This is a genomic window from [Micrococcus luteus] ATCC 49442 (genome assembly GCF_010367585.1).
GTDB lineage: Bacteria > Actinomycetota > Actinomycetes > Actinomycetales > Micrococcaceae > Arthrobacter > Arthrobacter luteus_A.
In genome coordinates, this window is the sequence record NZ_JAAAXP010000001.1 from 4,572,063 (window position 1) to 4,685,765 (window position 113,703).

Here is a 113,703-nt window from a genome sequence, read left to right on the forward strand (position 1 = left end):
TGATCACCGGTGCTGCTCAGATGGACGGTGCAATCCTCGTGGTTGCCGCCACTGACGGCCCGATGGCTCAGACTCGCGAGCACGTTCTGCTCGCCCGCCAGGTTGGCGTTCCCTACCTGCTGGTCGCGCTGAACAAGTCCGACATGGTTGACGATGAGGAACTGCTGGACCTCGTTGAAATGGAAGTTCGTGAGCTCCTCAGCTCGCAGGGCTTCGATGGCGACGAAGCACCGGTTGTCCGCGTTTCCGGCCTGAAGGCCCTGGAAGGCGACCCCGAGTGGGTCAAGTCCGTTGAGGAACTCATGGAGGCCGTGGACAACTCTGTTCCGGACCCCATCCGCGACCGCGACAAGCCCTTCCTGATGCCGATTGAAGATGTCTTCACCATCACCGGCCGTGGCACCGTTGTAACGGGCCGCGCCGAGCGTGGAACCCTCGCCATCAACTCCGAGGTCGAGATCGTCGGCATCCGCCCGGTCCAGAAGACCACGGTTACCGGTATCGAGATGTTCCACAAGCAGCTCGACGAAGCATGGGCCGGCGAGAACTGTGGTCTCCTGCTCCGCGGTCTGAAGCGTGATGACGTAGAGCGTGGCCAGGTTGTCGTCAAGCCGGGTTCCATCACCCCGCACACCGACTTCGAGGCTAACGTCTACATCCTGTCCAAGGACGAAGGCGGACGTCACAACCCGTTCTACTCCAACTACCGCCCGCAGTTCTACTTCCGCACCACGGACGTAACCGGCGTTATCACCCTGCCGGAAGGCACGGAAATGGTTATGCCTGGCGACAACACTGAGATGACCGTTGCGCTCATCCAGCCCATCGCCATGGAAGAGGGCCTCGGCTTCGCTATCCGCGAAGGCGGCCGCACCGTTGGTTCAGGCCGTGTCACCAAGATCATCAAGTAACCACTTGCTGATCTAGGATCAGGAGCCCGCTTGCCGGGTCCTTGAGACTTATCAACAGCCCCGCTGCGTATCTTCGCAGCGGGGCTGTTGTTTGCTATGGTTAATCCACTCATTGGATTAATTGTGCAGGCATGCTGCGCCGTAGAGAGGGATCGCCGTGAGGGACGAAATGTTTGAAGCGGGCTACCGCGCCGGGCACCTCCAAGGGTGGCTAGACGCCATGGCCAAGCTGCAGGCAGAGGACGGGGCACGCCCGGCAACCAGTGAGCCTGTTAGTCCTGCCCCTGCTGAACCGTCCGCAGGGGAAGGGCCGACGGCGGTACGCGGCGATCGTCCTGCTCCGGCTCCGGCAGGAAATGCTGATGTCCCCGTATCCATGCCGCCATGGTCACCATGGGCGGCAGTGCCGTCCCCGACTCCAGCCGCGCAGCAGGCCCCGCCTGCGCCTGTAAAAATCCAGTCCCCGCCTGCTTCGGCGGCGCCCCCAGCGGCACCCCTGGTCACGACCCCGAGGTCTTCCATGGTGCCGCCCCAGGCTGCTGCGGCGTCCTTCCGGTCATATCCGGAAACGCCTGCCCAGCGCGAGGCCCGCCGTGAAAAGCGGGACCGCCAGAACATCAACATCACCCTGTATGTGGCCAGCCTTCTGCTGGTCGCCGCTGCCGCACTGTTCATTGGTACCAGCCTCCCTCCGACGATGCGCTTTGCGGGGGTCTGCACCGTGACGGCGCTGTTCTACGGTGCAGGCTTCGTCCTTCACGCCACGGTGCCGCGGCTTCGGCCTGCAGCGGTGGCATTCACAGGCACTGGCCTCGCCATGGTTCCTGTCGCAGGGCTGGCACTCTACAACTTTGCCCTGCCGGACGGACCCACAGCCTGGCTGCTGACATCGCTGGTGGGCACTGTTGCCTATGTTGCGGCGGCTGTCCGGCTGGAGAGCCGGGTCCTGGTGTACCTGTCGCTTACGTTCGTCGCCTCCACCGCGTTCTCGGGCGTATCCGTCCTCGGGGGCGCACTGGTCTGGTACTTCGCCGCCCTGATAGGCGTGGCAGTGGTGCTGACCTGCCTGGCGCTGGGACGGCCCGGCTGGCTGCCGCCGGTCTATGTCCGGCCTCTGATGTTCCTGCATCCTTACGTCGTCCCGGCCGTCGCTGTGGCGGCCACATGTGTGCCGCTGTATCTGGACAAAGCGGAGTATGCGCTGATCATCGCCCTGTGCGGGATCTACTTCGCCCTGATGGCTGTGGTCCCCGGTCCGCTGGGGCTCCGAAACTTCTACGCGGCTCGGGCTGCCCTGACTGTGGCGGCCGCAGTCGCGATCTGGGACCTCACCGGCCGGGGGAGCGACGCACTGTTGGCCGTCTGCGTCCTGCTTGCTGTCCAGGCACTTGGGCTGGCACTGCTGACGGACCGGTTGACCGCACGATTCCCCGAGGCGGCGCAGCGGCCGCAGGCCCCCGACGGTTCCGATATCGGCAAGGGCACCGGCAGCACCCGCGGCCGCTGGCCCGCCGATGCCTCGGTGACCTTCGTTCTGCAGCTTGCAGCGGCGGCCGCCTACGGTATCGCTGAGGCTACTTCCGGTTTCTTCCGCAGCCTTACCGGCCAAAGTTCGTTGCAGGTGGATGGGCCCGTGCCCCTCTGGGTTCCGGTGCTGTTGGCGCTGGTGACGGGCATGGTTCTGGCGGCCCGGTGGCCGGGCCGGACCGAATGGCCGCCGGCGGCTGCCCTGGTCCTTGCCGGGCTGGCGTCCCCGTCCATGGGTGACTGGCCGTTTGCCGTCATGCTGTTCCTCGGCGCTGCCTACTGGACTGCCCGGGCCGCATTCGCGTCAGGCACATTCCGCGGTCGGCTTGTACTGGGAGCCCGGGTCGCCTTGACTCTGGCGGTCCCCGGGACAGTCGCAGCTGTTATTGACCATGGTCCGGCGCGGATGGAAGCCGCGGCATTTGCCCTCTTGATAGCACTGGTGTGCCAGCAACTCCTGACTGCCCTCCTGCAGCGGTCAGGCGTCAAGACCGTCGCGCCGGAGGCAACGCTGGGTGCTTTCTCCGGTGCCGGAGCCCTGGTCCTGATCGGGCTGCCGTTCCTTGAGTCCTCGCCGGCCCACGAACTGACATTTGTCGCCCTGCTCATCCAACTGACGGCGGCCCTGGCCATCGGGTTGCTGCTGGTTCCCCGGCCCGCGGCGGACAAGGACTGGTCCGCGACCGTATGGGAAGCCATGCCGCTGGCCATGTCCCTGGTTGCCGCAGCCGTAGCCTTCCGGTTGGTCTCCCAGGGCGCCGGAAACGTAGTTCTGATCCTGGCAGTTGCCTATCTGTCGATCACTGCGGTTCAACTGCCGCTGCGCCAGCACCGCTGGGCATACTGGTGGTTCGCCCGGGCAGGAGCAACAGTCCTTGCCCTGACCGCTTTCCACCAACTCCACAACGAGGCGGGTCCGGTGGTCATCGCGGACGAGGCGCTCCGCCCCGCCGCGGTCCTCGTGACAGTACTGGCACTCCAGGTGGGCTTGCCTCTGCTGGCCACCGCCCGCCGTCGTGCTCCCCGGTGGGTCCTCGCGGATGCCGGCGCTGTGGTCGTCATGCAGGTGGTGGCCGCTGCCAGCCTCGCGCAATCGATGTCCACGGGCTGGCAGGCCACTTCCGCCGCCGTGCTTACAGCCCTGGGCGCTGCGGCCTCCGGCTACTTCCTCCGCAGCGAGACCGGCGCCGTCTGGCTGGCGCCGTTCGCGTTTGGTTCGCTGCTTGTCTTCAGTGCCGACAACCTCCTCAACGTAGAGCTGATACTCGGCATCTTCGCCGTGTATGCGGCAGTGATGGTGGTGGCCGAGCCGGAGCGCCTACGGAAGGGCTGGTACTTTGTCGCCGCCCGCGTGCTGACTGCCGCCCTGGCGCTGGTCCTCAGCTACGACATCTCCGCTTCCCCCACAGTGGTTTCGCTGACCTTCGCCGTGGTGCTCGCGGCCCAGCATGCGGTCCGGTGGGCGATGCGCGCGCGGCTGGCCGAGGTTCCGTTCCAGCAGGCAGCCGTCTGGATCACGCTGGCGGGCCAGGCGCTGCTGCCGCTTGTGTACGTGGCAGGTCGGGGGAGCGCACGGCTGCAGTCGGGGGAGGACGACGGCGGCCGCTGGGTGGTGCTACTGGAACTGCTGATGCTCCTGGCTTCCGCCGTCGCTGCCAGGAAGTTCTTCGACGCGCGCGGTGCTCTTTACTTCACCGTATACGCTGCGCTGTTCGGGGTGCTGAGCCTGGGTCCGCTGTTCACCTTCGGCGGGACATACCTGGCGGCGGCCATACTGAGCCATACCGGAACTGCCGTCGTCCTGCTGACCGTGGCGTTACTTGCGGTCGCTGCGGGCATCCTGCGGCGGAGGCTGAACGTTGGCAGAGAGGACAGCGAGCATTGGCTCTGGCTGGTAACCGCTGGCTCCTTCGCTGTTGCCGGTCTGGTTCTCGCACCGTTGGCGGAAGGCTGGGTCACCGGTGCCGCCGTCCTGGTTCTTTCGGCTGTGTTCTTTGCGGCGTCGCATGTCGAAGGCCAGCCGCTGCTGTATCCGCCGGCGGCCGTGGCGGCACTCAGCGGAGCCATGGCACTGGCGGCGGAGGCCATCCCGGACCAGACCGGCGTTTGGGGCAACTTCCTGCCGTGGCTGGCCGGCGCAGGCTCGGCAGCCATAGTGCTTTACGCCGTGCGGCTGGTTCGTAGTACGCCGCTGCAGTCCGATCCGGTACGCCGCTGGTCCCTTGCCGGGGCAGCCTTTGTGGCGGTCATCCTCGTGGCCATAGCCGGAATTCCGCACGATGGAACCGCCTGGACGGCGGCAGCCGTCCTGGCTGCCGCCGTCGCGATTGCCTACCATGAGGCTCCCGTGAGCGCCCGCCGGGTTGTACTGGAAGCCGGCGCGCTGGTGCTGACGGCCGCGGTCCAGCGGGCCGCAATCTTCGTCCTGGATGGACCGGGCCGGCTCAACAGCCGCGGATTCGGTGACCTGCCGGATCCCTTCTGGGTGGTCCAGTGGTATGTGCTTTTGGCTGCCGTCCTCGGTGGCTTGCGCTACTTCTCCGGCGACCGCGGTGCCGGGCGGATCCTGGTGGGAGCAGCTGCCTTGTTGCTGTCCTTCAGTGGCCTGGGTGTGGTGTTCGGCGGTACCGGTGCGCAGCAACTGTGGATACTGGTGCTGTTCGCGGCCCTGCTGGTGGCCGGGCTGATCGTGGGCGAGCGGCTGTTTGTCTGGTGGGGAGCGGCAGGAGTGGCGGCCTGCATTCTGTGGGCGATGAGGAACTACACGTTCGTTCTCCTGGCACTGGTGGCCGTGGGGCTCATCGTGTTTGCCGTCTGGCGGCTCAACCGCACGTCCACTGCGGCGCCGGAAGCCGGACCAAATACGGGACCAAACACGGGACCGAATTTCGGACCAGGCAGTGGACCGCATACGGGGCCAGGCAGCGGGCCGGAGGCAGGACCGGGTCCCACGCCGACTCCAGGGTCCGGCAAACCCCACGCCGGCGATCCTCACCCAGGCAACCACCGGGAACCGTCAGGCCGGCACTGATACTGTTGCTAGCAGCGAGAGGAGTACATCATGGAATTCCTGATCTTTCTGGTCATCGTTGTTGCCGTGGTCGCAGGAGTGTTCTGGGCCAAGAAGCATTTCCGCAACGAGATTGACCGCGCCAAGCGCATCAACCGCGCCAACAAGAACCAGTAGCCAGGCTTTAGCTGGCCAGCGGTTTCCGGGCCTGGCTCAGTGCCTGGTACCAGTAGAACGATTCCTTCGGCGTGCGCTCCAGGGTTTCGAAGTCCACGTGGACCAGGCCAAACCGCTGAGAGTAGCCGGCAGCCCACTCAAAGTTGTCCATCAGCGTCCACACGTAATAACCGCGTAGTTCTACATCGTCAGCGATGCCCCCGGGCGCTGTGGCCTCCATAGCATGCTGCAGATGTGCCGCGATGTAGTTGATCCGGGGCTGGTCTGGCACGGGGCCGGTGACGTGCTCGGGCTCCGGGAAGCTGGCACCGCTCTCGGTGATGTAAATCGGCGGCAAGGCATCCTTGTAGCGGTCCTTGAGTTCACGCAGCAGGATCCCCAGATGCTCCGGAGCCACCGGCCACCCGAAACCCGTTGTCTCGTACTCATCAAACGGCACCTGGTGGGCCGGAATCTTGATCATCGCTTCCGCCGGGACCGTCAGGTCTTCGCCGGTGCCCTGCCCGGCCGCAACTTTCACCGGCTGGTAGTAGTTCACGCCGTAGAAGTCCACCGGCTGATGGATGGTGCGGAGATCGGCGTCGGAAATCCTGGGCAGCGAACGCAGCCATGGCTTCGTAAGCCGGAGAGCGAAAGGGTACCGGCCAAGCAGGAGGGGATCCGCGTAAATCCGGTTCAACATCATGTCGAAGACCTTGGCAGCGGCCCTGTCGGCAAACTTTCCTGTTGCGGGGCGGACGGGGGAGTGCAGGTTGGTCACGCCAATGCTGCCGCGGACCCCCTCCGCACGCAAGGCCTGCACAGCCAGGCCGTGTGCCAAGAGTTGGTTGTGGACGGCAGGAAAAGCGTCAAAAAGGAGGTATCGCCCGGGGGCATGGGTGCCCAGGGCATAGCCGTTCAGCACAACGGAAGCGGGCTCATTGAGCGTGACCCACTGGTCTATGCGGTCACCAAAACGCCGGCCGGCCGCAGCTGAATATTCAGCGAACCTTTCGGCCGTGGCCCTGTTCATCCAGCCGCCGCCGTGTTCCAGAGGCAGGGGCGTATCCCAGTGGTACAACGTCGCCATGGGGGAGATGCCTGCGTCAAGAAGCTGGTCGATCAGCCGGTCATAGAAATCCAGGCCCTGCTCGTTGAAGGGTCCGCGGCCATCGGGCTGGATCCGGGGCCAGGAAAGGGAAAAGCGGTAGGAATCAACTCCGAGCTCCCGCATAAGCGCCACATCTTCGGCCGAGCGGTTGTAATGGTCGCAGGCCATTGCGGGCGAGTGGCCGTCCCAGATGGCTCCGGGCTTCTCCACGAAAGCATCCCAGCCTGAGGGGCCCCTGCCGTCGGTGGCCAGGGCACCTTCAATCTGGAACGCGGCCGCGGCTACTCCCAGTGTGAAGGAGGGCGGCAGGCGGCCGGCCAGATCCTGAATGGAAACGTCATTTTCGACGGTCATGACCCCATCATCCATTCGGATGTTGGGGAAGGCAATGGCCTCGGACCGGAGGCTCACGGGCCCGGACGCTGAGGGCCGACGGCGCCATAGGGAGGCGCCGGGCTACAGATTCGCTTCTCCGCACAATATCCGGCATACTAGATGAGTTGTTCAAGCGCTTCTTCGTGTCCCGATCCGGATAATGCCGGGTGTCAGGGTCCAAGTGGAAGCCCAAACATAACCCACTCCCAATGGAACTGCGGATTTGTATGCGTGCTAAGCGCGACACGCCCGACCGCGGGGGTCGGTTACGTCGGCAGGTTGAGGAACCCGGATTCATCCGGATTCAGCTTGTGCGGCGGGTGGTAGTTCAGACTTCAAATGCTTCGGCAGCCACATGCAACACGAAAGTGAACAGAGCAGCCCTACTCAGAGCAGCACTAACTGAAAGAGAGTCAGGCGACATGGCGGGACAAAAAATCCGCATCCGGCTGAAGTCATACGACCACGAGGTCATTGACGTTTCAGCCCGGAAGATCGTTGAGACGGTCACGCGCGCAGGCGCAACGGTAGTTGGCCCTGTGCCGCTGCCTACGGAGAAGAACATCTACTGCGTAATCCGCTCTCCGCACAAGTACAAGGACAGCCGCGAGCACTTTGAAATGCGCACGCACAAGCGTCTTATCGACATCATCGATCCCACGCCGAAGGCTGTTGACTCGCTTATGCGTCTCGACCTGCCGGCCGACGTGAACATCGAAATCAAGCTGTAGGGAGGTGCTGAGAGACTATGACCGCAACCCGTAACGTAAAGGGCCTGCTGGGCACGAAGCTCGGCATGACCCAGGTCTGGGACGAGAACAACAAGCTCATCCCCGTCACTGTGGTCCAGGCAGATTCGAACGTCATCACCCAGCTGCGCAACGCAGACACTGATGGCTACGTAGCTGTACAGATCGGCTACGGCCAGATCGATCCCCGCAAGGTCACCAAGCCGCTGGCTGGTCACTTTGAAAAGGCAGGCGTCACGCCTCGCCGCCACGTCGTCGAACTGCGCACTGCAGATGCTGACACTTACGAGCTGGGCCAGGAGCTTTCTGTTGAGCTCTTCGAAGCCGGCCAGAAGATCGACGTCATCGGCACCACCAAGGGTAAGGGCTTCGCCGGCGTTATGAAGCGTCACGGCTTCCACGGCGTTGGAGCTTCCCACGGTGCCCACAAGAACCACCGTAAGCCCGGTTCAATCGGTGGCGCATCCACCCCGAGCCGCGTCTTCAAGGGCATGAAAATGGCCGGCCGCATGGGCGCCGTTCGTCACACCACGCTGAACCTCACGGTTCACGCAGTTGACGTCGAGAAGTCGCTGCTCCTGATCAAGGGTGCCGTCCCCGGCGCCCGCGGCCAGGTCGTACTCGTACGCACCGCCGTGAAGGGAGCCTAGTTAAATGACTAGCACTGTCAAGGTTGACCTGCCTGCAGAGATCTTCGACGTTCAGACCAACGTGCCGCTGCTGCACCAGGTCGTCGTTGCCCAGCTCGCTGCTGCTCGCCAGGGTACCCACAAAACCAAGACCCGCGCCGAGGTTTCCGGTGCAGGTCGCAAGCCGTTCAAGCAGAAGGGCACCGGCCGCGCCCGTCAGGGTTCAATCCGTGCTCCTCACATGACCGGTGGTGGCGTTGTCCACGGTCCCACACCGCGTGACTACAGCCAGCGCACCCCCAAGAAGATGATTGCTGCTGCACTGCGCGGCGCACTGTCTGACCGGGCCCGCAACGGACGCATCCACGTTGTTGCTGAACTGGTGGAGGGCACCAAGCCGTCCGTCAAGTCCGCACTTGCAACGCTTCGCGGAGTTTCCGAGCGCAAGAACCTGCTGGTTGTCATCGAGCGCGCCAACGATGTTGCAGCACTTTCCGTGCGCAACCTCGCCGGTGTTCACGTTCTGTACGCAGACCAGCTGAACACCTACGACGTACTCGTCTCTGACGACGTTGTCTTCACCAAGGCTGCCTACGAAGCATTCGTTGCTGACAAGGCAGTAGCAAAGAACGAGGAGGATGCCAAGTGAGTGCAGCCACCATCAAAGACCCGCGCGACGTCGTGCTTGCACCCGTCGTATCGGAAAAAAGCTACGGCCTGATCGATGAGGGCAAGTACACCTTCCTGGTGGACCCCCGCTCGAACAAGACCGAGATCAAGCTGGCCGTGGAGAAGATTTTCTCCGTCAAGGTCGAATCGATCAACACCATCAACCGTGCCGGTAAGCGCAAGCGCACCAAATTCGGATGGGGTACCCGCAAGAACACCAAGCGTGCAATTGTGAGCCTCAAAGAAGGCACCATCGACATCTTCGGCGGTCCGCTCTCGTAGCGGAGACCACTTTAACGAGGAAATAAACTATGGGAATCCGTAAGTACAAGCCGACTACACCGGGCCGTCGTGGCTCGAGCGTAGCGGACTTCACCGAAATCACGCGGTCAACGCCGGAAAAGTCGTTGGTACGTCCGCTGCCCAAAAAGGGCGGCCGTAACAACACCGGTAAGATCACCACCCGTCACAAGGGTGGTGGCCACAAGCGCCAGTACCGTCTGATCGACTTCCGTCGCCACGACAAGGACGGCGTCAACGCCCGCGTTGCCGAAATCGAGTACGATCCGAACCGCACGGCTCGCATCGCCCTCCTGCACTACGTTGATGGCACCAAGCGTTACATCATCGCCCCGAACAAGCTGTCCCAGGGTGACGTCGTTGAGGCAGGTGCCGGTGCTGACATCAAGCCCGGTAACAACCTGCCCCTGCTCAACATCCCGGTCGGTACCGTAATCCACGCAGTCGAACTGCGTCCGGGTGGCGGCGCCAAGATGGGCCGCTCCGCCGGCGCATCGATCCAGCTTGTTGCCAAGGAAGGCCGCTTCGCCCAGCTGCGTCTGCCTTCCGGCGAAATCCGCAACGTTGATGTGCGCTGCCGCGCAACCATCGGCGAGGTCGGCAACGCCGAGCAGTCGAACATCAACTGGGGCAAGGCCGGCCGTATGCGGTGGAAGGGCGTTCGCCCGACCGTCCGCGGTGTCGCCATGAACCCGGTTGACCACCCGCACGGTGGTGGCGAGGGTAAGACGTCCGGTGGACGTCACCCCGTCAACCCGAACGGTAAGCGTGAGGGCCGCACCCGCCGCCCGAACAAAGAGAGCGACAAGCTTATTGTGCGTCGTCGTCGTACTGGCAAGAACAAGCGATAGGAGCCTGGACACATGCCACGCAGCCTGAAAAAAGGTCCTTTCGTTGACCAGCACCTCTTTGTGAAGGTGGACAGGGAAAACGAAAAGGGCACCAAGAACGTCATCAAGACCTGGTCCCGCCGTTCGATGATCATCCCCGACATGCTCGGGCACACGATCGCCGTGCACGACGGACGCAAGCACATCCCGGTGTTTGTCACTGAGTCGATGGTCGGGCACAAGCTCGGCGAATTCGCTCCCACGCGGACATTCCGCGGCCATGTCAAGGACGACCGTAAGGGCAAGCGCCGCTAGGCGCCTGCACTTACGTCAAAGACGAGAGAAGGAAAGCAATGGAAGCCAAGGCAATTGCGCGTCACATCCGCGTAACGCCTATGAAGGCCCGGCGCGTCGTCAACCTTGTTCGTGGTAAGCAAGCGAATGAGGCTCTGGCAATTCTGAAGTTTGCCCCACAGGCAGCTTCAGAGCCGGTATTCAAGGTAGTTCAGTCGGCAATCTCCAACGCCCGGGTCCTCGCGGACCGCGACGGTGTTGCGTTTGACGAAGGTGACCTCATCATCAGCGAAGCGTTTGTTGATGAAGGCCCGACCATGAAGCGGTTCCAGCCGCGCGCCCAGGGTCGTGCATTTCAGATCAAGAAGCGCACGAGCCACATCACCGTGGTAGTCGCTACCCCGGAGAAAGAGGAGGCTCGCTAAGTGGGACAGAAAGTTAACCCGCACGGGTTCCGACTCGGCATCACCACCGATCACGTATCGCACTGGTTTGCTGACAGCACCAAGGCCGGCCAGCGGTACAAGGACTTCGTTCGCGAAGACATCCGCATCCGCCAGCTCATGTCCACGGGCATGGAGCGCGCCGGCATCGCCAAGGTTGAGATCGAGCGCACCCGTGACCGTGTCCGCGTGGATATCCACACGGCACGTCCCGGCATCGTCATCGGCCGCCGCGGCGCTGAAGCAGACCGCATCCGCGGCGAGCTTGAGAAGCTGACGGGCAAGCAGGTTCAGCTGAACATCCTCGAGGTCAAGAACCCCGAGATGGAAGCACAGCTTGTTGCCCAGGGCGTTGCTGAGCAGCTGACTTCCCGCGTGGCTTTCCGCCGCGCGATGAAGAAGGCCATGCAGTCCGCACAGCGTGCAGGTGCCAAGGGCATTCGTATCGCTTGCTCCGGTCGACTGGGCGGCGCTGAAATGTCCCGCTCGGAGTTCTACCGCGAAGGCCGTGTGCCCCTGCACACCCTCCGTGCGAACATCGACTACGGCTTCTACGAGGCCAAGACCACCTTCGGCCGCATCGGCGTGAAGGTCTGGATCTACAAGGGTGACGTCACCTCCAAGGAACTGGCTCAGCAGGCAGCTGCTGCTCCGTCCCGTGGCCGCGGCCCCAGCGATCGTCCGGGCCGCCCGGGTGGCGCTGACCGTGGTGACCGCCGCCGTCGTACCGACCGTCCGGCAGCAGAGGCAGCTCCGGCTGCCGCCGCTCCGGCAGTTGAGGCTGCACCCGCTGCAGTAGAAGGAGGACAGGCTTAAATGCTTATCCCACGTCGAGTCAAGCACCGTAAGCAGCACCACCCGGGTCGCTCCGGAACTGCTACGGGCGGCACCAAGGTCTCGTTCGGCGAGTACGGCATCCAGGCTCTGAGCCCGGCATACGTCACCAACCGTCAGATCGAATCTGCCCGTATCGCGATGACCCGCCACATCAAGCGTGGCGGCAAGGTCTGGATCAACATTTACCCGGACCGTCCGATCACGAAGAAGCCGGCCGAAACCCGCATGGGTTCCGGTAAGGGTTCACCGGAGTGGTGGGTCGCTAACGTCAAGCCGGGTCGGGTTCTCTTTGAGATCTCCGGCGTCGAAGAATCGGTAGCTCGCGAGGCCCTGCGCCTGGCAATCCACAAGCTCCCGTTGAAGGCACGCATTTTGCGTCGCGAAGGTGGTGAATAGAAATGGCAGTAGGATCCAAGGAACTTGCATCCGCACAGCTGGACACGTTCGACAACGAGCGCCTCGTTGAAGAACTCCGTAAGGCTAAGGAAGAGCTGTTCAACCTGCGTTTCCAGTCCGCCACCGGTCAGCTGGAGAACCACGGTCGTCTGCGCGCGGTAAAGAAGGACATCGCACGCATCTACACCGTTCTCCGTGAGCGCGAGCTGGGCATTCGTGCCGAGGTTGCCGCACCGGTTGTGGAAGCCAAGGAAGAAAAGAAGTCCAAGAAGGCCGCAACCAAGAAGGCCGAAAAGGCTGAAACGGTTGAGACCGAGGAGGATGCCAAGTGAGTGAAAAGGACGAGAACGTGACGGAAACTGTTTCCGCAGCAGCTACGGCTGGCGAACGCGGTTACCGTAAGACGAAGCGTGGCTACGTGGTCTCGGACAAGATGGAAAAGACCATCGTTGTCCAGGTAGAAGACCGCGTAAAGCACGCTTTGTACGGCAAGGTCATCCGCCGCAACACGAAGATCAAGGCTCACGACGAAGAGAACACCGCCGGCATCGGCGACCTCGTTCTCCTCGCCGAGACCCGCCCGCTGTCCGCCACCAAGCGGTGGCGTCTGGTTGAGGTCCTCGAAAAGGCCAAGTAACACCTGCCCGCAGGTATTGCACGGAAACCCCCGTTCCCTTTTGGGAGCGGGGGTTTCCCGCGTTTGCGGGGGAGTAGCAACCGGGCCGCCCCGGCCCGCGGCGGGCCAAAAACGTGGCGTGCGTGCCGCCGTCGTCCGCCCCTTCACCCCGGACGCTCTCTCACTTAATGTGTGAAATCCCTGGACGCTCTCTCACTTTCTTCAAGAAAGTGAGAGAGCGTCGGCCGAAAACCCGCATTAAGTGAGAGAGCGTCCGACGGCGGGTGGCCGGGATTTCGGGGGAGCGGCACCCGGGGCGGGCAAGCAGCGTGCGGTGCGTGACGTCGTCGTTGGTTCCCGTGTGCAGTCGGCGTTGAATGGGCAGGGACAGCTGCTCTGTGATATGGGGGCTGGGCCAAACTGTGCTAAGATTTTGAGTTTGTATGGCGCCTTTCGTGCGCCGACATCAACCTCGTAAACAATCGTGCCACGGCATAGTGCCCCCTAGGGCTTCGGACCTGTCCGGAACCGCCTGGGAAGCAAATGTTTTTGGCACGGGAGTTTAGGCCTGGTCTGGCAAAATCCAGGCAGGTCAAGAGACACCCCGATCAACCGTTCCGCAAGGCTCATTCCGTAGGAAGATTTTCGGTCTGAGAACCGGCGCGACGCAAGGAGTAAATAGTGATTCAGCAGGAGTCGCGACTCAAGGTCGCCGACAACACGGGTGCTAAGGAAATCCTTACCATTCGCGTTCTCGGTGGATCTGGCCGTCGCTACGCAGGCATTGGCGACGTTATCGTCGCTACCGTCAAGGACGCAATTCCGGGCGGCAACGTAAAGAAGGGCGATGTTGTTAAGGCAGTCATCGTCCGTACCAAGAAGGAACGCCGCCGTGCGGATGGTTCCTACATCAAGTTTGACGAGAACGCAGCTGTGATCCTGAAGGCTGACGGTGACCCCCGCGGTACCCGTATCTTCGGACCGGTTGGTCGTGAACTCCGTGACAAGAAGTTCATGAAGATCGTTTCTCTGGCTCCGGAGGTGCTCTAGTCCATGGCTAAGATCAAAAAGGGTGACCTCGTTCAGGTCATCACTGGCGCCAAGGCTGAGCGCGGCGGCGACAAGGGTAAGCAGGGCAAGGTTCTGCGCGTATTCCCGGAGACCAACCGCGTGTTGGTTGAAGGCATTAACCGCGTAACCAAGCACACCAAGGTCGGTCAGTCGCAGCGCGGCACCAAGACCGGTGGCATCGAGGTCGTCGAAGCTTCGATCCACATCTCCAACGTGGCTCTGGTTGACCCGTCCACCAAGAAGCCCACCCGCGTCGGTTTCCGCACCGAGACCGTTGAGCGCGATGGCGTGAAGCGCGAAGTGCGTGTCCGCGTGGCCAAGAGCTCCGGGAAGGACATCTAATGACTGAGACTCTCGAGACTCCGGCAACGAAGATCGTTCCTCGTCTGAAGACCAAGTACGCCGATTCCATCAAGAGCACGCTCATTGAGGAATTCAGCTACAACAACGTCAATCAGGTTCCCCGCCTGGTGAAGGTCGTTGTGAACATGGGTGTTGGAGATGCCGCCAAGGACTCCAAGCTGATCGACGGCGCTGTCCGCGATCTGACCCTGATCACCGGCCAGAAGCCGCAGGTAACCAAGGCCCGCAAGTCGATCGCACAGTTCAAGCTGCGCGAAGGCATGCCCATCGGCGCACACGCAACTCTGCGTGGAGACCGCATGTGGGAATTCCTGGATCGTCTGGTCACGCTGGCTCTGCCCCGTATCCGCGACTTCCGCGGCCTCAGCGGCAAGCAGTTCGATGGCAATGGCAACTACACCTTCGGTCTGACCGAACAGGTTATGTTCCACGAAATCGACCAGGATTCCATCGACCGCACCCGCGGCATGGACATCACGGTTGTTACCACTGCCAAGACCGATGACGAAGGCCGTGCGCTGCTGAAGGCGCTTGGTTTCCCGTTCAAGGCCGAAGACTAATCTAGCTACGTAACAGGTCCTTCGCTGAGGCTTTGCCGCAGCGAGGAAACCGTTATGAGGAAGGGCAAGAGCCCACAATGACAATGACAGATCCTGTCGCAGACATGCTTACGCGTCTGCGCAATGCAAACTCGGCATACCACGATTCCGTGTCCATGCCGTACAGCAAGCTCAAGGCACGCGTTGCCGACATCCTGAAGGCCGAAGGTTACATCGCCTCCTGGAAAGAAGAAGACGCTGAGGTTGGCAAGAAGCTGACTCTCGAGCTCAAGTTCGGACCGAACCGCGAGCGTTCAATCGCTGGTGTTCGTCGTATTTCCAAGCCGGGCCTGCGTGTTTACGCAAAGTCCACCAACCTCCCGCACGTGCTCGGTGGCCTGGGTGTCGCAATCCTGTCCACCTCTTCCGGCCTCTTGACTGATAAGCAAGCCGGCAAGAAGGGCGTGGGCGGCGAAGTCCTCGCCTACGTCTGGTAACGGGAAAGGAAGAGAATAATGTCACGTATTGGACGTCTCCCCATCACCGTTCCCGCCGGCGTTGAGGTCAAGGTTGACGGCTCTGTCGTCAGCGTCAAGGGTTCCAAAGGCGAGCTGAACCACACTGTGGCCAGCCCGATCGAGGTTTCCCTGGAAGCAGACACCCTGACTGTCGCCCGCCCGAACGACGAGCGCGCCTCCCGTTCACTCCACGGCCTGACCCGCACCCTGATCTCCAACATGATCGAGGGCGTTACCAAGGGCTACGAGAAGAAGCTTGAAATCGTTGGTACTGGTTACCGCGTTCAGGCCAAGGGATCTGACCTTGAGTTCGCTCTCGGCTACAGCCACCCGGTAAATGTCTCCGCACCGGACGGCATCACCTTTGCAGTTGAGACCCCGACCAAGCTCTCTGTTTCAGGTATCAACAAGCAGCAGGTCGGCGAGGTTGCTGCCAACATTCGCAAGCTGCGGAAGCCGGACCCCTATAAGGGCAAGGGCATTCGCTACGCAGGCGAAGTCATCCGCCGCAAGGTCGGAAAGGCTGGTAAGTAACCATGGCCATCTCAATTAACAAGAAGCGTACGAACAAGAGCAAGTCTGCTTCGCGCAGCCGCCGCCAGCTTCGTATCCGCAAGCGCATCTCCGGTACGGCTGTACGTCCTCGTCTGGTCGTCAACCGTTCCGCACGCCACGTATTCGTCCAGGTTGTCGATGACACCAAGGGCCTGACCGTGGCAAGCGCCTCCACACTGGAAGCCGATCTTCGTGCATTCGAAGGCGACAAGACCGCCAAGGCCAAGCGCGTTGGCGAGCTCGTTGCCGAGCGCGCGAAGGCTGCCGGTATCGAAGCAGTTGTCTTCGACCGCGGTGGTAACAAGTACCACGGCCGGATTGCCGCTGTCGCTGACGGCGCACGTGAAGGTGGGCTGTCACTGTGACGGAAGCAAACAACGAAAAGGACACTGTGTCTGCAGATCAGAAGGCGACTGAAGCCGTAGCTGCTCCGGCCACTGAGACCACTGCTCCCGCAGCCGCTGCCGATGACCGCCGTGGTGGCGCTCGTCGTGGCGAGCGTGGAGACCGTGGCCAGGGCCGTGGCGACCGTGGTGGCCGTGGCGGCCGCGACGGCGGCCGTGAAGCTGAAAAGAGCCAGTTCATCGAGCGCGTTGTCACCATCAACCGCGTTTCCAAGGTGGTCAAGGGTGGTCGTCGCTTCAGCTTCACCGCTCTGGTCGTCGTTGGCGACGGTAACGGCATGGTCGGCGTTGGCTACGGCAAGGCTAAGGAAGTTCCCGCCGCAATCGCGAAGGGCGTTGAAGAGGCTAAGAAGTCCTTCTTCCGCGTTCCCCGCATTGGCAACACCATCCCGCACCGCGTTCAGGGTGAGGCTGCCGCAGGCGTCGTAATGCTGCGTCCGGCTTCCGCCGGTACCGGTGTTATCGCCGGTGGCCCGGTCCGTGCAGTACTGGAGTGCGTGGGCATCCACGACATCCTCTCCAAGTCGCTCGGTTCCTCAAACGCCATCAACATCGTTCACGCGACCGTTGATGCACTGAAGCGCCTCGAAGAGCCGGCAGCAGTGGCAGCACGCCGCGGCCTGCCCCTCGACGAGGTTGCTCCGCCGGCAATGGTGAAGGCAATCCTGAACCAGAAGGCGGGTGTCTAAGTCATGGCTAAGAACCTGATTCCCTCCGACGCTCAGTTGGAGATCACTCAGATCAAGTCCGTCATTGGCGGCAAGCAGAACCAGCGCGACACCCTGCGGTCCCTCGGCCTGAAGCGGATCGGACACACCGTTGTCCGCACCGCCGACGCCGTGACCGTTGGAATGCTCAACACGGTTCCGCACCTGGTACAGGTAGAGGAGGCGAAGTAAATGGCAGAGAAGAACACTGCTGAGAAGGCACAGGGCGCGGCTGCTGAGAAGCAGAACGCTCTGAAGGTCCACCACCTGCGTCCCGCCCCGGGTGCCAAGACCGCCAAGACCCGTGTGGGTCGTGGTGAAGGTTCCAAGGGTAAGACCGCCGGTCGCGGTACCAAGGGTACGAAGGCCCGCTACCAGATCAAGGCTGGCTTTGCCGGCGGCCAGTTGCCGCTGCACATGCGCCTGCCGAAGCTGCGCGGCTTCAAGAACCCGTTCCGGGTTGAGTTCCAGGTTGTAAACCTGGACAAGCTCAACGAGCTGTTCCCGGAAGGTGGCGCAGTCACCGTGGAGAACCTGGTCGAAAAGGGTGCCGTTCGCAAGAACCAGCCCGTCAAGGTGCTGGGCACCGGCGACATCACCGTCAAGGTTGACGTCACGGCCCACGCATTCTCGGCCAGCGCCGCAGAGAAGATTGCTGCAGCAGGCGGAAGCACCACCGCTCTCTAGCAGACGGTGGGCATAAGCCCGTTGTGAACTCCCGGTGTGCAGGACCCCAGGGCCCTGCACGCCGGGAGTTTCTTCATATCCGCCTGCCGAAAATTTCCTGCCGCCCGTCGCGCGGTTGACCTTGCGGATTATTCGCATGGCCAATCCACCCGTTAGACTCGGTTGTTGGGATTATTGACCCCCATCACACCACGCTTATTAACAACACAGGAGGACGCTTGCTTAGCGCATTTGGCCGGGCCTTTCGCACGCCTGATCTGCGACGCAAGTTGTTGTTCACGCTGGGAATCATCACAATCTTCCGCTTGGGTGCCTTCATTCCCTCGCCTGGTGTGAACTACCAGAATGTCCAGCAATGCTTGCAGAACGGTCAGACAGCAGGCGGGCTCTACCAGCTCGTCAACCTGTTCAGCGGCGGTGCCTTGCTTCAGGTGTCCATCTTCGCCCTGGGCATCATGCCGTACATTACGGCCAGCATCATCGTGCAGCTGCTCCGGGTGGTCATTCCCCGGTTCCAGCAGCTGTACGAAGAGGGCGCCTCCGGGCAGTCCAAGCTCACGCAGTACACGCGGTACCTCACCATCGCACTGGGTCTGCTGAACGCTACGACGCTGGTGTCGCTGGCCCGTTCAGGCCAGCTGCTGCCAGGCTGTGCACTGCCGATCATCCCGGATAACAGCATCATCACCACGATCCTGCTGATCATCACCCTCACGGCCGGCACCGGACTCATCATGTGGATGGGCGAGCTCGTCACCGAAAAGGGTGTGGGCAACGGTATGTCGCTGCTCATCTTCACCTCCATCGCGGCGACCTTCCCCACCTCCCTGGGCGCCATCTGGAGCTCGCAGGGCCCGGGCACGTTCTTTATGGTCCTGGCCATCGGGCTTGTCACTGTTGCCCTGGTTGTGTTCGTGGAGCAGTCCCAGCGCCGCGTTCCGGTGCAGTATGCCAAGCGCATGATCGGACGCCGCACGGTAGGCGGCACCAGCACCTACATTCCCATCAAGGTGAACATGGCCGGCGTGATCCCCGTGATCTTCGCTTCGTCCATGCTTTACCTGCCGGGACTTATCTCGCAGTTCAACCAGCCCAAAGCCGGTGAACAGCTTCAGCCGTGGGTTGAGTGGATCAACAACAACCTGACCCGTGGCGACCACCCGATCTATATGGCGCTGTACTTCGCCATGATCGTGTTTTTCACATACTTCTACGTCGCGATCACCTTCAACCCTGAAGAGGTCTCCGACAACATGAAGAAGTACGGCGGTTTCATTCCGGGTATCCGTGCCGGTAAACCGACCGCGGACTACCTGCAGTACGTGCTCTCCCGGATCACGCTGCCCGGCGCCCTGTACCTGGGCTTCGTGGCGCTGATTCCATTGGTTGCACTGGTACTGATCAACGCGAACCAGAACTTCCCGTTCGGTGGCACCTCGATCCTGATCATGGTGGGCGTTGGCCTTGAAACCGTCAAGCAAATAGATGCGCAACTACAGCAACGTCACTACGAAGGGCTTTTGCGATGACGAAAATGTTGATTATTGGACCGCCCGGTTCCGGTAAAGGAACCCAGGCAGAACGTATTTCCGAGCGCCTCGGTGTCGTGGCGATTTCCACCGGTGATATCTTCCGCGCGAATGTGAAGGGCGAAACGCCCCTTGGCATCGAGGCCAAGAAGTACATGGACGCAGGGGACTTCGTTCCGGACAGCGTGACCAACAAAATGGTCCGCGACCGCCTCAGCGAGGACGACGTCGAAAACGGCTTCCTCCTGGACGGCTACCCGCGCACCACTGCGCAGGTTGACTACCTCGACGGGATCCTCGCGAACAGCGAAGAGAAGCTCGACGTCGTCCTGCAGCTCACGGCCGACGACGAGGAACTCGTTGCCCGCCTGCTTGGCCGCGCCAAGGAAACCGGCCGGAGCGACGACAACGAAGCCGTAATCCGCCACCGCCTCGACCTGTACCACGAGCAGACCGAGGCCGTTGTGGCCAAGTATGCCGAACGCGGCATCCTTACACAGGTTGACGGCATTGGCGGCATCGACGAGGTCACCGACCGCGTTATGTCTGCCATCAAGGCAGCTCAGGCCGCCTGAGTCAGGCAAACAGTATTTCGAGGCTCCTCCCGGCACCCCGGGAGGAGCCTCAGCCATTGAGAGGACACACCATGGCCTTCGGCCAGCCCCGTATCGAATACAAAACCAACGCCCAGATGCGCACAATGCACGAGGCCGGCCTGGTCTTGAGCCGTGCATTGGATGCTGCCGTTGCAGCGGCCGTGCCCGGCGTCACCACCAAGCACCTGGACGACGTCTTCGCCGCGGTGCTGAACGAAGCCGGCGCCAAGTCCAACTTCCTTGGCTACCACGGCTTCCCGGCCACCGTCTGCACGTCCGTGAACGAGGAAGTTGTGCACGGCATCCCCGGCGGCCGTGTCCTGAACGACGGCGACATCATCTCGATTGATGGCGGCGCGATTGTTGACGGCTGGCATTCGGACTCCGCGCGGACAGTCATCGTGGGCACCGCTGATCCGGAGGACCAGCGGCTCTCCGATGTCACTCAGGCTGCCATGTGGCACGGCATCGCGGCGCTGGCCAAGCGCGGCCATGTGGGCGACGTCGGCGCAGCCATCGACGACTACGTCTCGTCGGTTCCGGGGAAGCCGCTGGGCATCCTCGAGGACTATGTGGGCCACGGCATCGGCTCAGAGATGCACATGGCGCCGGACGTCCTGAACTACCGGACCAGTCACCGCGGCCCCAAGGTCAAGGCGGGCCTGTGCCTGGCCATTGAACCGATGCTGGTCCGCGGCAGCATCGATACCGCCGTCCTGGCGGATGACTGGACCGTGGTGACCACCGACGGCAATCGCTCCTGCCAGTGGGAACATTCCGTGGCTGTCCACGATCGGGGGATCTGGGTTCTCTCAGCTCCCGACGGCGGGGCGGAGCACCTGGTGCCGCTCGGCGTCACGCCTGTCCCGATCCCGTAGGATTCGGCGCTCCACGGGACGCGCTTTTCCCTTGCGACACAGAAAATCCCTGGCGACACCCTTATAAGGGTGTCGCCAGGGATTTTTCGTGTCCCGGGAGGCTTTGTGCGTCGTCAAGCGGATGTCCGGTGACAGGGGTGCAGGGCAGAATGGAGGCCATGGGAGCCATTACCGACGTGCCGGGGATCCGGGTTGGGCATGTACAGAAGACCGACGCCGGGTGGCTGAGCGGGGTGACGGTGGTGCTGCCGCCGCCGGGGACGGTCGGGTCCGTGGACGTCCGCGGGGGCGGTCCGGGAACTCACGAGACCGACGCCCTGGATCCCACCACCCTGGTTTCCACAGTCGACGCCGTGGTCCTCACCGGCGGCAGCGCCTACGGCCTGGTCGCGGCGCACGGCGCGCAGCGCTGGTGCGAGGAGAACGGCCGGGGCTTCCCCGTCACCGGGGGAGTGGTGCCGATCGTCCCCGCCGCCGCGATCTTCGACCTGGGCCGCGGCGGAGATTTTTCGGCGCGCCCGACGGCGGACATGGGCTTTGCGGCAGCCGTCGCCGCCGCCGCGGAGAAGGACGGGCACGCCGTCGCGCGCGGCAACGTAGGCGCAGGAACCGGAGCAGTCATCGCCAGGACCTACAAAGGGGGAGTAGGCACGGCCTCCATCACGCTCGAGAACGGCGTTGTTGTCGGAGCCGTTGCCGTTGTGAACGCACTGGGACAGCCCATTGCGGACGGCGGGCAGGAGCCGCAGCCCTCCGCGCGCTCGGTCGTGCCTCCCTTAGACGCGCGCTTCCGGGCTCCGGAACCTGCCCACCTGGATGCGCCGCCCCTGAACACGACTCTCGTGGTCGTTGCAACCAATGCGGTACTCGACGTGGCCGAGTGTAAGCGGACTGCCTCGGCGGCGCATGCCGGCTTGGCCCGGGCGCTCAACCCGAGCCATACGTTGGCGGACGGGGACACCGTCTTTTGCCTCTCCACGTGTGACGTCGCGCTGGACCGGAGTTCCGAGACTGCCCGGCAGATAAGTCTCATCACGCTCCAAAGCGCGGCAGCCGACGTCGTACGCCTGGCAATCCTGGATGGGGTGCACAGCGCGGCGGCGGTAAGTACTCCTGCCGGCGAATATGGTGCGTACGGCGCCCCGTAGGTTACTATGCTCGATTTAACATTTACCGCGATAGAGGGTAGTGTTGCTTGTTGGTTGTCTGGCCTGCTGTGCCCTGTTTGGGGCCTGAGGTGATAACCGATCCAACAAAAACGTTCGTGGTCGTGTCCGGTGCAATCCGGCAGGGCTGCGGCAACAACAGTTAGCGGAGGGTATGGCCAAGAAGGACGGGGTCATTGAGATCGAAGGCGTTGTGACCGAGGCGCTGCCTAACGCGATGTTTCGCGTTGAGCTGACCAACAAGCACATCGTACTCGCGCACATCTCAGGCAAGATGCGCCAGCACTACATCAGGATTCTCCCTGAGGACCGGGTAGTGGTGGAACTGAGCCCTTATGACCTCACACGGGGTCGTATCGTCTACCGCTACAAGTAAATTCTGGGCAGTCTCAGCATCAGCTGAAGGCTGGACCAGTTGACCAACTGCCACACGCAAAGGAATGCCATGAAGGTCAAGCCGAGCGTCAAGCAGATCTGCGAAAAGTGCAAAGTGATCCGCCGTAATGGCCGGGTCATGGTGATCTGCGAGAACCCGCGCCACAAGCAGCGCCAGGGCTAATTTCCTTCGTTGAAGGAAACCCTGGGTTGCTAACCCACGCAAGTAAATAAAGGCAGCACAAGCTGAATTGGGACGTATGAGCCCGGACAGCTAACCCCCGGTCGGAGGCTGGGGCCGCACAGTACGTGCGGGTGTACTGCCTACGACCTCCGGTTTATTCAAGGAGTACTGCCAATATGGCTCGTCTCGCTGGCGTAGACATTCCCCGCGAAAAGCGGTTGGAAATTGCGCTTACTTACATCTACGGCGTGGGTAAGACCCGTGCACACGAAACCCTGGCTGCCACTGGCATCAGCGCTGACGTCCGCGTTAAGGACCTCACCGATGCCCAGCTGGTTGAGCTGCGTGATTACATCGAAGGCAACTACAAGGTTGAGGGTGACCTTCGCCGCGAAGTAGCAGCTGATATCCGCCGCAAGGTTGAAATCGGCAGCTACGAAGGTATTCGCCACCGTAAGGGCCTGCCCGTTCGTGGGCAGCGTACGAAGACCAACGCCCGTACCCGCAAGGGCCCGAAGCGCACCGTCGCAGGCAAGAAGAAGGCCCGTTAAATCCTCCGGGATTAACACGGCTTTCCCCGATAACTTTCTGTAGGAGAAAAAAATGCCCCCAAAGACTCGTGGCGCGGTTCGCAAGCCGCGTAAGAAGGACAAAAAGAATATCGCGCTGGGCCAGGCGCACATCAAGAGCACTTTCAACAACACCATCGTTTCCATCACGGATCCGAACGGCGCTGTTATCTCTTGGGCTTCCTCAGGTGAGGTCGGCTTCAAGGGCTCGCGTAAGTCCACCCCCTTCGCCGCTCAGATGGCTGCCGAAGCCGCTGCCAAGCGTGCGCAGGAGCACGGCATGCGCAAGGTTGACGTTTTCGTGAAGGGTCCGGGATCCGGTCGCGAGACCGCAATCCGCTCGCTGCAGGCCGCTGGCCTGGAGGTTGGCTCCATCCAGGACGTCACCCCCGCAGCCCACAACGGCTGCCGTCCGCCCAAGCGCCGCCGCGTCTAAGCCTTTCCAGCTGTTTGAGCTTGCCCGGACCGTTACGGTCCGGGCAAGCCCAGCCGCGTTAAGTCTTCAGACCGAATTTCCACCACCTGTGTTGCGTCATATAGCGTATGCTCGCCGAAAGGAAACCTAAGTGCTCATTGCACAGCGCCCCACCCTCTCCGAAGAGGTAGTCTCCGACAACCGTTCACGGTTCATCATCGAACCGCTGGAACCGGGCTTCGGCTACACCCTCGGTAACTCCCTCCGCCGTACCCTGCTTTCCTCCATCCCCGGTGCCGCTGTAACCAGCATCCGGATCGATGGCGTGCTGCACGAGTTCACCACGGTTCCCGGTGTCAAGGAGGATGTCACTGAGATCATCCTGAACATCAAGAGCCTGTCGGTCTCCTCCGAGCACGACGAGCCGGTTGTTGCTTACCTGCGCAAGCAGGGCCCCGGAATCGTCACCGCTGCGGACATCGCTCCGCCGGCCGGCGTCGAATTCCACAACCCGGATCTGCACATTGCCACGCTGAACTCGAAGGGCAAGTTCGAACTCGAACTGACCATCGAGCGCGGCCGCGGCTACGTTTCGGCAGCTCAGAACAAGTCCGGCGACTCCGAGATCGGCCGTATCCCGGTCGACTCGATCTACTCGCCGGTGCTGAAGGTTACTTTCCGCGTGGAAGCAACCCGTGTTGAGCAGCGCACCGACTTCGACAAGCTCATTGTCGACGTCGAGACAAAGCAGGCCATCGCCCCGCGCGATGCTGTTGCCTCCGCAGGTACCACCCTGGTGGAACTCTTCGGTCTGGCCCGCGAGCTGAACACCGCAGCTGAAGGTATCGAGATTGGCCCGTCGCCTACGGATGCTGCCCTGGCAGCAGACATGGCACTGCCGATCGAGGATCTGGACCTCACCGTCCGTTCCTACAACTGCCTCAAGCGTGAGGGCATCCACACCGTGGGTGAACTTGTTGCACGCTCCGAGGCTGACCTGATGGACATCCGTAACTTCGGTGCGAAGTCCATTGACGAGGTCAAGGCAAAGCTGGTTGAACTGGGCCTGTCCCTCAAGGACTCGCCTCCCGGTTTTGACCTCGCAGCACGCGCCGCAGCAATTGAAGAGGACGACGCCGCTTTCGGCGACGACGAACTCTAAAACAGATCTTTGCCGGCGGGCACCATGGTGTGCTCACCACCGGCTTCCATATGAGGAGAAACTATTATGCCTACCCCCGCTAAGGGTCCGCGCCTCGGAGGCGGAGCGGCTCACGAGCGTCTTATGCTCGCGAACCTGTCCGCTGCACTGTTCGAGCACAAGCGGATCACCACCACGGTGACCAAGGCCAAGCGCCTGAAGCCGTACGCCGAGCGTCTGGTGACTTTCGCCAAGCGCGGCGACCTGGCTTCCCGCCGCCGTGTACTCGGCCTGATCAGCAACAAGGGCATCGTCCACGAGCTGTTCACCGACATTGCACAGGCAGTGGAGAACCGCGAAGGCGGCTACACCCGCATCACCAAGATCGGCAACCGCAAGGGCGACAACGCTCCCATGGCTGTCATCGAACTGGTTCTCGAGCCGGTTTCCGCCAAGCAGGCCGTTGTAGCCGAGGCTACCTCTGCTGCAAAGCGCGACGCTGACAAGAAGGAAGCAGCCGCTGCTCCTGCCGCCGAGGAAGCTGCTGAAGCTCCCGAGGCCGAGGTCGTAGAGACCGAAGCTGCTGCTGCTCCCGAGGCTGAAGCCGAAGCTGCAACCGAAGAGGCTCCGGCCGCTGAGGAAGCTGCCACGGAAGAAGCTCCGGCCGCGAAGAAGGCTGCTAAGGCTCCCGCCGCTAAGAAGAAGGACGAGGACGAAGCGAAGTAGTTCGCCCGTTCCGTCGCATAGACTTAGGTCTATGAACCACCAAAAACCCGCGGCCCCCGTTTCAGGGGGCGGCGGGTTTTTGCGTTTGAGGCTTGATTTATCGTACGACGGCGGCCCCTTTAGCGGGTGGGCGCTGCAGCCTGGTTTGCGGACCATTCAGGGAATCCTTGAGGAGGCACTGGCCTTGCTGGTCCGGCGCCCCATCAGGGTGACGGTGGCGGGGCGCACCGATGCCGGCGTCCACGCGCGCGGGCAGGTGGTCCACCTGGACCTCACGGAGGCCGAGTGGCTGGGACTGCCGCGGGGGCATGAGCTGGATCCCGCCGTCGCGCTTCTGCGCCGGATCCGGGGGGCACTCAGCCGCGGGCTGGGCGATTTGTCCGGGGCGATCGAGGTGCACCAGGTGTCACTGGCCCCGGTGGGATTCGATGCCCGCTTCTCGGCCCTGTGGCGCCGCTACAGCTACCGCATCGCGGACGGCCCTGCCCTGTGGGACCCGCTGGAACGCTACTTCACGCTGTGGCATAAGAATCCGCTGGACGTATCGCTGTTGAATGAGGGCGCCTCAAAGCTGCTGGGCCTGCAGAACTTCCTGTCCTACTGCAAGCCGCGGGAGGGGGCCACCACCGTCCGGGAGCTCCAGCGCTTCGAGTTCCGCCGCGGCGAGGACGGCGTCATCGTGGCCACAGTCCAGGCGGACGCCTTCTGCCACAACATGGTCCGGTCCCTGGTTGGCTCGGCCCTGTATGTGGGTGAGGGCGTGGAGGAACCGGGCTGGCTCTACGGGCGGCTGCTGGCCAAGAAGCGCGACGCGAAGTCCGTGCTGGCGGCACCGCACCCGCTGGTCCTTGAGGAAGTGGCCTACCCGTCCGAGGACGAGATGCTGGCACGGGCCGAGCTGACGCGGGCCGTGCGGAAGCACTAGGTTCCTGCCCAGCGGGAACCAGGTCAGAAGGACGCCGGAGGTCCCTCAGCCGGCAGCGTCATCGTAAAGGTGCTGCCCTTGCCGCGGTCGCTGATGCACGTGACCCCGCCTCCATGGGATTCCACGATCATCTTCGTGATCGAGAGCCCCAAGCCGGCACCCGGGACACCTGCTTTCCGGGCTGATTCTGTGCGGAAGTAGCGGCGGAACACCATATCGGAATCATCAGGACTCATACCCATCCCCGTATCGTGGACCCGGAGTTGGACCCAGTCCCCGCTGCTGGTGGCGCTGATGTCCACAACACCGCCGTCGGGGGAGTACTTGATTGCATTGGACACCAGGTTATCCAGGGCCTGTCCTATCCGAAGCGGATCGGCGTAAGCCCACAGGGGCGAAGGAATGTCCGCGGCAAGCCGCACGCCGGAACGGTCTGCAGCGGCACGGGCCGAGTTAAGGCTGCTTTCCACGAGGCTGGCCAGGTCAGTGAGTTTCGGATGCACCCTTAATGCCGTGGAAGCTGTGGCCGAGAGATCGGACAGCAGGGCCAGCAGCCGTTCGGAGTTCCGTTGCACCACTGTTAGGCGGTCGGCGTTGACCGGGGACAGCTCAGCGGCATCTTCCAGGACAAGGTCAACATTTCCCAGGATGGAGTTCAGCGGAGTCCTGAACTCGTGGGAGACAGTGGAGATTAGTTCCTCGTTCGCGGCCAGCGCCTCCACCCACCCTGTGACGTCGTTGTAGACCACAACCGCGCCGTTCAGGCTCCCGTCGTCCCCAATCAGCGGCCGGGCGGCTGTGGAATAGGCCCGCTGCCCAGGTACCGCGCCAGCCCACACCAGATAATCGGCGAAGGATTCTCCGGCAATGGCCCGGTTGATGGGACGCTTAGCGGGCGGCAGCAGGGTCTGTCTGTCCTGCCCGAAGATGAGTTGGTGACCCTGCCCCGGCATCTCGTCAGTTACACCGGTGGCCTGCCTGAAAATACGCTGCCGGTAGTTCGTCACGAGATAGCGGCCCGAGCGGTCCACGGCAGCTATGGCGACGTCGGTGGCATCCAGGATGGTGGTCAGCAGTTCCTCGCGTTCCCGGCTTTCGGCAAGCAGCTGCCGCAGTTCCTCGCCCATCGACTGCAGTTCGCGCTGCTGGACGCGCATGTTGGCGCTGGAAAAGCGTATGGCCAGCGATACAGCCAGCATCATGAGGGGGAAGAGGAGCAATGCTGTGAGGTCGGCGGGCGTGACATTGGGGAACCGTGCGGCCGTTGAGGGGAGCATGATCAGGAACGGCCCCACGGCGCTCAGCGCAAGGTTGGTGCGCACCAGTATGCCGGATGCAGCGAGCCAGATAACCGGGAAGACCACCAAAATGGCCAGGCCCGGCAGGAGCTGGGCGGCTCCATTTCGCAGCAGGCCGATTGCGAGGATGTCCAGTACCGGGACGATGAGATAGGCGCTGGAGCGAAGCCGTTCCCAAGGAATCACGAAGCATGCCACAAACAACATGAAATGAAGGACCAGTCCGGCGAGGAATGCCGGACTGGACAGGAGGGATGGCCACGTGAACGGAGTCATGACGCCAATGACGCTGACGATCAGGATCAACGGAAGCTGGCAGAGCGCTACCTGGGCCCGCCGGCCGAGCCGTCTGAAATAGAGCGCAACGCCCCGCGGGGAGGCACGAACGGCCATAGAGGTCTCCAAAGTTCCTGACGCCCCCATCCGTCCCCAACGATTTCCTGCGTCCACACGTCTGACGGCTGGCCGAAACAACCCTCAGGATCCTAATGTGCATGTCATGTCATGATAATTGACTTTTCAAACGTAAAGGTGGGAAGTGGTGTCATCTGCCGTTCATACTTGTAGCGTATAGAGAGTTGGAGTGAAAAAGGGATTAGCGCTGGGCTGATGGGGGCCTTTTTCACCTGGCATCAGGGATAGAAAAATGGAAGATCTTGGGGTAGCAGTCGTAATCGAAGACGACGTGGATATACGCAATCTCCTGGAGGGTGTGCTGCGTCAGGCAGGATTTGTGGTCCATACCGCAGCCGAGGGACGGGAAGGCGTGGAGGTCGTTCGGAACAACAGCGCCAATGTGGTCACGTTGGATATCGGGCTCCCGGACATTGACGGGTTTGAGGTCCTGCGCCGGATCAGGAATTTCAGCGATGCGTACGTGGTTATGCTGACGGGCCGGACCGATGAGCCTGATCTGCTCTCGGCCCTGAACGCCGGCGCGGATGACTACATCGCGAAGCCGTTCCGCCCACGTGAACTCAGGGCAAGGGTTGCCGCGATGATGCGCCGGCCCCGCCATGAGATCACGCGGCAGCAACACACGCCAACTTGGGCTGTGGCTCCGGCAGGTCCGCGGCTGGGAACGACAGCCGGACAGAGTGCCTGGACACAGACTCCGCCGGGGCAGGCTTCGTCTGGCAACACTTCAACAGGTTCTGTGGGTGGGGAACACGGCGTCCTACAGCACAACGGACTGGTTCTGAATTACCGGACCCGCACTGTGATGATCGGCGAAGCACCTCTTGGGCTCACCCGCAGCGAGTTTGACCTTCTGCATACGCTGCTCCGCGGTGAGGGGGCCGTCTGCACGCGGGCCGATCTGGTGCGGGCCGTCCGCGGTGACCTGTACGAACCGGACGCCTACATCAGTGATGCGGATGAGCGGGCAGTGGAGGTCCACGTGGGGAATCTCCGCCGCAAGCTCAAGGAAGATCCGCAGTCACCGCGCTGGCTCCAGACCGTCCGGGGTGTCGGTTACCGGCTGGCACCACATCGGACGGACAGCCCGGCGTGGCCTGGCGGTGAACGCTGAGGGGTTAGCTGTTCCTCTGGAGGTAGGTGTCCCGGAGTTCGGAGACGGTGCGGACCCCGTGCTCGGCCAGACTTGCCAGCAGTTGGTGGGCCTTCCCGAAATCGCTGCCCCGGACGCAGTCCTCGAGCGCCTGGGCAAAGGTGGCCAACCGGATCCCGCCCACCATGGCGGACGCGATCCGAACGCTGATGATGGCGTCCAGTGCGGCTACCCGGTCCTGGTCCTGGACGGCTGCTGTCAGCCGGCTAAAGCGTTGGTCCCACAAGGCGGCGTAGTCGCGCGCGAAACCGTGGGCGAGTTCGGGGCCTTCCAGTTCGGCTTCCAACTCAGCCAGGATCTCAGGTTCAACCCACCGTGCAGACTCCGTGCCCGCCGTCGGGGTGGCTGGAATCACGCCACCTGCCACGTCCGCCGCCGCTCCCGTAGCCGGCGGCTCGGCGGGGGCACCCCCGCTGCTGGAGGTGACTGGTGGACTGTCCATCCGTCAAGGCTACTTCCTGTGATTAGGTGCGGACCCATTTTCAATAGAACCTGTGGAAAACTTGCGCCATCCTTGACTGCCTTGAGCGAAGATCACTGGCCGCTGAACGTGACAACTGTGTTAATAACGGCGGGCCCTAGAATCGCGATAAATAGGACGGGAAAGATAAAGAACAGCAACGGGAAAAGAATCATCACGGGCAGTTTCATCGCTTTCTCCTCGGCACGCTGGCGTCGTTTCACCCGCATAACCTTGGCCTGGATCCGCAGGACCCGGCTAATGGCAATGCCGTAGGTGTCGGCTTGGACCACGGCCTGGACAAAGCTCCGCAGTTCGGGGATGCTGGTCCGCTCGGCCAGCGCCTGATACGACTCACGGCGGCTGCGGCCCACCTGCATGTCCTGCAGGGTGCGGACCAGCTCGTCTGCGAGTGGTCCCTTGCCGTTTTCGCCGGCCCGGGCCATCGCGCCTTCGAAGCCGAGTCCCGCCTCCACCGAGATCAGCATCTGGTCCAGAGTGTTGGCCAGTTCCAGTTGCATGGCCTTCTGGCGTTCCGTGCCCTTGCTATAAAGGAGCAGGTCCGGGATGAAGTAGCCGAGGAAGAGGAGGAACAGGCCCGCCAGCTTCATGATGGGCGTGCTGCCGACGGCGGTCATGTAGAGTCCCAGCGCTGCGCCGGCCAGGCCGAGGGCCAGCTTCGAACCCAGGACTTTCCCCAGCGGCATGGACAGCGGCCGGCCGGCCAGGGAGAGCAGACGGTCGAGTTTGCGCACATAAGCCGGGGGAGTCAGGCGGTAACCGATCCCGGCCACAAAGCCTGCGCTCTTCTTTTCGGGTTCGTCGACAGCCCGGCGGCCGCGTGTCAGGATGGCGACGGTGGCTGTCCGTGCTTTCCGGTCGACGGAGAGGAGTGACCATGCAAGGTAGCCGATGGGTACGGAGACCAGCAGCAGGGCGGAGAGAATTATTGGGCTCATGGTGTCAGAATTTCAGATCGATGATCTTGCGCATCCAGAGGCTGCCGATGGTCATCAGGACAACAGATGCCCCGATCATTGCCCAGCCCAGCGGATGCGTGAACATCGAGTTCATGTAGCCCGGATTGACCGTCATCAGCATCAGCACGATGCCAAAGGGCATGGCGATGAGAATGTACGCGGAGAATTTACCTTCGGCGGCAAGGGACTTGATGTGGCCCTTGATCTCGCTGCGCTCGCGGATGGTTTCGTTGACCTGGTCCAGCACTTCGGCCAGGTTTCCTCCCACTTCGCGGTTGATCTGGATGGCCTGGGCAATCCAGACGAAGTCCTCGTTCCGCATCCGCTCCGATGTGTCAGTGAGGGAGGCCAGTAGGTCGCGGCCCAGGCTGGTTTCGGTGATGACGCGCCGCATCTCCTCGGACGTGGGGCTCTGGGATTCAGCCGCGGCGGCATCGATGGCCCTCAGGATGCTGTGTCCTGCCCGGAGCCCGCCGGAGAGCAGCTGCAGGGTGTCACCGAGTTGGGTGTCAAACTTGGCCCGCCGTTTTCCGGCAAGGAATCCGAGGACAAGGTGGCCTGCAAAAGGTGCCAGGACTACAAGCAGGACGGAGATCACGGGAAGGCCGATCACCATTCCCACCAGCGCTCCCACAATTGCGCCGGCAATGACCAACACCATGTATTCGGCCTGGCTGAACCGCACTCCGGAGTTCTCCAACACCTCACGGTTGTACAGCCGGACGTTCCGGTTCGCGAGGAACCGGTCCAAGGCCCCAACGGTCGCGTCAGCCAGGCGGGTAATGCTCGACGGCGGATCCGCCTGATAGGGCCGGCGCCTGTCGAGTGCGATGTCAGGTGTTCGGGGCAGCACGAGTGCCACGCCCACCATGATGGGGGCGAGGAACAGGAACGCGGTTCCGATAATGATCAGCATGAGCCCTAAACCTTTCCGCTGCCCATGGGGTCCGCTCCGGCCGGAGCCGAGCCAACCGGGGTGGCAAACACGGAGGGAGACACGTGGATCCCAAGGTCTTCGAAACGGTCAATGAACCGCGGCCGGATGCCCGTGGCGACGGGTTTGCCCAGGAAGCGTCCATGCTGGTCAACGCCGGCGGAGTAGTCGAACACAAAGGCGTCCTGCAGGGTGACGATGTCCCCTTCCATGCCCTGGACCTCGGTGACGTGGGTGATGCGGCGGGAGCCGTCCCGAAGACGGGAGATCTGGACGATGAGGTTGACTGCGGACGCGATCTGTTCCCTGATGGCGCGCAGCGGCAGGTCCATGCCGGCCATGAGGACAAGGGTCTCCAGACGGGCCACGGCATCGCGGGGAGAGTTGGAGTGCACGGTGGACAGTGACCCGTCGTGACCGGTGTTCATGGCCTGCAGCATGTCCAGTGATTCGCCGCCGCGGACCTCACCCACCACGATGCGGTCCGGGCGCATACGCAGCGAGTTCCTGAGCAGTTCCCGGATGGTCACTTCGCCCTTGCCCTCAGTATTGGGCGGGCGGCTCTCCAGCCGGACCACGTGGTCCTGCTGGATCTGGAGTTCCACTGCGTCTTCGATGGTGACGATGCGTTCGTTTGCGGGCAGGAACGAGGACAGGACGTTTAGGAGTGTGGTCTTCCCGGTACCGGTACCGCCGGACACAATGATGTTGAGTTTGGCTTTGACGCAAGCATTGAGCAGCTCGGCCATTTCCGGTGTAAGTGTGCCGAAATCGATGAGATTCCGGACTGTCAGCGGGACTTTGCTGAATTTACGGATGGTCAGCGAGGACCCGCCCACTGCCAGCGGAGGGATCACAGCGTTGACGCGGGAGCCGTCTTCGAGGCGGGCATCCACCAGGGGAGAGGACTCGTCAATGCGGCGGCCCACCTTGGATACGATGCGCTCGATGACTTTGCGCAGGTGCTCCTCGGAGCTGAACCGGGATTCCGCGAGCGTCAGGTGCCCTTTGCGCTCCACGTAGATCTGGTCCATGCGGTTGACCATGATTTCAGTGACGGCGGGATCGTCAAGCAGCCGCTGGAGCGGGCCGTATCCAAGGACGTCGTCCGCCACGTCCTGGACCAGCCGGGTGCGTTCCTCGGGGGAGAGCGGCACCTGTTCAGCATCGATGATCCGGATGAGTTCATCACGGGCAGAGGATTTGAGTTCCTGCTCGGTAATGGCCGAATCGTTAAACCGGGCACCGAGATGCTCGAAGAGTGCCGTCGCGGCGCGCTCCTTCAGGGCCGCAAAGGCGTCCACGGGTTGCTGGGTCTTCGGCCGCGTCTCTTCCGGGAGTGCCTGCGCGGGGGCGGCAACAGCGGCAGGAGGAGCCGCCGTCGTCCGCTTTTCCGCGGGCTGTTCATACCACTGCACGCGCTGGGCGGGAACCTCAGGGCGTGGCACCTCAAGCGTCGGGGCTGAAGCCTTGGCGGCGGGTGGCTGGGCTACCGCCTGGGCGGCGCTGATGCGCTCTGAAAGTTTCATCTAGACCACTACCCTTCGGTGCAGTTTGCGCTGGGATTTGGCCCGCCACACGGGATTGAACCGCTCGACCAGCTGGTTGAGCCCTTTGACTGCAGGGTCCTTGACTGGTTCCTGCAGCACCGGAATCCCGCGGTTTGTGGACAAAGCCACGGCGCGGGAACGCGGGATGCTCACATCGATGGGCGCCCCGATGGTGGATTCCAGGTCCTGGACGGTGAGGCCGATTTTCGGGTCCGCCATGTTCAGCACAACGTGACGGGTTTCGGGAGCGATGTTCAACTGGCGCAGAATGTCCAGGCCGGAGCGCAGGCCCCGCACGCTGGGGATGTCCATGCCGCTGACCCAGACCACATCCGTGCACTTTTCCATGGCTGCAAGCCCGATCTCAGGCAGTCCGGGGGCGGTGTCCACTACCACATACTGGAACTGCGCTGACAGCTGATCAAGCAGCCGGGTGATCTGGTCCGGGGTGATTTCATCTGCATCAACCGGTGTTGGGGGAGCGCAGAGCGCATATATTCCGCCGGGGTGCACCGTGAGGAAGGCCTTGAGGACCAGGGAATCCTGGCTGGCGGCGGGAGATACGGCGTCAGTCACCGTGTGCTCGGGGTCCAGGTACAGGCCCGATGCGACGTCCCCGAACTGGAGGTCAAGGTCCACGATGACCACGCTCATCGGGGCAATCTTCCCCAGCCCGACGGCGATGTTGGTGGCCAGGGTAGTTTTGCCCACCCCGCCCTTCGGCGAGAAGACCCCGATCACCAGGCCGTTGTTGTTTTCGGCTGCCTGCTGTGGCGCAAGGGGGCGGTAGCGGCTGGCGAAGGACTGGCTTGCCCGTTCCAGGAGGACCCGCAACTGGGCAACGTCGGATTCGGGGGCGACGATGTCCTTGATGCCCGCGCGCATGGCGTGCAGGAGAAAGGTGGGCTCCGGTTCGGCGGCCACAATGACACTGAGTTCGGGGAAGCCGACGCTCAGGACGGTGGCGAAGCGGAGTGCCTCGTCCAGAGGCACTCCAGGTCCGAGCACCAGGACCTCCGGCTGCTCCTGGTCCAGGCTGGCGAAGAGCTGGTGCGGGTCGGCTGGGAGCAGGCTGGTGAAGAAGGTCTGCACGCCGCCCTGGAGTCCGCCGGCCACGGCCTGGCGGAGGCGGGAGTCGAAGCCGGCGTCGGGGGTAATGAGGACGAAGCGGCTCATTTGTAGAGGTCCTGCCGGGTCATCACGCGGGGTCCGTTGTCCTTGGCGTCCAGGGGTTCCCTGCTGAGCCAGATGGATGCATACTCCGCAGCGAACACGATCTTGCTCGAGTTCACGTCGTTGACCGCCACCGTAACCATCAGCATCCCGGTGGGAAGGTTCACGTCCCGGGGGTCGGGCTGGGCCTCTTCTATGGCCGTCGGTGCCGGCTTTGCCGTGGCGCCTTCCGGCGCTCGCTGGACGGCGGTGACCAGCGCCTTGTGGATGGAGAGTTGGACGGTTTCCTTATCCGGCTTTTCCTCCATCCCGCCGTTAGGCATGGAGATGAAGATGCCCACGGTGTCCCCGGGTGCCAGGCGGCCGCCCACAACGCGCTGCGGTTCGAGCTGGAAGGTGACTTCCTGAAGTCCTGCCGGCACGGATACCGAGCCGGAGGCCTTCAGCTCTTCGGGGGAGACGAGGCGTTCGGCCAGCAGCTGCTCTCCGGGCACCAGGTCTGCGGCGGCTACCTTTCCGGTGGCGCCGTCCAAGGTGTTCAAAGCTGTTTTGGCGACGGCGGTGCCCGGCAGTTGCTGCAGAGCCACCGCTGCCTTCACCGTGTCAACCGATGAGCCCGCAGGTACGGCCTTGCTGACCACCAGGACCCCTACCGGCTCCAGGCCGCTGACCGCCCGCTGGTCCGCGCCCTGCGCGTACGACACGACGATGACCGCGCCAGCGATGGCCAACAGGACTGCCACCACTCCTGCCAACAAACGTGACTTCACTGACTGCTCCTGTGCGTATTGAAAAGCGGAATGTTCCGGGCTAGCTGCTGAGCGCCACGACGGTGGCGCCGTCCGGGTTGATGGGACCCAGGACATAACCGTTGGCCAAGGAAACGTACTTGACGAAGGTTCCGATGATGCCGCGGCATGGCTCGCGGCACTCGAGGGTTGAGGGAACATCGGGTGATCTGTTGCGGAACGTATAGGGAAGCCCCGTGCTGCCAACTTTCCACCCGGCCACTTTGAACGCGGCAAAGGTGGTCAGACCGAAAACGGCGTTTGTTCCTGTGCCGGTCACCTTGTTGAAGATCGGGAGCAGGAGGATGACATCCTTGCCGGCGTTCATGTCCGCGGCCCAGCCGTTCAGCGTGGTCGCGCAGTTGGGCGGCGCGTTGTTGCCGGTGTCGCCGCCGGCCGTGCTGGCGGCGATGTCGATGAGTGCACCGCATTGGCCGGGATCCTGTTTCAGTTCACCGAACCCGCCTTCCACCGCGGCGCCTGATGGTCCGTAGTTGCAGTCCGGGTTGGCGTTCTTTCCGTGCAATTGAAGAAGCTGCATCACGTCGGTCCTGTCTCGAACCTGACAAACCGAGACTGTGATGGGGAAGGGTGTGGGCCCCTTCTCCGGGCTGCCCCACTTGACGGTCGCGGGGGCGGTGACCTCGGCCGTATTCATTCCTAGGGCACGGGCGAAGAATAAGGACACTTCGTTGGGGGAGTGGCCGGCCTCTTGAGCGGAAGCCGTAACCGTCACTGTCCGGGTAGATGTGTTGAGGACGGCGGACTGGACGTTGCTAAGGCCGTCGACAGCGTTGCCATTGGCCAGCCCCGCGGCCAGGGATGATGTTGGCGAGCAGTCCGGATTGGTGACGCTCTTTGCGCACTTTTGGGCGATTGCCAACGCGGCCGCATCGGCGCCGTTGCGAAGCTGGGTCCGCTCCGCGTACATCATGCTCACATCCACGGCGATGGCCCCGAACGCGAGCAGCGCCACCAGCATGAAAGCGACGATGATGCTGACTGCGCCGCGTTCGCTGTCGTGGCTGCGATCCTTTTTTAGCCGCCGCACAGCATTGCTCCCTTGCCGGTCATGGTAAACGGACCGGCGATGCCGGTCATGGTGGCAAGGCTGTACGTGATGGTTACGGTGATCTGCGGACTTGAGCCTGCAGCGGCGGTGACCGGGCACGGGGTGCCGAATCTGATATTCGTGTCCTGCAGCGCCGGTCTAAGTGAGACGGCTGCGTTTTTCGCCGCCGTCTTTGCGACATCTGCCTTGCCTGTGATGGCCATGACGCGGACGCCCTCACGGGCGGCCGCTGCAAGCGAAGCCTGCGCGTTATAGGCGCGGCTGAACTCCATGATGCCCAGCAGCAGCATGACAAGGACGGGCGCCACGATCGCGAACTCGACCGCAACGGCTCCGCGCTCGGATGCCCTGGACATTGGTCTGCGCCTCTCGATGGAAGAAGTCGTTAACATTTGCAAAAAAGGGCGGCGGCAGATTGCCGCCGCCACCCCTTGGGCCTTGTAGTCGCTTTACACCTGAGGCCATCAGGCAGGCAACTTACGGATTAGTGCAGGCGCCATCTACATCCCCTGCCGCTGGGATATAGTCGCCCTTGCCTCCAACATTGCACTGGATATTGTTGAACGTATCGCTAAGGGTCGTGCCAAGGAGGGTGACAGCGACGATGATGACGACCGCGATGAGTGCGACCATGATGCCGTATTCGACGGCGGTGGCCCCCTTTTCATTGCGCTGGAGGCGGGTCGTGAGGTTGGTGTATAGAGAAAGCATCGAAGACTCCTGAGCGAGTGGGAAGCTGGCCCTGCACCAGCTCTAAAACGAAGCTAACAACCCTTGATTCGAGGTTGATGGAATCTTGCAACATCCTGCGCAAAGGCTCGCTGTCGATGGGCTATGCTGCGCAATTCCGTGGTGAATCTAGTGCCAAACCTTGGAATTGGAAGCGTCCGAGCACACAAGCGGACCCCCTCGGTTCTGGGTGCCGAGGGGGTCCGGTTCTTGGGGCGACGATGGCGCCATGATGGATTTAGAGCAATGTGTTCATGATATTGATAGCGGCAGGTCCGAGAAGAACTATGAATAGCACTGGGAATATGAAAGTCAAAAGTGGGAAGAGCACTTTTACGGGGAGTTTCATCGCCTTTTCCTCGGCCCGTTGGCGGCGCTTCACTCTTGCCTGTTTGGCTTGAGTACGAAGGACACGTGCGAGCCCAATGCCATACTTATCCGCTTGCACTACAGCTCGAACAAAACTGCGCAATTCCGCCACCGAAGACCGGTCAGCCAGTGACTGGTAGGCCTCCTGTCTAGGTCGCCCCACTTGCATGTCCTGGAGGGTCCGCATCAGCTCCTCGGCCAGAGGTCCCTTGCCGTACTGGCCGGCCCTGGCCATGGCCGCTTCGAAGCCGAGTCCGGCCTCCACCGAGATCAGCATTTGGTCTAAGGCATTTGGCAGTTCAAGTTCTATGGCTGCTTGTCGTTTGATTCCCTTGTTGTAAACCAAGAGATCAGGAACGAAGTATCCGAGTATTGTGACAACAATGCCGATGCCCACACTCTGCAGCGAGGGCGTGTTTCGGAATACAACTATCCCTAGCGCGGCTCCAAGCAGCGCAAGAATTGGCTTCGCGATGATCAGTTTCTCCAGTGGCATGGACACGGGGCGGCCCGCCAGCGAAAGCCAACCATCCAGTTTTGCTTCATAACTGCCAGGAGTGAGCCGTTTGGCGAATCCGAGCATCAGGGGAGGACGCGTTGCAGCAGTCGCCCCATTTTGGGCGAATCCCTGGCCGAGATTGGTCTGCACAGCAAGCGCTCCGCGTCGGTCCAGCGTGACAAGAACCCAGGTGAAGTACGCGAGTGGAAGCACGATGGCCGCGATTACGACCCAAGCGATGGGAGTCATGAGGGTCCTCCTAGAACTTGATCTTTACGGTGCGACTCATCCAGAATCCGCCGAGGACGAACATGACCACACTGGCCGCGACCATCACGTTGCCTAAGGGCTCGTCGACAAAGACGCTCATGTATCCCGGGTTGACGAAGGAAAGCATGACCGCCACTGCGATTGGCATGACCATCAGGACAATTGCCGACATCTTGCCCTCTGCGCTCAGTGAGCGCACCTGGCCTTTGATCTCGGTGCGTTCACGAATGGTTTCGGCCACCTGTTGCAGCACTTCTGCGAGATCACCACCGACTTCCCTGTTTATTTGAATGGCTTGCCCGATCCAGCGAAAGTCCTCGCTGTCCATTCGCTCCGCGGTTTCGTCCAAGGCTTGCCCGATGTCTTTGCCGATCCTGCTTTCGTTAACGATTCGCGTCAATTCCTCTGACGTAGGCGCCTCAGATTCCAGCCCAGCAGCCTCCATTGAACGCATGACGCTGTGTCCTGCCCTCAGTCCGCCAATGAGCATTTGGATCGTATCGATCAGTTGGGCTTCGAACTTGCCGCGGCGTTTGTCGGTGCGAACGCTTAGAATGAACCGCACTGCAAATGGCGTAGCCGCACCGATGAGGACACCTAATATGGGGTTGGACAGCAGTGTTCCTAGCAATCCTGCCAAGAAAGCTACGACAGCTACGAGAACAGTGAAATCAGCCGGCCCCATTTTTAGGCCAGCGTTATATAGCAAGTTCCGGTTGAACGGCCCCCCTGATTTTCCTAGGAATCCGCCCATGCCGTCGACGACCGACTGTGAAACTCTGCTGAATGACGTTTGTGTCGGATCCGTCTGCGGCCTCCTGCGATCGACCGGGATCGCCCCGTAGCGCGGTTTAAGAACTACGAGCAGCAGCAGTAGAAGTGCGCCGAAGCAAAGCACGACTGCCAGCATGAGAATTGCGGGAGTTTCCACGGCCTATCGCCTTCCTTGTGGATTCATAGCTCCACCAAACACGGCAGGTGAAACCACGATCCCGAGTTCTGAAAAGCGGTCCAGGAACCGCGGACGTATCCCAGTTGATATGGGTTTGCCCACGAATCTCCCTTGAGCATCCATTCCAGCTGCGTAGTCGAAGACGAAGACGTCTTGGAGGGTGACGATCTCCCCCTCCATTCCCTGCACTTCCGTAACGTGTGTCACGCGGCGGCTTCCATCGCGAAGTCTAGTGACCTGGATGATCAGGTCCACCGCTGACGACACTTGTTCGCGGATAGCACGAAGAGGCAGATCCATCCCTGCCATCAGCACCAGGGTCTCGAGGCGTGCGACTGCGTCCCGAGGAGAGTTGGCATGCACAGTTGAAAGGGAGCCATCGTGGCCCGTGTTCATGGCCTGCAGCATGTCCAAGGATTCGCCGCTCCGAACCTCACCCACGATGATTCGGTCCGGGCGCATGCGCAGTGAGTTGCGGACAAGCTCGCGAATGCCGATTGCGCCCTTCCCCTCTATATTTGGTGGACGGCTTTCCAACCGGACCACGTGCTCCTGCTGGAGTTGTAGCTCGACGGCATCCTCAATGGTCACGATTCGATCGTCTTCCGGAATGAAGGAAGAGAGGACATTCAGGAGGGTGGTTTTTCCTGTGCCCGTTCCACCGGAAACGATGATGTTGAGTCGCGCCTTTACGCATGCACTGAGAAGTTCCGCCATTTCTACAGTGATCGAACCCCAGTCGATGAGATTCCGCACGGTCAGAGGCACATGGCTGAACTTGCGGATGGTGAGCGATGGTCCGTTTACGGCCAAGGGCGGAATGATTGCGTTTACTCGGGAGCCGTCCTCCAGGCGCGCATCCACAAGTGGCGATGATTCGTCGATCCGGCGGCCTACCTTGGACACGATGCGTTCGATGACTTTCCTCAGATGGTCATCCGAGCTGAATTGCGAACCCGTCAAGGTGAGGTGACCATTTCGCTCAATGTAGATCTGGTCAAAGCGGTTGACCATAATCTCCGTAACGGAAGGATCTTCCAGGAGCCGCTGGAGCGGTCCGAATCCCATGACCTCGTCCGCAATTTCACGGATAAGGCGGCGCCTCTCTTCGGGCGACAGAGGAACTTGTTCTTCGTCGATTACCGCTGACAGCTCGTCTACGGCATGTGCCCGTAGCTCTTCTTCCGAGGCTGAAGAATCGCCGAAACGTGTTCCCATCCGGTCGAACAGGGCAAGGGCAGCTCGCTGCTTTAGACCTGCCAGAGCATCCACCGCAGGCGGCGGTGTCCCCTTCAGGGAGGCTAACGGTGATCCAATCGGTGTGCGCGCAGGCGCCGCCGGCAATTCTACAGACTTCTGGAAGGACCGCGATTCGCCCGCTGCAGCCGTGGAGACTTCCTTAGTGGCAGCGGAAGCAGGGACGCCGTTTGACTTGGAGAGCCGATCTGAGAGTCTCACGATACAACCACCCTTCGGTGAAGTTTGTTCTGGCTGGATGACACCCAAAGCGGGTCGAAGCGGTCCACCAGCTTTTTAAGGCCCTTGGAGGCGGAGTCCCTTGCGTTGCTCTGCAGGACCGGTATACCGCGGTTCGTAGAAAACGGAAGCGTCCGTGAACGGGGAATCACCGCATCGATTGGGACTCTGATAGTGGCTTCGACATCTTCCACCGAGAGTCCGCTCTTGCGGTCCGCGAAGTTCAGGACCGTATGCCTGCCCTGCGGCAACAGCTGCAGTTCCTTCAAGACACTGAGGCTCTTGCGGAGGCCGCGGACGCTCGGCACGTCCATACCGCACACCCAGACACCGTCCGTAGCCTGTTCGAGGGTGGCCAGAACGTGTTCGCCAAGACCGGGGGCTGTGTCGACGATGACGTACTTGAATTCCCCCGCCAACTGGTTGAGGAGTCTGCTTACATGGTCGGCTGTAATGTAATCCGATTCAGCAGGGGTTCGTGGAGCGCAGAGTGCATAAATGCCGGCCGGATGCACGGTAAGAAATGCTTTGAGGACCATTGAGTCCTGGGACGCGGTGCCGTGTACGGCTTCAGTGATGCAGTGCTCGGGCTCTAGCATGAGTCCCGAAGCTACGTCCCCGAATTGCAGGTCCAGGTCGACTATGACAACTCCCATCGGAGCTACTTTTCCGAGCCCAATGGCCAAGTTCGTTGCCACAGTGGTTTTTCCCACACCCCCTTTTGGGGACATGACCGCGATGACGCGGCCACGTTCATGCCCCGACTCAGCAGCCGGTGCCATGCCTCTGCGGCGACTTGCAGATGCGAGGCATGCGCGCTCGAGAAGTATGCGAATGTCATTGACTACGATTTCCGGAGTAACTACATCCCTGATACCTGACTGCATGGCACGGAGGATAAGTTCGGGCGCGGGGTCAGCTATGAGTAACAGGCTGATTTCCGGGTATTGAAGGTCAAATACTGTCGCGAGCTTCAATGCATCTTCGGGAGCTACGCCGGGGCCGAGAATTAGCACTTCCGGCGGTGCCCCATTGAGCTGCCGGAAGACGTCGTCCGGGCCACCAGCCAGGACTTCGGGGGACAAGGTCTGCAGTTCTCCATGCAGCGCACCGGCGATTGCCTGCCGCACGCGGCTCTCAAAGTCCCGAACTGCCGTAATGGCAACAAACCGACTCATCAGTACAGCCCTCCAAAGGTAGTGACCGGAGGGTCACTCTTCGTTGTGGTATCCGTCTGTTTGGCCAGCCAAATGGTGCCAAACTCGGCACCGTAGATCATCTTGGCAGCGTCGGCATCATTACGCGCAACGGTTATGAAGGCGGACCCGTTCGGCATTTCAATGCCGGCATCCGAGCCTTCGGAGCCGCTACTGGTCCCGGACTTTTTGGTGTCAGGGGCAGCCTTCTGCACAGCTGTCACTAGGACGTCATGGAATAGCAGCCCAGTGGACTGTTTCCAGCCTTTGACCTCTTCAGGAACAGGAGCGCTGGCTGGCATGTCGTCCTGGGACTTGAACGAGGTGTATACCGTCACCGTATCGCCAGCCTCAATGCGGCCGCCCAGGATACGTTCGGGCGAAAGGAGGAATGTAACTTCTTCCAGACCATCAGGTACTGGCACAGTTCCCGGCAAAAGCTCCTTGGGGTCCACGAGCCTGGTGGCCAGAAGTTGTTCCCCTGGTTCCAAGGCCACGGTAGTGACCTTCCCCAGCTGATCGTTTAGGCGCTCAAGGGCTCCTTCCGGCACAGCCGCCTTCGGAATGGCCTGCAGTTCGAGATATTCGTTGAGGACTTCTGCTTTGGTGCCGGCGGGCACGGGTTTCTTGACGATTAGCACATTTACGGGTTCAAGCCCTTGCGCTGCTCGATTGTCGGCTCCCTGTACGTAAACTACGAGCATCACAGTTCCGATGATTGCCAACAACAGTGCCGCAATGCCTCCCAGTAGGCGTGATTTCACTTCAGTTTGCTCCTTCGCGTTGATCTTGTCTTATTGGTCCGAGTCGCCCTGCGCTACTTGGATAGCCGAACGGCAGAACCGCCGTGGTTTGCTCCGGTACTCAATGACATTCCCTCTTCAAGGGAGACAAAGCGGGTAAAATATCCTTGCAGGAATCGACAATTTTTATCCACTTTGTCTTTGTCGTCCAAACATTTTGGAGCTTCAGGGTCGAAGTGCTCTATGCTGCCGCTGAACTTGAAACCCGTCACTTGAAAGGCAGCGAATCCGATGAGTGAATAGACCGTGTTATCGCCGTTACCCGTGTTTGAGTCAAAGAGGGGAATTAGCGCGGGCTCATCCATAATGGTGTCCTTCAACGCATCGCATGCTTTGACTTTTCCAGCGTCGTTCGGAAAGTGATTGCCTGGCTGACCATCTACGGTGGCGGAGAGATCTATGTCTGTCGAACAATCGGTGTTTGTCTCGAGCCATCCAAAGCCGCCCGGGCGGTACCCATTTTGGGCAGCGCAACCTGGGTAGGTCGGCGTGTTTTCGTCGTAGCGAAGCAAAATGTGGGTGTCTGTGGGATAGCCCTCGAAGCTGCCTGTCGTATTCAACGAGTGAAGCTGAGTCGGTGTCAGCACTGACTGGAAGACGCATTCGCTGACGGTCCACGGAAGAGTGGTCGCCTTTGTCGGCGTTCCCCACGTAGCTTCAGCCACAGCATGGATAACGGCGTTTTCATTGCCTAATACCCGTGCAAAGAACAGCTCAAAGCTGTCCTCAGTGGAGCCTGCCGCCTGAGAATTGGTTTCAACACGGACGGTGTTGGTATTCGGTTGAGTCACCGAGAAAACGCCGGCTGATCCGTCGGTGGTGTTATCACCGGCGAGTAGATTCCCTTCGGTGGCCATCGCGACCGAGCAGTCAATGCCTTTGGCGCAGTCCCCTGCAATAGCCAGGGCTGTGGCGTCAGCGCCGGTCTGCAGTTGAGCCTTTTCGGCATACATTGCGCCGACGTCGACTGCCAACGCTGCGAAGCCGAGTAGCGCGACCAGAGCGAACGCCACAACTACCGCCGTGGCACCTCGCTCGCGGTCCTCCTCCGGCTCGGCTGGTTCTGCAGCCCGCACTGTATGCATTTTCAACCGCCGCATCTCATTACTCCTACACCTGTGAGTGTCATTGGAAAGATGCCGGGTGAGCCGAACCAGCCGGCATCGAGGAACCCAGAAAGCGAACCAAGCTCCACGCTGGTCGATACCTCCACGTCCAGGTTTGGTCCGCAGGCGCTTGCGTTGTCGTCAACGGTGACGCCCAGATCCTCTAGAGTTGGGGCTGCTCCTAGCGCTGTGCCCTCAACATCGAGGGCGTCCTTGTTGTAGTTGATGGCAGCATGCCTTGCGCCTTCGCGTGCTGCCTGGGTTAATGAATTTTGGACGTTAAAAACCCGGCCAAACTCCATCGTGCCGATAAGAATCAAGAGCAGTAGAGGGAGGACGATTGCCATCTCAACGGCTACTGCACCGCGCTCTTTCTGTTTCCGTTTCAAGAAGATCTCCCAGGGCCTTGTATCCCAGCGGAACACTTGCCGGCCGGGTGGAATAAGAGGTGGGCCGACTCCGGCGCGGGTTAATGACCAGCGCCGGAGCCGGCAGTGGTTCGGAATTACTCGGTTTCTCCACCGAGCGAGGTGGTGACGTCGTCGAAAAGGCCGTCCACTGCGCCGCCGAGGAAGCCGGCTCCAACTGCCACCACGACAGCGATGAGGGCCACCATAAGGCCGTACTCCACCATCGTTGCACCCTTTTCGGAGGAGAGACGATCCTTGACGCCGGCGACAAAAGCCATCATGGAGACCATAAGAGAAGTCATTGTATTTTCCTTTAATTCGGTGAAATGGATTTGAATTGATTCCAACGAATTTCCAGCTGCCCCCATATTTCCTAGCGGTTGCTGGACTTCGCTAAGAAGAGATTGTCAGTCGGGGCTTTTGGCAACAATGCGTAGAGGTACCCGACTTTTTCCGGATCATTTCAACGGCGTACTCGAAATAGAACTTGGAGTACTCGCAAGAGGGCAATGTGTACGCAGGCCACTACTCGGACGTGGCCGCGTATGTGATCGCTAGCGGTGCTGACGGGGCGTCGCGGGCCTAGGCCAGAAAGAGCGCAACGCCGGCTGCGGCCGCAAGCATGGACGGCCCGTGAGGCACCTCAGAGGTACGTTCTGAGCGGTTGTTGCGCAGGATGACGACCGTGACGGCCCCATTCAGGATGAATCCCAGCAGGCCGCCGTACAGCAAATGGCTCCACCCTAGGTAGCCCAAGTAAAGACCGATGGGTGCCGCGAATTTGACGTCGCCCATTCCCATGCCGGCGGGGGAAATAATCGCCAGAATCAGGTAGATGACGAAGAGAATCGCTCCGCTGGCGGCTGCTCGGAGCACGTCCGGCCACTGCAATCCACCAAAGACCGCGACCAGAAGGCAAAGGAGGCCACCTGCTAACAGGGAAAAAACCAGGGGGTTCGGCAGCAAATGCAGCGACATATCAATTCGCGCCAGCTGCACGCCAATAATGGCGAGGAGTACGAAGGCCGGCAAAGCTGCGTCGAATCCGAAGCGCCAAGCGAAGGCGGCGCAAAGCGCGCCGGTGATCACCGCCGTCGTAATCCTTGTACGCGTGACGGGCAGTCCGCCGATCCGGGGGAGGAGCCTGGCGATCAGCAACTCAGCTATGGGTGAGAGAATGAGTCCCAGGAGTCCGAACCCGGCCACAAACAGCGGCACCGTTGAACCGGCGTAGCCCAAAGAAGTCATCGAGTCCCCCTGCTTGAATCGGGCCGGCGCGTGGTGAAGGCAGTCCGGCTCACCCATTTTGACCCTGGGGCCGAGTTCAAGCTAACATTGGTAGTCGTTGTGCGTGTCCTTTCTCGATGATGCGTGCCCGCTTGAGAATCCGGTTGCAGGATGACTACTCAACGAGCACATTCGAGACTTCTGGATGACTGGTTACATAGAGCCCTCACCTCTGTTCCGGTAGCGCATAGATAGTAGGTGCACACGTTTGAGTGACACCTAAACAAGAACGCCAGAACAAGAACGAGGCAAAAACCGTGCGTACGTACACCCCGAAGCCCGGCGATATCAACCGCCAGTGGCACGTCATTGACGCCACAGACGTTGTCCTTGGTCGTCTTGCCAGCCAGACCGCAATCCTGCTGCGCGGCAAGCACAAGGCCACCTTTGCATCCCACATGGACATGGGCGACTTCGTCATCATCATCAACGCTGAAAAGGTAGCCCTGACCGGCGCCAAGCTGGAGCAGAAGCGCGCATACCGCCACTCCGGTTACCCGGGCGGCCTGACCTCCGTCAACTACGCGGAACTCCTGGAGTCCAACCCGGTCCGCGCCGTTGAGAAGGCCATCAAGGGCATGCTCCCCAAGAACTCACTCGCTGCACAGCAGCTGGGCAAGCTGAAGGTGTACCGCGGTGCAGAGCACCCCCATGCCGCCCAGCAGCCCAAGACTTTCGAAATTACCCAGGTCGCCCAGTAGTCCTGGCCACCAAACAACTTATCTATACAAGGAGAATCGTGGCTCAGAACGAAGAGACCACCGAAGCCGTTGAGGCTGAGGAAACCCTGACCAGCTACACCTCTGAAAGCGGAGCTGCTGAAGCTGCTGCGCCGAAGAAGGAGCGCCCGGCCCTGACCGTTGCCGGCGCAGCTGTTGGCCGCCGCAAGGAAGCTGTTGCACGCGTCCGCGTTGTACCGGGTTCCGGCAAGTGGACCATCAACGGCCGTGCGCTGGACAACTACTTCCCGAACAAGCTGCACCAGCAGGACGTCAACGAGCCCTTCAAGATCCTTGATCTCGAAGGCGCCTACGACGTCATCGCCCGTATTCATGGCGGCGGCATCTCCGGCCAGGCCGGCGCACTGCGTCTCGGCATCGCCCGTTCACTGAACGAGATCGACGTCGACAACAACCGCGCCACCCTGAAGAAGGCCGGTTACCTGCGTCGTGACGCACGCATCATCGAGCGCAAGAAGGCTGGTCTCAAGAAGGCCCGCAAGGCTCAGCAGTACTCCAAGCGCTAAATCCGCTTGCACAGAAGCCCGTTCCGCTATTGGCGGGGCGGGCTTCTGCCGTTAAGTTCGCATTTCATGACGAGTTCGCAGGCCGCCTGACCAGTCGTTTCAAACCCGGAACTCCGTATCCCCTAGACTTGACCCCGATGTCTAGATTATTTGGAACAGATGGAGTCCGGGGCCTGGCTAACGGCCTGTTGACGGCGGAGCTTGCCATGCAGCTCGCCCAGGCAGCCGCCGTCGTGCTGGGTCATGACCGCAACACCAATGGCACCCGGCCCCGCGCCGTGGTTGCGCGTGACCCCCGCGCCAGCGGCGAGTTCATCGCCGCGGCCGTTGAGGCCGGGCTCTCCAGCTCCGGCATCGATGTCTACGACGCCGGGGTGCTCCCGACACCGGCCGCGGCCTACCTTGTGGCCGATCTTGATGCCGACTTCGGCGTTATGATCTCCGCGTCGCACAACCCGGCGCCCGATAACGGCATCAAGTTCTTCGCCCGCGGCGGCCAAAAGCTCCCTGATGAGGTTGAAGACGCCATCGAGGAACAGATGGGCAAGGAGCCCGTCCGGCCTGTCGGCGCCGACGTGGGCCGCATCCAGCGCTTCTCAGACGCCGAGGACCGCTACGTCGTCCACCTGCTCGGCACCCTGCCGCACCGCCTGGACGGCCTCAAAGTGGTCTTGGACTGCGCCCACGGCGCCGCCAGCGGCTGCTCACCCCAGGTCTTCAAGGACGCCGGCGCGGACGTGGTCGTCATCGGCGCGGACCCCGACGGCCACAACATCAACGACGGCGTCGGGTCCACACACCTGGGTCAGCTCAAGGCCGCCGTGGTCGAACACGGTGCGGACCTGGGTATCGCCCACGATGGCGACGCCGACCGCTGCCTTGCAGTGGACCACGAAGGCAACGAGGTGGACGGCGACCAGATCATGGCGATCCTGGCCGTTGCCCTCAAAGCGTCGGGCAAACTCGTGGACGACGTCCTTGTCGCCACCGTCATGAGCAACCTCGGCCTCAAGATCGCGCTCCGCGAGGCAGGCATTAGCATCCGCGAAACGGCAGTAGGGGACCGCTACGTCCTGGAGAGCATGCGCGACGGCGGCTACAACCTCGGCGGCGAACAGTCCGGCCACGTGATCTTCGCCGATTACGCCACAACCGGCGACGGCGTCCTCACCGGCCTGCAGTTGGCCGCACAGATTGCCCTGACCGGCAAAACTCTCAAGGAACTGGCCACCGTGATGACCAAGCTCCCGCAGGTCCTCATCAACGTCAAGGGCGTTGATCGGACCCGCGTGAACAGGTCCGCGGCTCTCGCACAGGCTGTCACCGTGGCCGAATCCGAACTGGGCGAAACCGGCCGCGTCCTGCTCCGCCCGTCAGGTACAGAGCCCGTGGTCCGTGTCATGGTGGAGGCAGGCGACGAAGCCACTGCTGAGTCCATCGCCGAGCGGCTCGCCCAGGTGGTCCGCACCGAGCTTGCCCTCGAACTCGTCACTGACTGATCCAAGCCTTAAACAACTGTGGCCCGCCTCCGTGAGGAAGCGGGCCACAATTGTTTGGGACCGGAGAACCTAGCGTGCCCGGTCCCGCAGCGAATCGCGGATTTCGGTAAGCAGGGCGATCTGCGGATCCTCCGCTGCCTCTTCCTTGACATCGTGGTTGATGCCGAGCCGGCGGTTGCGGAGCTCGATCATGTGATTCATGGGCATGATGACCACGAAGTAGATGGCGGCGGCCACCAGCAGAAACGAAATGATGGAGGAGATAACGGATCCATACATGAATCCCTCCCACTGCATTTCTGCAATGCCCTTGGCACTGAACAGACGGCCGATCAACGGCGTGAGCAGGCCCTCGACGATTGAGGTCACGACGGCGCCGAAAGCGGCACCCATCACGACGGCGACAGCAAGGTCTACGACGTTGCCCTTCATGATGAAATTCTTGAATCCTGTCAACATAGAAGCCACGCTAATGCAGCAAGATGAGCCTCACATGACCACCCTGTAAATTCCTGCGGGCGTGTCGGGGACTAAGCCTGCTCGGGTCACGATGATTGAGCGGGTCGGTTTCAGTCGATGGCTGCCAGGATCGTATTCAGCGCCTCTTCGGGCGTGGATCCCGGGACGTTCAACAGCGAGGCGCTGTAGCCGTGAGTGTCCGTGCAAAGCATTGCCTGCTGAGCCCCGTCCTTCGTCGCAGTCCATCCGGACCATCCACGGGACAGAACCCATTCCGATTCGATTGTGACGCCGCCCGGCACGAGCTCCTTGTCGTTTGCGCAGAGTCGTTTGAACATTGGCAGCTCGTCGCTGTCACCCGACAGGTCCCCTCCGGCAAGAGTGGCGGTGGGAGCCGCGGTGAGGTCACCAGTGACTGCCGTGTACACGCACATGCTGGGCGCCGACAGTGAGGTTGATCCTGCCGGGAGTTGCACCCGAGGTAGGTCCTGAAACTTCACCAGGTACTTCTCGCCGGCCTCACAGAACTGCGGGGACGGCAGCCCCGTGATCGGCATCCGGACCGGTGGATCGACCGAGGGGCTTACCGAGGTCGAGGTCGAGGGCAACAGCGATGTCGCCGCCGACGGTAGGCCGCCCGTTGGCTGATAGCTGACCACGTCCTGGGCCGGTTGCTGACCGCCACAGCCTGACAGGGCAAGTGCTGCCAGGGCGGCGGAAAAAACCGCGACAAAAGTTTTCTGCATGATGTCCCCCATTGGTCTGCGATGGTTCACGGTAGCACCACGGTTCGCGGGCGACGGGAACGTCGTTGGCTGGACGCCCGCGGCTTTCTTCTTCTCGTGCAATCTGTCCCAGTCAAAGCCTGAATGTGCAATGGTCCTCGCTTGGGCGTCATCGGTTCTGCTGATAGCCCCAGCTGAGGGCATCGTGCACGCAGCGGACGCTGAAGCCGGGGTGGTCCGTCATCAGCCTCCGCACCTGTTCCTCAGATTCTACCGGTGTCCACGCGTACCGGCCGCCGGCCTGAATGAGCTTCCCGGCCCTGGCTATCGCGTCATCGAGATCCGCGCGGGAGTGAAGATCACCAAGGGTTTCATGGATAGGGATGGCACCCAGGAACTGTGCTTTGGAGAATCGCCAGTTGAAATACAGAAGGGCGAACACGCCGTCCAGGAGATTAGCCGAACGGGCTGATTCGATAAGTTCCTTGCGGCGCCGCTCCTCGTTATCCCTGTTGCGCAAAATCATCAACGTTCCATGGGCCAGAGCCCGGCGGTAGGTATCGCCTGAGAAGCCAGGCGCGTCAACACTCATCCGGCTCAGGACGGACTCAACACTTTCGCCGTTGACGTGGGCCTGTCCATACGTGGATGAGTTGAACCCGAGACGGTCGGCGCGGGTCTCGAGGTCCTCCAGTTCAGCGGGCCGAACCCAAGGGAAAAGTTCCGGCACGGAGAGTCTCATGTGCCGGTGCATCGACAGTGTGGCGCGCCTTCGGTTGTGCAGGACGATAACGAAGACTGCGTCCGGCAGCTCCAGCCCCCAGGAGTCTTCGACCGCCTGCAGGCGGATGGACTTTTCCGTTGCTTCAAGCTGGCTGTGATAGTTGGGCAATCTGGACGCCCCGCTATACCCGAAGGAGGCCAGCGTGTAGGAAACGTCCTCACCGCCAGCGGGGTCTCTGACAACAAAAAAGCGGTCCGGGTACGAAAGCCCGTCGTACCACCCCCCGTACACGAGCAAGGCCTCGGCGGCCAAGCGGTGCGCGAGGACCTGGTCCTCGGGAGACAGTACCGATGCTGCCAGCTCGCTGTTCGAAGCGAACCTGCTCTCGCCGACGGCCCTGATATGGACGTGCACCTGGTTCAGGCCGGATTCCCGATCCGCCGTGTTCTGGCTGAACGTCACAATGGGGATGGAACGGCCCTGCCACGTCAGCAGGAACAGGTCCTGGCCCGTCTGGGCCGAGCCGTTGATCAGTTGCAGCCGGGCCTGACTGTCATGATCAATGACGTGGCGCCGCTCGTTATACGCGCTGTACCCATCGTGCTCCTCAATCGCAAACATCTATCCCCCTGGCCTGCGGCCTAAGCCAGCCGCTACCAGAGAATACTAGGGCTCCGCTTCAGGAATACCCCGGCGCCGCTTCCACCCCGAAGTACTCCTCCACGGTGTTGATGCCGTGCCCAACCATGTCCGTGGCTGCCTCCACCCCGATGTAGCGCAGGTGCCAGGGCTCGTAGTAGTAGCCGGTGATCGGGTGGAACATCCACGGGTAACGCACCACAAAGCCGAAGCGGTGCCCGTTTGCCTTCGCCCAGACGGCGGCCGGCTGGTCTGCGAAGCAGGGCTGGAAACCGCAGGCCCCGCCGCCGTCGGCGATGTCGAAGGCCCATCCCGTCTGGTGTTCCGAGTAGCCCGGCCGGGCGCTGGCCGTGTCGGCATCCGCCTGGCCGCGGGCCGCAACATAGCCGTTGTACGTCAGGACCTGCGTGCCATACGAGCGGTAGCCGCTCGCCAGCACCATGACCGCGCCGTCCCGCGCCGCGGCGGCGAACATCGCCTCCGCTGCTGCCGCCGTGGTGCTGTTCAGCAGGGCCGCCTCGCCGGATACGGCCAGCTGCACATTGGGCTGGACCAGGTCCGCAGGGGCGTAGTCCGGCGGCGAGAGCGGGCGGTGCTTGTTCACCACCACCCAGGGGCTGGCCGGATCCGTCAGCGAGAACTGCCCGGGCAATGACGCAGCCGCCGACGGCGGAACGGGAACCTGCGCAGGCGGCTCAGCTGCCGCCGTCGTACTTTCCGCAGCGGCGGGAGAGGGGGTGGTGTATTCGGAGGTAATGGTTGGAATGGGGGCGGACGACGACGGCGCCACGGCCACGGGTGCCTCGGGCGTGCACGCTGCCAAAACAGTCAGTCCGGCCCCGGCGGCCAGGAAGCGGGCAAAGGAGCGGCGGCTCGCTCCGGAAGACGAGCCGGCCACACAGTTGTGGCACACTGGGTTAAACCTTCCGCAGGAGCATGCGGCGGATGGAATGGTCCGCGTCCTTGGTCAGCACCAGCTGGGCGCGGCCGCGGGTGGGGAGGACGTTTTCCTCCAGGTTCGGCTCGTTGATGCGCTTCCAGATGTCCCGGGCTGTGCTTTCGGCCTCGGTGGGGGAGAGCGATGCGTAGCGGTGGAAGTAGGACTCCGGCTGTGCGAAGGCCGTGCTCTGGAGCCGCCGGAACCGCTCCACGTACCACTCCTCAATGTAGGCCGTCTTGGCGTCCACATAGATGGAGAAGTCGAAGAAGTCGCTCACCGCCAGGCCCTGCCGGCCGTCCTGGCGCGGGCGGGCCGGAGCCAGGACGTTCAGGCCTTCAACAATGAGAACATCCGGGCGGCGGACCACCACTTCCTTCTCGGGCACGATGTCGTACGTAACGTGCGAGTACCAGGGTGCCCGGACCTCCTCGGCGCCGCCCTTGACCTCGCTCACAAAGCGCAGCAGCGCACGGCGGTCGTAGGACTCGGGGAAGCCTTTGCGTTCCAGCAGCTGCCGGCGCTTGAGCTCGGCCAGGGGATAAAGGAAGCCGTCGGTGGTGATCAGCTCAACGTTCGGTGTGCCCGGCCAGCGCCGCAGCATCTCCCGGAGCACACGCGCGATTGTGGACTTTCCCACAGCCACAGATCCGGCCACGCCAATAACAAACGGCGTGCGCTGGGTCTTCTCACCCAGGAAGGTGGTGGTGGCCGAATGCAGCTGGCCTGCAGCCTCCACATACAGGTGCAGGAGCCGGGACAGCGGAAGGTAGACCTCGCGGATCTCCTTCATGTCCAGGGGATCGCCGAGGCCACGCAGACGGACAATGTCCTCTTCGTTAAGGGGCTGCTCCATCTGGGCGGCGAGCCGGGACCAGGTCTGACGGTCCAGCTCAACGAACGGGGAGACACCCTCGCCGTTCGCTTCATTGCGTTGCAAAGTCACTATAGAGATTCTGCCTCGCGCGCGGCTGAGAGCGAAATGCGGCGCCCCAAGTTTAAATCTCAACCCTGCTGCCGATAAGCTGATGCGCATGTGCGGAATTGTGGGATATGTGGGTCATGCTGATGGCCGTGGGAATGCCGGTCACAGCGCGTTGGATGTAGTCCTTGAGGGACTGCGGCGCCTTGAGTACCGGGGTTACGACTCCGCCGGGGTAGCGGTGGTCTCCGAGGGATCCATCCAGTCCCGGAAGAAGTCAGGCAAACTGAGCAACCTGCGGGCCGAGCTGGAGGCGCACCCGCTGCCGGAGACGCTGACCGGTATCGGCCACACCCGCTGGGCCACGCACGGCGGCCCCACGGACCAGAATGCGCACCCGCACCTGGCCGACGGCGGCAAGCTGGCACTGATCCACAACGGCATCATCGAGAATTTCGCCGAACTCAAGCTGGACCTGGTGGCCAAGGGCTACGAGTTCGCGTCCGAAACGGACACCGAGGTCGCGGCCGTGCTGCTGGGCGACATCTTCCGCACCAAACTTAACGGCAACACCGCCGACGGCGGCCTGGCCACCGCGATGCAGCTCGCCTGCCAGCAGCTGGAGGGTGCGTTCACCCTCCTCGCCGTGCACGCTGACCAGCCCGACGTTGTGGTGGCAGCCCGCCGCAACTCCCCGCTGGTGGTTGGCCTGGGTGAGGGCGAGAACTTCCTCGGTTCCGACGTCTCCGGTTTCATCGACTACACCCGCCGCGCTGTAGAGCTGGGCCAGGACCAGATCGTCACCATCACCGCCGACACGGTGGAGATCACCGACTTCTTCGGCGCCCCCGCCGAGGGCAAGGAATACCACGTTGACTGGGATCCCGAATCCGCTACTAAGGGCGGCTTCAGCTCCTTCATGGAGAAGGAAATCCACGACCAGCCCGACGCTGTCCGCCAGACCCTGCTTGGCCGTTCGGACCTGAACGGGAACCTGACCCTGGATGAGCTGCGCATCGATCCGGAGGAACTCAAGAAGGTCAACAAGATCATCGTGCTGGCCTGCGGGACCGCCGCTTACGCCGGGACCGTGGCAAAGTACGCCATCGAGAACTGGTGCCGGATTCCCACCGAGGTGGAACTGGCGCACGAGTTCCGCTACCGCGATCCGATCCTGGACGAAAACACCCTGGTGGTCTCCATCAGCCAGTCCGGCGAAACCATGGACACCCTGATGGCTGTCCGGTACGCCCGCGAACAGGGTGCCAAGGCCATCTCCATCTGCAACACCAACGGGTCCACCATTCCCCGTGAATCCGACGCCGTGCTCTACACGCACGCAGGCCCGGAGATCGCGGTGGCCTCCACCAAGGCGTTCCTGGCGCAGATCACCGCCGCCTACCTCCTGGGCCTGTATCTGGCCCAGCTGCGCGGCAACATCTTCTCCGGGCAGATCAAGGACGTCCTGGCTGACCTGGGCAAAATCCCGGACAAGATCCAGACCATCCTCGACAACGCAGGCCCGCTCCGCGAACTGGCCCGAGGCATGGCCAACGAGCAGTCCGTCCTGTTCCTGGGCCGCCACGTGGGCTACCCCGTAGCCCTCGAAGGCGCGCTGAAGCTCAAGGAAATCGCGTACATCCACGCCGAAGGTTTCGCCGCCGGCGAGCTCAAGCACGGCCCCATCGCGCTGGTCGAGGAAGGCAAGCCGGTATTCGTGATTGTGCCGTCCCCGCGCGGCCGCGACTCGCTGCATGCCAAGGTGGTCTCCAACATCCAGGAAGTCCGCGCCCGCGGCGCCCGCACCCTGGTCATCGCCGAGGAAGGCGACGAAGCCGTGAAAGCCTATGCCGAGTACGTCTTCTACGTCCCCGAGACCCCGACGCTGCTGATGCCGCTGCTGACCACCGTCCCGCTGCAGATCTTCGCCGCCGAACTGGCCGCGGCCAAGGGCTACGACGTGGACCAGCCGCGCAACCTCGCCAAGAGCGTCACCGTAGAGTAATCGCGGGCTGAACGGCCCACGCTCGTTCTACTAAGGAAGCCCCGAGCCTCAGGCTCGGGGCTTCCGTCATATGGCCCGCCACCGCTGACGTCACCGTAGAGTAGTGCCATGATTGTTGGCATTGGGGTAGACGTTGTAGACATTGAGCGGTTCGGCCGTCAGCTTGAGCGGACGCCGGGGCTTCGGGACCGGCTGTTCGTCCCTGCGGAACGCGAGCTGAACACCCGGTCCCTGGCTGCCCGGTTCGCGGCCAAAGAAGCCGTGGCCAAGGTCCTCGGTGCACCGGCCGGCATGAACTGGCAGGACTGCTGGATCGGCCTGGACCAGCACGGCCCCACCATCCAGGTAAAAGGCACTGTCCTGGCCGTGGCTGACTCCAAGGGCGTCAAGCGCTGGCATGTGTCCATCAGCCACGACGGCGGGATCGCCACCGCCACGGTCATCGCCGAAGGCTAAGAGAGCTCCTCGGCCGAGCCGCGAAGGGACCTGACACTGTGATCAGCGCCTACACCGGAACACAGATCAGGGCGGCCGAACAGCCGCTCCTGGCCGCCGGCATGGGCGCTGTTCTGATGCAGCGCGCCTCCTACGGCCTCGCCAACGCCATTGTGCACGAGCTGCGGTCCCGCGGCCGGCGCCTGTACGGCGCCAGCGTGGCCGTCCTCGCCGGCAAGGGCAACAACGGCGGAGACGGTCTCTTCGCCGCGTCCTTCCTGGCCGCCAGGGGAATGCGCACGACGGCGGTACTCACCGCAGGCGCGGCCCACCCCGAGGCGCTGGCCGCTTTTGAACGCGCGGGCGGGCGGGTCCATGTGCTCACTGATGTGAACGCCGGTGAGCTCGCCGCGCACGTGGCGGGCGCCGACGTCGTTATTGATGCTGTGCTGGGGACGGGCGCGCAGGGCGGGCTGCGGGGCGCAGCGGCCGCCCTGGTTGCCGGCCTGGACTCCGGGGCGTCCCGGCTTGTGGTGGCCTGCGACATCCCCAGCGGCGTGGACGCCGACACCGGCGAAGCCCATGCTCCCGTGCTGTCCGCGGACCTGACCGTGACGTTCGGGGCGGCCAAGGTGGGCCTCCTGGCGGACCCCGGCGCCGACCACGCCGGCCGCGTCCAGGTGGTGCCCATCGGCATCGAGGAACATCTGCCCTGGCCATCGCTGCGCCGGCTCGAACCGGCTGACCTTGGGCAACTGCTGCCCCGGCCCGGGCGGCGCTCACACAAATACTCCCGCGGTGTCCTGGGCGTCGTCGCCGGGTCTGCCGATTACCCCGGCGCGGCCGTGCTTGCCTGCCGCGGCGCACTGGCGGCAGGGGCGGGCATGGTCCGCTACCTCGGCCCGCCCGCGGTCGCCGACCTCGTGCGGCAATCCTGCCCGGAAGTGGTCTGCAGTACCGGCTTGGTGGCGGACACGCGCGTGCAGGCATGGCTGGTGGGATCCGGTATGGGTCCCGGCGACACCGAACAGCTCCGGCGGGCCTATGACGCCGTGGAGTCCGGGCTGCCCGTGATCGCCGACGCCGGTGCGCTGCCCGCCCTGCCCGACGTCCTGGGGCCGCAGGTGGTCCTGACCCCGCACGCGGGCGAGCTGGCAGCGCTCCTGGATCGGCTTGGCGCTGACTATGAGCGGTCCGCGGTGGAGGCCAACACCCTGGGCGCCGTCCGGCATGCCGCCGCCCTGACCGAGGCCACCGTCCTGCTCAAGGGCGCCACCACCCTGGTCGCGTCGCCGTTCCAGGACTTCTACAGCCAGGCCGACGGCACGCCGTGGCTGGCCACCGCGGGGAGCGGCGACGTCCTGGCGGGCATCATCGGTGCGCTGCTCGCCCAGGTGGGGCCCGACGTCGGGCGCTTCCGTGACGCAGGCATCGACCCGGATGAGCGCTGGGCGGCAATTGCGGCACTGGGTGCCAGCCTCCACGGCCTGGCAGGCAAGGCCGCTGCGGCAGGGGGACCGCTCGCTGCCGGGAGGATTGCGGACGCGGTACCGGCGGTCTGGGCAGGGCTTGCCGGCACGTTGCGGGCGCGATAGCAGACGTTTGGGGTAAAGTCAGTCTGCTTAGTAAACACGGGGGCTCGAAACGTAATAGTCACACCCACCCGCTACCGTAGGAACAGGTTCTGCGCTGGCAGGGGTGCGGTGATGTTTTGGTGGGCCCCTGCTGTCGAACAACAACGAGGAGCACGCATGGAAATCTGGCCTGGATCGGCTTACCCGCTTGGCGCCACTTACAACGGGACTGGCACTAACTTCGCGCTGTTCAGCGAACGCGCCGAAAAGGTTGAGCTCTGCCTCTTCGATGACGACGGCGTGGAAACGCGGTTTACCCTCGACGAAGTGGATGGCTACGTCTGGCACTGCTACATCCCGCAGGTCCAGCCGGGCCAAAAATACGGCTACCGCGTCCACGGGCCCTACGACCCCGAGTCCGGCAACCGGTTCAACCCGAACAAGCTGCTGCTGGACCCGTACGCCAAAGCCGTGCACGGGCAGATCGACTGGGATCCCGCGCTGTTCACCTACAACCTGGGTGAAGCGCCGGACACCATCAACAACGACGACTCCGCTCCGCACATGATGATGGGCGTTGTCATCAACCCCTTCTTCGACTGGGAGGGTGACCAGAACCTGCGCGTCCCGTACCACAAGTCGGTCATCTACGAGGCCCACGTCAAGGGCCTGACGCAGCTTCACCCCGAGATCCCCGAGGAGCAGCGCGGCACCTACGCCGGCGTGGCGCACCCGTCGGTCATCTCGCACCTGCAGAAGCTGGGCGTCACCGCCATCGAACTGATGCCGGTGCACCAGTTCGTCAATGACGGGACCCTGCAGGACAAGGGCCTGAACAACTACTGGGGCTACAACACCATCGGATTCTTCGCCCCGCAGAACACCTACAGCTCCAACGGCGACAGCGGCCAGCAGGTCCAGGACTTCAAGGCCATGGTCCGCTCGCTGCACCAGGCCGGCATTGAAGTGATCCTGGACGTGGTGTACAACCACACCGCCGAAGGCAACCACCTGGGCCCAACGCTGTCCTTCAAGGGCATCGACAACCAGTCCTACTACCGCCTCATGGAGGGCGACGAGAAGCACTACATGGACTACACGGGCACGGGCAACTCGCTCAACGTCCGCCAGCCCCACTCCCTGCAGCTGCTCATGGACTCCCTGCGCTACTGGGTCACCGAGATGCACGTGGACGGCTTCCGCTTCGACCTCGCCTCCACCCTTGCCCGCGAGTTTTACGACGTGGACAAGCTCTCCACCTTCTTCGAACTCATCCAGCAGGACCCGGTGGTCTCCCAGGTCAAGCTCATCGCCGAGCCCTGGGACGTCGGCCCCGGCGGCTACCAGGTGGGCAACTTCCCGCCGCAGTGGACCGAATGGAACGGCAAGTACCGCGACACCGTCCGCGACTTCTGGCGCGGCGAACCGGCCACGCTGGGAGAATTCGCCTCCCGCATCACCGGGTCCGCTGACCTGTACGAACACTCGGGCCGCCGTCCGGTGGCGTCCATCAACTTTGTCACCGCCCATGACGGCTTCACGCTCGCAGACCTGGTCTCCTACAACGAGAAGCACAACGATGCCAACGGCGAGGACAACAACGACGGCGAATCGCACAACCGGTCCTGGAACTGCGGTGCCGAAGGTCCCACCGACGATCCCGCCGTCCTGGGGCTGCGCGCCCGCCAGCAGCGGAACTTCATCGCCTCGCTGCTGCTCTCCCAGGGTGTTCCCATGCTGCTGCACGGCGACGAACTGGGCCGCACCCAGCAGGGCAACAACAACGGCTACTGCCAGGATTCGGAACTGACCTGGATCAACTGGGAGAACATCGACCAGCCCCTCATCGAATTCACGGCCGCAGTCAACGCGCTCCGCGCCAAGCACCCCACCTTCCGCCGGAGCCGGTTCTTCGACGGCCGGCCCGTGCTGCGAGGCGAAGGCGAGCGGCTGCCGGACATCGTATGGCTGGACCCCTCAGGCGACACCATGGAGCCCGAGGCCTGGGACAGCGGCTTCGGCCGCTCCGTTGGTGTGTTCCTCAACGGCGACGGCATCCAGGGCAAGGACGACCGCGGCCGCAGGATCACGGACGTGAACTTCGTCCTGTACTTCAACGCCCACGACGACACCGTGCCGTTCACCCTGCCCTCCGATGAGTATGCCCCGGCCTGGGACATCATCATCGACACCGCCGGCCACAACGCGGACACTGCACCGGTCAAGGCCGGCGAGGCCCTGCCTGTCGCCGCAAAGTCCCTGGTGGTACTCCGCGCCCACACCGTGGAGGAGACCGAGCCGGACCACTCTGTCGCGGCCTCGCTTGCTGCACTGTCCCAGACGGCTACCGCCGAAACCGCTGCCCTGAGCACACCCACGGTGCCGGAGCCCAGGAAAACAAAGAAGGTCAGGGCGCCGAAGGAGCCAGCCAAGTGAAGGTTCCGGCGTCCACCTACCGGCTCCAGATCCGCAGCAGCTTCACACTTTTCGACGCCGCCGAAACCGTGCCGTATCTGAAGTCGCTGGGTGTGGACTGGGTCTACCTCTCGCCCATCCTGACCGCGGAACAGGGCTCGGACCACGGCTACGACGTGACAGATCCCTCCGCTGTTGACCCGGCGCGGGGCGGCCCGGAGGGGCTGCTGGCCCTGTCCAAGGCCGCCCGTGCCCACGGCATGGGTGTGCTGGTGGACATCGTCCCCAACCACGTGGGCGTGGCCTCACCGGCGCAGAACCCGTGGTGGTGGTCGCTGCTGCAGGAGGGCCAGGGTTCGCCCTACGCCGCAGCGTTCGACGTCGACTGGGACCTGGCAGGCGGGAAGATCCGCCTGCCCATGCTGGGCTCGGACGATGACCTGGACAAGCTGAAGGTCAAGGACGGCGAGCTCCGGTACTACGACCACCGTTTCCCGCTAGCGCCAGGTACCTACGCCGACGGCGACTCCCCGCAGGACGTCCACGGCCGCCAGCACTACCAGCTGATGGACTGGCGCCGCGCGGACGCGGAGCTGAACTACCGGCGGTTCTTCGCGGTCACCACGCTGGCGGGCATCCGGGTGGAGGACCGCTGGGTTTTTGACCAGGCCCATGCGGAAGTCAAGCGCTGGTTCGACGACGGCCTGGTGGACGGGCTTCGTGTGGACCACCCCGACGGCCTGGCGGATCCCGCCGGGTACCTGCGCTGGCTAAAAGAAGCCAGCGGCGGTGCGTATGTGCTCGTGGAAAAGATCCTGGAGCCGGGGGAGGAGCTCCCGGGAGACTTCGCCTGCGAGGGCACCACCGGCTACGACGCACTGGCGGACGTGGACCGGGTACTCGTGGACCCCGCCGGCCAGCAGGGACTGGACCAGCTGGACGCCGCACTGCGGGGTACCGGTGCTCCGGCCGACTACGCGGAGATGATCCGGGGCACCAAACGGATGATCGCTGACGGCATCCTGCGGTCCGAGGTGCTGAGGCTGGCGCGCCTGGTGCCCGCATCCCACGGCTTGCCCGTTGAGGCTGCAGCGGACGCGATCGCCGAAATCATCGCCTCCTTCCCGGTCTACCGCAGCTACCTGCCGGTAGGCGCCGAGGTGTTGAAGGAAGCGTGCGGGTCAGCGGCAGAGCACCGTCCGGACCTCGCTCCGGCTGTGGGCGTCCTGCTGCCGTTGCTGCTGGACCCCGCCAACCCCATCGCCGTGCGTTTCCAGCAGACCTCGGGGATGGTCATGGCCAAGGGCGTGGAGGACACCGCGTTCTACCGCTACACCCGGCTGGGCACCCTGACCGAGGTGGGCGCTGAACCCACCGAGTTCGCTGTATCCGCCGAGGAATTCCATCACCGGATGCGGCGCCGGCACGAGGACCTGCCCCTGTCCATGACCACGCTGTCCACGCACGACACCAAGCGCAGCGAAGACGCGCGGGCCCGGATCTCGGTCATCGCCGAACTGCCGGACGAGTGGACCGCCACGCTGGCCACGCTCCGTGAACTGGCCCCGATTCCGGACGGACCCTATGAAAACCTGCTGTGGCAGGCAATCGTGGGTGCCTGGCCGGCGTCGCGGGAACGTCTGCAGGGCTACGCCGAAAAGGCTGCCCGCGAGGCGGGGAATTCCACTACGTGGACCAAACCGGACACGGACTTTGAGTCCCGCGTCAAGGCGGCCGTGGATGCGGCGTTCGACGACGCCCGCGTCACCTCCGTGGTGGAGGACTTCGTGTCCCGGATCGACTCCGCGGCCGCGTCCAACTCGCTGGCAGCCAAGATCGTCCAGCTGACCATGCCCGGCGTTCCGGACGTCTACCAGGGGTCCGAGTTCTGGGAGCGGTCGCTGACTGACCCGGACAACCGGCGCCCGGTCGACTTTGCCACGCGGGAAAAGGAGCTGGCAGCCATCGACGCCGGCACCCTGCCCGCGGCAGGCACGGAAGCCAGCAAGCTGCTGGTAACATCCCGCGCACTCCGGCTCCGCCGCGACCGGCCCGACCTTTTCCAGGACTACCGTCCGGTCACCGCAACCGGGGCCGCCGCCCGGCATGTGTTGGCTTTCCAGCGCGGAGCGTCGGGAGCGCTCACCATCGCTACCCGGCTCCCCGTGGGACTGGAACGTGACGGCGGGTGGCGGGACACCGCCGTCGAACTCTCCACCGCGATGAGGGACGAGCTCACCGGCACCAGCTACGGGGCCGGTACCGTTTCGGTGGCCGACGTCCTGGGTACCTACCCGGTGGCTTTGCTCGTACCGGTGGATGGAGACAACGAATGACCTTGGTAAACGAAGGTTCCGGCCGCTTCGACGTTTGGGCGCCGGACGCCTCCGAGGTGGTGCTGCTCGCGAACGGTGAGCGGTACCCGATGAAACAGGTCGCCGCTGCCCCGGGCGCGGAAGGCTGGTGGTCCGCGCCGGATGCCCCGGAGGATGCCGAGGTGGACTATGGCTACCTGCTCGACGGCGACACCACCCCGCTCCCGGATCCCCGGTCCCGCCGCCTTCCTGAGGGCGTCCATGCCCTGTCCCGGACATACGATCCGGGCTCCCACGCCTGGCAGGATGCGGGCTGGCGCGGGAAAGAACTGCGCGGCTCGGTCATCTATGAACTCCACGTGGGAACCTTCACGCCCGAAGGAACCCTCGATGCAGCGGCCGGCAAGCTCGGCTACCTTGCGGACCTCGGCGTGGATTTTGTGGAACTGCTGCCGGTCAACGGGTTCAACGGCACCCACAACTGGGGCTACGACGGCGTGCAGTGGTTCGCCGTCCACGAGCTCTATGGCGGGCCCGCGGCCTACCAGCGCTTTGTGGACGCCGCACACGCAGCCGGCCTGGGCATTATCCAGGACGTGGTCTACAACCACCTTGGACCCAGCGGCAACTACCTGCCCCGGTTCGGCCCCTACCTCAAGCAGGGCGATGCCAACACGTGGGGCGACGCCGTCAACCTTGACGCTGCCGGCTCCGACGTCGTGCGTGAATACATCCTGGACAACGCCGCCCTGTGGCTGCGCGACTACCATGTGGACGGCCTGCGCCTGGACGCTGTCCACGCGCTGCGGGACGAGCGGGCCGTTCATCTGCTGGAAGAGTTCGGGGCGCTCGGTGATGCCATTGCCGCCGAAACCGGGCTGCCCAAGACGCTGATCGCGGAATCGGACCTGAACAATCCGCGGCTGCTGTACCCGCGGGATGTGAACGGTTTCGGCCTCGCCGGGCAGTGGAGCGACGACTACCACCACGCCGTCCACGTCAACGTCAGCGGCGAGACGGCGGGATACTACGCCGATTTTGCCTCGCTCGGGGTGCTGGCCAAGGTCCTCAAGGACGGTTTCCTCCACGACGGCAGCTACTCGAGCTTCCGCGGGCGCCATCACGGCCGGCCCATCAACGCGTCGCTGGTGCACCCCGCCGCGCTGGTGGTGTGCAGCCAGAACCATGACCAGATCGGCAACCGTGCCACCGGGGACAGGCTGTCGCAGTCGCTTTCCTACGGGCCGTTGGCTCTGGCCGCCGTCCTGACGCTGACCTCCCCGTTCACGCCCATGCTGTTTATGGGTGAGGAGTTCGGCGCCTCCACGCCGTGGCAGTTCTTCACCTCGCACCCCGAGCCTGAGCTGGGCAAGGCGACGGCGGAGGGCAGGATCCGTGAGTTCGAGCGCATGGGGTGGGATCCCGCCGTCGTGCCCGATCCGCAGGATCCCGAGACGTTCCGGCGCTCCAAGCTGGACTGGGCCGAAGCCTCGGTGGGTGACCACGCGCGGCTGCTGGCGCTGTACCGGTCACTGACCGCACTGCGTCGCGCCCACCCTGAGCTCGCCGGCCTGGGCTTCGCCGAAACTGACGTAACGTTCGACGACGACGCCGGGTGGCTGCGCTTCCGGCGCGGATCCGTGGAGGTGCTGCTGAACTTCTCCCCGGAGGCGGTACGGCTGGAGAACGTCGGCAAAACGGTGCTGCTCTCGACCGACGACGCGGTGCAGCCGGACGGCGGCTCACTCAGCCTTGCGTCGTGGAGTGCCGCCGTCGTGCTGGACTAGGTTTGACCGCCGCGGGCTGGCTTCTGTCAGCCCGCGGCGTAACAGGGCGGCACCGTCCTGTTGCCTGCATCACAGATGGCAGGATGGAACGTATGACTTATTCAGCCGCGGAAAACCGCTATGAATCCATGCCCTACCGCCGCGTCGGACGCAGTGGCCTGAGGCTCCCGGCCATCTCCCTGGGACTGTGGCACAACTTCGGCGACGACAAACCCTTCGAGACACAGCGCGCCATCCTGCGCCGCGCCTTCGACCTGGGCGTCACACACTTCGACCTCGCCAACAACTACGGCCCGCCCTACGGCAGCGCCGAGACCAACTTCGGCCGCCACTTCCAGGACGACTTCAGGCCGTACCGGGACGAACTCATCATCTCCAGCAAGGCCGGCTACGACATGTGGCCCGGGCCGTACGGGAACTGGGGCTCCCGCAAATACCTGCTCGCCAGCCTGGACCAGTCGCTGACGCGCATGGGCCTGGACTACGTGGACATCTTTTACAGCCACCGGCCGGATCCCCAGACGCCGCTCGAAGAGACCATGGGCGCACTGGACCACGCCGTCCGCTCCGGCAAGGCGCTTTACGCCGGGATTTCCTCCTACACCCCCGAGCAGACCCTGGAGGCGGCCCGGATCCTCAAGGAACTTGGAACGCCCCTGCTGATCCACCAGCCGAGTTACTCCATGCTGAACCGCTGGACCGAGAACGGGCGGCCCAACCTCTATGAGGCCCTGGAGCAGGTGGGAGCCGGATCCATCGCCTTCTCGCCGCTGGCCCAGGGGATGCTCACCAACCGCTACCTCCAGGGCGTCCCGGCAGATTCCCGGGCCGCGCAGGACAAGTCCCTGGACCAGGGCATGATCACAGACGAAAACCTTGGCCGTATCCGCGGGCTCAACCGGATCGCCGAGGGCCGCGGCCAGACGCTGGCGCAAATGGCCATCGCCTGGATTCTCCGCGAGCAGGGCAAGGGCACGTCGGTGACCTCGGCACTGGTCGGCGCGTCCAGCGTCCGTCAGCTGGAAGACAGCCTCACAGCGGTCAGCAACCTCGACTTCACGGACGATGAGCTGCAGGCCATCGACGAGTTCGCCGTGGAATCAGACATCAACCTCTGGAAGCAGAAATAACGCTGCCTTTTTGTCACACACCTCACGCAGGGGCCGGGAACAATCCCGGCCCCTGCGTGGTTGGGTAAGATGATAAAGCGCCGATTGGCGCACTGCCAGCGCGCCGCCGTCGTATTTTCCGGCATTGACCGTCCTGGCGGCTGAGGTTTTCTTCAAAGGAGTTCCGTGTCTGCAAATCCGATTCGTGTTGCCATCGTTGGTGTGGGTAACTGCGCCGCCTCGCTCGTCCAGGGTGTGCAGTACTACCGCGACGCCGATCCCCAGGCCACGATTCCGGGTCTGATGCACGTCGAGTTCGGCAAGTACCACGTCAACGATGTCCAGTTTGTTGCCGCTTTCGATGTCGACGGCAAGAAAGTCGGCGTTGACCTTGCCGACGCCATCCTGGCCAGCGAGAACAACACCATCAAGATCGCCGACGTTCCCCCCACCGGCGTGACCGTCCAGCGCGGCCACACCCTGGACGGCCTCGGCAAGTACTACCTCGAGACCATCGAGCAGTCTCCCGCAGAGCCCGTTGACATCGTCGCCGCGCTCCGCGAAGCCAAGGCCGACGTTATGGTCTGCTACCTGCCGGTTGGTTCCGAGGATGCTGCGCACTTCTACGCACAGGCTGCCATCGACGCCGGCGTGGCCTTCGTCAACGCCCTGCCGGTCTTCATTGCCGGCACCAAGGAATGGGCGGACAAGTTCACCGCCGCCGGTGTCCCCATCGTGGGCGATGACATCAAGAGCCAGATCGGTGCCACCATCACGCACCGCGTCATGGCCAAGCTCTTCGAAGACCGCGGTGTCACCCTGGACCGCACGTACCAGCTGAACGTCGGCGGCAACATGGACTTCAAGAACATGCTGGAGCGCGACCGCCTGGAGTCCAAGAAGATCTCCAAGACCCAGGCCGTGACCTCCAACGTCGAAGCCGAGCTGGCCGCCAAGGACGTCCACATCGGCCCGTCCGACTACGTCCAGTGGCTTGATGACCGCAAGTGGGCCTTCGTCCGCCTCGAAGGCCGCAACTTCGGCGACGCCCCCGTGTCCCTGGAATACAAGCTGGAGGTCTGGGACTCACCCAACTCCGCCGGCGTGATCATCGACGCCATCCGCGCCGCCAAGATCGGCCTGGACCGCGGCATCGGCGGCCCGCTGCTCTCCGCCTCAAGCTACTTCATGAAGTCCCCGCCGGAGCAGTTCAACGACGACCTCGCCCGTGAAAAGGTCGAGGCCTTCATCCGCGGCGACCTCGAGCGCTAACCCACCCCGGACGCTCTCTCACTTAATGTGGGTTTTCGGGCGATCCTCTCTCACTTAATGTGGGTTTTCCTGCGACGCTCTCTCACCTAACGGCGGGGGAGCGTCGCAGGCGTTAACCCTGGTACCGGCGGATGGCGTGGCTGGCCTGCGCGAGTGCCAGCAGCTTCAAGAGGAGCTGGCTGTGCGTGTGCATGCCGACGGCCGCCGTGAGGATGAGCCTGTCGACACTCTCCGGCGCGGTAGTGGCGGCAATGTCGATCCCCGCGACGTCGTCCGCTGCCTTGCTGTAAGTCTCCAGCTCGTCCTCTGAGACCGGAATGTTGAGGCTCGCCATCAGTTCCAGGTGGGCCGTCAGGGCGTTCCGTGCGTCACTGGGGGAATCAGGCCAACAGCGAAGGCGTACGACGGCGTCAGTCGCCGCTGCGGCGTCCCCGCCGACCGCCGTGGTGTAGTTTTCAAGGTTCAGAACCACCCGCTGAACCGCCGCGAGGAGATCAAGGCGGGGCACGCCGTCGTCGGCCATTTTCACGAGACCGCGGATCTGCGCGATGTTCAGGCCAACGATCTTGCGGAGTGCCTGGATCAAGTCGAGGCGTTCGAGGTGCCGTGCTGAATACTCCGCACGGGTTGCGTGGATGGCCTCACCGCCCGGCAGCAGGCCTTCCCGCAGGTAGTACTTGATGCTCGCCGGCGAGACTCCCGACCGCCGGCTCAGTTCGTTGAGCTGCATTCCGCCCTCTTCCGGTGCACCGCCTGGTGGATAGTGAACTTGGCTCCCGCTATCCTGATGTACAGCCTTGGATAGTGGCTCTATCCTAATGCTATGGAGCCTTGGAATGTCCTACTTGTCAGCCACGTCATTGCCGCACTTTTTGTCCTGGCCATCGGTCCCCTGCAAATCCTGCGCCGGCGTCGTGACCGGATCCACCGCACCATGGGCTACGTGTGGGTCTCAGCCATGTACTACGTCTGCTTCAGCAGTTTCTGGATTGTCTCCGATGGGCATTTCAGCTGGCTTCACGGGCTATCGGCCTTCACCATCGTGACCGTCACGCTCGGCCTGGTGAGCGCCATTCGCGGCAATATCGCGTCGCATCTGGGGAACATGATTGGCAGCTACATCGGCATTGCCGTGGCCTTAGCCTTTGCTGTGACAGTGCCGGGCCGTGCCGTGCCGGCGTTGCTCGCCACTGATCCTGCCTCCCTGGTTTTTGCGTGCGGACTCGTGGTGCTGAGCACTGTGGTGATCTTCGTATCGCTGAAGCGGGGCGGCCGGGCAGGTGGACCGGCGCGTCCTGATGCTGCCGCCGACGTGACGCCGGCCCGCGCGCGTTCGTAACGCCACCGGGAGTGCGAGACGGTTGAGCCAAAACCCGCATTAAGTGAGAGAGCGTCGCCGGAAAACCCGCATTAAGTGAGAGAGCGTCCGGGGTTAGGAGAGGCCGACCGGGTTGCCGGCGTCGTCAACGTCCATGCGCATCGCGGCCGGGGCGGCAGGCAGGCCGGGCATGGTCATGACCGCTCCCGTCAACGCCACGATGAAGCCCGCGCCGGTCTTGGGGATGAGGTCGCGCACGTGGATGGTGAAGCCTTTGGGCGCACCCAAACGGGAGGCGTCGTCGGTGAAGGAGTACTGGGTCTTGGCCATGCAGACCGGCAGCCCGGACCAGCCGTTCATTTCGATGTCGGCCAGGCGCTTCAGGGCCGGGACGGAGAAGTCCACGCCGTCGGCACCGTAGATCTCCTGGGCGATGGTCCGAATCTTCTCCTCCACAGGCAGGTCCAGCGGATAGAGGTGCCGGAATGACGATGGCGCAGCAACCGCCGCCGCCACCTTCGCGGCCAGTTCGTCGCCGCCGTCCCCGCCGCCGCCCCGTCCCCACACGTCGGCCACCGCTGCCTGCACACCTTCGGACGCGCACCACTCCAGCAGCCAGTCGAGCTCCTCATCGGTATCGGAGGAAAACCTGTTGATGGCCACCACCGGCGCCACCCCGAACTTCTCCACGTTGTGGATGTGCCGCCGCAGGTTTGCGACGCCGGCCTGCAGCGCTTCAAGATCGGGCTCGGTGAGCCGGTCCTTGGGTACGCCGCCCTGCATTTTCAGCGCGCGGACAGTGGCCACCACCACGACGGCGGAGGGCGCCACGCCACCCATCCGGGCCTTGATGTCCATGTATTTCTCAGCGCCCAGGTCCGCGCCGAAGCCCGCTTCGGTGACCACGATGTCCGCAAGCCGCCGGGCGGTCTGGGTGGCGATCAGCGAATTGCAGCCGTGCGCGATGTTGGCGAACGGACCGCCGTGGACCAGGGCAGGGGTGCCGGCGATGGTCTGCACCAGGTTCGGCTTGATGGCTTCCTTCAGGAGCAGGGTCAGCGCACCCTGGACACCGAGGTCCGCCACCGTTACGGGAACCCGGGCGTAGGTGTAGCCAAACGTGATCCGGCCCAGGCGCTCGCGGAGGTCGGCCAGATCTGTGGCGAGGCAGAAGACAGCCATGATCTCCGAGGCGACCGTGATGTCGAAGCCGTCCTGCCGCGGCACACCCTGCGTGGGCCCGCCCAGACCGATGATCACCTCGCGGAGGGACCGGTCGTTCATGTCCAGCACCCGTTTGAACGTCATCCGCCGCGGATCGATGTTCAGCTCGTTGCCCTGGTAGATGTGGTTGTCCACGAGCGCCATCAGCGCGTTATTCGCCGACGTCACGGCGTGGAAGTCGCCCGTGAAGTGCAGGTTGATTTCGTCCATCGGCAGGACCTGGGAATAGCCGCCCCCGGTGGCACCGCCCTTCATGCCGAGGATGGGCCCCAGTGACGGTTCCCGCAGCGCGATCATCACCCTGTGCCCGGCCCGGGCCAGCGAATCGGCCAGCCCCACGGTCGTGGTCGACTTGCCCTCCCCGGCCGGCGTGGGCGACATTGCCGAGACCAGCACCACTTTCCCGAAAGGCGCCGGCGCGGTCAGGAGGGCGGGATCAACTTTGGCCTTGTACCGTCCGTAGGGTTCCACCGATGCCTCGTTGATGCCGGCCGCCGCTGCGATATCGGCTATTGGCCTGATGATGGCCCGCCGTGCGATCTCGAGGTCGCTCAGGGAATTCAGGCCGGTCATTGAGGCTCCTTAGGGCGCCGCGACGGCCGCTGCCGCCGCGATGGTGTGGACGTCCGGGATCAGCCGGCTTGCCCGGTGCTGTTCGACGGCGGTGTGGTAGGTCTCCAGCGTGATGGCAGCGGTGCGGTTCCAGCCCAGGTTCTCGGCCCTGATGGCGGCGGCCCGGCCCATGTCGGCGCGGGTTTCCGGGTCGTCGTACAGGGCTTCGAACGCGTCCGCCCAGTCCCTGGCGTGGTGCCCCTCCACCAGGAGCCCGGTCCGGCCATGGCAGATCGCACGGGACAGGCCGCCCACGCGCGTTGCCACCACCGGGGTTCCGCAGGCCTGCGCTTCAATGGCCACCAGTCCAAAGGACTCGCTGTAGGACGGCATCACCACAACGTCCGCCGCCCTGAACCAGGACGCCAGCTCCGGCGCGCTTACCGGCGGAAGGTGCGTCACGACGTCGTCCATGCCTGCTTCCGTAATCAACTGGTGGAGGTTGAAGTCCTTGTTCCCGCTCAACGCCCCTAGGATGGTGAGCCGCAGATCGATCTCAGGCCGCCGCTTCCGCAGCAGCGCGGCTGCCTTGAGCAGGACCTGCGGACCCTTCAGCCGCTGTATCCGGCCGGCGAAGAGCAGGTGGAAGGTCTCCGGCGGAATGCCCCGCTCCGCCCTGGACCGTGCCCGGAACGCAGGGGTAAAGGTGCTGAGGTCCACGCCCGGCGGGGCCACATCGATCCGGTCGGCGTCGGCTCCGTAGTGGGAGACGAGTTCCTTGGCCTCTGCACTGGTGTTGGCGACGAGCCGGGCGGCGCCGTCCACAATCCGGTGCTCGCCCTCCTCGCGCCGCCGCGGTTCGGGCTGTTCGCCGGACTGGAGCAGGAGATTCTTGACCTTGGCCATGGTGTGCATGGTGTGGATCAGCGGCACGTTCCACAGCTCGGCAAGTTCCAGGCCGGCAATCCCGGACACCCAGTAGTGCGAGTGGATGACGTCGTACCGGCCGTGCAGCTGATGCTGGCGGATACGGTCGATTTCGGCCACCAGGCTGTGGAGGAGTGCTGGCAGCTCTTCTTTGGGGATCTTCCGCGGCGGCCCGGCCAGCACGTTGTGGACGCACACACCGGGGCTGGGATGTTCGACGGCTGGCTGTTTGGCTGAGGTGGAGCGTGTAAAGATTTCCACCTCCACGCCGGTTTCAGCGAGCGCGGCGGCCAGTTCGCGGATGTAGACGTTCATCCCGCCGGCGTCGCCGGAGCCCGGCTGCTCCATGGGGGAGGTGTGGAGGGAGAGTAACGCGACCCTGCGGATCAGTGTCATGGCCCCTCCTTCCCGCCGCCGGAGCGGCGTCCGCCCCGGCTGTTATCCACTCGGTAAAACACTACTCCTGCCGCCACAGTGCACCCAGCGCAGGGAAGGCGCGCTCATAGCCGGATAACAGTGCCGCCCCCAGTTCAGCCGAGTCCACCAGGGGATGCCTGCTGAAGGCGTCGACGGCGGCGGCCCGGTCGCCCTGCGTCGCGGCCCTCACGGTGAGCCGTTCCACGTCCTTGACCCGGCGCAGCAGGCTGAGTTGCTCCGGGGGCGGGGCCGACTGCGCCAGCGGCACGGCGCCGTCGGGCGTTACCGTGCAGGGGACCTCGACGACGGCGTCCTCCGGCAATCCCGGAATGGCCGCTTGCGGAGCGGTTCCTGCAGCGGCGGCCGCCTGTGCAGGAAGGGTGTTGGGCGTGTTGAGGATCAGCTGGGTTTCGGACGCACCCGGGTCGCGGCCAGGGCCGGATGGCCCTCCCGCCAGCGCACGCATCACGGCGAGGGCGACCCGTTCATAGCCGCCGCCGGCGAGATCGGCCTCGTCCCGCTGCTCACCATGAGTGCGTGCCTCGGCGAGGTAGCCTTCCTCCCGGGAGCGCCGGGCAGCGTCCCACAGCGTGAACGCGTCTGCTCCGGCAGAGGCGAGCCGCGGGTACAGCCCCGCCTGCTGGTGGTGGATGGACTCACCCCGCGTGACCGCCATGGAGCGCATGGCTGCGGCGGCGCTCTCGCGCTGGTAGTAGTAGTAGAGGTATTCGTTGGGCAGGGCACCGAGCTCCGCCAGGAACGGTTGGGGGAACAGCCGGCCTTCCTCAAAGGACGCGAGGGCGGCCGGGTCGGCGAGGAGCCCGGGCAGCAGGTCCCGGCCCCCGGACTCCAGCCGGTACAGCCAGCCGAGGTGGTTCAGCCCGTAGTAGCCCACGCCGTCGAGCCTCCCGTCAGGAAGGGACAGGCCTGCCGCCCGCGCCGCCCGGTGCACCAGTCCGCCCGCGGAATCGCAGATCCCGATGGCCCGGCGGCCTAGCACCGGAACAAGCGCCTCGGTGACCATGCCGGCCGGGTTGGTGAAGTTGATCAGCCACGCGTCCGGGCAGTGTTCCTGTATCTGCCGTGCCAGGTGCAGCATCTCCGGGATGGTCCGCAGGGCGTAGGAGATGCCGCCGGCGCCGGTGGTTTCCTGGCCCAGCAGCCCGAGATCCCGGGCCACCCGTTCATCAGCAACCCTGCCGGCCGTACCGCCGGGTCGGATCGCGGCGAACACCAGGTCGGTGCCGCGTAATGCCTCCCGCAGCGACGTGGTGGTTCGGACGGCGGGCGGCCGCGCACCTGCGGCAGCACCGCCGTCGGACGCTGGCGTGCCGGACACAGGCATCGCGCGCAGGACCGCGGCGATGGCACTTAGACGGCCGGGGTCGACGTCGTACAGCACCAGTTCGCTGACCAGCCCGGCGAAGGAGCCAGAGGCCAGCGCCCGGTAGACAAGGGGCACACGGAATCCGCCGCCGCCGGCAATCATGAGCCGCATAGTCAGCAGTGTAGGCCCCCGCGGGCGCGCCACTACCGCAGCGCGGCGGCAGGGCGTAGTCTGCCGAACATGGACGTCACTCCGGACCGCCGTTTCGATCCGCTTGCCGCCGTCCGTTCACAGACCGATGGCGGGTTCGACCTCATCCTGGCAGGCACGGTTTTCCAGGACATCATCTTCACGGGCCTGCCGCACGCGCCCGAGCCCGGCACCGAAATCTGGAGCGAAGGGATGGGCAGCTGTCCCGGCGGCGTGGCGAACCAGGCCATAGCCGCGGCGAGGCTCGGTTTGAAGACGGGGCTCGCTGCCGCCTTCGGGGATGACGGGTACGGGGACTACAACTGGAAAATCCTGGCGGGGCAGGAGCACGTGGACCTGAGCCTGTCACGCCGCGTGCCGGGCTGGCACTCGCCGGTCACCGTCTCGCTCAGCGTCCAGCACGACCGGTCCCTGGTGACGCACGGCCACCCCGCCCCCGTCACGGCGTCGGAACTGATCGGGCCGCCGCCTCCGGCGCTCGCGGGCATCGCCGAGCTCGGCGTCGAGATTGAACCGTGGGCCAAGGCGGCGCACCAGGCCGGGGTCAAACTGTTCGGCGACGTCGGCTGGGACCCCAGCGGTGAATGGGCGCCGGTCAGGCTGGAGAACCTGCAGTACTTCCACGCCTTCCTGCCCAACCAGCGCGAGGCGATGGCCTTTACTGGCAAGGACAACCCGTGGTCCGCGCTCTATGCCCTGGCCGACCGCGTGCCCGTGGCCGTGGTGACGCTCGGCGCCCAGGGTGCCATGGCCGTGGACTCCGAAACCGGGGAGGAAGAGTGGGTGCCGTCCCTGCCGGTCACCGCCTTTGATCCCACCGGCGCCGGCGACTGCTTCGATGCCGCCTTCATTGTGGGCAGCCTCGCGGGCTGGCCGCTGGGGAACAGGCTTCGCTTCGCCAACCTTTGCGCCTCGCTGGCCGTGCAGGAGGTGGGCGGCTCGCTGGCCGCGCCCGGCTGGGGCGACATTGCCGACTGGTGGAAGCGGGCCAACGCCCGGCCCGAACGCCAGAGCAGCCAGTGGCTCCGCCGCTTCGGCTTCCTGGCGGACATTGTCAGCGACGTCCCGCTCGCGGCCCAGCGCCGGGCCAGTGCCACCATCGCGCACCTCTCCGACGCGTAGCGGCCGACGACGGGGCGTCGCCGCAGCGGCACGCCGATTATCCCGCCCTGACAGGCCGCACTAGAATCACTAACGTGACTTACCCCCTAGCAACCGGAGATTTCAGCGCGGCCCCAGGGACGGATCCGCTGTACGAGCGGTCCGCCGTGATCGACCTGGACGCCATCCGGCACAACGTCCGCCGGCTGGCCGATGCGGCCTCACCTGCCAAGGTCATGGCCGTGGTGAAAGCCGACGCCTACGGGCACGGCGCGGTTCCCGTTGCCCGTGCGGCCCTCGACGCCGGTGCCTCCTGGCTGGGCGTTGCGCATATCTCCGAGGCCCTGGCCCTGCGGGCGGCGGGCATCGACGCGCCCCTGCTGGCGTGGCTGCACACCACGGAGAGCAACTTCGCCGCGGCGGTGGCTGCCGGCGTCGACATCGGCTGCTCAGGGTGGGAACTGGACCGTATTGTTGCTGCCGCGCGTGACCAGGAGCGGCCTGCCCGGATCCATTTGAAGGTGGACACGGGCCTGGGCCGGAACGGCGCAACCCTCGCATCCTGGGACCAGCTGGTGGGCGAGGCCATGGAGTATCAGGACCAGGGCCTCCTTCGGGTGGTTGGCATATTCTCGCACCTCTCTGTTGCCGACGAGCCCGAACGGCCCGAAACCGACGATCAGCTGGCCGTCTTCCGCGAGGTGGTGGCCGTGGCCGAGGACGCCGGCGTGGACCCCGAAGTCCGGCACCTGGCCAACACTCCGGCCACGCTCTCCCGCCCCGATACGCACTTTGACCTGGTCCGTGTGGGGCTTGGCATTTACGGCCTCTCGCCGTTTGAAGGCCAGACGTCCGCCGAGCTGGGCCTCCGTCCGGCGATGACGCTGCGCACCCTGGTTTCACAGTGCAAGGACGTCCCCGACAGGCAGGGTGTCTCGTACGGCCTGCGCTATCACACCAGCGGACCGAGCACCCTCGCGTTGATCCCGATGGGCTACGCGGACGGCGTGCCCCGTGTGGCGACCGGCGGGCCGGTCCGGGTGGCCGGCCGGACCTACCCCGTGGTGGGCCGGATCGCGATGGACCAGATGGTCATCGACGTCGGCAACATCGGCCCCGCCGGCGCGGACCTCTTCGGCGCCGAGGCCGTCCTGTTCGGCAACGGGGACGACGATGGTCCCACAGCGGACGACTGGGCCGTCGCCGCCGGGACCAACAACTACGAGATCGTCACCCGGATCAGCCCCCGGGTGCCGCGTCTGTTTATTAACGAAAGCCCCGTCGCTAACGCAAGCACCGCCGTCGGGCGTTCCGCTGCGCCGCAGTCCGCCACGAAGGACACGCCGTGACTGCGTCCGCGCCGGCGGAGGTGCCTGCCTGGGAACAGACGCTCAAGGTGACGACGGCGGACCAGACCCACGCGCTCGGCGCGGCGTTGGGCGAGGTACTGCAGGCGGGGGACCTGCTGGTGCTGACCGGGGAGCTGGGTGCAGGGAAAACCACCTTCACCCAGGGCCTCGGTGAGGGCCTGGGCGTCCGCGCGGGCATCATTTCGCCCACTTTTGTCCTGGTCCGGATCCATCCCAACCTGCCTGACGGCCCGCGCCCCGGCGGCCCGGACCTGGTGCACGTTGATGCGTACCGGCTGGGCTCGGCGTCGGAAATTGACGATATCGATTTGGAAAACACGCTGGATTCGTCCGTGACGGTGGTGGAGTGGGGGCGCGGCCGGGTGGAGCACCTGACCGACAGCCGCCTGGAAGTGGACCTGCACCGTCCCATCGGACTCGACGCGGTGGGAGCCTCCGAACCGATCCCCGGCCACATCGACGTCCTGGACTTCGACACCGGGGACGACGACGAACCGCGCACCATCGTGATGCGCGGCTTCGGCCCCCGCTGGAGCACCAAGCCCGCCCTCGGCGGATTCGAAGGGACACCCTGATGCTCATCCTTGCCATCGACACCTCGGCCGTCGCCAGCGCCGCCCTGGTCTCGGACGACGCCCTCGAAGGCGTGGTGGCCAGCTTCGCCACGGAAGACACCCGCAGCCACGCCGAAGTCCTGGCCCCCGGCATCGAGGACCTGCTCGCCTCGGCCGGCGTCACCGGACAGGACATCGACGCGATCGTCACGGGCGTGGGCCCGGGCCCGTTCACCGGCCTGCGCTCAGGGATAGCCACCGCGCGGACCCTCGCCTTCGTCTGGGACAAGCCGCTCTACGGGCTGATGAGCCTCGACGCCGTCGCGCTGGAAGTGGCCGAATCCACCGACGCCGCTGCCGAGTTCCTGGTGGTCACCGACGCGCGGCGCAAAGAGGTTTACTGGGCCCGCTACAGCCTTGCCGAGGGGCAGCTGCCGCAGCTGGAAGACGGCCCGCACGTGGGCTTTGCCGCGGACCTGCCGGATCTGCCGGCGTACGGCGCCGGTGCCGGGCTGTACAGTGACGTCCTGCGCGCAGACCCCGACTTCAGCACGGAACAGCCCGACGCCCTGTACCTCGGGCAGTTCGCGCTGGCCCGGCTCGCGTCCGGCGGGCAGCTGCTGGACTCCACACCCCTGTACCTCCGGGAATCGGACGCCCAGGTGCCCGGGCCGCGGAAGCGGGCGCTATGAGCACGCCCGGCGGTACCGGCCGCTCCGGCGACGACGGCGTGGTCTTTCGGGACATGACCCTGGAGGACGTTCCCACGGTCAATGCCCTCGAACAGCGGCTGTTCCCGGCGGATGCCTGGCCGCTGGAGATGTTCCTGGCGGAACTGGCCCAGCCCGAGACGAGGCGCTACCTCGTGGCAGAAAGCGGCGGGGACATTGTGGGCTACGCCGGCCTGATGTGCATCGAGCCCATCGCGGACGTCCAGACCATCGCCGTCGTGCCTGAACAGGAGGGACGGGGCATCGGCTCGGCCCTCCTGACCCGGCTGATCGACGAGGCACGCCGCCGCCGCGCAGCCGATGTGCTTCTGGAGGTCCGCGAAGACAACCCGCGGGCGCAGCAGCTGTACGTGCGGTTCGGCTTCGAACAGATCCACGTGCGGCGAAAGTACTACCGCGACGGCGTTGACGCCCTGATTATGCGGCTGCAGCTGGTGCCCGACGGCTCTGTGCCCGGCTCTGTGCCCGCCGACCCCACACGCGCCGCCCACCCCACACCCGAAGCCGGCCCATCAACGAAAGCAGACCAGGCATGAACCGCTCGCAGCCACTGGTGCTGGGCATCGAATCCTCCTGCGACGAGACCGGCGTGGGCATCGTCCGCGGCACCACGCTGCTCACCAACACCGTGTCCTCCTCGATGGACGAGCACGTCCGTTTTGGCGGCGTCATCCCCGAGATCGCGTCCCGCGCGCACCTTGACGCGTTTGTGCCAACGCTGCGGCAGGCCCTGTCCGATGCCGGCGTGACGCTGGACGAAGTCGACGCCATCGCCGTCACCTCGGGACCCGGGCTCGCCGGCGCGCTCATGGTCGGGGTCTGTGCTGCGAAGGCACTGTCCGTGGCCACCGGCAAACCGCTCTATGCGATCAACCACCTGGTGGCGCACGTCGGCGTCGGGCTGCTGGACGGTGCCGCGGCTGCCCCGGAGCTTCCGGAAAACCTCGGCGCGCTGCTGGTCTCCGGCGGCCACACCGAGATCCTGAAGATCAACAGCATCACCGACGACGTCCGGCTCCTCGGCTCAACCATCGACGACGCCGCCGGCGAGGCCTACGACAAGGTGGCCCGCATCCTGGGCCTCGGCTATCCGGGCGGCCCGGCCATCGACAAGCTGGCCCGCACCGGAAACGCCAAGGCCATCCGTTTCCCGCGCGGCCTCAGCCAGCCGAAATACATGGGTACCGCCGAGGAACCCGGCCCGCACCGCTACGACTGGTCCTTCAGCGGCCTGAAGACCGCCGTCGCCCGCTGCGTGGAGCAGTTCGAAGCCCGGGGCGAGGAGGTCCCTGTGGCGGACATCGCCGCGGCATTCCAGGAAGCCGTGGTGGACGTCATTACGTCCAAGGCCGTGCTGGCCTGCCGGGAGCACGGCATTAAGGACGTGCTGCTGGGCGGGGGAGTGGCGGCCAACTCGAGGCTGCGCGAGCTCACCGGCCAGCGGTGTGCGTCCGCCGGCATCAGACTCCACGTGCCGCCGCTGGATCTGTGCACGGACAACGGGGCCATGGTGGCGGCGTTGGGCGCGCAGCTGGTGATGGCGGGGGTCGGGCCGAGCGGGATCCGCTTTGCTCCCGACTCGTCCATGCCGGTCACCGCGGTGTCCCTGCCCGCCAAACGCGCTGACGCGTAACTAGCCCGTCGGCCCGTTCCGCATCTGCTTCACGAGGTCCAGCACTACGGCTTGAAGGTCCCCGCCGTGCTCGGCGGCCACGCGGCGCTGGCGCTGGTAGCCGGCGCCGCGGCGGATAATCTTCTCGACGTCGGCCAGCTCATCAGGGCAGCCGAGCTTGGCGGCCACGGGTTCGAGCCGGTTCAGGGTTTCCAGCAGGTGGTCGGTGACAAGCTGCTCGTTGCCGGCCGCGTCAAGGATGATGATGGCTTCCATGCCGTAGCGGGCGGCCCGCCACTTGTTCTCCTGGATGTGCCACGGCGGCATGGTGGGGATGGTCCCGCCGTTGTCCAGCGTGGTGGAGAACTCGTCCACGAGGCACTGGGTGAGGGCGGCGATGGCGCCCACTTCCTCCAGGGTGGCCAGGCCGTCGCAGATGCGCATCTCGATGGTCCCGAGATTGGGGACGGGGCGGATGTCCCAGCGGATCTCGGACAGGGTGTCGATCACGCCGGTGGTGAACATGTCCTGGACATAGGATTCGTATTCTTCCCAGGACCGGAACTGGAAGGGCAGGCCCGCCGTCGGCAGCTGCTGGAACATCAGGGCGCGGTGGGAGGCGTAGCCGGTGTCCTCACCGCCCCAGTACGGGCTTGAGGCCGAGAGCGCCTGGAAATGGGGGAAGTAGTTGACCAGGCCGTCGAGTACCGGCAGGGCCTTTTCGCGCCGGTCAAGACCAACATGGACGTGCACGCCGTAGATGACCATCTGCCGGCCCCACCACTGCGTGCGGTCAATCAGCTTCGCGTAGCGGGCCTTGTCCGTAACCGGCTGCAGCTGCGGCGGGCTGAACGGGTGGCTGCCTGCGCAGAAAACTTCCACGCCCATCGGATCGGTGATCTCGCGGACGGCGGCAAGGGACCTGCTGAGGTCTTCCTTGGCCTCGGCGGCGGTCTCGCAGATCCCGGTGACAAGTTCCACCGTGTTCAGCAGCAGTTCCTGCTTGATGTGGGGATGCTCGTCGTCTTCATTGAGTTCGGGGTGTTTGGCGGATACGCCGCGCAGCACCTCGTTGGCCACCGATGCCAGTTCGCCGGTCTGGCCGTTGACCAGGGCCAGCTCCCATTCCACACCAAGAGTTGATTGCTTCGATGAAGCGAAATCAATCTTCAAATGCGTTCCTAACTGTTCGGTTTCCGTGGGCATGCGCCGCGTCCAAGTCTAGTGCAGGGGTAGCATCGTCCTAATGGCTTTGTTCGTGCGTACCCGTGACAGTATTCACAAAATCACCCTCCCCCTCGCGGCCGCCGCTGCTGCAGCCGTGCTGGCCGCCTGCACGGCGGTTCCGGCCACCGGGCCCGCGTCTCCGGGCTCCGCGCCTGCCTCCCCGCCCGCCTCGCCGTCCGGAGAGCGTCCGACGGCGGCACCTCCTTCCGCTTCGCCCTCACCTTCGCCCTCGTCTGACCCCGGGCTGAAGCCGCTGGGCTGGGGCCCGGAGCAGCGGGACCACAGTGTTGCCGCGGCAGCGGTGGCGAAGATGACCGTGGCGGAGAAGGCAGGCCAGGTTCTGATGCCGGCATACGGCGGGACCAACCCCGCAGCCCAGGCCGCCACCATCGAACGCCTGCACTTGGCCGGGTCCATCATTATGGGCGATAACATCCCCCTGGACGCGGGCGGCCGGGCTGACCCTGCAGCAATGTCAGCCGTAAACGCCCGGCTCGCGCAGGCTGCGCGCGCCGACGGCAGGCCATGGCCCGGGCTGATCGGCGTGGACCAGGAGGGCGGAATCGTGGCCAGGCTGGGCGCGCCGCTGACCGAGTGGCCAACACCCATGAGCTACGGAGCGGCAGCCAACGGTCCGCTTGCCAGGGACGCCGGCCGGGCGATGGCGGCCGAGCTCGCGCCGCTAGGCTTCACGGTTGACTTCGCGCCGGACGCCGACGTCACCATCGGCCCGGCGGATCCGACCATCGGGGCCCGGTCACTCACCGGAAACCCTGACCAGGCCGGGCAGCTGGCCGTGGAGTTTTCGCAAGGGATGCAGGAGGCCGGCGTCCTGCCGGCGATCAAGCATTTCCCGGGCCACGGCTCGGTGACCGTGGACTCCCACCAGGACCTCCCGGTTCAGCCCGCCAGCATCGCCGACCTCGAGGCCCGCGACTGGAAACCGTTCCGGGCAGCCGTCGCCGCCGGTGCCCCGATGATCATGACGGGGCACATTGCCGTGCCCGCGCTGGAACCCGGCGTCCCGGCGTCGTTATCAAAGCCGACGTACGCTGCCTTGCGGGGCATGGGCTTCAAGGGAGTGGCCGTGACAGACGCCCTGAACATGGGTGCCATCCAGAAGCAATATCCGGGCGGCTCGGCCGCTCCCGTAGCCCTCGCGGCTGGCGCGGACCTGTTGCTGATGCCCGCCGACGTGGGGCAGGCCCACGCGGCCATTGTGGGCGCGGTGGCTGCCGGAACAGTGCCTGCGGCGCGCCTTGATGAGGCGGCCACGAGGGTGGCCACGATGATGACCTGGCGCGGCCGCGCCGCAGCCACGCCGGGTCTGACGACACCGGGAGCCGCCCCGGGCAGCAGTGGCGACACCTCGGCACGGGTCTCCGCCGCAGCCGTCACTGTGCTGTCCGGGCACTGTGCCGGGCCCATCGCGTCCCCCGGCATCCGGATCGCCGGCGGCTCTGACCAGGACCGTGCACGGTTCGCGGCGGCGGCGGCCAAGGGCGGACTTGCTGTTGGGCAGGGTCCGCTGGTCACCCTGATCGGCTACGGCGGACGTCCCGCGGGAGGCGACATCGCCGTGACGCTCGATGCACCCTGGCCGCTGGCAGGTTCCGCCGCGCCCGTTAAGGTCGCCCTGTATGGCAGGACGCCGGGCGCCTTCGATGCCCTGGTTGCCGTGCTCACCGGCAAGGCGACGGCCCCCGGGAAGTTGCCTGCCGCCGTCGGAAGCTTCCCGGCCGGCACCGGCTGCCCCTAACCCCAACTAGGTAGCGCTAACTGTCGTTTTGACGCCTCGTAACGACAGTTAGCGCTACTTAGTTGGGAGGCGCGTTTAATGGACGGGTGCCCATTCTTAATAAAGACATGACCCTCTGCATCTCGCTGTCGGCCCGGCCCAGTAACAACGGGACCCGGTTCCACAACCACCTCTACGACCAGCTGGACCTGAACTGGATCTACAAGGCGTTCGCCCCCACGGACCTGGCCCAGGCAATTGCCGGGGTCCGCGGCCTGGGGATCCGCGGCTGCGCCGTGTCCATGCCCTACAAGGAGGACGTAATGGCCCTCGTGGACGAGCTGGATCCCTCGGCCAAGGCCATCGACTCGGTCAACACCATCGTGAACACGGACGGCCACCTGAAGGCCTACAACACCGACTACACCGCGATTGAACAGCTGCTGAAAACCAACGCCGTGCCCCCTGATTACTCGGTGCTGGTCCAGGGCGCCGGCGGCATGGCCAAGGCCACGGTTGCCGCGCTGCGTGACGCCGGTTTCTCCGACGTCACTGTCATCGCGCGGAACGAAACAACGGGCCGGGCGCTCGCGGACCAGTACGGCTTCCGGTGGCGGACAGCGCTCGACGGCGGCACGGCTGACATGATCATCAATGTCACGCCCATTGGGATGGCAGGAGGTCCCGACGTCGACTCCCTGTCCTTCCCGGAGGAGGCGATTGCCGCGGCCAAAGTGGTGTTCGACGTCGTGGCGCTGCCGGCCGAGACCCCGCTGATCAAGGCGGCCCGCGCGGCCGGGAAGAAGATCATCACCGGAGCGGAGGTGGCCACCATCCAGGCGCTTGAGCAGTTTGTCCTCTACACGGGCGTGCGACCCACCGACGACCAGGTCCGGGCCGCCGAGGCCTTCATGCGGGCCCAGTAGGACGTCCTCCGCCGGACGCCTAACGGCAGACGGCTCTAGACAGGTTCCACCGAGATGGCCACCCGGTCCTCCCCGATGCGGGTGAGGACGAGGGTGGCTGTTTTGGTTCCGGCCTTCTTTTTGCTGTTCGCCTTGCTGCCGGCGAACAGCTGTTTCCGCAGTTCTTCGGGCGTGACGGATGTGCCGCGTTTTTTGATGTCCAGGACAGTGATGCCGTTCTCCTTGACCCAGGACTTGAGTGCCTTGACGTTGTACGGCATCACCTCCAGGACCTTGTAGGCCCGCGCGAACGGGGTGTCCACGAGTTCCGGGGCGCAGATGTAGGCGATGTGCTCGTCCAGCAGGTGCCCGCCCAGTTCAAGCGCGACGTCGGCCACCAGGCCTGCGCGGATCACGGCGCCATCGGGCTCGTACAAGTAGCCCTCTGCCGGGCCCACCGGGGCGGCGGGACCGCCGCCGAAATCCTCCGCACTGGTGATCTCCGCGGCTCCGTTCGGCCCGAGCAGCAACGCGGCCCGGCGGATCCCCGGCCTGCTCACGGAGTTGAACCAGAGGGTCACCTCGGTGACGTCGCCGCCCACCGAGACCCACTGCGCCTCGCAGCCCGCGGGCACAGACTCGTGCGGCATGCCGGGACCCATCTTGACCCCGACGGCCCGCCCCGTGGCCGCGAGGGATTCCACAAAGGACAGCGGCGGCGAAAACGCCTCAGGATCCCAGATCCGCTTGGTGCCCGAACTGGAGGTGACCCGCCGTGCGGGATCCAGCCAGACGCCGTCGATCCCGTCCAGCGGAACGGTAGTGGCGTCGGAGTGGACCACCGTGGCGTTGGGGAACGGGATGAGGTTGACCATGGCGCAGGCGGCGGTGGTCTCGTCCATTTCCACGGCGGTGACGGTGATGTCCATCGATGCCAGGGCCAGGGAGTCGGCGGCGAGTCCGCAGCCCAGGTCCGCCACGTGGCGGACGCCGGCCTGCGCGAAGCGTTCGGCGTGCCGGGCCGCCACGTTGAGCCGGGTGGCCTGCTCCAGGCCCGCCTGGGTGAACAGCATGCTCCGGGCGAACTCCCCGAACTTCGCCTCAGCCTTAGTACGCAGCCTGGACTGGGTGAGGACGGCGGAGACCATTTCGGGGGAGTGCCCGGCCTTGCGGAGGGCCGAATTGAGCTCAAAGGCCCCTTCCTCGGTGTACGGCCCCAGGGACGCCAGCAGCTCCCAACCCTCGCTCGTGAGCAGTGGGGCGATCTGGTCCTGCGGCGCTTGTGACATGGCCTTAAGACTAGTGGAGGCGGCCCGGAGCCCGGTTCCCGATAGGGTTGAAGGCATGGAAGACAGTGCAGGCACCCAGCCGTCCGGACCACCCCGAACCACCCCCACGGACTGGGTGAAGATAGCCCGCCCCGCGCTGATTGCCGGCTCCGCAGTAGCCGTGATCTGCATTGCCCTGCTGGTGATTATCTTCTTCCTGGACACCTTCAACGCCACCGTGTACTCCGTGGGCGGCAAGGATATCCAGGACGCCACCGATGAAGCCCGTGACATCCGCGGCCTCTACTCCGGCGCACGCATCGGCGGGATCATCCTGCTGGTGATTGCGCTGCTGGCTGCCGTCGGCGGGGCCGTGGTGCTTTACCTCAAGCGGGGCACCGCCACTGAAGGCGACGAGGGCGACGAAGACGTGGATTTCGACGACCTCGCCGGCCGCTGAACCAGTTCGCCGCTGTTCACCAGGGACATAATTCTGGCACTCGCCTTGACCGAGTGCTAACCACTTACATAGAGTCGTCATTAGCACTCTCCCTTGGAGGGTGCTAACACATGAAGAGCTTCCAGCCAGGCTGCTGCCGGCACCGCGACGACGGTTTGCCAGCCACGGTGAAGCAGCTCAACTGTCCATGAATTTTTGCTGACGTAGAAGGAGAGGTCCGAGTGTCGGTCTCTATTAAGCCTCTTGAGGATCGTATTGTTGTCCGCCCGCTCGAAGCCGAGCAGACTACGGCTTCCGGCCTGGTTATCCCGGACTCCGCACAGGAGAAGCCGCAGGAGGGTGAAGTTGTTGCAGTAGGCCCCGGCCGCTTCGAAGACGGCAACCGCGTACCTGTCGACGTAGCCGTTGGCGACGTTGTGATCTACTCCAAGTACGGTGGAACCGAAGTCAAGACCGGCGGCACCGAGTACCTCGTGCTGTCCGCCCGCGACGTCCTGGCGATCGTCGTAAAGTAACTTTTTGGATCCCCGTGCCGCTGACCATGCATCCCGCTGGTCAGCTGCGCGGGGTTCTGTCTTGAAAGGACAAAACCATGGCAAAGCAGCTTGCGTTTAATGACGCTGCACGCCGGTCTCTTGAAGCCGGCATCGACAAGCTCGCCAACACTGTCAAGGTGACGCTCGGCCCCCGCGGCCGCAACGTTGTCCTCGACAAAAAGTGGGGTGCACCCACCATCACCAACGACGGCGTCACCATCGCCCGCGAAGTTGAGCTTGATGACCCGTATGAGAACCTTGGCGCCCAGCTGGCCAAGGAAGTAGCCACCAAGACCAACGATGTTGCCGGCGACGGCACCACCACGGCCACCGTCCTGGCCCAGGCCCTGGTCAAGGAAGGCCTGCGCAACGTTGCTGCCGGCGCCGCTCCGGGCCAGATCAAGCGCGGCATCGAGGTTTCCGTTGAAGCCGTTGCTGCCCGCCTGCTTGAGAACGCACGCCCGGTTGAAGGCACCCAGGTTGCCAACGTTGCCGCCATCTCGGCCCAGAGCGACGAAATCGGCGAGCTCCTCGCCGAGGCATTCGGCAAGGTCGGCAAGGATGGTGTGATCACCATCGAGGAATCCTCCACCACGCAGACCGAGCTGGTCCTCACCGAAGGCATGCAGTTCGACAAGGGCTACCTGTCCCCGTACTTCGTGACCGACACCGAGCGTCAGGAAGCCGTCCTCGAGGACGCCCTCATCCTGATCAACCAGGGCAAGATCTCCTCGGTCCAGGACTTCCTGCCGCTGCTGGAGAAGGCACTGCAGAGCTCCAAGCCGCTGTTCATCATTGCCGAAGACATCGAGGGTGAGGCACTGTCCACTCTGATCGTCAACCGCATCCGCGGCACCCTGAACGTTGTTGCCGTCAAGGCTCCGGGCTTCGGCGACCGCCGCAAGGCCATGCTGCAGGACATCGCCACCCTCACCGGTGCACAGGTTGTCTCGCCGGAACTGGGCCTCAGCCTGGACACCGTCGGCCTTGAGGTGCTGGGTACCGCCCGCCGCATCACGGTCACCAAGGACAACACCACCATCGTTGACGGCGCCGGTTCCGCAGAAGACGTCGCAGCCCGGGTTGCCCAGCTGCGCGCCGAGCTGACCCGCACCGACTCCGACTGGGACCGTGAAAAGCTCCAGGAACGCCTGGCCAAGCTGGCCGGCGGCATCGGCGTGATCAAGGTTGGCGCAGCCACCGAGGTTGAGCTGAAGGAAAAGAAGCACCGCATCGAAGATGCTGTGTCCTCCACCCGCGCCGCCCTCGAAGAAGGCATCGTGGCCGGTGGCGGTTCCGCACTGATCCACGCGCTGAAGGCCCTCGACGAGGACTCCGCAGTGAAGGCCCTTGAAGGCGACGCCGCCGCAGCTGTGGGCATTGTCCGCCGCGCGCTGGTCCAGCCGCTGCGCTGGATCGCCCAGAACGCCGGCTTCGACGGCTACGTTGTGACCGCCAAGGTTGCCGAACTCGAAACCAACAACGGCTTCAACGCCAAGTCGGGCGAGTACGAAGACCTGATCCGTGCCGGCGTCATCGACCCCGTCAAGGTCACCCGTGCGGCCCTCCGCAACGCGGCGTCCATCGCTGCGCTGGTTCTCACCACCGAGACCCTCGTGGTGGAGAAGCCGGCCGACGAGGACGAGCACGCAGGCCACAGCCACTAGCGTCTGCTCTTCGGCGTGGGCCCACCGGCTCCGCACAAAAACCGGTCCAGATTCCGCTGGGCCGGTTTTTTGTTGCCCGGGACCGCCCGTTCCGGGCCTACGCTCCCGGCATGTCCTGCGTCCGGACTTCGCCGGCGCGCTCGTAGATTAGGGACACCGAGCCCTTCGGAAAGGTGCGGGCCGGCTCGGCGAGGCGGAACGTGGCGGGAACGGTCCCGGCGTCGAAAAGCCGTTTGCCCTGCCCGAGCGTGACCGGATAGAGCCACAGGTGGAGGCGGTCCAGGACATCTGCCTGAAGGAGTGACCGGATGAGGACGCCGCTGCCGAACATGTGCACCTGGTTGTACTCGTCGCGGAGCCGGCCCGCGGCCGCGGCGTCCGGGAGGACGGTCGTTCCCTCCCAGGCCGGATCAGTCAGGGTGCTGGAGACGACGAACTTGGGCACCCGGTTGAGTGTGCCGCCAATGTCATCGGACTGGTGCGGCCAGTAGGCCGCGAAGATGTCGTAGGTCTTCCGGCCGAGAAGCAGGGCATCGATCTGGCCGATCCCTGCCTCGATGGCGGCCTCAGCTTCGGCATCGGACACCGGTAGCTGCCAGCCGCCCAGGGTAAAACCGCCTTCAGTGTCCTCCTCGCGGCCGCCTGGCCCCTGGTAGACGCCGTCGAGGGTGAGGAATAGGTTCGCGACGATGATACCCATCCACCCAGTCTGGAACGGCGGCGGGGCACTGTCCAGAGCCAGCCGGCGTGGCAGACTGATGCCATGCTGCTCGATGAGCTCGTGAGAACCACGGAGACCGTTACATCCACACGCTCCCGGCTCGCGAAGGTCGACGCCCTGGCGGAACTGCTGCGCCGGCTGGATCCGGCGGACATCGCCACGGTGGTCGGCCTACTCACCGCCAGGCCGCGGCAGGGCCGGGTAGGGGTGGGCTGGCGCGGGATGTCGGCGGCCATGGGGGAGCCGGCCGCCGGGCCGGGCCTTACTGTCGCCGATCTCGACGCCGCACTGGACCGGCTGCTGACCACCGCAGGCGCCGGGTCAGCTGCGGAACGCGCCGCAACGCTCCGGACACTGACGGCGGCAGCCACCGAACGCGAACAGGCGTTCATCGCCGGTGTGCTGCTGGGGGAACTGCGCACCGGTGCCCTGGAGGGGGTGTTGACCGACGCGGTTGCCCGCGCCGCGGACAGGTCCGTGGACGCGGTACGCCGCGCCGCGATGCTTTCCGGGGACCTCGGCGGGACGGCACTGCTGGCGCTCACGGGCACGGCAGCCCAGCTTGACGCCGTCGGCCTTGTCGTCGGCCGTCCCGTACAGCCCATGCTCGCCGCGACTGCCTCGAGTGCCGGCGCGGCGCTGGAGATCACGGGGGAGGCGTCCGTGGAATACAAGCTCGACGGCGCCCGCATCCAGGTGCACCGGGCCGGCGACGAGGTGCGCATCTACACACGCACCCTGGCGGAGGTGACGCACCGGCTGCCCGAGGTGGTGGAGGTGGTGCGCGGACTCCCGGTGCGGGACGTGATCCTCGACGGCGAAACCCTCACCCTCGACGAGGAGGGCGTCCCGCGGCCCTTCCAGGAAACCATGTCCCGGTTCGGGGCGGACGTGGAGCGGGCGGCCGTGCTGCACCCCTGGTTCTTCGACGTCCTCCATATTGACGGGCGCGACCTGCTGGACGAGCCGCTGTCCGCGCGCATCGGTGTCCTCGAACGCATCGCGCCGGAGCACAGGATTCCAGGGGAAATCACAGCGGATGCAGCGGTGGCTGAGAGGGTGTCGCGCGATGCTCTTGCCGCCGGCCATGAGGGTGTGGTGGTGAAGGCAGTCGGTTCGGCTTACGCGGCCGGCAGGCGTGGTTCCAACTGGATCAAGGTGAAGCCGGTGCTCACGTACGATCTGGTGGTGCTCGCCTGCGAGTGGGGATCCGGACGCCGCACCGGGCTGCTGTCCAACCTGCACCTGGGTGCGCTGGACCCGGCCGGAGAGTTCGGCGAACCCGGCGGCTACGTGATGGTGGGCAAAACCTTCAAGGGCCTCACCGACGCGCTGCTGCGCTGGCAGACGGAGCGATTCCAGGAGCTGGAGGTGCGGCGCACTGCGGGTACCGTCTGGGTGGAGCCCGTCACGGTGGTGGAGATCGCCATCGACGGCGTGCAGCAATCCACACGCTATCCGGGCGGAATCGCCCTGCGGTTTGCCCGCGTCAAACGCTACCGCGACGACAAAACAGCGGCTGAAGCGGACACCATCCAGACGCTGCGAACGCTGCTCCGTCCGTAGCTTGTGCCGGTTCTCCCGCGGGCGTACCGTGGCGCTTAAAGCCGACGCCGGCCTGCCGCGGCCCGGAGTTATGCCGGTTGCGGGCCGCCCGTGTCAGGCGGTGCAGGTGACAGAGGGGAGGTCAGGGTGTCAGCGGGGAGCGGTATTGATCAGGGCCGGTCAGCGTTCCAGGAACATCGCTGGACAGAGGCCGCCCAGACGTTCCGTGAAGCCGACCGGCGAGGCGGCCTGCCGGCTGCCGACCTTGAGCAGCTGGCGACGGCCGAGATCCTGACCGGGAACAGCAGCACTGGACTGGAGACCCTCACCCGCGCCCACGAGGAGTATCTGGTGATGGGCGACGTCGAGAGTGCCGCCCGGTGCGCGGGCTGGATGGGCATGCAGCTGATGTTCATGGGGGAGCAGGCCCGGGCCGGCGGGTGGTTTGCCCGCGCCCAGCGGCTTGTGGATGAACAGGCGGGGCCGAGCTCTGTGCAGGGCCTGCTGCTCCTCCCGCTGGGACTGGAAAAACTCTATGGCGGCGACCCGGCCGGCGCGCTGGAGGCCTTCTCCACCGTTGCCGGCCTGGGCCAGCGTTTCCACGACAGGGACCTGTCCGCGCTTGGCCTCCTCGGCACAGGCCAGGCCACCCTGATGCTTGGCCACCCTGAGCAGGGACTCAAGATGTTCGACGAGGTCATGGTGGCCGTCACGGCAGGTGAGCTCTCCCCGATTCCGTCAGGAATCATCTATTGCGCGGTGATCGGCACCTGCCACCTGGCCCTGGACCTGGAGCGGGCACTGGAATGGACGGCAGCCCTGGACCGCTGGTGCGCTGAACGGCCTGACATGGTGACCTTCAGCGGCCAGTGCCAATCACACAGGGCCGAGCTCTTTCTGCTCCACGGCGCCTGGGCCGAAGCGCTGGAGGCGGCCGCCGCAGCGCAAGCACTGTCCGCCCGGGGCGACCCGCAGGCGCTGTACGGCGGCCACTACCAGCAGGGAGAGGTGGAACGGCTGAGGGGACAACTGGACGACGCCGAATCGTCCTACCGGCAGGCTGCCCGGTCCGGCTACGATCCGCAGCCTGGCCTCGCGCTGCTCTGGCTGGCCCGGGGAAATCCGCAGCAGGCGCAAGCGATGATCCGGCGGGCAGCTGGTGCCGCAGACGCCGCAACCCGCCGGAACATGCTGCCGGCAGTGGTGGAGATCGAGCTTGCTGCCGCCGACCTGGAAGCCGCCAGCCAGGGGGCCCAGGAGCTGGAAGCCCTGGCCGTCGAAAGCCCTATGCCCATGATCCGGGCCGTTGCCTGCCAGGCAGACGGCGCTGTCCGGCTGGCAAGCGGAGACCCGTCCGCTGCCCTGAAACCGCTCCAGGAGGCATGGCGGCTGTGGCAGGAACTGGGGGTGCCCTTCGAGGCCGCCCGCAGCCGGGTGCTGCTCGGTTCCGCGTGCCGCGCCCTCGGCGATGAGCTCTCCGCCGTGATGGACTTCGAAGCAGCCCACGCAGAGTTCCTGGAACTGGGCGCGGCCCCGGCCGCAGCCTGGGCTGCGTCGCTGCTGCGGACGGGTTCCCGGACTCCTGCAGGACCCCTGACGCCGAGGGAAGTGGAAGTGCTGAGGCTTGTAGCCGCGGGCGGCGGCAACCGTGCCATCGCCGGCCAGCTGTACCTGAGCGAAAAGACCGTTGCCCGGCACATCAGCAACATCTTCCTGAAGCTGGGATTGTCCTCCCGGTCAGCCGCCACCAGCTACGCCTACGAACACGGGCTGGTGGGCTGACCATCACCGCGCGGTCCGGAGCCGCTGCACAAAAATACCCATCGGGGCCTTTGCAGTAATTGCACACTTCGGCCGACGCGGGCATCCGGCCTGCGCCCGTAGCCTCAAAACATGAACCTTCCAGTCCTCGCAGGAACCCAAAAACTTAACCGCAAAGGAGAACAGCCATGGACACCAGCGGCGTGACCGGCACGCTGGACACCCTCATCATCGGTGGCGGACAGGCGGGCCTTACCCTGGGCCACTACCTGAAGGAGCAAAACCGGACATTCCGGATCCTGGATGCCAATTCACGGACCGGTGACTCGTGGCGGCAGCGGTGGGACTCGCTCAGGGTCTTTACCCCCGCAAAATTCGACGGACTCCCCGGCGTCCCGTTCCCGGGCGATCCGTTGAACTTCCCCACCAAGGATGACATCGCCGGATACCTCGAAGGCTATGCCGCACAACTCGACCTTCCCCTCTCCAGGGGCGTCCGCGTCGAACGCCTCTGGCGGGACGCGGACCGCTTCATTGCAGCGTCCAACGGCCACCGCTGGGAGGCGCGCAACGTCGTGGTGGCGACCGGTTCCACCCAGACGCCCAAGGTACCGGGCTTCGCTGCGGACCTGGCGCCCGCCGTCGTCCAGTTCCACTCCAGCCACTACCGCAACGTCCTGCAATTGCAGGACGGCCCTGTCCTGGTGGTGGGGCTGGGGAACTCGGGAGCGGAAATCGCCAGGGAGGTGTCCCGGACCCATGTGACCTACGTCGCCGGCAAGCCCACGGCGGAGCTCCCGGTGAAACACGGCCGGGTCGCGGCGCGCTTCGCCTTCCCGGTGGTGCGCATCGTCGGGCTCCATGTGCTCACCCTGGGGACGCCGATCGGGCGCCGGTTGCTGCCGGCCATGAAGGCCCATGCCGAACCCCTGATCCGAACGAAGACCAAGCATCTGGCCGCCGCCGGCGTCCAGCGGGTTCCGCGGGTCACCGGAGTGCAGTCCGGGCTCCCGGTCCTTGAAGACGGCACGCGGCTGGACGTTGCGAACGTGATCTGGTGCACCGGGTTCAAGGATGATTTCAGCTGGATGGATCCGGCACTGCTCGACGACGGCGCGTTGCCCCGGCAGTGGCGCGGCGTGGCACTTGACACCCCGGGCCTGTTCTTCCTCGGCCAGCGCTTTCTGTACGCCGAGGCATCGGACACCCTTCCCGGCATCGGCCGCGACGCCCGCTATCTGGCAGCGAAGATTCCGGCCCCTGTCAGCCGCGGGTCCGCCGTAGCTGCCACCTGAGCTGCCGGGCCGTTGCCTCGGGCAGCCGCTTGGAGACCACACGGTAGAAGAGGAGGACGGCCACGGCGGCCACAACGATGCCCACAAGATTCAGCAGCAGCTGGAAACCTGACGCCGCCGCTTTCTGGTATTCACCCAGGACAAGGGCAACCGCCACGAAACCGGCCGCAGGGACGGTGGTGACCGAGATAAAAACACCAATCAGTGCTGCCGAACGGCGGCTGATGAAGGAGAGCATGCCGGCGGCACCCGCCAGGACCGCCACGATCAGCGAGTACGGACCCGGGTGGTAGATGAATTCGACGGCAGACCCGGTATCCAATGCATCGGTGGGAAAGAGGCCCAGGGGGACGGACAGCCAGGCGGTCAGTGCTGCCAGCAGCATGGCAACAGGAAAACCCACTGCCAGTGCCACCGCAGCCCGGCGCCCCAGGGCCCACTGCCGTCTCGCCAACGCAACTGCCAGCGCAGCCAAGGGGCCGAACTCCGGCCCTACGGCCCTTAACCGACAATAGCGATGGTGGAATCCGTCACGATCCCGATCGCCGCGAGCTGTGTAGCCAGTACCAGAAATGCCAGGTAGCTCCACGTGAGCCTGGAGTCCTCGCCCGTCTGGTGGCTGACTTCGTCCCAGATCAGGGCGTCCGCGCCGTCTCCAGGTGCGGACGATTCCGCCTTCTCCGCACGCCGCGACACGTCCCCACCTGTTCCTTGCATGCCCGCAGGACTACTGCCGACAGCTCCTCGGGCACACAAATCCGCAGCTGGACAATCACGTCCGCTCCCTTCCCTGATAGTGGCCAGCATAGTTTGTGAAGTGTGCGGCTTTGGCGGGATCTGATTGGCCTTGGGCGGCGCCTGTCCGTAGGCTTGATGTTTTTGCCAGCCGGTTTTTAGGGGTCATTTGTGTTGATTGCGGGAACAGCGGCTGCCCCGGGCGGTGCGGCGGATACGGGCAGCGCCCGCCGGAAACCCACTTTCCGTCCCGAAGTCCAGGGTCTCCGTGCGCTCGCCGTCCTCATGGTGGTGACCTACCACGTGTGGCTCGGACGGGTATCGGGCGGGGTGGATATCTTCCTCCTCATCTCGGCCTTCCTGCTGACTCTGTCTTTCGTCCGGAAAGTCGAAGCGGGAACTTCCCTCAACCTCCTCCGCCACTGGCTGCACCTCTTCAAACGGCTGCTGCCCGCCGCCGTCGTGGTGATCCTCGGGGTGCTGGCCGGAACATGGCTGATCCTTCCTCAAAGCCGCTGGCCCATGGTGCTCGAACAGGCCTGGGCGTCGCTGCTGTACCGGCAGAACTGGCTGCTCGCGGACACCGCCGTGGATTACTACGCCCAGGACCACGCTGCAGCAAGCCCGCTGCAGCACTTCTGGTCCCTGTCCATCCAAGGGCAGGTCTTTATCCTGTGGCCGCTCGTCTTCGCGGCCTCGGCAGTGGTGTGGAAGCTGCTCCGGCGGCGGTGGAACGCCAGTTACCGCGGCCTGCTGGCGGCCGCGTTCGCAGCCATCCTCGCCGCCTCGCTCTGCTTCTCGGTGGACCAGACGGCCACCAACCAGGCGTATGCCTACTTCGACACCCGGACCAGGCTGTGGGAATTCGCCCTGGGGTCGCTCCTGGCACTGGGCCTGCCCCTGCTCAAGCCGGGCAAAGTCCTCCGCCTGATCCTCGGCTGGGCCGGCCTGGCCGCCATGGTCTCCTGCGGCCTGCTGCTGACAGTGGACCGCGCTTTTCCGGGGTTCGTGGCCCTGTGGCCCACCCTTGCGGCGGCAGCGATCATTGTGGCCGGCCAGAGCGGCAGCCGCTTCGGCGTGGACCGCCTCCTGAGCTGGAAGCCTTTGGTCTCGCTTGGAGACAACTCCTATGCGCTGTACCTGTGGCACTGGCCCGTCCTGGTGCTGGCCCTGGCCGCCACCGGCGTTGAGGCACCCACCCTCATCCAGGGCGCCGCCATCATCGCCGCCTCCATAGCGTTAGCTGTCCTCACCACCCGTTTTGTGGAAAAGCCGCTCCGCGAGTGGCACTGGCCGCAGGTGCGCAGCTGGCGGACCGCCGTCGTCGTGGTTGCCTGCTGCGCCCTCCTTGCAGGGCCCGTGGCAGTGTGGCAGACCAGCCTCTCCGCCGAGGAGGCTGCCACCGCAGCGCAGCCCCGCGAACTGACGCCCGGGGCTGCCCAGCTGACCACGGGAAACGGCGGCACACCGGCACCCGCGGCCCGGATCATCCCGGCTCCGGCGGCCCTGGATAACGACTGGGCGGGAATCCACGCGCCCTGCATCGAGGCAAACGCCACCCCGGATCCGGTGCTGGAAGGATGCCGCCAGGCAGTTCCGTCCGGTGAGGTCACCAAACGGATCGTGGTGCTCGGCGACTCGCACGCGCAGCAGTACCTGGCCGCGCTGGCTCCCATCGCGGAAGCCCGCGGCTGGGAACTGGTCACCCTGCTCATGCCTGCCTGCCGCTTCGGGGCCGAATCGGAGACCCGGAATGCCGAATGCAACGCCTACAACCGCGCCAGTGCCGCCTATGTCCTGGAGCACCGGCCGGATGCTGTCTTCACCGTGGCCACCCTGACCCACGAGGAAGCCCCGTTCGAGACCGAGGTGCCCGCCTACCTGGAAGGAATCCAGCCGCTCGCCGACGCCGGCATCGAGGTGGTGGGCATCCGGGACAACCCACGGTTCACGTTCAGCATGCCGGAATGCGTCCAGCGCAACGCACCGGACGCCCCGGCCTGCAACCCGCCACTGAACGAATCCCTGGTGGACCCCTCGCCCTTGGAGAGCTATCGCGGAAAAGTTGACGGGCTCTACCTGATGGACCTGAGCGACTTCATCTGTGCCGGCGGGATCTGCCCGGCGGTGGTGGGAAACGTCTACGTGTACAAGGACGACAACCATCTCAGCCGGACCTACGTGGAGAGCATGATCCCCATGTTTGAGGAGCGGCTGCTGTCGGCAACCGGCTGGACGTGACGTGTACCCGGGGTGCCCTTGCTCACAATGGACTGCCGGAATAGGGGGATTGGCTGCGAGGTTCTAATATTTACTCAAAGCTTTCCGCATGGCTTCCGTGCGCGAGGCACAAACTTATTAGGCCCCTGCACCGACCAGTCCCGTAATGACGGGCTGGTCATCAGCTGCAACCCCTACCCGTGAACAAAATACCCAAGGTAAGAGGCGCACTCATGACCCAGCCCGAGCACAACCCCTTCGGCTTCATCGGCCTGACCTACGACGACGTCCTGCTCCTCCCGGGCCACACGGACGTCATCCCCTCCGAAGCCGACACGTCGTCGCGGATTTCCAAGCGGATCTCCGTGCACACGCCGCTGCTGTCCGCCGCCATGGACACCGTCACCGAATCCCGGATGGCCATTGCGATGGCACGCCAGGGCGGGCTGGGCGTGATCCACCGCAACCTTTCCATCCAGGACCAGGCCGACCAGGTGGACCGCGTCAAGCGCAGCGAGTCCGGGATGATCACCAACCCGCTGACCATCGGCCCGCAGGCCACACTGGCTGAACTGGATGAGATCTGCTCGCAGTACCGCGTCTCCGGCCTGCCCGTGGTGGATGAGGGCATGCGGCTGCTCGGCATTGTCACCAACCGCGACACCCGCTTTGTCCCTGAGTCCGACTTCCCGCTGCGGCTCGTCAGTGACGTAATGACCAAGATGCCCCTGATCACCGGGCACGTTGGCATCAGCCGTGAGGAAGCCTCGCACAAGCTGGCCACCAACAAGATTGAAAAGCTCCCGCTCGTTGACGAGCAGGGCCGGCTCAAGGGCCTGATCACCACCAAGGACTTCACTAAGGCCGAGCAGTATCCGCTGGCCACCAAGGACGACGAGGGCCGGCTCCGCGTCGGTGCCGCCATCGGCTTCTTCGGCGACGGCTGGGAACGCGCCATGGCCCTCATTGAGGCCGGCGTTGACGCCCTGTTCGTGGATACCGCCAACGGCCACTCCCAGGGGGTGCTTGACATGATCCGCCGGCTCAAGTCCGATCCCGTGGCGGCCCACGTGGACATCATCGGCGGCCAGGCAGCCACCCGCGAAGGTGCCCAGGCATTGATCGACGCCGGTGCCGACGGCATCAAGGTGGGCGTCGGTCCCGGGTCCATCTGCACCACCCGCGTGGTTGCCGGCGTGGGCGTCCCGCAGATCACCGCCATCTACGAGTCCGCCAAGGCTGCCATCCCCGCCGGCGTTCCGCTGATCGCCGACGGCGGCCTGCAGTACTCCGGCGACATCGGCAAGGCGCTGGTTGCCGGTGCCGACACGGTTATGCTGGGCTCTCTCCTCGCCGGCTGCGATGAGTCCCCGGGTGACCTGATCTTCGTCAATGGCAAGCAGTTCAAGCTCTACCGCGGCATGGGCTCCCTGGGGGCCATGCAGACCCGCGGCAAGAACACGTCCTACTCCAAGGACCGCTACTTCCAGGCGGACGTTTCCGGTGACGACAAACTCATCCCCGAGGGCATCGAAGGCCGCGTCGCCTACCGCGGACCGCTCGCGTCCGTGGCCTACCAGCTGGTGGGCGGCCTCCGCCAGACCATGTTCTACACCGGCGCCCCCACCGTCCCCGAGCTCAAGGCCCGCGGCAAGTTCGTCCGGATCACCCCGGCCGGCCTCAAGGAATCGCACCCCCACGACATCCAGATGACCGTGGAGGCCCCGAACTACGGTTCGCGCTAATCACCGGCCTCCCTCAGCCACAGCCCTGCTGACTGGCTCACGACCTCGCCACCACCCTCGCCCTGGCTGGATGCGGTCCGTCAGCGAGCGAGAACACCGTGATACCAACCCTGGAATCAGCTAAATCAAAGGTCATGTCCCTGGAGCAGGAAATCGTGGCGATGGTGCCGAATGGCCTTGTCATCACCAGCACTGCCCACGACACCTCGAGCCTGATGCGGTGCCGGGGCGAGCAAAAGAAATGGACCGGGGACGCTGAGGCCCAGGTTGGAGCCGATATCGGGCGCGAGCGATTCCTCGATGGCGTTCGCGACGCGATGGCCGGCCGGGATGGCTGGAAAGCTGCCGACGATACCGACCAGAACGGGGACAGACGGGTGGACCTGCGTCACACCGACGGGACGCATCTGATGGTCTCCTTCTACGGGTCGCCCACAACCCTTCGGGTGGCTGGCTACAGCGCCTGCTTCGACTTCCCCGAATACGAATACGGCGAAAAGTACTAGCCCACGCGCTGTCCCGCTACCCGCTGGCCCGGACCGGGCGGGACTAGGCTGAATCCATGTCCGAATCACGCCACCCTGCCGAACTGAACCCGAAAAGGGACGCTCGACGGCGTTTGGCACTGAGGCCCTATGCCCGCGCCGTGGCGCAGGTGCTGCGCGTCAGCTTCCGGGCCTCACCGGGCGCCGTCGTCATGAAGGTTGTGGGGTCGCTGATTTCGGCCACGCTGCCTCTGGTGACCACGTTCTTCGCCGCGCTGACCACCACCGCGCTGGCGGCCGCCTACTCGGGTGATGCCGCGGCAGGCCAGCAGGCCATCGTCTATGTCATCATCACCGCCGCCCTGGGCTTGTTCTGGGGTGCCTTCAGCAGCGTGGACCGCTACATCCAGCAGCTGATGAGCTTCAAGGTCGGAGCCATCGTGGGCGACCAGATGTACGAACGCTTCCTGGCCCTGGATTTTTGGCGCTACGACGACAAACAGACAGTCGACCTGTACGACCGCGCCAAGCGGTTCTCCGACTCCTATGCCAGGGTCCTGGACCGGATCGCCGCGATCTTCACCCAGCTGGTGTCGGTGATCCTGGCCGTCGGGGCCCTGCTGCTGGTCAGCTGGTGGATCGCCGTCATTGTCCTGGTGGCGATCGTGCCGAGTGTCTACCTGCAGTTCAAGCTTTCCCGGGAGCAGATCGCGCACTGGAACACGCAGGTGGATTCGCGCCGGCAGCGCCGGATGATCGAAACGAACCTGCTCCGACCGCAGCACATCGCCGAAATGCGCCTGTACGGAATCGTGGGCTACCTGATGGACTTCCGGTCCCGGCTGCGTGACGCCGACGAGCGCCGGCGCCTTGACTTCCAGAAGCGCTATATCCCGAAACAGCTCGCCGCCGACGCGCTCCAGTACGGCGCCGAAGTGGTCTCGCTGATCTGGGTGGTGGGCCAGATCATTGCCCGTGCCCAGCCGGTAGGCCAGTTCCTGTATGTCCAGCAGATCGTCAGCCGGGCCCTGTCCACAGCGAACAGCCTTGTCTCGTCCCTGAGCTCCATCGATGAGGACCTGGCGAACCTCAAGGACTATGAAGTGTTCATGGCGCTGCCGGTCCATTCCCGCCACGCGCCGCCGCTGCTACAGGCGCCCAGGACCGTGGAGCTGCGGGACATCCGCTTCACCTATACAGGCAGCGACCTTGAGGTGATCCGCGGTATCAGCATGACCATCCGTGAAGGCCAGCACATCGCCATCGTGGGGGAGAACGGGGCCGGAAAGTCCACCCTGATCAGGATCCTGGCCGGGCTGTACGCTCCGGACTCAGGACAGGTAATGCTCGACGACGTCGACCTCGCCGCCGTCGATGTCACCTCCTGGCACCGTCATCTGGCAGTGCTGAGCCAGGAATTCCTGAAGTACGAGTTCGCCACGGCCGCGGACAACATCCGCTTTGGTGACGTGGACTCGCCGCGCGACGATGACCGGATCCGGCGGGCCGCGGCCGACGCCGAGGCCCTCGAATTCATCAACAAGCTGCCCAACGGGCTGGAGAACCACGTCAGCAACTGGATGGAAGATCCGCGCGGCCGGAAGGGCAGCGGGCTTTCCGGCGGGCAGTGGCAGCGGCTTGCCATGGCCAGGAACTTCTACCGGGGCGCGTCGTTTATGGTGATGGACGAGCCAACCTCGGCCATCGATGCACTGGCGGAGCACAGGATTTTCAGCAGGCTTTTCGCGGACCGCAGCAGCACCATCATTGCCATCAGCCACAGGCTGGCCACCATCGAGAAGGCCGACATTGTGTACATGCTCGAGGACGGGCAGATCGTGGAGCAGGGCACCCACAAGGAGCTTGTGGCACTGCGTGGCCGCTATTTCAGGATGTTCGAGTCACAGCTCAGCCTTGACGCTCAAAGCGGACCGTAGGCCGCATTTCCGTAAGGGTCGCGCCACGTCGCCAGATCGTTCTCCACGGCAGCGCGTAGAGACGGGTCGGCCTTGACCCTTCGCCGGAAGGACTGCCGGGACCGCCCCGCAACAGCTGGCGGCACGAGGATGGAGGCGATCAGGAGGGCCACCAGAAGGAGGTAGGCGCCACTGAGCGCCGCGACTGTAGCGGTTCCCCGGGCGGCACTCCCCGGCAGCGCCGTCGCCAGGACTCCGCCCGAAATGGTGGCCAGCACTGCGACCGTCACGATGCCGCCCCGGGCCGAGCCCGGGCCGCGGCTGATCAGAAGCCTGTCAGTGTTCGGCAAAGTGGCCCGTACGCGTTTCCACCGGAAGCTGCCCAGCGCGGCCAAGGCGGCTCCCAATGGGCCGAGGACCAGAGTCCACGCAAGGTCGCCGGACATCACCGTGATGAACCCGCCGGTCAGGATCAGGACAGGGCCTCCGCTGATGGCGCTGCTCCACGCCGCCGCGAGGGTGCCTTGGGCGTCAGCGAGCTGCCGCAGCCGGGAGGGTGCGAGTGGCGGGCTGATCCGGGCAAGTTCCGGAGAGAGCCAGTACTCGAGCGGATGCGCGGGCTGAGCTGCCGCGAAGGCAGGTTGAGTCGTCATGGAGCCCTTCGCCCTGAATGCTGAGTATTGCCGGGCGTTCTGCTACCGGCGTTCCAGCCAGCCGGCGAAGAAGCGTTCCCGGTGACGGTGCAGGTGCGCGGAATACAGCAGCCCGGCCGCCACCGGCACCGGAAAGACCACCAAAAGCGCGAGGATGGGCAGGACGTCCGGTGCCGTGCCCCGCGGGGTGGCAATCATGATGGCCACAACGATGGCCACCATGACCGCTATCATGCCAATCGCCGAACCAGGGGCTATCCGCACGTACTGTTCGGCGCGGTTCACATCGTAAGCCGGGCGTGGATCCGTGCGCGTAAACCGTGGCCCAATGGCCATCAGCCAGCCGGCTCCGGAGATGGCCAGACCCAGGCCTGCCAGCACCAGGCCGTTCTCGGGGCTTTGACCTGTGGCCGCCAGGACGGCTGCCTGTGCCAGCCCGGGCAAGCCAAAGATCATGCCCATCCACCAGAACCAGAAGACACGCGCGCGGCGATGGGCGTACCCCAGCGCACGCTGCGGAAAGCTGGCGGTGCCGGATGCCGCGGTATCCATCACGGGGCGGCTGCCAGCAACCCGCGGACCACCAGGCCGGGTTGCTCAGCGGGCTCCAAATCCCGGACGCCAAGCTGGCCGTCCTCGTCCAGCGGCGCCGAGGCGAGCTGGTGCGTTCCGGCTTCGTGAATTTTGATGTTGGCGACAACAGGCTCCTGCGTCCGGACGCTGTACCGCCTCGAGGTGACGATGCCGCCGCCCTCGCTGCCGAGTGTGGCAACTGCTTCATCTACCTGGGCCTGCACAAAGTCGAACAGGTCCACGTCGTCCCGCAGGGGAAGGCAGAGGTACTCGCTCAGGGGGCGGAGGAAGACCGCCGCCCGGCCAGCGGGGGAGTCCACGAGGTAGCTCGGCGAGGCGTATTGGGACCCGATCCGGGTGATGTCGAACCACTCGGAGGAAGTGCTGAAGATTCTTGCGAGAACTTTTGCCTCAGCAAGCAGGGTGACCTCCTCGCCGTTGATCTCCACGGTGTCCCGAATGTTCAGGGTCCCCACCCCGGCCCGGACAAGGTCGTGGTCATCCGGGAGTTCGGCCAGGCCCAGTACCCGGCGGGTCAAGGCAGTCCCGGCACCAGGTTCGAACGCCAGCAGTGCCAGGATTTCGTGGCTGGTCACCCGGTAGGCCGCTTGGGGCAGGTCGGAACCGGGAACGGTTGCCGGAGTGGTGGAGGCTGTCATTATTTCCTTACGTCATCTATGGTTCTGGCTCAGGTTGGTGCAGGTGGGGCCTCAGCCGAAACCGAGCTTACCGCCCACCCATCCGACAGCGTCGCTGGCCCCAGAGGCAACGTCCTTGACGGCGCCCACTACTCCTGCCCCGAAGTCCCAGATTCTCTTGGTGACCGGGACGTCTCCTGACATCATGCCCAACAGGCCCCACCCCAGGGCGAGTCCGCCCAGGACTACGCCGGCAGGTGCTCCCACAATGGTTCCGGTGGCAACAAGGGCGGCTACGGACAAACCGCCGCCAATCAGCCCGTCGGCAATCCTGAACGGGTCTTTTCCGTCGATCCCGGAGAGGACATCAAGGACGCCGATTGCGCCGCCCAGGACGCCCAGTACTTTTCCGGCGCCTTTCATGAAGTCAAAGAACTTGCTGACGCCTGCCTGCACCTGCGCGAGCTCCAGGTTCCAGTTGAACTTGTCAGCCACGAACATCAGCGCCGAGGCAATTCCCGACGCGGCGCTGCCATCCCCGACTCCCATTTTTTCGAGGAGCCACTCAATGCCCGTCGATGCGTGCTGATAGTTGGGATCGGTGAAGGCATCACCCCAGCCGGGTCCCGGGTTGGATCTGTTCGCGGAGCCGCTGCCGCCGCCCGACCCGGCCGGCACGGAAGACGACCCCGCGCCACTGGCCTGTTCCTGTTCGTCAGCGTGCTTCAGCAGCGACCTGGACTGATCCTGCAAAGCCTCCGAGGTGTGGCTCAGCATGGGACGCAGGGAAGATGACCATTCGCTGCGGAACCGGTCCCCGTCCGTGCCCTTCCACGCCGATGATTGCACCAGGGAATTGACCGTGGATTCGACGCTTTTCAGCCGTGTCCCGGACCTGCCCAGCGATTGGGACAATGCCCGGAGTTGTTCGATGTCAGCACCGTAGATGCCAGGCGCCATTGCGTCCCCCAAATTCTTAGCGCAGCGGACCCTGCTGTTCCGCTTTGTGCCCAAACTACGTTATTCGGCCGGACGCCGCGATGGGGACTTGTCCCCGGCCGCGTCCAGCACGGTGGTGCGGACCCTCGCCAGGCCGGGCCCGGCGGGAACACTGCTGAAGCCGAAGGTCACGGCAGGATTAATCGGTGCCAGCTCCCCGGCGTGCGCACCGTTCCAGCGAACGACGGCGGAGCTGATGTGGTGCAGGTCGCTCACCCCGTAATACTCCAGCCTGCCGCTTCCGGCGCTGCCCGAGGTCCGGGCGCCAGGACTGAGCAGCCCGGCCAGGGGACTGATTGCGCGCAGCCAGGCCGGGTGCACGGCGAGGGGCCTCGGTACTGCCCGCAGCGCTGTGCCCAGGAGGGTTCTGCGCCCCACGCCGGCGCTTAGCTGCAGCGGGCCGGCGTCCACCGTCAGGCGGTGATCTGCGAACACTGCATTCACGTCCACCACCTGCACCGAATCGAAGCTGTACGTCGCCGCGATGAAGGCGGCTACTTCGCGGGTGGGGGCCAGCAGCAGGCGGTGCCCGGAGGGTTGCTGGACCATAACATCGGCGAAGGAACCGAACGGGGACTCCTGCCACACGCCAACCACCGCCCGCAGTCCTGACGCGGTGCCAATGCCGGCTATGTGCCCATCGAAGATCCAGCGGTTGCCCATCCCGGCATCTTAGCTCCGGCCAAGGACAACGCCAGGGCTGGGATAACCTAGAGCAGTGACTTACGAGATCGAGATCGGCCGTGGCAAGCGTGGGCGTCGTGCCTACTCCCTGGATGACATTGCGATCGTCCCCAACCGTCGTACCCGCGACCCCAAGGACGTGTCTGTCTCCTGGCAGATTGATGCCTACAAGTTCGACATGCCCGTGATCGCGGCACCCATGGATTCAGCCATGTCCCCGGAGACGGCCATCGCCCTCGGGCGGCTGGGCGGGCTCGGCGTGCTGGACCTTGAAGGCCTCTGGACCCGGTACGAGGACCCCCAGGCCGTCTTGGACGAGATCGGTGCCCTCGCCGATGAGGTCAACAGTCCCGCCGTGACAGGACGAATGCAGGAGCTCTACCGGGCACCCATCCAGCCGGAACTGATCACCTCCCGCCTCGCCGAGATCCGCGCAGCAGGCGTGACGGTGGCCGGTGCCCTGACCCCGCAGCGCACCCAGGAGCACTACAAGACCGTGGTGGCCGCCGGCGTCGACATCTTTGTCATCCGCGGTACCACCGTCTCCGCCGAGCACGTCTCAAAGGAAGATGAACCGCTGAACCTCAAGCAGTTCATTTACGAACTCGACGTCCCGGTGATCGTTGGCGGCGCCGCCGGCTACACACCCGCGCTCCACCTGATGCGGACCGGCGCCGCGGGCGTCCTGGTCGGCTTCGGCGGGGGAGCCACGGCCACCACGCGCCGCGCCCTCGGCATCCACTCGCCCATGGCCTCGGCCATCTCCGACGTCGCGGCCGCCCGCCGTGACTACATGGATGAATCCGGCGGACGCTACGTCCATGTGATCGCCGACGGCGGCATGGGCACCTCGGGTGACATCGTCAAGGCCATTGCCGTGGGCGCCGACGCCGTGATGCTGGGCAGCGCCCTCGCCAGGGCCGAAGAGGCTCCGGGGAAGGGCTGGCACTGGGGCCAGGAGGCCCACCACCTGGAGCTGCCGCGCGGGGACCGCGCCAACGTGGGGACCGTCGGATCCCTCGAAGAGGTCCTCTTCGGGCCGGGGCACCACACCAACGGCACGTCCAACCTGATCGGAGCGCTCCGCCGCTCGATGGCCACCACAGGGTATTCGGACCTCAAGGAATTCCAGCGCGTCGACGTCGTGGTATCGCCCTACACCGGCAACTAAGGGCTGGTGGACGCCTGCCCATCCGCGCGGCAACGAAGTAGTGTGGGTTTACTACCGGCAGCAGCGGCAAGGGGAGGCGTTCCATGAACAGTGTTCTAAACGAAGGCGGTGCCCTGGGGCCCGCAGCCCGGGAAGCATCGATTGCCCGGCTCAGGGCTACGTCCGAGCCGGGCAACGAGCTTGACATCCTTATTGTCGGCGGCGGCATCGTGGGCACAGGAGCGGCCCTGGACGCCGTGACCCGTGGCCTCAGCGTGGGGATCGTGGAAGCGAGCGACTGGGCGGCGGGTACGTCCTCGCGGTCATCGAAGCTGATCCACGGCGGACTGCGCTACCTCGAAATGCTTGATTTCGGGCTGGTCAAGGAAGCGTTGCAGGAGCGTGGGCTGCTGCTTTCCGAGCTCGCCCCCCACCTGGCCCGGCCGGTGCCTTTTCTGTATCCGCTGACGAAGCCTTTCCTCGAACGGCCCTATGTCGGAGCCGGCATCGCCCTGTATGACCTGATGTCCATCTCCAACGGGCACCGGCGCGGCGTTCCGTTCCACAAACACCTCAGCCGGCGGGGGACCCTCCGGGCCGCGCCCAGCCTGAAAAAAGATGCCTTTGTGGGTTCAATCCGGTACTACGACGGCCAGGTGGACGACGCCAAATACTGCGCCAACCTCATCAGGACCGCGGCCCATTACGGCGCCCATGCAGTGAACCAGATGGCGGTGGTGGATTTCCTCCGGGAGGGTGAACGCGTTGTGGGGGCCAAGGTGGTCAACCACGAGGACGGCTCCCAGTTCAACATCCGGGCAAAGCAGGTCATCAACGCCACCGGTGTATGGACCGACGAAACCCAGGCCATGGTCACGGACCGCGGGCAGCTGAAGGTCCGGGCGTCCAAGGGCATCCACCTTGTGGTGCCGCGGGACCGGTTCCAGTCCACCGTCGGCCTGATCCTGCGTACCGAGAAGTCAGTACTGTTTGTCATCCCCTGGGGCCGGCACTGGATCATCGGCACCACGGACACCGACTGGCACCTGGACAAGGCCCATCCGGCAGCGTCCAGCAAAGACATCGACTACATCCTCGAACACGTCAACACCGTACTCAAGCGGCCCCTGACACGCGAAGACGTCGAAGGTGTCTACGCGGGCCTGCGTCCGCTGCTGGCCGGTGAGAACGACTCCACCGCCAAGCTCTCCCGGGAACACGTGGTGGCGCACCCGGTGCCCGGCCTGGTGGTGGTGGCAGGCGGCAAATGGACCACCTACCGCGTGATGGCCAAGGATGCCGTGGATGAGGCCACCCGCACCATGGACGAGCGTGTCCCGCCGAGCTGCACCGAAACCATCCCGCTGCTGGGGGCCAGCGGCTTCAAAGCCGCCTGGAACCGCAGGAGCCGGACAGCCGAGGAATATGGCGTGCACGTGGCCCGGGTGGAACACCTGCTCAACCGCTACGGGTCCATGACCCCGGAAGTGCTCGCCATCATCAAGGAGCGGCCCGAGCTGGCAGAGCCGCTGCCCGGCGCTGACGATTACCTGCAGGCGGAGGCTGTCTACGCCGCCACCCATGAAGGTGCCCGGCACGTCCATGATGTGCTGACCCGCCGAACGCGGATTTCGATTGAGGCGTGGGACCGTGGCGTGTCAGCGGTTCCGGTAGTCGCTAAACTGATGGGCGAAGTCCTTGGCTGGAGTGATGCGCAGCGCGAGAACGAAATAAAGCACTACATCGCGCGCGTTGAGGCCGAACGGCTAAGCCAGCAGCAGCCGGACGACGAATCAGCCGACGCCGCCCGCCTGGGCGTGGATGACATTGTCCCCTTGCGCTGAGGGGCCCGAGCAGCACCACTTCTCCTGACTGAAGGGACACGCCTTGGCGGAACCACTTGACCGGTACGATGCCGATCTCACCACACCTGAACTGGTGATATTGGAGTTGGAGGCCACGGACAAGGCGGACGCTGCGGCGCAACTCGCAGAACGGCTCTTCGAGGCAGGCCGGGTCACGGACCTCCCGCGCTTCCTGGAACACGTCAACGCCCGGGAACACCAGCTCGCCACCGGCCTGCCGGGCGGCGTCGGCCTGCCCCATGCCCGGAGCGAATTTGTCTCCCGGACGTCCATCGCGGTGGGAATCACCAAGTACGGGCATGCCCTGGACTTCGGCGCCTCCGACGGGCCCGCTACCGTCATCCTGCTCATCGCCACCCCGGCAAGCTCGTTCTCCGACCACCTGGAAGTCCTGGCCACGCTGGCGCGGTCCCTTTCCAAGGAGTCCTTCCGCGAATCCCTCCGGCGGGCCTACGATGCCGAGGTCATCTCCGAGCTCATCAACTCCAGCCTGGTGTTCTTCGACCACTGAAGCTTGGGGCAGGCTCATTCCGGTGGGCAGGGACCAGTGCGTTTAGTTGTTCTACGGCGTAACGAAGTACGGTTAAGGGGTGTGGAAAACAGCCCTGAAGCCCCGATGGATCGCCGGCCTGGTGTTCGCGATACTCGTCTCCGGGGTGTTTGTCCTGCTCAGCCAGTGGCAGTTCGGGCGGTCCGTGCAAGCCGAGGCTCCCGTCACCCCGGCCACTGAGCAGGCCAGGCCGCTCACGGTAACGCTGACGCCCGGAGGCTTCTTCCCCGGATCGGTCTCGGACCAGATGGTTTCCGCCGAGGGCACCTATGACCCCGCAAAGCAGGTCCTCGTGCCGGGCCGGCTGAAGGACGGCAACACCGGTTACTGGGTGGTGTCCGCCTTTTCCGTGACGGGTGCGCCCGCACTCACCGGCGTCGCAGCCTCCCCGCAGACCTGGATTCCAGTAGCCCGCGGCTGGGTAGCGGACCCCGACGACGCCGCCGCACCGCCGTCGGGCGTTGTCCGGCTGACCGGGCGGCTGCTGCCGTCCGAATCGCCGCTGCCGGAAACGGCGCCGGAACCCGGACGCGCTACCGCGGTGTCTGTGGCGGAACTCATCAACTACTGGGACGTCAGCAGCTACCAGGGATTTATCGCGGCCACGTCCGAAGTGGCTGAAGGCTCTGACGTGAGCGCGGCCTCGGTTGGCAGCGACCTGAAACCACTGAACATCGGCCCTCAGCCGCCGGCCCAGAAAGTCAACTGGCTCAACGTCTTCTACTCCGTGGAGTGGGTGGTGTTTGCCGGGTTCGCACTGTTTATCTGGTGGCGGATGGTGAAAGACGACTACCAGAGGGGACTCGAAGACGAGCTCGATGACGACCATGACGACGACACCCCGCCCAGCCAGCCAACTTCCGAACAGCTCCAACAAAAGGTAAAGCCATGATCGAACCGAAACCGGCCATCCAGCAGGATTCCGTACAGGGAAAAACCAAGAAGCGCCGCTTCGGCGGCACCGAGGCGCAGATCCGCTCCGCGTTGAAGTTCTACAAGGTTCTGGCCTACCTGACCGGCGGCATGCTGCTGCTCCTCTGCGCCGAGCTCATCGCCCGCTACGCCTTTGGCCAGTACCTGTTTGCTGGCGGAACAAACGCCGTGACCGGGCAGCCGTTCGGCCTGGGCTTTGCCGATGCCGAACCCAAGGGCGTCGAAGGCGGGGTTAACCTGTCCGTCGCGGTGCTGATTGTGCACGGCTGGATGTACGTTGTGTACCTGATCTCCAACTTCCGGCTGTGGACGCTGATGCGCTGGCCGTTCCTGAAGCTGATCCTGCTGGCGCTCGGCGGCGTGGTGCCGTTCCTGTCCTTCTTCGTGGAGAAGAAGTTCCATGCTGAGGTCGAGGCAGAACTTGCCGCGCACCCGCAGGCGGCCCAGCGGTACTGAGCGCTCCAAGGGCAGGGGAGGCCCGCCGTCGGACGTCGGATCCGTCACACCCGCCGCCCCGAACGTGCGGCGGGGCAACCGCGCAAAGTAGGCTATTACGGTGACTACTCCCACTGCATCCCAAACTTCCCAGAAGCCGGTGCTGGTTGTTGACTACGGTGCCCAGTACGCGCAGCTGATTGCCCGCCGCGTCCGGGAAGCGAATGTGTATTCGGAAGTGGTTCCGCATACCTACAGCACCGAGCAGCTCCTGGCCAAGAATCCCGCTGCCATCATTCTTTCGGGCGGCCCCTCCAGCGTGTACGCGGATGGGGCCCCCTCCGTCGGCGCGGACCTCTTCGAAGCGGGAATCCCGGTCTTCGGCATCTGCTACGGCTTCCAGGCCATGGCCAACGCCCTGGGCGGAAAAGTCGACAAGACCGGCCTGCGCGAATACGGCTCCACCCAGACCACCATCCTTGGTGAGGGCCGCTCCGTTCTCGAGGGAATGCCGCAGCACCAGAACACTTGGATGAGCCACGGGGACTCCGTCCACACCGCTCCCGAAGGCTTCGAAGTGCTCGCGACGACGGCCGGCGCTGAAGTGGCTGCCTTCGCCAACGAAGAGAAGTCCCTGTACGGCGTGCAGTGGCACCCCGAGGTGAAGCACTCGGCCTACGGCCAGCAGGTGCTGGAGAACTTCCTGTTCAAGGGCGCCAAGCTGGAACCGAACTGGACCACGGGGAACATCCTCGAGGAGCAGGTGGACCGGATCCGCAAGCAGATCGGCGATGCCCGGGTCATCTGCGGGCTGTCCGGCGGCGTTGACTCAGCGGTTGCCGCGGCACTGGTCCAGCGCGCCGTCGGCGACCAGCTGACCTGTGTGTTCGTTGACCATGGCCTGCTCCGTGAAGGCGAGGCCGAACAGGTGGAGCGCGACTTCGTGGCCGCAACCGGCGTCAAGCTCTATGTTGCCAACGAGCAGGAGCGCTTCCAGGCAGCCCTCGCCGGCGTCAGCGATCCGGAAACCAAACGCAAGATCATCGGCCGCGAGTTCATCCGCGCGTTCGAAGAAGCCGAACTGGCCATCATCGCCGAGGCCGCCGCACACGGTGAGAAGATCAAGTTCCTGGTTCAGGGCACGCTGTACCCGGACGTCGTTGAATCCGGCGGCGGCGAAGGTGCAGCCAACATCAAGAGCCACCACAACGTGGGCGGCCTCCCCGAGGACCTGCAGTTCGAGCTGGTTGAACCGCTGCGCGCCCTCTTCAAGGACGAGGTCCGCGCCGTCGGCGCCCAGCTCGGACTGCCGCAGGAAATCGTTGGCCGCCAGCCCTTCCCCGGGCCCGGCCTGGGAATCCGCATCGTCGGTGAGGTCACCAAGGAACGCCTGGACCTGCTCCGCAAGGCGGACGCCATTGCCCGCGCCGAACTGACCGCAGCCGGCCTGGACAACGAGGTGTGGCAGATGCCTGTGGTCCTGCTCGCCGATGTCCGCAGCGTCGGCGTGATGGGCGACGGCCGCACGTACGGCCACCCGATCGTGCTGCGTCCCGTCTCGTCCGAAGATGCGATGACGGCCGATTGGTCCCGGTTGCCCTACGATCTCCTGGCCCGGATCTCCAACCGGATCACCAACGAGGTGGAAGGTGTGAACCGCGTGGTGCTGGATGTCACCAGCAAGCCGCCGGGAACCATCGAGTGGGAATAGCAGTGTGAATGGCCGGCCTCCGTCAGCGGAGGCCGGCCATTGCTTTCCTCCGTCCAATTCCCCTAATTTGACCCGTCCCAGTGTTGCGGTCTCTCATCCCGGTCCCTTTTGCGGCTACGCTCGAAAGCATGCCGGTATGGTCCAGGGCGTCACGTGCAAACGCAGAAAAGAAGGCAGTAGTGTCAGTTGGTCAAGGCCACCCGGAGGGTTCTGAGGAGCTCGGAAAATGGCTGTCCGGGCTCAAACCCGTTACCGGGGCAGACACCATGCTGCGATTCACCAAGACCCCGGAAGGGTCAATTGACCTGACCCACGCCCACCCGTCCGGGCTCGCCCAGCTGATGGCGGGCCGCCGGACCCGGCTGTCCACCCTGATCCGGGACCAGCAGCAGTACGTCGTGGCGGCGCGGGCATCGCGGAACATCCGCTCCAAAATCTTCGAACTGGCCAACGACCGCGGCATCGATGCCGGATACTTCTCTGCGGGCACTGTGGTGTGGACCTCGGCCGTCGGGGGCAAGCCCCAGCGCGTTTCTGCGCCGGTCATGCTCACCGCGATCTCGCTGACAGTCCGTCCCGGCGAGGACGACTACGAGCTTCAACTCACCGAACAGGCGCACATCAATCCCGCACTGGTCCGGCACCTGAAGACCATCCACGGCATTGTCTTTGACGTCAACGCCGTTACGCGCCTCGCCTACAGCACCGCACGCTTTGACCCGCAGCCGGTGCTGGACAAGCTTGCGTCCCTCATTAAGCCCATCCATGGCGCAGAAGCCCAGCACAACCTGCTGGTGTCCACCTTTGCCGATCTTTCGGGCAACCTCGACGACCCCTGGATCAACGACGGCAACCCCCTTATCAACGCGCTGGCCACGGCCGCGGGTGGCGAAGTGGTTGATGTTGAGGAACCGGACCCGTCCCGTTTTCCGAATGTTGACGAGCGGCACCCCGCCGACGAACTGCTGCTTCTGGATGCCGACCCGGACCAGCAGTACGTCATTGACGCTGCGCGCGCCGGAGACTCCCTGGTGGTCAGCACGCCGCCGGGCACCGGCCAGACCCAGACTGCCATCAACACCATCGGCGCCCTGGTGGATGCGGGACGCTCGGTACTGGTCGTGGGCGACCGGCGGGCCAGCCTCACCGAAGTGTCGGCGCAGCTGGAGTCCCTGGGCCTGGAATCCATCCTGTTCCAGCTTTCCGGCACCGCCACCCCGCAGCAGCTCAAGGCCCAGCTGGTCCGCGCCATCGTGCGGAACGAAAAATCGCTTGAACCGCAGCTGGGGAACCTCCACAAGACCCTGACCGAGCACCGGCACGCCCTGATGGACCATGTGGCCTCCCTGCACAACGTGCGTCAGCGCTGGGGCTGCTCGCCGTACCAGGCCATGCAGTCGCTTGCCGAGCTGACCGCCATTCATCCGTCCCCGGCCACCACGGTGCGGCTGAAGCGTAGCGTGCTGGACAGCATCCGTGACCGCAACGAACTCGCGGGCAGGCTGCGCCGCGCCGCCGAGCTTGGCAGCTTCAGCCGGGCTTCCACCACCAGCCCATGGCACGGCGCCAGGCTCCTCACCCGCAAGGAGACTGAGGAAGCCCAGGAGCTGGCGCGCTCCGTGGCGGAGAACCTCCCGGTCCTGCGGGACCGCATGCACAGCGTGGCCGAGCACGCCGAGATCCGGCTGGGCACATCCTTTGCTGAATGGGGTGAACAGCTTGAGCTGCTTGTTGCCGTCCGCGAAAGCCTGGACAAATTCACCCCGGACATTTTCGACAGGCCCGTCCACGACCTGATTTCCGCCACGGCGTCCTCCGCATGGCGCCGGGAGCGGAACGTTGAGATGGCGTCCATGCAGCGTTCCCGGCTGCGGCGTGTGGCCAAGGAGTACGTCCGGCCCGGCGTCCACATTGCTGACCTCCACAGTTCGCTGGTGCTGGTGCAGGAGCAGCGGGCGCTCTGGTCCGGTTACGCCACCTCGCAGCGCCACCCGGCTGTTCCGTCCGGCCTCGCCGAAATGAACGTGATGTACCGTTCGCTGGACGGGGAGCTGACGCAGCTGGGGGAGGCCCTCCGGCACACCCGTGCCGGCGGCTCATTGGCCACCGCCCGCTACGAGGAACTCATGGAACGGCTTGAGCGGCTGGTCGCGGACACCCAGACGCTGAAAACCCTGCCGGAGCGGACGCTGCTCGTGGAAAACATGCGCGAGCACGGCCTGGGTGAACTTCTTGACGATCTGGCCGAGCGGGAGGTAGCCGCGCCGTGTGTGGGCGCCGAGCTCGAGCTCGCCTGGTGGCAGTCCGCCCTTGAAGCGATGATCAGCGGCGACGATTACCTGGCCATGTCCGACGGCGACGCCCTCCGGCAATTGGAGGCCGAATACCGGCTCGCCGACAATGCCCACATTGCCAGCGGTGCAGCGCGGCTTCGCTGGGATCTTTCCGAACGGTGGCAGGCGGCCCTGGCCGAACACCCGCGCCAGGCCCAGCTGCTGCGCAGCCTGCTCAAGGACGGCAGGGTGACCCTCGCCGCGCTGACAGCCCAGGCACCGGACCTTGTTCCCATGCTGGTTCCCGTCTGGTCGGTGAGCCCCTACCTGATGACCGGGCTTCTGCCGGCCGAACAGCGCTTTGATGCGGTGGTCATCCTGGATGCTGAGGCGACGTCGCTGCAGGCCGTCCTGCCGTCCATTGCGCGGGCGAAGCAGGTCATTGCCTTCGGTGACGCCAAAATCGCCAGCCCGCGGACCTTCACTGTTGGGGTGGAGCGCCTGGCCGTTGGCGAGGCACCGCACCAGCGGGTGGAAAGTGCCTTCTCTGCGCTCTCCGCGGTGTTGCCCGTGTGGCGGCTGAATTTTGTCTACCGTGCCGTGGACGAGGACCTGGTCCTGCAACTGAGCAAGAACTTCTACGACGACGGGCTCCGCCGGCTCCCCGAGGGCCAGGCCGCCACCGGCCTGGACCGCGCACTGACAGTGGAGTACCTGCCGGACGGGACCGGACTGCCGAGCGCCGACCACGAGGGTGTCGAGTCCGTGGTGGCCGAAGTGAACCGGGTGGTGCAGCTCGTGTTCGAACACGCGCGGCTGCGCTCCCGCACCTCGCTCGCCGTGGTCACCGCCAGCCTGCGCCACGCGGCCCGGATCGGTGAGTCCATCCGGCTGCAACTGCCCAACCACCCAACCCTCGCCGGGTTCTTCGGTGGCGGGCCGGAATCGTTCCGGGTGGTTGACCTCGAACGGGCACAGGGACTGGTGCGCGATCACATCATCTTCTCGCCCGGCTTCGGCCGTACCCCGCACGGCCGGGCGCTGCACAACTTCGGTCCGCTGTCTGCTGAGGGCGGCCGTGAGAAATTCGCGCTGGCTATGACGCGTGCCCGGCGGTCCATCCATGTCCTGACGTGCTTCCAGCCCGAAGACCTCGACCACACGCGGCTTTCCTATGGTGCCGTGGACTTCTATGAGCTCCTGAACCGTGAGATTGCGGGAAAGACGGACCTGGGAACCCCGGCGTCGCGGGCGGCTGCCAGCGAGCAGGCACTCGGGGCAGATCCACTGGTAGCCGATCTCGGTGACAGGCTGCGCGCCCGCGGCGCCCGGGTCTGGCACCAGTACGACGGTGTTATCGACGTGGTGGCGGCAGCCGACCCGCTGAGCACCATGGGCCAGGACGACGCGGATATCCCGTGGCCGGTAGCCATTGAATCCGACGGCACGGAGCATTACCGCACCATGACAGTCCGCGAGCGGAGCCGTCTCCGCCCGCAACTGCTGGAACGGATGGGCTGGCGTTACATGCCGCTCTGGACCATCGAAGTCTTCACGGACCCCTCCACGTGCGCTGACCGCATTGCAGGTTACCTGGGCCTGGAAAACGTCCTTCCACCCGGCCGCGGCAATGCCTCCGGAGGCTTTTTCGACGAGGACGCGGACCCCTTGACGACGGGGGCGGCACATCATGACATCAACGAACGCCAGGCTGCACGCCTGGACAGTGAGGAGGCTTCCGTGAGCCCACAGAACCCCGACCAGGGCGAAACTGACAGCAACGACCACCCGGACACCGAAGGCACCACGCAGTCGCCCGTACCCGGGGACCAGGAGGGCGGCACGGCAGCCGTCCTGCCGAACAAGGCTGCCGAGGACGATGCCAGGAACTGGGGCGATGATACCGACAACGATCACGACGCCTGGCTGAAGGAAAACAAGCCGCCGCACTGGGGATAAAGCCCACGGTTGAGACAAGCCGCGCTGCTTCACCCGGCTGGGCTGATTCACCCGGCTCCACTGTGTCACCCGACTGCTCCTGACGGCCCCACCAGGACAAAAAACAGCTTGCCCTGCGTGGACGCGCCAGCTAGGCGGGCAGCCTGGTCAGGTGCTGCCGCCACTACGATCAGCCCGTCGGTCTCGGCTGTGCCGAGCCACTGCCCGGTCTTGCCTCCCTGCCCTGAGGTCCAGAGGACAGGGACGGATGCGGCAAGCACCTCCGACGGAGAACTTTGATCGTAGCCGTTGGCGCCGGTCAGCACTACGTTGACCAACTGGCCCGGCGAGACCAGCTGGATCGAGGAAGGGTCTGCCATCCTCAAGGGCACTGCCGCGGAGCCGGGCGGCGAACCGGTGAGGAGGCCCGGCCCCAGCAGCTGGGAATCGGTCAGCAGCTGGCCCTTCCGCAAAGGGGCTGCCAGTTGCATTCCAGTAGCTTCCCCGGCGCCCGTTACGGTTCCGGGGTGCACCATCTGCGGCGGAATCTTCACCGGCATCAGGTCCGCTGCCGCCAGCGCTGTGCCCGCTGGCAGGTCCCGCGCTGCGGCCAGCGCCATCGCAGTGTCGGCAGGCGGGGGAGTGAGCTGGTGGACCGTTATGCCTGCAGCTGCGCACAGCAGGAGGGCGATGGCGAGGCGACGGTTCCGGTTCAGCCACGACACGAGTCTGTGGCTGCCGCCCCGGCCGGCAGGGCGGCGTGCGGAGAGCGGGCGGTGGCTCCCGCGTGCGGGCAGAACGGACCGGCGGCTGGGGCGGAAAAGGGTGGCGGGCATGGCACCCACGCTACGTTCGCGGGGCAGCGCCAGACAGCAGCAATGGTGCCTATGTGGACAACTCTCCCGGCGGCGTCGGACGCGTCCTTCCGGAGCGCGGAGGCACCAGCCTTAGCGCGGGCTGATCAGCCCGCGCCAGAGTGGGTGAAAGGTCAGCTGGCGGCGGCAGCAGCGGCGGGTGCCGGTGCAGCTGCCGGGGCGGGTGCCGCGGCCGGGGCAGCGGAAACGGTGCTTCCCTTGGCGTCCCGGGAGTCCGTCCGGTAGAAACCGGAGCCCTTGAACACCACACCAACGCTGTTGAACTTTTTGCGCAAGGCTCCCTGGCACTCCGGGCAGGACGTCAGGGTGCTGTCCGTGAACGACTGGAAAACGTCGAAGGCGTGGCCGCAATCCTTGCAGGCGTAGGCGTAAGTGGGCACTGATGCTCCTCCTCTTGGGCAAACGAGAGGTCCTGTGTTGCCGTGAACGGACGGGTCGTCCATTAGCAGTCGCAGGGCCTGAGTGCCAATTCTATCACCCCCGGCGCGTGGCCCTCCAGAGTGCCGCGGGGCGCCCCTCAGGAAGGGACGGTAAGTGCCACCAGGCCTGAGGGGGTCAATGCCAAAGGGATCTTCCGGTCAAACTCTTCGGCGGGAATTGTTCCGGCGGGCAGCACTTCGGATTCAAAGACGATAGCGGCCAGCGGGATGTCCAGCCCCCTGCTGTCCAGGGAGCCCAGCAGGACATCGTAATAGCCGCCACCCTGGCCGATCCGGTTCCCGCTGCGGTCCAGCGCGGTGGCAGGGATGAAGAGCCCCGCCACGGAGGCCAGGATGTCGTGGTCGTGGCGGGTGCCGGCGGGTTCCATGACGGGGGCGTAGCGGCTTCGGACCAACTCGGCTTCCGGGGCCCAATGTGCCCAGCTGAGCCGCCGGCCCGGCTCGCAGACAGGGAGCAGGACGGTGTGGCCGTGGCGGTGGAGTTCGCGGATCAGGGGCAGGGTGGGAGGCTCGGGTTCCACCCCAAAGTAGGCGCAAAAGGTCGACGGCGTTCCACCCGTCAGCTGATTGGCCCAGGCGGCGCCGTGGGCCGCAAGGGCGGCACCTGCCTCATCGCGCTGGTCAGGGTTGGTCGCGGTGCGGCGCTCGCGATGGAGCGCACGGATGCCGGCCTTTGCCGCCCTGTCGCCGTCGGACATGCCGTTCCCTCTTTCCTATGCCGGCGCCGCCGTGCCAACCGGGGGTGCGCTGATGCAGTGTGCCAGGTTTGGGTGGCCAACAATTATTGAATGACCAGCCCCTCCGTTAGATTAGTCCAGTGACTACCTCTCAGCAGACTGTACGCAAGGCCGTAATTCCCGCCGCAGGGCTCGGAACCAGGTTCCTGCCAGCCACAAAGGCGATGCCAAAGGAAATGCTCCCGGTGGTGGACAAGCCAGCCATCCAGTACGTGGTTGAAGAGGCCGTCAATGTTGGTCTCAACGACATCCTGATGATCACAGGCCGCAACAAGCGCGCCCTGGAGGACCACTTCGACAGGGTTCCCTCACTGGAGGACACCCTCGAAGCCAAGGGTGACCTGGCCAAGCTTGAGTCGATTCAGGCAGCAAGCAACCTCGGCGACATCCACTATGTGCGGCAGGGCGATCCCAACGGCCTGGGCCACGCTGTCCTTCGTGCAAAGCAGCACGTGGGCCGCGAGCCCTTTGCTGTCCTGCTCGGCGACGACCTGAT

115 protein-coding genes (2 of these 115 running past the window's edge) are annotated in these 113,703 nt (G+C 64.6%); 73 read left to right on the forward strand and 42 right to left on the reverse strand.

The window, feature by feature from the left end:
- The 3 genes from tuf to GUV69_RS23460 all read left to right on the forward strand — a co-directional run.
- Positions 1-911, forward strand: the 3' portion of a protein-coding gene (gene tuf, locus GUV69_RS20830; RefSeq protein WP_164205885.1) for an elongation factor Tu. It extends 280 nt beyond the left edge of the window; the window shows 911 of its 1,191 coding nt (coding positions 281-1,191); its start codon lies beyond the left edge, outside the window; the stop codon is at positions 909-911.
- A gap of 520 nt (positions 912-1,431) precedes the next feature.
- Entirely contained in the window at positions 1,432-5,469 is a 4,038-nt protein-coding gene (locus GUV69_RS20835) for a hypothetical protein (RefSeq protein ID WP_208786683.1), read from the forward strand.
- Positions 5,470-5,499: 30 nt separating this feature from the next.
- On the forward strand, positions 5,500-5,625 hold the full coding sequence (locus GUV69_RS23460; RefSeq protein ID WP_255527060.1) for a hypothetical protein: 126 nt from the start codon (positions 5,500-5,502) through the stop codon (positions 5,623-5,625).
- Positions 5,626-5,632: 7 nt separating this feature from the next.
- Here GUV69_RS23460 and GUV69_RS20840 read toward each other — a convergent pair whose 3' ends face one another.
- On the reverse strand, positions 5,633-7,069 hold the full coding sequence (locus tag GUV69_RS20840; protein ID WP_164205887.1) for a GH1 family beta-glucosidase: 1,437 nt from the start codon (positions 7,067-7,069) through the stop codon (positions 5,633-5,635).
- Positions 7,070-7,512: 443 nt separating this feature from the next.
- On the opposite strand from GUV69_RS20840, the gene rpsJ reads away from it, so the two are divergent.
- From rpsJ to GUV69_RS20995, 31 genes are all read left to right on the forward strand, one after another.
- Positions 7,513-7,821: a 30S ribosomal protein S10 gene (gene rpsJ / locus GUV69_RS20845; RefSeq protein WP_038464699.1), complete on the forward strand. Its 309-nt coding sequence runs from the start codon at positions 7,513-7,515 to the stop codon at positions 7,819-7,821.
- Positions 7,822-7,838: 17 nt separating this feature from the next.
- Positions 7,839-8,489, forward strand: a complete 651-nt coding sequence (rplC, locus tag GUV69_RS20850) for a 50S ribosomal protein L3 (protein ID WP_108599010.1) — start codon at positions 7,839-7,841, stop codon at positions 8,487-8,489.
- Positions 8,490-8,493: 4 nt separating this feature from the next.
- Positions 8,494-9,117 (forward strand): 50S ribosomal protein L4, encoded by a 624-nt coding sequence (rplD, locus tag GUV69_RS20855; protein WP_164205889.1) that lies wholly within the window; start codon positions 8,494-8,496, stop codon positions 9,115-9,117.
- Complete coding sequence (rplW, locus tag GUV69_RS20860) at positions 9,114-9,419, forward strand: 50S ribosomal protein L23 (RefSeq protein ID WP_018773664.1); 306 nt, start codon at positions 9,114-9,116, stop codon at positions 9,417-9,419. The genes rplD and rplW overlap by 4 nt, the downstream gene beginning before the upstream one ends.
- A gap of 29 nt (positions 9,420-9,448) precedes the next feature.
- Positions 9,449-10,288 (forward strand): 50S ribosomal protein L2, encoded by an 840-nt coding sequence (gene rplB, locus GUV69_RS20865; protein ID WP_164205891.1) that lies wholly within the window; start codon positions 9,449-9,451, stop codon positions 10,286-10,288.
- A 12-nt stretch (positions 10,289-10,300) separates the two neighbouring features.
- Entirely contained in the window at positions 10,301-10,582 is a 282-nt protein-coding gene (gene rpsS / locus GUV69_RS20870) for a 30S ribosomal protein S19 (RefSeq protein WP_011692805.1), read from the forward strand.
- 38 nt (positions 10,583-10,620) lie between these two features.
- On the forward strand, positions 10,621-10,986 hold the full coding sequence (gene rplV / locus GUV69_RS20875; protein ID WP_003803798.1) for a 50S ribosomal protein L22: 366 nt from the start codon (positions 10,621-10,623) through the stop codon (positions 10,984-10,986).
- Positions 10,987-11,820, forward strand: a complete 834-nt coding sequence (gene rpsC / locus GUV69_RS20880; RefSeq protein WP_164205893.1) for a 30S ribosomal protein S3 — start codon at positions 10,987-10,989, stop codon at positions 11,818-11,820. It begins immediately after the preceding gene.
- Positions 11,821-12,237, forward strand: coding sequence for a 50S ribosomal protein L16 (rplP, locus tag GUV69_RS20885; protein ID WP_108599007.1), 417 nt, complete (start codon positions 11,821-11,823; stop codon positions 12,235-12,237).
- A gap of 2 nt (positions 12,238-12,239) precedes the next feature.
- Complete coding sequence (gene rpmC / locus GUV69_RS20890; protein ID WP_066293285.1) at positions 12,240-12,569, forward strand: 50S ribosomal protein L29; 330 nt, start codon at positions 12,240-12,242, stop codon at positions 12,567-12,569.
- A complete protein-coding gene (gene rpsQ, locus GUV69_RS20895) occupies positions 12,566-12,874 on the forward strand; it encodes a 30S ribosomal protein S17 (RefSeq protein ID WP_164205895.1) in 309 nt (102 codons plus the stop codon). Before rpmC ends, rpsQ begins: the two co-directional genes overlap by 4 nt.
- Positions 12,875-13,534: 660 nt before the next feature.
- Entirely contained in the window at positions 13,535-13,903 is a 369-nt protein-coding gene (gene rplN / locus GUV69_RS20900; protein WP_024366126.1) for a 50S ribosomal protein L14, read from the forward strand.
- Between the two features lie 3 nt (positions 13,904-13,906).
- Positions 13,907-14,266, forward strand: a complete 360-nt coding sequence (gene rplX / locus GUV69_RS20905; protein WP_024366125.1) for a 50S ribosomal protein L24 — start codon at positions 13,907-13,909, stop codon at positions 14,264-14,266.
- On the forward strand, positions 14,266-14,847 hold the full coding sequence (rplE, locus tag GUV69_RS20910) for a 50S ribosomal protein L5 (RefSeq protein WP_164205897.1): 582 nt from the start codon (positions 14,266-14,268) through the stop codon (positions 14,845-14,847). The genes rplX and rplE overlap by 1 nt, the downstream gene beginning before the upstream one ends.
- Before the next feature lie 77 nt (positions 14,848-14,924).
- Entirely contained in the window at positions 14,925-15,323 is a 399-nt protein-coding gene (gene rpsH / locus GUV69_RS20915; protein WP_056425243.1) for a 30S ribosomal protein S8, read from the forward strand.
- Positions 15,324-15,341: 18 nt separating this feature from the next.
- Positions 15,342-15,878 (forward strand): 50S ribosomal protein L6, encoded by a 537-nt coding sequence (rplF, locus tag GUV69_RS20920; protein ID WP_104042533.1) that lies wholly within the window; start codon positions 15,342-15,344, stop codon positions 15,876-15,878.
- 2 nt (positions 15,879-15,880) lie between these two features.
- Positions 15,881-16,264 (forward strand): 50S ribosomal protein L18, encoded by a 384-nt coding sequence (gene rplR, locus GUV69_RS20925; protein ID WP_058931720.1) that lies wholly within the window; start codon positions 15,881-15,883, stop codon positions 16,262-16,264.
- A complete protein-coding gene (rpsE, locus tag GUV69_RS20930) occupies positions 16,261-16,992 on the forward strand; it encodes a 30S ribosomal protein S5 (protein ID WP_164205900.1) in 732 nt (243 codons plus the stop codon). The genes rplR and rpsE overlap by 4 nt, the downstream gene beginning before the upstream one ends.
- 3 nt (positions 16,993-16,995) lie before the next feature.
- Positions 16,996-17,202, forward strand: a complete 207-nt coding sequence (gene rpmD / locus GUV69_RS20935) for a 50S ribosomal protein L30 (protein ID WP_164205902.1) — start codon at positions 16,996-16,998, stop codon at positions 17,200-17,202.
- Positions 17,203-17,697, forward strand: a complete 495-nt coding sequence (gene rplO, locus GUV69_RS20940; protein ID WP_051628706.1) for a 50S ribosomal protein L15 — start codon at positions 17,203-17,205, stop codon at positions 17,695-17,697.
- A gap of 218 nt (positions 17,698-17,915) precedes the next feature.
- A complete protein-coding gene (gene secY, locus GUV69_RS20945; RefSeq protein ID WP_164205906.1) occupies positions 17,916-19,226 on the forward strand; it encodes a preprotein translocase subunit SecY in 1,311 nt (436 codons plus the stop codon).
- 5 nt (positions 19,227-19,231) lie between these two features.
- Positions 19,232-19,801, forward strand: coding sequence for an adenylate kinase (locus tag GUV69_RS20950; RefSeq protein ID WP_208786684.1), 570 nt, complete (start codon positions 19,232-19,234; stop codon positions 19,799-19,801).
- Between the two features lie 71 nt (positions 19,802-19,872).
- Complete coding sequence (gene map / locus GUV69_RS20955) at positions 19,873-20,700, forward strand: type I methionyl aminopeptidase (protein WP_164205910.1); 828 nt, start codon at positions 19,873-19,875, stop codon at positions 20,698-20,700.
- Between the two features lie 158 nt (positions 20,701-20,858).
- The gene (locus tag GUV69_RS20960; RefSeq protein ID WP_431197120.1) at positions 20,859-21,848 is read left to right on the forward strand and encodes a P1 family peptidase; all 990 of its coding nucleotides are present in this window, start codon (positions 20,859-20,861) and stop codon (positions 21,846-21,848) included.
- A gap of 172 nt (positions 21,849-22,020) precedes the next feature.
- Positions 22,021-22,242, forward strand: a complete 222-nt coding sequence (gene infA / locus GUV69_RS20965; RefSeq protein ID WP_009358723.1) for a translation initiation factor IF-1 — start codon at positions 22,021-22,023, stop codon at positions 22,240-22,242.
- A 69-nt stretch (positions 22,243-22,311) separates the two neighbouring features.
- Positions 22,312-22,425 carry a 50S ribosomal protein L36 gene (gene rpmJ, locus GUV69_RS20970; RefSeq protein ID WP_009358722.1) on the forward strand — a complete coding sequence of 38 codons (114 nt, stop codon included), beginning with the start codon at positions 22,312-22,314 and terminating at the stop codon, positions 22,423-22,425.
- A 176-nt stretch (positions 22,426-22,601) separates the two neighbouring features.
- Entirely contained in the window at positions 22,602-22,976 is a 375-nt protein-coding gene (gene rpsM, locus GUV69_RS20975; RefSeq protein ID WP_028275004.1) for a 30S ribosomal protein S13, read from the forward strand.
- A 52-nt stretch (positions 22,977-23,028) separates the two neighbouring features.
- Positions 23,029-23,430: a 30S ribosomal protein S11 gene (gene rpsK / locus GUV69_RS20980; protein ID WP_018769149.1), complete on the forward strand. Its 402-nt coding sequence runs from the start codon at positions 23,029-23,031 to the stop codon at positions 23,428-23,430.
- Positions 23,431-23,560: 130 nt separating this feature from the next.
- Positions 23,561-24,571 carry a DNA-directed RNA polymerase subunit alpha gene (locus GUV69_RS20985; RefSeq protein ID WP_164205914.1) on the forward strand — a complete coding sequence of 337 codons (1,011 nt, stop codon included), beginning with the start codon at positions 23,561-23,563 and terminating at the stop codon, positions 24,569-24,571.
- Positions 24,572-24,637: 66 nt separating this feature from the next.
- Positions 24,638-25,276 carry a 50S ribosomal protein L17 gene (gene rplQ / locus GUV69_RS20990; RefSeq protein ID WP_164205915.1) on the forward strand — a complete coding sequence of 213 codons (639 nt, stop codon included), beginning with the start codon at positions 24,638-24,640 and terminating at the stop codon, positions 25,274-25,276.
- A gap of 31 nt (positions 25,277-25,307) precedes the next feature.
- On the forward strand, positions 25,308-26,201 hold the full coding sequence (locus tag GUV69_RS20995) for a tRNA pseudouridine synthase A (protein WP_164205917.1): 894 nt from the start codon (positions 25,308-25,310) through the stop codon (positions 26,199-26,201).
- A gap of 23 nt (positions 26,202-26,224) precedes the next feature.
- Here the strand turns inward: GUV69_RS20995 and GUV69_RS21000 are convergent, their stop codons facing one another.
- The gene (locus GUV69_RS21000) at positions 26,225-27,892 is read right to left on the reverse strand and encodes a sensor histidine kinase (RefSeq protein ID WP_164205918.1); all 1,668 of its coding nucleotides are present in this window, start codon (positions 27,890-27,892) and stop codon (positions 26,225-26,227) included.
- 253 nt (positions 27,893-28,145) lie between these two features.
- Here GUV69_RS21000 and GUV69_RS21005 point away from each other — a divergent pair, with 253 nt between their 5' ends.
- On the forward strand, positions 28,146-29,030 hold the full coding sequence (locus GUV69_RS21005) for a response regulator transcription factor (RefSeq protein WP_164205920.1): 885 nt from the start codon (positions 28,146-28,148) through the stop codon (positions 29,028-29,030).
- 4 nt (positions 29,031-29,034) lie between these two features.
- Here the strand turns inward: GUV69_RS21005 and GUV69_RS21010 are convergent, their stop codons facing one another.
- The 18 genes from GUV69_RS21010 to GUV69_RS21095 form a co-directional block, all read right to left on the reverse strand.
- On the reverse strand, positions 29,035-29,511 hold the full coding sequence (locus tag GUV69_RS21010; protein WP_167525104.1) for an Hpt domain-containing protein: 477 nt from the start codon (positions 29,509-29,511) through the stop codon (positions 29,035-29,037).
- Positions 29,512-29,603: 92 nt separating this feature from the next.
- Positions 29,604-30,488, reverse strand: a complete 885-nt coding sequence (locus GUV69_RS21015; RefSeq protein ID WP_164205923.1) for a type II secretion system F family protein — start codon at positions 30,486-30,488, stop codon at positions 29,604-29,606.
- A 4-nt stretch (positions 30,489-30,492) separates the two neighbouring features.
- Complete coding sequence (locus GUV69_RS21020; protein WP_164205925.1) at positions 30,493-31,425, reverse strand: type II secretion system F family protein; 933 nt, start codon at positions 31,423-31,425, stop codon at positions 30,493-30,495.
- Positions 31,426-31,430: 5 nt separating this feature from the next.
- Positions 31,431-32,972: a TadA family conjugal transfer-associated ATPase gene (locus GUV69_RS21025; RefSeq protein WP_164205927.1), complete on the reverse strand. Its 1,542-nt coding sequence runs from the start codon at positions 32,970-32,972 to the stop codon at positions 31,431-31,433.
- On the reverse strand, positions 32,973-34,169 hold the full coding sequence (locus GUV69_RS21030; protein ID WP_164205929.1) for a CpaE/TadZ family protein: 1,197 nt from the start codon (positions 34,167-34,169) through the stop codon (positions 32,973-32,975). It abuts the gene before it with no gap.
- Complete coding sequence (cpaB, locus tag GUV69_RS21035; RefSeq protein WP_164205931.1) at positions 34,166-34,936, reverse strand: Flp pilus assembly protein CpaB; 771 nt, start codon at positions 34,934-34,936, stop codon at positions 34,166-34,168. The genes GUV69_RS21030 and cpaB (GUV69_RS21035) overlap by 4 nt, the downstream gene beginning before the upstream one ends.
- A gap of 40 nt (positions 34,937-34,976) precedes the next feature.
- On the reverse strand, positions 34,977-36,005 hold the full coding sequence (locus GUV69_RS21040) for a pilus assembly protein TadG-related protein (protein WP_164205933.1): 1,029 nt from the start codon (positions 36,003-36,005) through the stop codon (positions 34,977-34,979).
- Positions 35,993-36,382, reverse strand: a complete 390-nt coding sequence (locus GUV69_RS21045; protein WP_164205935.1) for a TadE/TadG family type IV pilus assembly protein — start codon at positions 36,380-36,382, stop codon at positions 35,993-35,995. The genes GUV69_RS21040 and GUV69_RS21045 overlap by 13 nt, the downstream gene beginning before the upstream one ends.
- Before the next feature lie 121 nt (positions 36,383-36,503).
- Positions 36,504-36,737 carry a Flp family type IVb pilin gene (locus tag GUV69_RS21050; protein WP_164205937.1) on the reverse strand — a complete coding sequence of 78 codons (234 nt, stop codon included), beginning with the start codon at positions 36,735-36,737 and terminating at the stop codon, positions 36,504-36,506.
- Positions 36,738-36,993: 256 nt separating this feature from the next.
- Entirely contained in the window at positions 36,994-37,872 is an 879-nt protein-coding gene (locus tag GUV69_RS21055; protein ID WP_164205939.1) for a type II secretion system F family protein, read from the reverse strand.
- Between the two features lie 10 nt (positions 37,873-37,882).
- Complete coding sequence (locus tag GUV69_RS21060; protein ID WP_164205941.1) at positions 37,883-38,824, reverse strand: type II secretion system F family protein; 942 nt, start codon at positions 38,822-38,824, stop codon at positions 37,883-37,885.
- A gap of 3 nt (positions 38,825-38,827) precedes the next feature.
- Positions 38,828-40,141: a TadA family conjugal transfer-associated ATPase gene (locus tag GUV69_RS21065; protein ID WP_431197134.1), complete on the reverse strand. Its 1,314-nt coding sequence runs from the start codon at positions 40,139-40,141 to the stop codon at positions 38,828-38,830.
- Between the two features lie 158 nt (positions 40,142-40,299).
- Entirely contained in the window at positions 40,300-41,499 is a 1,200-nt protein-coding gene (locus tag GUV69_RS21070; protein WP_164205945.1) for a CpaE/TadZ family protein, read from the reverse strand.
- Positions 41,499-42,281, reverse strand: a complete 783-nt coding sequence (cpaB, locus tag GUV69_RS21075; RefSeq protein WP_164205946.1) for a Flp pilus assembly protein CpaB — start codon at positions 42,279-42,281, stop codon at positions 41,499-41,501. Before cpaB (GUV69_RS21075) ends, GUV69_RS21070 begins: the two co-directional genes overlap by 1 nt.
- A gap of 53 nt (positions 42,282-42,334) precedes the next feature.
- Positions 42,335-43,405: a pilus assembly protein TadG-related protein gene (locus GUV69_RS21080; protein ID WP_431197135.1), complete on the reverse strand. Its 1,071-nt coding sequence runs from the start codon at positions 43,403-43,405 to the stop codon at positions 42,335-42,337.
- A 2-nt stretch (positions 43,406-43,407) separates the two neighbouring features.
- A complete protein-coding gene (locus tag GUV69_RS21085; protein WP_164205951.1) occupies positions 43,408-43,815 on the reverse strand; it encodes a TadE/TadG family type IV pilus assembly protein in 408 nt (135 codons plus the stop codon).
- A 116-nt stretch (positions 43,816-43,931) separates the two neighbouring features.
- Positions 43,932-44,138: a Flp family type IVb pilin gene (locus tag GUV69_RS21090; RefSeq protein WP_167525105.1), complete on the reverse strand. Its 207-nt coding sequence runs from the start codon at positions 44,136-44,138 to the stop codon at positions 43,932-43,934.
- A 280-nt stretch (positions 44,139-44,418) separates the two neighbouring features.
- Positions 44,419-45,084: a prepilin peptidase gene (locus GUV69_RS21095; protein ID WP_164205953.1), complete on the reverse strand. Its 666-nt coding sequence runs from the start codon at positions 45,082-45,084 to the stop codon at positions 44,419-44,421.
- Positions 45,085-45,380: 296 nt separating this feature from the next.
- Here GUV69_RS21095 and rplM point away from each other — a divergent pair, with 296 nt between their 5' ends.
- From rplM to glmM, 3 genes are all read left to right on the forward strand, one after another.
- Positions 45,381-45,824, forward strand: coding sequence for a 50S ribosomal protein L13 (gene rplM, locus GUV69_RS21100; protein ID WP_015937805.1), 444 nt, complete (start codon positions 45,381-45,383; stop codon positions 45,822-45,824).
- Positions 45,825-45,862: 38 nt separating this feature from the next.
- On the forward strand, positions 45,863-46,369 hold the full coding sequence (gene rpsI / locus GUV69_RS21105; protein WP_164205955.1) for a 30S ribosomal protein S9: 507 nt from the start codon (positions 45,863-45,865) through the stop codon (positions 46,367-46,369).
- Between the two features lie 137 nt (positions 46,370-46,506).
- Entirely contained in the window at positions 46,507-47,868 is a 1,362-nt protein-coding gene (gene glmM, locus GUV69_RS21110) for a phosphoglucosamine mutase (RefSeq protein WP_164205957.1), read from the forward strand.
- Positions 47,869-47,937: 69 nt separating this feature from the next.
- On the opposite strand, the gene mscL is transcribed toward glmM, so the two are convergent.
- The 5 genes from mscL to coaA all read right to left on the reverse strand — a co-directional run bounded on the left by mscL (position 47,938) and on the right by coaA (position 52,298).
- Complete coding sequence (gene mscL / locus GUV69_RS21115; RefSeq protein ID WP_164205959.1) at positions 47,938-48,327, reverse strand: large conductance mechanosensitive channel protein MscL; 390 nt, start codon at positions 48,325-48,327, stop codon at positions 47,938-47,940.
- Between the two features lie 110 nt (positions 48,328-48,437).
- Positions 48,438-49,073, reverse strand: a complete 636-nt coding sequence (locus GUV69_RS21120) for a hypothetical protein (protein WP_164205961.1) — start codon at positions 49,071-49,073, stop codon at positions 48,438-48,440.
- A gap of 148 nt (positions 49,074-49,221) precedes the next feature.
- A complete protein-coding gene (locus tag GUV69_RS21125) occupies positions 49,222-50,397 on the reverse strand; it encodes a hypothetical protein (protein ID WP_164205964.1) in 1,176 nt (391 codons plus the stop codon).
- A 58-nt stretch (positions 50,398-50,455) separates the two neighbouring features.
- Positions 50,456-51,328 (reverse strand): M15 family metallopeptidase, encoded by an 873-nt coding sequence (locus GUV69_RS21130; protein ID WP_164205966.1) that lies wholly within the window; start codon positions 51,326-51,328, stop codon positions 50,456-50,458.
- A gap of 4 nt (positions 51,329-51,332) precedes the next feature.
- Positions 51,333-52,298: a type I pantothenate kinase gene (gene coaA, locus GUV69_RS21135; protein WP_164205969.1), complete on the reverse strand. Its 966-nt coding sequence runs from the start codon at positions 52,296-52,298 to the stop codon at positions 51,333-51,335.
- 88 nt (positions 52,299-52,386) lie between these two features.
- On the opposite strand from coaA, the gene glmS reads away from it, so the two are divergent.
- The 8 genes from glmS to GUV69_RS21175 all read left to right on the forward strand — a co-directional run bounded on the left by glmS (position 52,387) and on the right by GUV69_RS21175 (position 65,186).
- Complete coding sequence (gene glmS, locus GUV69_RS21140; protein ID WP_164205971.1) at positions 52,387-54,279, forward strand: glutamine--fructose-6-phosphate transaminase (isomerizing); 1,893 nt, start codon at positions 52,387-52,389, stop codon at positions 54,277-54,279.
- A gap of 108 nt (positions 54,280-54,387) precedes the next feature.
- On the forward strand, positions 54,388-54,735 hold the full coding sequence (locus GUV69_RS21145) for a holo-ACP synthase (RefSeq protein WP_164205973.1): 348 nt from the start codon (positions 54,388-54,390) through the stop codon (positions 54,733-54,735).
- A gap of 38 nt (positions 54,736-54,773) precedes the next feature.
- On the forward strand, positions 54,774-56,309 hold the full coding sequence (locus GUV69_RS21150) for an NAD(P)H-hydrate epimerase (protein WP_164205975.1): 1,536 nt from the start codon (positions 54,774-54,776) through the stop codon (positions 56,307-56,309).
- Between the two features lie 156 nt (positions 56,310-56,465).
- On the forward strand, positions 56,466-58,724 hold the full coding sequence (glgX, locus tag GUV69_RS21155; RefSeq protein WP_164205978.1) for a glycogen debranching protein GlgX: 2,259 nt from the start codon (positions 56,466-56,468) through the stop codon (positions 58,722-58,724).
- Positions 58,721-61,039 (forward strand): malto-oligosyltrehalose synthase, encoded by a 2,319-nt coding sequence (gene treY, locus GUV69_RS21160; RefSeq protein WP_164205980.1) that lies wholly within the window; start codon positions 58,721-58,723, stop codon positions 61,037-61,039. The genes glgX and treY overlap by 4 nt, the downstream gene beginning before the upstream one ends.
- Complete coding sequence (gene treZ / locus GUV69_RS21165) at positions 61,036-62,805, forward strand: malto-oligosyltrehalose trehalohydrolase (protein WP_164205982.1); 1,770 nt, start codon at positions 61,036-61,038, stop codon at positions 62,803-62,805. The genes treY and treZ overlap by 4 nt, the downstream gene beginning before the upstream one ends.
- A 92-nt stretch (positions 62,806-62,897) precedes the next feature.
- Positions 62,898-63,935, forward strand: a complete 1,038-nt coding sequence (gene mgrA / locus GUV69_RS21170; RefSeq protein WP_164205984.1) for an L-glyceraldehyde 3-phosphate reductase — start codon at positions 62,898-62,900, stop codon at positions 63,933-63,935.
- 165 nt (positions 63,936-64,100) lie between these two features.
- Positions 64,101-65,186: an inositol-3-phosphate synthase gene (locus tag GUV69_RS21175; protein ID WP_164205986.1), complete on the forward strand. Its 1,086-nt coding sequence runs from the start codon at positions 64,101-64,103 to the stop codon at positions 65,184-65,186.
- 112 nt (positions 65,187-65,298) lie between these two features.
- Here the strand turns inward: GUV69_RS21175 and GUV69_RS21180 are convergent, their stop codons facing one another.
- The gene (locus GUV69_RS21180; protein WP_164205988.1) at positions 65,299-65,916 is read right to left on the reverse strand and encodes a MerR family transcriptional regulator; all 618 of its coding nucleotides are present in this window, start codon (positions 65,914-65,916) and stop codon (positions 65,299-65,301) included.
- A 93-nt stretch (positions 65,917-66,009) separates the two neighbouring features.
- Between GUV69_RS21180 and GUV69_RS21185 the strand changes: the two genes are divergently transcribed.
- The gene (locus tag GUV69_RS21185; protein WP_164205990.1) at positions 66,010-66,525 is read left to right on the forward strand and encodes a DUF2306 domain-containing protein; all 516 of its coding nucleotides are present in this window, start codon (positions 66,010-66,012) and stop codon (positions 66,523-66,525) included.
- Positions 66,526-66,618: 93 nt separating this feature from the next.
- Here the strand turns inward: GUV69_RS21185 and GUV69_RS21190 are convergent, their stop codons facing one another.
- The 3 genes from GUV69_RS21190 to GUV69_RS21200 form a co-directional block, all read right to left on the reverse strand.
- The gene (locus tag GUV69_RS21190) at positions 66,619-68,301 is read right to left on the reverse strand and encodes a formate--tetrahydrofolate ligase (RefSeq protein ID WP_164205992.1); all 1,683 of its coding nucleotides are present in this window, start codon (positions 68,299-68,301) and stop codon (positions 66,619-66,621) included.
- Positions 68,302-68,310: 9 nt separating this feature from the next.
- Positions 68,311-69,603: a D-inositol-3-phosphate glycosyltransferase gene (gene mshA / locus GUV69_RS21195; protein ID WP_164205994.1), complete on the reverse strand. Its 1,293-nt coding sequence runs from the start codon at positions 69,601-69,603 to the stop codon at positions 68,311-68,313.
- 61 nt (positions 69,604-69,664) lie between these two features.
- Complete coding sequence (locus tag GUV69_RS21200) at positions 69,665-71,122, reverse strand: family 4 glycosyl hydrolase (protein ID WP_164205996.1); 1,458 nt, start codon at positions 71,120-71,122, stop codon at positions 69,665-69,667.
- A 69-nt stretch (positions 71,123-71,191) separates the two neighbouring features.
- Here GUV69_RS21200 and GUV69_RS21205 point away from each other — a divergent pair, with 69 nt between their 5' ends.
- The 6 genes from GUV69_RS21205 (at position 71,192) to tsaD (ending at position 76,550) form a co-directional block, all read left to right on the forward strand.
- Positions 71,192-72,283, forward strand: coding sequence for a carbohydrate kinase family protein (locus tag GUV69_RS21205; RefSeq protein WP_164205998.1), 1,092 nt, complete (start codon positions 71,192-71,194; stop codon positions 72,281-72,283).
- A 74-nt stretch (positions 72,284-72,357) separates the two neighbouring features.
- Positions 72,358-73,611 carry an alanine racemase gene (gene alr / locus GUV69_RS21210; RefSeq protein ID WP_164206000.1) on the forward strand — a complete coding sequence of 418 codons (1,254 nt, stop codon included), beginning with the start codon at positions 72,358-72,360 and terminating at the stop codon, positions 73,609-73,611.
- Complete coding sequence (gene tsaE, locus GUV69_RS21215; RefSeq protein WP_167525106.1) at positions 73,608-74,207, forward strand: tRNA (adenosine(37)-N6)-threonylcarbamoyltransferase complex ATPase subunit type 1 TsaE; 600 nt, start codon at positions 73,608-73,610, stop codon at positions 74,205-74,207. Before alr ends, tsaE begins: the two co-directional genes overlap by 4 nt.
- Complete coding sequence (gene tsaB / locus GUV69_RS21220) at positions 74,207-74,878, forward strand: tRNA (adenosine(37)-N6)-threonylcarbamoyltransferase complex dimerization subunit type 1 TsaB (RefSeq protein WP_164206001.1); 672 nt, start codon at positions 74,207-74,209, stop codon at positions 74,876-74,878. The genes tsaE and tsaB overlap by 1 nt, the downstream gene beginning before the upstream one ends.
- Complete coding sequence (gene rimI / locus GUV69_RS21225; RefSeq protein WP_164206003.1) at positions 74,875-75,453, forward strand: ribosomal protein S18-alanine N-acetyltransferase; 579 nt, start codon at positions 74,875-74,877, stop codon at positions 75,451-75,453. The genes tsaB and rimI overlap by 4 nt, the downstream gene beginning before the upstream one ends.
- Positions 75,450-76,550 (forward strand): tRNA (adenosine(37)-N6)-threonylcarbamoyltransferase complex transferase subunit TsaD, encoded by a 1,101-nt coding sequence (tsaD, locus tag GUV69_RS21230; RefSeq protein WP_164206005.1) that lies wholly within the window; start codon positions 75,450-75,452, stop codon positions 76,548-76,550. The genes rimI and tsaD overlap by 4 nt, the downstream gene beginning before the upstream one ends.
- Here the strand turns inward: tsaD and GUV69_RS21235 are convergent, their stop codons facing one another.
- On the reverse strand, positions 76,551-77,702 hold the full coding sequence (locus tag GUV69_RS21235) for a glutamate--cysteine ligase (protein WP_164206007.1): 1,152 nt from the start codon (positions 77,700-77,702) through the stop codon (positions 76,551-76,553). It lies immediately after the preceding gene.
- A 364-nt stretch (positions 77,703-78,066) separates the two neighbouring features.
- On the opposite strand from GUV69_RS21235, the gene GUV69_RS21240 reads away from it, so the two are divergent.
- Both GUV69_RS21240 and GUV69_RS21245 read left to right on the forward strand, forming a co-directional pair.
- Positions 78,067-79,515 carry a glycoside hydrolase family 3 N-terminal domain-containing protein gene (locus tag GUV69_RS21240; RefSeq protein ID WP_164206848.1) on the forward strand — a complete coding sequence of 483 codons (1,449 nt, stop codon included), beginning with the start codon at positions 78,067-78,069 and terminating at the stop codon, positions 79,513-79,515.
- 86 nt (positions 79,516-79,601) lie between these two features.
- Positions 79,602-80,420, forward strand: coding sequence for a shikimate 5-dehydrogenase (locus GUV69_RS21245; protein WP_280113774.1), 819 nt, complete (start codon positions 79,602-79,604; stop codon positions 80,418-80,420).
- Between the two features lie 35 nt (positions 80,421-80,455).
- Here the strand turns inward: GUV69_RS21245 and GUV69_RS21250 are convergent, their stop codons facing one another.
- Positions 80,456-81,688 carry a class I SAM-dependent methyltransferase gene (locus GUV69_RS21250; RefSeq protein WP_164206009.1) on the reverse strand — a complete coding sequence of 411 codons (1,233 nt, stop codon included), beginning with the start codon at positions 81,686-81,688 and terminating at the stop codon, positions 80,456-80,458.
- Positions 81,689-81,743: 55 nt separating this feature from the next.
- On the opposite strand from GUV69_RS21250, the gene GUV69_RS21255 reads away from it, so the two are divergent.
- The 3 genes from GUV69_RS21255 (at position 81,744) to groL (ending at position 84,330) form a co-directional block, all read left to right on the forward strand.
- Positions 81,744-82,127, forward strand: coding sequence for a hypothetical protein (locus GUV69_RS21255; protein WP_164206010.1), 384 nt, complete (start codon positions 81,744-81,746; stop codon positions 82,125-82,127).
- A gap of 221 nt (positions 82,128-82,348) precedes the next feature.
- Complete coding sequence (gene groES, locus GUV69_RS21260; RefSeq protein ID WP_003805290.1) at positions 82,349-82,642, forward strand: co-chaperone GroES; 294 nt, start codon at positions 82,349-82,351, stop codon at positions 82,640-82,642.
- Between the two features lie 77 nt (positions 82,643-82,719).
- Entirely contained in the window at positions 82,720-84,330 is a 1,611-nt protein-coding gene (gene groL / locus GUV69_RS21265; protein WP_164206013.1) for a chaperonin GroEL, read from the forward strand.
- A 97-nt stretch (positions 84,331-84,427) separates the two neighbouring features.
- On the opposite strand, the gene GUV69_RS21270 is transcribed toward groL, so the two are convergent.
- Complete coding sequence (locus GUV69_RS21270; protein WP_164206015.1) at positions 84,428-85,030, reverse strand: dihydrofolate reductase family protein; 603 nt, start codon at positions 85,028-85,030, stop codon at positions 84,428-84,430.
- 63 nt (positions 85,031-85,093) lie between these two features.
- Between GUV69_RS21270 and GUV69_RS21275 the strand changes: the two genes are divergently transcribed.
- The 3 genes from GUV69_RS21275 (at position 85,094) to GUV69_RS21285 (ending at position 89,652) form a co-directional block, all read left to right on the forward strand.
- Positions 85,094-86,617 (forward strand): ATP-dependent DNA ligase, encoded by a 1,524-nt coding sequence (locus GUV69_RS21275; RefSeq protein WP_164206017.1) that lies wholly within the window; start codon positions 85,094-85,096, stop codon positions 86,615-86,617.
- A 126-nt stretch (positions 86,618-86,743) separates the two neighbouring features.
- Positions 86,744-88,378 (forward strand): response regulator transcription factor, encoded by a 1,635-nt coding sequence (locus GUV69_RS21280; protein WP_164206019.1) that lies wholly within the window; start codon positions 86,744-86,746, stop codon positions 88,376-88,378.
- Between the two features lie 167 nt (positions 88,379-88,545).
- Entirely contained in the window at positions 88,546-89,652 is a 1,107-nt protein-coding gene (locus tag GUV69_RS21285) for a flavin-containing monooxygenase (RefSeq protein ID WP_164206021.1), read from the forward strand.
- On the opposite strand, the gene GUV69_RS21290 is transcribed toward GUV69_RS21285, so the two are convergent.
- Together GUV69_RS21290 and GUV69_RS23540 are read right to left on the reverse strand one after the other, a co-directional pair.
- Positions 89,621-90,127 (reverse strand): DUF389 domain-containing protein, encoded by a 507-nt coding sequence (locus GUV69_RS21290; protein WP_348272259.1) that lies wholly within the window; start codon positions 90,125-90,127, stop codon positions 89,621-89,623. The two genes, GUV69_RS21285 and GUV69_RS21290, sit on opposite strands and share 32 nt — an antisense overlap.
- A 26-nt stretch (positions 90,128-90,153) precedes the next feature.
- Positions 90,154-90,348 carry a hypothetical protein gene (locus GUV69_RS23540; RefSeq protein WP_348272260.1) on the reverse strand — a complete coding sequence of 65 codons (195 nt, stop codon included), beginning with the start codon at positions 90,346-90,348 and terminating at the stop codon, positions 90,154-90,156.
- Positions 90,349-90,561: 213 nt separating this feature from the next.
- Here GUV69_RS23540 and GUV69_RS21295 point away from each other — a divergent pair, with 213 nt between their 5' ends.
- From GUV69_RS21295 to GUV69_RS21310, 4 genes are all read left to right on the forward strand, one after another.
- Positions 90,562-92,628 carry an acyltransferase family protein gene (locus GUV69_RS21295; RefSeq protein ID WP_244292914.1) on the forward strand — a complete coding sequence of 689 codons (2,067 nt, stop codon included), beginning with the start codon at positions 90,562-90,564 and terminating at the stop codon, positions 92,626-92,628.
- Positions 92,629-92,840: 212 nt separating this feature from the next.
- On the forward strand, positions 92,841-94,352 hold the full coding sequence (gene guaB, locus GUV69_RS21300) for an IMP dehydrogenase (RefSeq protein ID WP_164206023.1): 1,512 nt from the start codon (positions 92,841-92,843) through the stop codon (positions 94,350-94,352).
- Positions 94,353-94,486: 134 nt separating this feature from the next.
- A complete protein-coding gene (locus GUV69_RS21305; RefSeq protein WP_244292812.1) occupies positions 94,487-94,858 on the forward strand; it encodes a hypothetical protein in 372 nt (123 codons plus the stop codon).
- A 56-nt stretch (positions 94,859-94,914) separates the two neighbouring features.
- On the forward strand, positions 94,915-96,774 hold the full coding sequence (locus GUV69_RS21310) for an ABC transporter ATP-binding protein (RefSeq protein WP_164206024.1): 1,860 nt from the start codon (positions 94,915-94,917) through the stop codon (positions 96,772-96,774).
- Here the strand turns inward: GUV69_RS21310 and GUV69_RS21315 are convergent.
- From GUV69_RS21315 to GUV69_RS21335, 5 genes are read right to left on the reverse strand one after another with little or no spacing between them, the layout of a single operon-like run.
- A complete protein-coding gene (locus GUV69_RS21315) occupies positions 96,759-97,406 on the reverse strand; it encodes a hypothetical protein (protein ID WP_164206026.1) in 648 nt (215 codons plus the stop codon). The two genes, GUV69_RS21310 and GUV69_RS21315, sit on opposite strands and share 16 nt — an antisense overlap.
- Positions 97,407-97,448: 42 nt before the next feature.
- Complete coding sequence (locus GUV69_RS21320) at positions 97,449-97,958, reverse strand: hypothetical protein (RefSeq protein WP_164206028.1); 510 nt, start codon at positions 97,956-97,958, stop codon at positions 97,449-97,451.
- Positions 97,958-98,638, reverse strand: a complete 681-nt coding sequence (locus GUV69_RS21325; RefSeq protein ID WP_164206030.1) for a hypothetical protein — start codon at positions 98,636-98,638, stop codon at positions 97,958-97,960. Before GUV69_RS21325 ends, GUV69_RS21320 begins: the two co-directional genes overlap by 1 nt.
- Before the next feature lie 51 nt (positions 98,639-98,689).
- A complete protein-coding gene (locus GUV69_RS21330; RefSeq protein WP_164206032.1) occupies positions 98,690-99,577 on the reverse strand; it encodes a WXG100 family type VII secretion target in 888 nt (295 codons plus the stop codon).
- Between the two features lie 60 nt (positions 99,578-99,637).
- Positions 99,638-100,279 (reverse strand): hypothetical protein, encoded by a 642-nt coding sequence (locus tag GUV69_RS21335; protein ID WP_164206034.1) that lies wholly within the window; start codon positions 100,277-100,279, stop codon positions 99,638-99,640.
- A 55-nt stretch (positions 100,280-100,334) separates the two neighbouring features.
- Here GUV69_RS21335 and GUV69_RS21340 point away from each other — a divergent pair, with 55 nt between their 5' ends.
- From GUV69_RS21340 to GUV69_RS21370, 7 genes are all read left to right on the forward strand, one after another.
- On the forward strand, positions 100,335-101,471 hold the full coding sequence (locus GUV69_RS21340) for a GuaB3 family IMP dehydrogenase-related protein (protein ID WP_164206036.1): 1,137 nt from the start codon (positions 100,335-100,337) through the stop codon (positions 101,469-101,471).
- An 83-nt stretch (positions 101,472-101,554) separates the two neighbouring features.
- The gene (locus GUV69_RS21345; protein ID WP_164206038.1) at positions 101,555-103,294 is read left to right on the forward strand and encodes a glycerol-3-phosphate dehydrogenase/oxidase; all 1,740 of its coding nucleotides are present in this window, start codon (positions 101,555-101,557) and stop codon (positions 103,292-103,294) included.
- A 43-nt stretch (positions 103,295-103,337) separates the two neighbouring features.
- The gene (locus GUV69_RS21350) at positions 103,338-103,826 is read left to right on the forward strand and encodes a PTS sugar transporter subunit IIA (RefSeq protein WP_164206040.1); all 489 of its coding nucleotides are present in this window, start codon (positions 103,338-103,340) and stop codon (positions 103,824-103,826) included.
- A gap of 79 nt (positions 103,827-103,905) precedes the next feature.
- Positions 103,906-104,757, forward strand: a complete 852-nt coding sequence (locus GUV69_RS21355) for an SURF1 family protein (protein ID WP_164206043.1) — start codon at positions 103,906-103,908, stop codon at positions 104,755-104,757.
- Positions 104,754-105,254, forward strand: coding sequence for a DUF3817 domain-containing protein (locus GUV69_RS21360; RefSeq protein ID WP_164206045.1), 501 nt, complete (start codon positions 104,754-104,756; stop codon positions 105,252-105,254). The genes GUV69_RS21355 and GUV69_RS21360 overlap by 4 nt, the downstream gene beginning before the upstream one ends.
- 100 nt (positions 105,255-105,354) lie before the next feature.
- On the forward strand, positions 105,355-106,944 hold the full coding sequence (guaA, locus tag GUV69_RS21365; protein WP_164206046.1) for a glutamine-hydrolyzing GMP synthase: 1,590 nt from the start codon (positions 105,355-105,357) through the stop codon (positions 106,942-106,944).
- 128 nt (positions 106,945-107,072) lie between these two features.
- Positions 107,073-111,176, forward strand: a complete 4,104-nt coding sequence (locus GUV69_RS21370) for an AAA family ATPase (RefSeq protein ID WP_164206048.1) — start codon at positions 107,073-107,075, stop codon at positions 111,174-111,176.
- Positions 111,177-111,241: 65 nt separating this feature from the next.
- On the opposite strand, the gene GUV69_RS21375 is transcribed toward GUV69_RS21370, so the two are convergent.
- From GUV69_RS21375 to GUV69_RS21385, 3 genes are all read right to left on the reverse strand, one after another.
- A complete protein-coding gene (locus tag GUV69_RS21375; protein ID WP_164206050.1) occupies positions 111,242-111,991 on the reverse strand; it encodes an RcpC/CpaB family pilus assembly protein in 750 nt (249 codons plus the stop codon).
- A 152-nt stretch (positions 111,992-112,143) separates the two neighbouring features.
- On the reverse strand, positions 112,144-112,410 hold the full coding sequence (locus tag GUV69_RS21380; RefSeq protein WP_164198708.1) for an FmdB family zinc ribbon protein: 267 nt from the start codon (positions 112,408-112,410) through the stop codon (positions 112,144-112,146).
- 137 nt (positions 112,411-112,547) lie between these two features.
- Positions 112,548-113,168 (reverse strand): 5-formyltetrahydrofolate cyclo-ligase, encoded by a 621-nt coding sequence (locus GUV69_RS21385; protein WP_164198709.1) that lies wholly within the window; start codon positions 113,166-113,168, stop codon positions 112,548-112,550.
- A gap of 119 nt (positions 113,169-113,287) precedes the next feature.
- Between GUV69_RS21385 and galU the strand changes: the two genes are divergently transcribed.
- On the forward strand, positions 113,288-113,703 hold the beginning of the coding sequence (gene galU, locus GUV69_RS21390) for a UTP--glucose-1-phosphate uridylyltransferase GalU (protein ID WP_164198710.1). 490 nt of this gene lie beyond the right edge of the window; the window shows 416 of its 906 coding nt (coding positions 1-416); its start codon is at positions 113,288-113,290; the stop codon falls past the right edge of the window.

Coding starts and splice junctions, on each gene's coding strand:
- GUV69_RS20835 (WP_208786683.1), top strand. CDS start 1,432: ATGGTGCCGCCCCAGGCTGCTGCGGCGTCCTTCCGGTCATATCCGGAA.
- GUV69_RS23460 (WP_255527060.1), top strand. CDS start 5,500: ATGGAATTCCTGATCTTTCTGGTCATCGTTGTTGCCGTGGTCGCAGGA.
- GUV69_RS20840 (WP_164205887.1), bottom strand. CDS start 7,069: ATGACCGTCGAAAATGACGTTTCCATTCAGGATCTGGCCGGCCGCCTG.
- rpsJ (WP_038464699.1), top strand. CDS start 7,513: ATGGCGGGACAAAAAATCCGCATCCGGCTGAAGTCATACGACCACGAG.
- rplC (WP_108599010.1), top strand. CDS start 7,839: ATGACCGCAACCCGTAACGTAAAGGGCCTGCTGGGCACGAAGCTCGGC.
- rplD (WP_164205889.1), top strand. CDS start 8,494: ATGACTAGCACTGTCAAGGTTGACCTGCCTGCAGAGATCTTCGACGTT.
- rplB (WP_164205891.1), top strand. CDS start 9,449: ATGGGAATCCGTAAGTACAAGCCGACTACACCGGGCCGTCGTGGCTCG.
- rpsS (WP_011692805.1), top strand. CDS start 10,301: ATGCCACGCAGCCTGAAAAAAGGTCCTTTCGTTGACCAGCACCTCTTT.
- rplV (WP_003803798.1), top strand. CDS start 10,621: ATGGAAGCCAAGGCAATTGCGCGTCACATCCGCGTAACGCCTATGAAG.
- rplP (WP_108599007.1), top strand. CDS start 11,821: ATGCTTATCCCACGTCGAGTCAAGCACCGTAAGCAGCACCACCCGGGT.
- rpmC (WP_066293285.1), top strand. CDS start 12,240: ATGGCAGTAGGATCCAAGGAACTTGCATCCGCACAGCTGGACACGTTC.
- rplX (WP_024366125.1), top strand. CDS start 13,907: ATGGCTAAGATCAAAAAGGGTGACCTCGTTCAGGTCATCACTGGCGCC.
- rplE (WP_164205897.1), top strand. CDS start 14,266: ATGACTGAGACTCTCGAGACTCCGGCAACGAAGATCGTTCCTCGTCTG.
- rpsH (WP_056425243.1), top strand. CDS start 14,925: ATGACAATGACAGATCCTGTCGCAGACATGCTTACGCGTCTGCGCAAT.
- rplF (WP_104042533.1), top strand. CDS start 15,342: ATGTCACGTATTGGACGTCTCCCCATCACCGTTCCCGCCGGCGTTGAG.
- rplR (WP_058931720.1), top strand. CDS start 15,881: ATGGCCATCTCAATTAACAAGAAGCGTACGAACAAGAGCAAGTCTGCT.
- rpmD (WP_164205902.1), top strand. CDS start 16,996: ATGGCTAAGAACCTGATTCCCTCCGACGCTCAGTTGGAGATCACTCAG.
- rplO (WP_051628706.1), top strand. CDS start 17,203: ATGGCAGAGAAGAACACTGCTGAGAAGGCACAGGGCGCGGCTGCTGAG.
- GUV69_RS20950 (WP_208786684.1), top strand. CDS start 19,232: ATGTTGATTATTGGACCGCCCGGTTCCGGTAAAGGAACCCAGGCAGAA.
- map (WP_164205910.1), top strand. CDS start 19,873: ATGGCCTTCGGCCAGCCCCGTATCGAATACAAAACCAACGCCCAGATG.
- GUV69_RS20960 (WP_431197120.1), top strand. CDS start 20,859: ATGGGAGCCATTACCGACGTGCCGGGGATCCGGGTTGGGCATGTACAG.
- infA (WP_009358723.1), top strand. CDS start 22,021: ATGGCCAAGAAGGACGGGGTCATTGAGATCGAAGGCGTTGTGACCGAG.
- rpmJ (WP_009358722.1), top strand. CDS start 22,312: ATGAAGGTCAAGCCGAGCGTCAAGCAGATCTGCGAAAAGTGCAAAGTG.
- rpsM (WP_028275004.1), top strand. CDS start 22,602: ATGGCTCGTCTCGCTGGCGTAGACATTCCCCGCGAAAAGCGGTTGGAA.
- rpsK (WP_018769149.1), top strand. CDS start 23,029: ATGCCCCCAAAGACTCGTGGCGCGGTTCGCAAGCCGCGTAAGAAGGAC.
- rplQ (WP_164205915.1), top strand. CDS start 24,638: ATGCCTACCCCCGCTAAGGGTCCGCGCCTCGGAGGCGGAGCGGCTCAC.
- GUV69_RS20995 (WP_164205917.1), top strand. CDS start 25,308: ATGAACCACCAAAAACCCGCGGCCCCCGTTTCAGGGGGCGGCGGGTTT.
- GUV69_RS21000 (WP_164205918.1), bottom strand. CDS start 27,892: ATGGCCGTTCGTGCCTCCCCGCGGGGCGTTGCGCTCTATTTCAGACGG.
- GUV69_RS21005 (WP_164205920.1), top strand. CDS start 28,146: ATGGAAGATCTTGGGGTAGCAGTCGTAATCGAAGACGACGTGGATATA.
- GUV69_RS21010 (WP_167525104.1), bottom strand. CDS start 29,511: ATGGACAGTCCACCAGTCACCTCCAGCAGCGGGGGTGCCCCCGCCGAG.
- GUV69_RS21015 (WP_164205923.1), bottom strand. CDS start 30,488: ATGAGCCCAATAATTCTCTCCGCCCTGCTGCTGGTCTCCGTACCCATC.
- GUV69_RS21020 (WP_164205925.1), bottom strand. CDS start 31,425: ATGCTGATCATTATCGGAACCGCGTTCCTGTTCCTCGCCCCCATCATG.
- GUV69_RS21025 (WP_164205927.1), bottom strand. CDS start 32,972: ATGAAACTTTCAGAGCGCATCAGCGCCGCCCAGGCGGTAGCCCAGCCA.
- GUV69_RS21030 (WP_164205929.1), bottom strand. CDS start 34,169: ATGAGCCGCTTCGTCCTCATTACCCCCGACGCCGGCTTCGACTCCCGC.
- GUV69_RS21045 (WP_164205935.1), bottom strand. CDS start 36,382: ATGTCCAGGGCATCCGAGCGCGGAGCCGTTGCGGTCGAGTTCGCGATC.
- GUV69_RS21050 (WP_164205937.1), bottom strand. CDS start 36,737: ATGCTTTCTCTATACACCAACCTCACGACCCGCCTCCAGCGCAATGAA.
- GUV69_RS21055 (WP_164205939.1), bottom strand. CDS start 37,872: ATGACTCCCATCGCTTGGGTCGTAATCGCGGCCATCGTGCTTCCACTC.
- GUV69_RS21070 (WP_164205945.1), bottom strand. CDS start 41,499: ATGAGTCGGTTTGTTGCCATTACGGCAGTTCGGGACTTTGAGAGCCGC.
- GUV69_RS21080 (WP_431197135.1), bottom strand. CDS start 43,405: ATGCATACAGTGCGGGCTGCAGAACCAGCCGAGCCGGAGGAGGACCGC.
- GUV69_RS21090 (WP_167525105.1), bottom strand. CDS start 44,138: ATGACTTCTCTTATGGTCTCCATGATGGCTTTTGTCGCCGGCGTCAAG.
- GUV69_RS21095 (WP_164205953.1), bottom strand. CDS start 45,084: ATGACTTCTTTGGGCTACGCCGGTTCAACGGTGCCGCTGTTTGTGGCC.
- glmM (WP_164205957.1), top strand. CDS start 46,507: ATGTCTAGATTATTTGGAACAGATGGAGTCCGGGGCCTGGCTAACGGC.
- mscL (WP_164205959.1), bottom strand. CDS start 48,327: ATGTTGACAGGATTCAAGAATTTCATCATGAAGGGCAACGTCGTAGAC.
- GUV69_RS21120 (WP_164205961.1), bottom strand. CDS start 49,073: ATGCAGAAAACTTTTGTCGCGGTTTTTTCCGCCGCCCTGGCAGCACTT.
- GUV69_RS21125 (WP_164205964.1), bottom strand. CDS start 50,397: ATGTTTGCGATTGAGGAGCACGATGGGTACAGCGCGTATAACGAGCGG.
- glmS (WP_164205971.1), top strand. CDS start 52,387: ATGTGCGGAATTGTGGGATATGTGGGTCATGCTGATGGCCGTGGGAAT.
- GUV69_RS21145 (WP_164205973.1), top strand. CDS start 54,388: ATGATTGTTGGCATTGGGGTAGACGTTGTAGACATTGAGCGGTTCGGC.
- glgX (WP_164205978.1), top strand. CDS start 56,466: ATGGAAATCTGGCCTGGATCGGCTTACCCGCTTGGCGCCACTTACAAC.
- treZ (WP_164205982.1), top strand. CDS start 61,036: ATGACCTTGGTAAACGAAGGTTCCGGCCGCTTCGACGTTTGGGCGCCG.
- mgrA (WP_164205984.1), top strand. CDS start 62,898: ATGACTTATTCAGCCGCGGAAAACCGCTATGAATCCATGCCCTACCGC.
- GUV69_RS21180 (WP_164205988.1), bottom strand. CDS start 65,916: ATGCAGCTCAACGAACTGAGCCGGCGGTCGGGAGTCTCGCCGGCGAGC.
- GUV69_RS21185 (WP_164205990.1), top strand. CDS start 66,010: ATGGAGCCTTGGAATGTCCTACTTGTCAGCCACGTCATTGCCGCACTT.
- GUV69_RS21190 (WP_164205992.1), bottom strand. CDS start 68,301: ATGACCGGCCTGAATTCCCTGAGCGACCTCGAGATCGCACGGCGGGCC.
- mshA (WP_164205994.1), bottom strand. CDS start 69,603: ATGACACTGATCCGCAGGGTCGCGTTACTCTCCCTCCACACCTCCCCC.
- GUV69_RS21200 (WP_164205996.1), bottom strand. CDS start 71,122: ATGCGGCTCATGATTGCCGGCGGCGGCGGATTCCGTGTGCCCCTTGTC.
- GUV69_RS21205 (WP_164205998.1), top strand. CDS start 71,192: ATGGACGTCACTCCGGACCGCCGTTTCGATCCGCTTGCCGCCGTCCGT.
- tsaB (WP_164206001.1), top strand. CDS start 74,207: ATGCTCATCCTTGCCATCGACACCTCGGCCGTCGCCAGCGCCGCCCTG.
- rimI (WP_164206003.1), top strand. CDS start 74,875: ATGAGCACGCCCGGCGGTACCGGCCGCTCCGGCGACGACGGCGTGGTC.
- tsaD (WP_164206005.1), top strand. CDS start 75,450: ATGAACCGCTCGCAGCCACTGGTGCTGGGCATCGAATCCTCCTGCGAC.
- GUV69_RS21240 (WP_164206848.1), top strand. CDS start 78,067: ATGACCGTGGCGGAGAAGGCAGGCCAGGTTCTGATGCCGGCATACGGC.
- GUV69_RS21250 (WP_164206009.1), bottom strand. CDS start 81,688: ATGTCACAAGCGCCGCAGGACCAGATCGCCCCACTGCTCACGAGCGAG.
- GUV69_RS21255 (WP_164206010.1), top strand. CDS start 81,744: ATGGAAGACAGTGCAGGCACCCAGCCGTCCGGACCACCCCGAACCACC.
- groL (WP_164206013.1), top strand. CDS start 82,720: ATGGCAAAGCAGCTTGCGTTTAATGACGCTGCACGCCGGTCTCTTGAA.
- GUV69_RS21270 (WP_164206015.1), bottom strand. CDS start 85,030: ATGGGTATCATCGTCGCGAACCTATTCCTCACCCTCGACGGCGTCTAC.
- GUV69_RS21275 (WP_164206017.1), top strand. CDS start 85,094: ATGCTGCTCGATGAGCTCGTGAGAACCACGGAGACCGTTACATCCACA.
- GUV69_RS21285 (WP_164206021.1), top strand. CDS start 88,546: ATGGACACCAGCGGCGTGACCGGCACGCTGGACACCCTCATCATCGGT.
- guaB (WP_164206023.1), top strand. CDS start 92,841: ATGACCCAGCCCGAGCACAACCCCTTCGGCTTCATCGGCCTGACCTAC.
- GUV69_RS21305 (WP_244292812.1), top strand. CDS start 94,487: ATGTCCCTGGAGCAGGAAATCGTGGCGATGGTGCCGAATGGCCTTGTC.
- GUV69_RS21310 (WP_164206024.1), top strand. CDS start 94,915: ATGTCCGAATCACGCCACCCTGCCGAACTGAACCCGAAAAGGGACGCT.
- GUV69_RS21315 (WP_164206026.1), bottom strand. CDS start 97,406: ATGACGACTCAACCTGCCTTCGCGGCAGCTCAGCCCGCGCATCCGCTC.
- GUV69_RS21320 (WP_164206028.1), bottom strand. CDS start 97,958: ATGGATACCGCGGCATCCGGCACCGCCAGCTTTCCGCAGCGTGCGCTG.
- GUV69_RS21325 (WP_164206030.1), bottom strand. CDS start 98,638: ATGACAGCCTCCACCACTCCGGCAACCGTTCCCGGTTCCGACCTGCCC.
- GUV69_RS21330 (WP_164206032.1), bottom strand. CDS start 99,577: ATGGCGCCTGGCATCTACGGTGCTGACATCGAACAACTCCGGGCATTG.
- GUV69_RS21335 (WP_164206034.1), bottom strand. CDS start 100,279: ATGGGCAACCGCTGGATCTTCGATGGGCACATAGCCGGCATTGGCACC.
- GUV69_RS21345 (WP_164206038.1), top strand. CDS start 101,555: ATGAACAGTGTTCTAAACGAAGGCGGTGCCCTGGGGCCCGCAGCCCGG.
- GUV69_RS21360 (WP_164206045.1), top strand. CDS start 104,754: ATGATCGAACCGAAACCGGCCATCCAGCAGGATTCCGTACAGGGAAAA.
- GUV69_RS21370 (WP_164206048.1), top strand. CDS start 107,073: ATGCCGGTATGGTCCAGGGCGTCACGTGCAAACGCAGAAAAGAAGGCA.
- GUV69_RS21375 (WP_164206050.1), bottom strand. CDS start 111,991: ATGCCCGCCACCCTTTTCCGCCCCAGCCGCCGGTCCGTTCTGCCCGCA.
- GUV69_RS21385 (WP_164198709.1), bottom strand. CDS start 113,168: ATGTCCGACGGCGACAGGGCGGCAAAGGCCGGCATCCGTGCGCTCCAT.